The organism is Streptomyces triculaminicus, assembly GCF_017349075.1.
GTDB lineage: Bacteria > Actinomycetota > Actinomycetes > Streptomycetales > Streptomycetaceae > Streptomyces > Streptomyces triculaminicus.
Window position 1 is genome coordinate 227,973 of sequence record NZ_JAFMOF010000004.1, and the last position, 115,343, is coordinate 343,315.

Genomic DNA, 115,343 nt, shown 5'->3' on the forward strand with positions numbered 1-115,343 from the left:
AGTACGAACAAGGCATGGAGCAGTTCCGCGTCGCCGTGCTCGGCGCCGACCCCGAACGCTTCCCCGCCCTGGCCCACTTCGCCCGCGACATTCGCCCCCTCGGCGCAGACCGTCGCGCCGCGTTCGAAGAGATCCTCGCCGCCCAACTCGCCCACATCGAGGCCCAGATACCCTGACGTGCCGGATCGCCGGCCACGAAGCGGTCCGTCACCGCCGGGCCGGACTCGGAAGCGGATGTGCTCGTACCAGAGCGCAGAGAGCCTGGCCGTCGGACCGTCGGGCCTGGGGACTTCAGAGCGAGCCTGTCCAGCCGCCCGCCGACCGGGCAAGGGGCACTCCGGGCGCGGTACGCGGGCCGGGCGCCCTGGCCGCCGCCGCGGCTGCGGCCAATTCGAGGTGGGAGTTCATGTCCGACTCGAACCGGCCGTAGGGGTTCACATGGGTCCAGAACAGCGGGGACAGGGCCCGCCGGCCGGCTTCGGTGAGCCGCTTCTGCCACTTGGCGTGGACGGCGGCCGGAGCGGCGGATCAGCCCGGCGTGATCGCGCCCTCCGGCACTCCGAACCACTCCTCCAGCGCTTCCGCCAGCCCGGCCGTCGACGTCGGCGCCTGCGCCCCCGCGTCGGCCGCCCAGGCCGTGAAGCCGTCCGGCCGGACGAGGACCGCCGCCAGTTCCGGGCGGGACGGGCAGCCGGCCGTCAGGGTGTCGACGCGGCCGGCGTACCCCGCGGCGAGGGCCCGGAGCTCCGGGTCGTCGGTGAGGTCGAGCAGGAGCGCCCGTCCGCCGTGGAGGTGGTCCGCGAGGCGGCCGCCGTCGGTGAGTTCGAGGTCCGGGGTGCTACGGCCGGTCAGCGGGTGCTCGCCCGGCAGCTCGTACCGCACTCCGGCACCGTTGAGCCGCGCGGTGAGGTACGTGGTGCCCACGACCGTCGCCGCCAGGTCGCTGACGATCTCGCGCAGGGCCCGGGACTGCGGGTCCGGGCGCATGGCCGCGACCTGGGACCGGGTCCAGTCCAGGACCCACGCGCCGACCGGGTGCCGCTCGGAGGTGTACGTGTCCAGCAGCCCTTCCGGCGCCCGGCCGCCGATCACCGCGGCGAGCTTCCAGCCGAGGTTCATCGCGTCCCCGATTCCCAGGCTCAGCCCCTGGCTCCCGAACGCGGAGTGCACGTGTGCCGCGTCGCCCGCCAGCAGCACCCGGCCCTTGCGGTACTCGGTGACCTGGCGGGCGTGGTCGGTGAAGCGGGTCGCGGTCCGCACCCTGGTGATCGTGACGTCCACGCCGGATACGCGGCGCAGCCGCGCCTGGAGGTCCTCGGCGGTGACCCGCGCGTCCCGGTCGGCCGGCGGGCCGTCGAACTCCACGGTGACGACGCGGCCCGGCATCGGCCCGTAGGCGTACACCCCGGTGTCCGTGGCGGTCCAGCCGACCTTCAGGTCCTCGGCGCCGGTCATCTCCACGACCGCCTGGTGACAGGTGATCTCCGGGTCCGTACCGGGAAATTCGAACCCTGCGAGCTTGCGGACCGCGCTGCGGCCGCCGTCGCAGCCCACGAGCCAGCCGGCGCGTACGGCCCCGTGGCTGGTCCGCACGGTGACGGCCTCCTCGTCCGCGTCGAAGCCGGTCAGCTCCACTCCCCTGCGCACGTCGACGCCGAGCTCGTCCGCCCGCCCGCCGAGCAGCCGCTCGATGTCCTGCTGCGTCACGAGAGCGATCTCGGCGGCGGGTCCGGCGTCGCCGAGGCCCGGCTCCGTACGGTCGACCAGGTCGGCGCGCAGCATGATCCCGGCGAAGTGCCCGACGAAACCGAGCCCTTGGCCCGCGGCCCCGGCTCCTTCCCCGCCGTTCCGCTCGCGTATGAACGCCTGGAAGCGGTCCATCGCCTGCCGCTGCACCTCGGCCAGCGCGGGCAGCATGCCCCGGCGGTAGAGCGCCTCGGCGCTGGGCGTGGTGATCGCCCCGCCCTTGATCGTCGGGTTCACGTCGGTGAGGCGCTCCAGGACGGCCACCCGCGCGCCTCCGAGCCGGAGCTCGCAAGCCAGCATCAGTCCGACCGGGCCGCCTCCGGCCACCACTACGTCATAGTCCATGGCGCCCACTATGACCGAGGGTCAAAAAGGCCCATTCACCGCCCTGACCCGCCACAATAGGCGCCTCGATGTCAAGGGGCCGGCCCCGCGAGGAGGGACGGGAAGGGGGCCGTACGCGCTCCTCCTCAGCTACCTCACCCGCCCCCGCCGGCAGGCGGGCGGGCAGTAGCGCGACGTCCCATCGGCTACGCCCGTTGCTCGGCCCTCGGACAGGAACTCGACTCCCAGCTCGACGTGCTCAGCAAGCACGGCATCCCCCGGGACAAGATCTTCAGCGAGAAGATCAGCACCCACGTCCGCGTACGGCCCGCCTTCGAGGAGGCACTGAGGACCGCGCGGGAGGTCAAGGCACACGCCCCGCACTGCCGGGTCATCCTCACCGCCTGCGAAGGCGCTTGTCGTCCGGGCGCCGTAGCCACCGCACGCCGTTACGTCAGGACGTCAGCGCACAGTGGGGCTGCGGTCACCGACGGCCGTCGATACCGAGGTCGGCGAGCAGGCCACGGATGCGCTGTTCGATCTCGTCGCGGATGGGGCGTACAGCGTCGACGCCCTGACCGGCGGGGTCGTTCAGCTTCCAGTCCAGGTATCGCTTGCCAGGGAAGATGGGGCAGGCGTCGCCACAGCCCATGGTGATAACGACGTCGGACGCCTGGACGGCCTCGGTGGTCAGCAGCTTCGGCGTCTGGGCCGAGAGGTCGATGCCGACCTCTCGCATCGCCTCGACCACGGCCGGGTTGACCCTCTCGGCCGGGGCCGACCCGGCGGAGCGGACCTCGACACGGTCGCCGCCGAGGTGGGCGAGGAAAGCGGCACCCATCTGGGAACGGCCGGCGTTGTGGACGCACACGAACAGGATGGAGGGCTTGTTCTCAGACACGGGCGGACCCTTTCGGGCTGGCGGCCGGCAGGCCGGTGGCAGATGGGGGGAAGTAGCGCCGCGCGGCGAGCGCGACGTAGACGAGGCCGATGAGGACGGGGACCTCGATCAGGGGGCCGACGACTCCGGCGAGGGCCTGTCCGGAGGAGGCGCCGAAGGTGGCGATGGCGACCGCGATGGCCAGCTCGAAGTTGTTGCCCGCAGCGGTGAAGGCGAGCGTCGTGGCCCGCGGGTGGTCCAGGCCGGCGGCACGGCCGAGCGCCATCGACCCTGCCCACATGAGCGCGAAGTAGACCAGCAGCGGGAGCGCGATCCGCGCGACGTCGAGCGGCTGGGAGGTGATGGCGTCGCCCTGGAGGGCGAACAGCACGACGATCGTGAACAGCAGCCCGTACAGGGCGAACGGACCGAGGCGGGGGATCAGCTTCGTCTCGTACCAGGTGCGTCCCTTGGCCTTCTCGCCCAGGCGGCGGGTGAGGTATCCGGCGGCGAGCGGGATGCCGAGGAAGATCAGCACACTGCGGGCGATCTCCCACACCGACACATCGAGCGCGGTCTGCTCCAGGCCGAGCCGGCCGGGCAGGACGGAGAGGTAGAACCAGCCGAGGCCGGCGAAGGCGATCACCTGGAAGACGCTGTTGAGCGCCACGAGGACGGCGGCGGCCTCGCGGTCACCGCAGGCGAGGTCGTTCCAGATGATGACCATGGCGATGCAGCGGGCAAGCCCGACGATGATCAGGCCGGTGCGGTACGCGGGCAGGTCCGGCAGGAACAGCCAAGCCAGGGCGAACATCACCGCAGGGCCGAGCACCCAGTTCAGCACCAGTGACGGCACGAGCAGGCGGCGGTCGCGGGTAACGGTGTCGAGGCGGTCGTAGCGGACCTTGGCCAGCACCGGGTACATCATCACCAGCAGGCCGAGCGCGATCGGCAGCGAGACACCGGTGACGGTGACCTTCGCCAGCGCGTCCCCCAGTCCGGGGACGAGACGGCCGAGACCGAGGCCGGCGCCCATCGCGGCGAGGATCCACACAGCCAGGTAGCGGTCGAGGAAGGACAGCCGGGCCGCCAACGGCGCGGTGGCCGGGCCGGTCACGACAGGGCCTCGGTGGGCTCGGGGAGGGGCTCGCCGGCAGGGCGGGTGAGGATCGCGGCGAGCCGGTCGGTCATCTCCGGCAGCAGTCGGTAGTACACCCACGTCCCCCGCCGCTCGGAGGCGATCAGCCCGGCCTCGCGCAGGAGCTTGAGGTGGTGGGAGATCGTCGGCTGCGAGAGGTCGAAGGCGGGGGTCAGGTCACAGACACACACCTCACCGCCGGCGCGTGAGGCGATCATCGACAGCAGCCGCAGCCGCACCGGATCACCCAGGGCTTTGAAGACCTTGGCCAGCTCGACGGCCTGGTCCTCGGCGAGCGGCGCGGTCAGCAGCCCGGGGCAGCAGCCGCCGGGCCCGTCCTGCCCCAGCACCACGAATTCTTGATTCGACATATCTCTATGTTGACGCCTATCGATTCAAGGCGCAACCTTGAATCGAAGTCGATCGATACAAGCACATCGAGGAGACCGTCATGTCCCGTGTTCAGCTCGCGCTCAACGTCGCCGACCTTGAAGCGTCGGTGACCTTCTACTCCAAGCTCTTCGGTGTCGAGCCCACGAAGCGCCGCCCTGGCTACGCGAACTTCGCCATCGCCGAGCCACCGCTGAAGCTCGTCCTCATCGAGGGCGAATCCGGCCAGGACACCCGCCTGGACCACCTCGGCATCGAGGTCGGGAACACCGATCAGGTCACGGCCGCGACCGAACGGCTGAAGGAAGCCGGCCTGGCGACGTTCGAAGAGAACGACACCTCCTGCTGCTACGCACTCCAGGACAAGGTCTGGATCCAGGGCCCCGGCCGCGAACCCTGGGAGGTCTACGTCGTCAAGGTCGACGCCGACCAGCTGGGTAAGAGCCCTGCCGTGGTGGGCGACGCCGCAGCCTGCTGCACCCGGAATGGGTAATGAGCGACTCCTGGCACCTAACCTGCTGCTGAACGAAGTCTCCTCCGAAAGTCAGTGCGTGCAGTGCTTTACTCGGCGGCCGGATCAGCGGCATCATCCGGCCTCGGTTGAGGGAGCGTGCTGGTGGCGTTGGTGTGCACGCGCCGGAGCACGTGGGGGAGCATGGTCTCGGCGATGCCGTGGATCGTGCCGTCGGTGTGCAGCAGTTCCATGATCGGCACGTCTTGGTCGATGTAGACGCGGAAGCGGGCGAGGACCTCCATGGCGAGGAGGGAGTCCATGCCGTACTGCTGGAGAGGCCGGTTGCGGTCGATGTCCTCGGGCGGCAGGTGAAGGGTTTCGGAGATCACGGCGGCAAGCATGTCCTCGATGAGGGCGAGCGCTTCCGGCGGAGTGGCGGTGGCGAGGCGCCGGCGGACGGCTTCGAGGTGCCATTCGTCGCCGGCGATTTCCGGGGGGCGTACGGCGGCGAAGCGGGGGCTGGCCAAGGAAGGACAGACGGCGCCCAAACGGTGCCAGTCGACGCGGCCGAACGCCGACCCCTCCGAGCCGTTGGAAAGATGGCCCGCCAGAGCGTCGAGCGCGTCGTCGGGATCGACCGGTGCGGCGCCCATGCTGGTGAGTGCGCCGGTCAGTTGGTTACGGGCGACGTATCCGACGCGGTCGATGGCGCCCCAGATCATGAACGTCCCGGGGCGGCCTGCTGCTCGGCGGGCGCGCACGAGGGCTTCCATGGTGAGGTTGGCGGCGGCGTAGCCGGCCTGGTGCATGAAGCCTGCGGTGGCGCTGATCGAGGAGTAGACGACGAAGTCGGTTCGTGGGCAGGCGGCGTTCAGTTGGAGCGCGCCGCCCCATTTGGGGGCGATGATGGCGTGGAGCTGGTCATCGGTGAGTTCGGTCAGCGGGTGGTCGTCGATGTGCATGGCGGCGTGGATGACGCCGCGCAGCGGGTGAGGGCCGGCCTGGAGTTGTTCCAGTAGTGGCTGCATGGTGTGCGGGTCACTGACGTCGGCGGTGTGCGCTGTGGCCTGTGCGCCTTGTGTGCGCAGTTCTTCGAGCAAGCCGGGTGCTTCGGGAGCTTCGTGGCCTCGGCGGCTCACCAGGGCGAGGTGGCGTGCGCCGTGGCGGACCAGTGTGCGGGCCGTGTGCGCGCCCAGGCCGCTCAGGCCGCCGCTGATGAGGTAGGTGCCCTCGGGGTCCAGTCGCAGGGGACGGGGGGCGGGCTCGACGGGCACGGGGTCGTTGAAGGTGATGACGACCTTGCCGGTGTGCTTGGAGTGCTGCATGAGGCGGAAGGCGTCGGTAATGCGGTGGGCGGGGTAGCACAGGCGGGGCAGCGGCGGGTAGGTGCCGTCGTGGACAGCGGTGCAGATCTCGTCGAAGACGGTGGTGGCCAGTTCGGGGTTCTGCCACAGCAGGTTGGCGGCGTCCACCACGCACAGCGTGGCGTTCGCGGCCAGGGGCTTGAGCAGGATGCGCTGGTTGGCGTAGACGTCGCGTTTGCCGAGTTCGATGAACCGGCCGCCGGATGCGAGGAGTTCGCGGGAGCGAGACGCCGCTTCGCCGCTGAGGGTGTTGAGGATCACGTCGGCTCCGCGGCCGGCGGTGTAGGTGCGGATGTCGTCGGCGAACGTCAGCCGACGTGAGTCGGTGACGTAGTCGGCGCAGAGGGCTTCCGCGAGATCGCGTTTGGCGGGGGTACCGGCGGTGGCGAGGACGCGGGCTCCGACCAGGCGCGCGTAGAGGACGGCGGCGAGGCCCACGCCTCCGGCCACGCCATGGATGAGGAGGGTTTCGTCCTTCTTCAGGTGTGCGAGGTTCTTGAGGCTGTGGTGGACGGTGAAGTAGGCCACCGACAGTGTGGCCGCCTCCTCGAAGGTCATGCCCGCCGGCATACGCCGCACGGCGGTGGCACGCGTGCGTACGTGGGAGGCGAAGGCGCCCGGGAAGGCGCCGAAGACCCGCTCGCCGACGGCGAAGTCCTCCACCTCGCTGCCTACGGCGGTGATGACGCCGGCTCCTTCGAGTCCCAGGATCTCCTCCGAGGGGACTCCGTCCTCGGCCACCGGGGGCAGCAGCCCTGTGACGACCATGATGTCCCGGTAGTTCAGAGCTGCCGCCCGTACCGCGATCACCACGTCTTCCGGCCCCGGGCGGGGCGGGTCGCATTCGGTCCACCTCAGGGTGTACCCCAGTCCCTGGTCCTTCAGCGCTACCCGGTAGGGGAGGTCGTCGTCCGGTGTGACCTGTACACAGGGCGGTGGGGTGTGCAGGGCGCGGGGTACGAACCGGCCGCCCTGTGTCAGGGCGATCTCGTCTTCTTCCGCCGCACCCTCGGGAGCTGCCGCCAGGAGTTCGTGCGCCAGTCGTGCGGCATCCGCCGTGAGGTCGGTTCCCCGGTCGAGGGAGATGCGGCGCACGGGCACGGTGATCTCGTTGGCGAGTGTGCGGGCGGCTCCCCAGGCCGCTGCCTGGCCGGGGAAGGCGGGCCGTTCCGGCGCGGGCAACACTCCGGTGGGATGGGTGAGCAGGACCAGGCGGCGTACCGTGACGGTGCCGTCGGCTTTGAGGGCTTGCGCGAAGGACCGTAGGGCGGCGACGCGGCGGACGGCCAGCTCGGTACAGGCCGCGGGGTCCTGTCCGGCTTCCTCGTCCGCGTCACTGCCCAGGATCAGCACGACGGCCGCGTCCGGTGTGCGCTCCAACGCGGCCCGCCATTCGGCCGGGCCGCACGGGCAGGGCACGACCTCTGTAGTGGCGCGTCCCGCTGTCGCCAGTTCGCCGGCCGTCAGGATGGCGAGAGGTTCCTGCGCGGGGGTTTCGGTGACCAGGAGCCAGCCCGCGGCATCCGCTGCGCCACGTCCCGCGGCATCCGCTGGGCCGGAAGGGGTCGTCAGGATCGGGGTGGCGGCCGGTGAAGTGCGGCTGAGCAGCAGTGAAGCCTGTTCGTGCAAGGGACCGGTCGACGCCCCTTGCTGGATGGTGTCGTGGAATCCGCTGTCAGCCAGGACCTGGGGCCATTGGGCACGGGGGATGAGGATGTGGTCCGGGCGCAGATCGGTGTCCCGGGGGTTCCAGAACTCCGGCAGTGCTCCGAACAGCAGCGCCAGCAGCTCGGGGTTGTGCGCTTCCAGGGCCAGCAGGTGACCACCGGGGACGAGCAGGCGGGTCAGGTGCCGCAGTGACGCCCGCACGTCTGCGACGGCGTGGAGGGCGAAGCCTGCCACCACCATGTCGAAGGAATGGGGGGTGAAGCCCTGCTCCACCGGGTCGGCGTTCAGGTCCAGTGTCCGGTAGGTCACGTGGTCGCCGTAGGTGTCGAACCGGGCTTGGGCTGCGGGGAAGAACGCAGCGGAGATGTCGGTGAAGACGTAGCAGCCACGCTCGTCCAGCAGAGGCAGGAGATGTGCGGTCAGCCCGCCCGTGCCGCCGCCGACCTCGAGGATGCGCAGGGGCCGGTCAGCGGGCCGGCTGCGGAGCAGCGCACTCAGCAAGTGAGCGGCCATGCGGTTGTAGAAGCGGGGGCCGGAGTCGATGTCGTAGTACTGCTCGATGGTCTCCGCTCCGCTGTCCTGGAACAGCAGTTCCAGCGGTTTGCGCTTCCCCGTGAGGACGTCCCGCAGATGGAGCCCGCTGGAGAGGTTGAGAATCACGGACGGCAGGAAGTCGCTCGTGCGCACCAGGTGTTGGATCGTGGGCTTCACAGCCGTCCTCAGCCGGCGCCATCGCCCGCCTTCTTCGGCCAGGATCCCTGCTTCCACCGCCATGTCCGCCAGAAGACGCACCAGTTTTTCGTGCTGCGGCAGCACCCCGGCCGCGAGCAGGTCATCGAAGGTGAAGGTGTCCCACTGCCCGGGCAGCAGCTGCGCCAGGGCGGTGGACACCCCGTACGCCGTGAGCTCCTTGCGCACGGCATCGGCGTCCGCGGCCGCCTCCACACGCAGCTCTTCGCGCAGACGCGTCAGGTCCGAGGCGGCCGCGGCAACGACCTGCGCGGGGGCGGGCGGGATCCATGGCGGAGCGGGCTGGCCGGGCAGCGGCGCCGCCCGCATCACCCATGAGTATTGCTCGCCCCGGTCGGTGGATGACAGGGCTACGCGCTGAAGGCGGCAGCCGGTCAGCTCCATCGCCACCGCGCCGTCCTCACCGAGGACAGTGACGTCCCAGACGATTTCACGCGGTGTGCGGGAGCGCTGCCGCACATAGGCCAGCCCCTGATCGGCCGGCCTCGCCCAGTACCGGACGCGGTCGAACCCGGATGGCAGATACCCTGCCTCCCCCTCCCGCAGCACCAGCTGGGCGCCCGCCTGCAGCGCACCGTCCAAGAGGGCGGGGTGCACCAGATAGCCGCCGTAGCCGTCGTCGGGCAACGCGCAGTGGTAGGCCGCGACGACCTCTGACCGGCCCACCCGCAACTCACGCAGCACCTGGCAGGCCGGACCGTAGAACAACCCTCCGGCGGCCAGCTCGGCGTAGAGCTCCGCAGCGTCGAGGCGGGAGGTCATCCGCTCCCGCAAGGCCACCGGGTCTGCCGCCTCCGGTCGGGGTGCGGTCAGCCGCTGGACCCTTCCCCGCGCGTGCAACCGCCAGCCGCCGCCGGCGCGACTGGCGATACGGAGGACGCCGTCCTCATCGGACAGGGACGTCGTCAGGAGGACGTCCGCCGGGGAGTCCCAGGGCACGGGCAGACCTCGGACGATCTGCAAGTCCGTGATCTCCACCGGACCGGCGAGCGCCTCCCGCCCCGCGGCCAGTGCCATCTCGATGTAGCCGGTGGCCGGCATCACCACCGCGCCGCCGACGCGGTGGTCGGCCAGCCAGGGAGTGCGCGTACGCTCCACCGCGGTGTGCCAGACGGGCTCCAGCACCGGAGCGCGTTCACCCAGCAACGGGTGGACCAGAACGCCGTCGCCACTGGTACGGATCCAGTGCTCCGGGGTGCCGTTCCAGTACCGTTCGCGCTGCCAGGGGTAGGTCGGCAGGTCCGCGACCGCGCCCGGCCGGGTGAAGAAGCGGTCGGTGCGCTCGAGGGCGCAGGTGTCCGCCGCCAGGAGCCGAGCTGCCGCCCGGCGTACCTGTTCTACGGCGCTTCCTTGCCGCTGCATGCAGGGGACGACGGGGATCTGTCCGCTCTGCGCATCGGTGATGATCCGCGTCACCGATGCGGTGAGGGCCGGTTGGGGAGCGATGACCACCACCGCTGCCGCCCCGGCGCGCACCGATCGCCCGAGGGCGTCGGCGAACCGGACCGGGCGCCGGGCGTTGTGCCACCAGTAGCGTGCATCCAGCTCACCGGCGCCGACCGGCTCACCGGTCACGGTCGAGTACATCGGCACCTGCGGCGTCCCGGCGACCAGTTCCGTCAGCCCCCGGAGGAGCGGCTGCTCGATCACGTCCATGGCGGCACTGTGGAAGGCGTGATCGATGTCCAGCTCACGAAACGGCACGCCCCGGCCGGCCAGCACCTCCCCCAGTTCCCGTACCGCGTCCACCGGGCCGGAAACGGTCACGTCCCTGGGCCCATTGACCGCCGCAAGTTCCAGATGCCCGTCGAAGGGGGTCAGAAGCTCCCGTGCTTCCCGCTCGTCCAGGCCGAGCGCGGCCATCCTTCCCGAGCCTGCCGTCACGGCCTGGGCCCGGCTGCGCTCGGCGACCACACGCGCGGCCTCCGCCAGGCCCAGGGCCCCGCCGGCGTACGCCGCCGCCACCTCTCCGACGCTGTGCCCCACCACGGCCGACGGTCGCACGCCCTGCTCTTCCAGCAGTGCGGTCAGACCCACCTGCAACGCGAACAGGGCCGGCTGCGCGAAGGCGTTGACCGACATCCGCTCGGCCGCGGTGCTTCCCTCGCCCGCGGTGTCGGCCAGCAGCTCGGCCACCGACCAGCCCAGCAGCGGTCGCAGATGCGTGTCGGCCTCCTCCACTGCCGCTCTGAAGACCGCTTCCTCCGCCATCAGGGCGGCCCCCATGCCCGGCCACTGCGTGCCGTTGCCGCTGAAGACGAACACCACCCCGGCAGCCCGCTCCCGCTCCACATGTGCCTCGGCAGCGGCCAACACCTCCTCATCGGCGGCCAGGGCGGACAGCTGCTCGGCCGCCTCCTGCGGGCCCGCGGCCAGCAACGCCACACGGCGCGGGTGCCGCCCCCGCCTGCGGGAAGCGGTCCAGCACACGTCGTAGAACTCCTTCTCATCCCCGACCTCGGCCATGCGGCCGGCGACCGCGCGGGCGGCGTCGGCCAATGCCGCCCGGGTGCGCGCCGAGACGACCAGCGGCAAAGGCCCGCCGACCGGGTCGGCGGCACATGGCTCCCGTGCGGGCGCGGCGGCCAGGACCACATGCGCGTTGGCGCCGCCGAAGCCGAAGCTGTTCACGCCCACCACCCCGCCCCCGGCCGCCGGTACCGCGCGCATGCCGGTGACCAGCTCCAGGTTGAGGCCGGTGAAGTCGATCTTCGGGCTCGGCGGGTCCCCGTGCAGCGAAGCCGGAATCCGGCGGTGCCGTAGCACCAGCATCGCCTTGAACAGCCCCGCCATCCCCGACGCCGGCTCACAGTGCCCGAGGTTGGTCTTCACCGACCCGAACAGCAAGGGCCCGCTGCTGCGCCGTGTCCCCAGCGCCTCGCCGATCGCACGGCACTCCTGAGGGTCGCCCACCGGTGTACCCGTCCCGTGCGCCTCGAGATACAGCACCTGGTCCGGCGTGACACCCGCCCGCTCGTACACCTCGCACAGCAGCCGCTGCTGCATCTCCGAGTCCGGCACCGTCATACCCCAGGTGCCGCCGTCACTGTTGGCCCCGCTCCCGGCGACGACGGCGTGCATGCGATCACCGTCGGCCACAGCGTCCCGCAGTCGCTTGAGCACCACCATCCCGCCGCCTTCGGCACGGACGTAGCCGTCCGCCTCGGCCGAGAACGCGGCGCAACGCCCGCGCGGGGAGAGCATGAGCGCCTGGGAGAAGCCGACGAAGTGGTACGGGCTCAGCAGCAGGTTGGCACCGCCCGCGAGTGCCACCCGGCTGCGACCTGAGCGCAGCGTCTCACACGCCTGATGGAACGCGACCAGGGAGGAGGAACAAGCGGTGTCCACCGCCATGCTGGGACCGCGCAGATCGAAGACGTACGACAGGCGGTTCGCCGCGATCGACAGGGCGGCGCCGCTCATGCTGTGCGGGGTGATCTGCTCCACCCGGCTGAACTGCAGCCCTCCGTAGGACATGTCACTGATCCCCACGAAGACCGCCGTGTCCGAACCGGCCAGACTCGCAGGGGCGATGGCCGCGTCGTCCAGCGCCTCCGCTGCCATCTCCAGCAGCATCCGCTGCTGCGGATCCATGTACGTCGCCTCACGAGGCGAGATGCCGAAGTACTCCGGGTCGAAACCAGCGACATCGTCCAGGTAGCCGCCCGCCATGGTGTAGGCCTTGCCCGGACGCTGCGGGGAGGGATCCACGAAACGCGCGGCATCCACACGATCCGCCGGCGGCACCTCGGAGATCAGGTCCTTTCCCTCTGCCAGGGCATCCCACAACCGGCCGAGATCGGTGATTCCCCCCGGCAGTCGGCAAGCTGCACCGACAATGGCCAGGGGAACCGAGGAATCAAAAACCGCGTTCGGGCACGGGGCCGCACCAGTCACCGATCACTCCCGTCGCCGATCAGGGCATTCGAGACTTGAGCCGCATGAGTGACTACCCGCGATAAATAGACTTAACGACCTAAAACGCTAATCCACCCCGCGAGGGGAATGAGTGAACGCTCGTCCAGCGAGACCGGCGCTCCTCCCTCCCTGGCTGCGATCTTCAGACCGCAGCCGGGCACCCCTTTGAGTGCCCTGGGGTGGCCGGACCTGCCGGACGAGACACTCCTGGGCGACGCGTGGACCGTACTCATCTATCGGCGGGTACGGCTCGGTGAACTCCCGCCGATCGTAGGCAAGTTGCCGAGATTGATCACAACTTCACACCGCCCTTAGCAAGCAAGGCGGCCAGTAATACCTGGTCCAGCCATTGCTCCGTACGCCCAGGCTGCAGTCATGGTGAACGGTGACGCTTCGTGGTGCGCTCGTGTGACTGAGCGCGGTACCGGGCACCGTTGGACAACTTCAACGCTCAGTTTCCGCGCGGCGGCACCCACGGGCTCAAGGTGGCGGGTGGAGGAGGCCTTCCAGACCGAGAAGGGGCTCGCCGGACTCGACGAGCACCAGGTCCGCCGCTTCGTCTCCTGGAGCCGCTGGGTCACCCTTGCCATGCTCGCCCACGCCTTCCTCGCTGCCGTCCGCGCCGACGAACACGCCCGGCACCCCGCCCTGGAGGAGCTGATCCCGCTCACCTGCAACAAGATCCAGCGCCTGTTCGTCGCCCTCGTCGTCCGACCCTTGCACGACGCCGCCCACCGGCTCGGCTGGTCCGACTGGCGGCGACGTCATCAGGCCCGGTCCCGAAGCCGGCTACTACCACCGGCAAGCCATGAACCAGACATGATGTGCCGAGCACGCTGGTTGGCAACTGCGCACCGCAGTTGGCGACTTCGGTGCTCAGCGGGCGAAGGGCATCTGTTCAGCCGAGGACCGCGGTGGCTTCGATCTCGACCAGGTGGTCGGGAACGTCCAGTGCCGCAACGCCCAGCAGCGTGGCCGGCGGGACCGGGGTGGTTCCCAGCTTTGCGGCCGCCCGGGAGATCCCCTCCAGGAGCGGGGGCATCTTGTCGGGAGTCCAGTCGACAACGTAGAAGGTCAGTCTTGCCACGTCGTCGAAGGAGCCACCGGCCTCGGCCAGGGCGGTGCCGATGTTGAGGTAGCACTGCTCGACCTGCGCGGCGAGGTTGCCTTCGCCGACCGTGATCCCCTCGGCGTCCCAGGCGACCTGTCCGGCGATGAAGACCAGCTTCGACCCAGTTGCGATCGAGACCTGCCGGTAGACATCGATCTCGGGCAATCCGCTGGGGTTCACCAGGGTGATGGCCATGCCGTCCGCCTCCTTGTCCGGGCATCGTGGGCCCGTGCTCGTCACTCCAGACCCTCGTGGTCTCTTGTGGTTACTCAGGAACCGCAAGAGAGTGGTCGCCGGCAGGGAAGAACGCACTTTTCAGTGACTGGGGAACCTGATGGTGACCAAACAGATCAAGGGCCGATCCGAGGAAGCGGACCTCAGGCGCGCGGACTCATTGGCGCGAGAGATCTTCTCCGACGTCGCCGACAAGTGGGCGTTCCTGATCATCGAGACTCTTGGTGAACGCACCCTGCGATTCAGCGAGCTGCGGAACGAGATCGAGGGCATTAGCCACAAGATGCTCACTCAGAACCTGCGCATGCTGGAGCGCAACGGCCTGGTCGAGCGCAGCGTGCACCCCACCGTCCCGCCGCATGTCGAATACACCCTCACCGAGCCGGGCCAGGGCCTACGCGCAACCGTCGACGGAATGTGCGACTGGACCCACCGGTACTTCGGCCACATCGAGGCCGCCCGCCACCGCTTCGAAGCCTGACGGCTGATCACGATATACAGCTGGAGTATTAGGGAGCTTCTTTGCCGGCTCTGGCCTGCCAATATGCGGTGTATTCCAGCATGACGCAGGTGTCGGGGTGTTCTGGTCCCAGGACACGGAAGTAGTCCTCCAGCAGCTGCCTGAAGGCGGTCGCCGCCGCGTCTGCGTCACCCGCCATGCCTTGCCCGTAGGCGAGGTGGCCTCGCGCGGAGAGGGTGTCGGGGTGCTCCCAGCCCAGGAGGCGTACACGCCCAGCCACCACTTCTTCGACGGCGGCAGCAGCGCCCTCGAGGTCACCGGCCTTCCCCAGTGACGAGGCCAGCAACTCCCAGGCTGCGATCGTGTCGAGATGGTCGGGCCCCAGCACCCGCACACGAGCCGCCAGAAGTTCCTTCCATGCAGCTGCGGCGCCGGAGTGGTCTCCCGCTTCTTCACGCCAGTGGGCGAGGACACCGATCGTCGTGAGGGCGTCGGTGAACCGATCGCGTTCCGGCGGCAGAACTTCGGTGACTACGAGATCCCCTCGCTGCACTTGAAGGAGGGACTGGAGCCCGCGGGCCGCACGGGTTTCGGCTGTACGTGCGCGGCTGACCGCCGACGGCGGAAGGACGAGCCGGGGGCGCGAACCCGAGGAGCAGCGGCGAGCACCACGGCGGAGGTGCGGGTGAACGTCACCGGTCAGGGTGTGCGGGCGGGTTCCTCAGGGGCGCGCCTGCCGTTACGGAAGAGCATGGCGGCTGGGCTCTGGTCCTGCTCCGCCAGGCGGCGCGCGGCGGTATGGGCGGCCAGGGACTCTCGCAAACGGGTTTGTGAGAACGGGGCGCGCTCTTCCGGGTCCGCGCTTCCTGGCGGCTGGGACCGAGGTCAGTCGCGGCCGTCACCGAAGCGCGGGGCCGGGGTGCTCCATCCGTGTTCGAGGAGGTCGAAGGCGACGTCGACGGCTCGTTCGGGGTCGTCGGCGCGGTGGGCGAGGGCGGAGGTCTCCAGGGCGAAGCGGGCCAGGGCGGCGCTGCGCAGGTCGTCGGGTGCGGCGCCGAGGGAATGGGCGATGGCGCGGGCGAGGGCGTCCTGGTGGCGCATCCACATGCGGTGGGCGTAGTCACTGAGGGCGGGGGTGGTCCTCACCAGGTTGAGGAAGTCGGCGTAGCGGGTGTCGGAGCCGGCAGGGCGGATGCGGACGCGCTTGACGTGCGCGCACAGGGCCTGGGGGATGGTCACGCTGGGGGCGCGGTCGCGGACGGCGGCGACGAGGCCGGCTTCCTGGTCGGCCTCCTCGTCGAAGACGAGTGCCTCCTTGCTGGGGAAGTGCTTGAGGAGCGTGGTGGTGGACACGTCGGCGGCCTCGGCGACCTCGTGCAGGGTCACCGCGTCGTAGCCGCGTTCGATGAAGAGGTTCAGGGCGGCGTCGGCGAGCGCCCGGCGCGTGGCGGCCTTCTTGCGTTCGCGCCGTCCTACAGGTGTCGTCATACTCACATCATACATAAAGGTGCCTGGTGCAAAAAGTTGTACCGTTGCACTTATTGAGTGATCGTGCTTTTTTGGAGTAGCCGGACCGGAACCCGACGGTGCCGGCCCCTGCCCCGCACACCCGCGACATGGAGAACGACCATGAACCGCATCGCCGTCATCGGCACCGGACCCGGCGGCCTGACCTGCGCCCGGATCCTCCAGCGCCACGGCATCGACGTCGCCGTCTACGACTCCGACGCCTCCGCGACCGCCCGCGACCAGGGCGGCACCCTCGACATGCACCCTGACACCGGACAGCACGCCCTTCGTGCCACCGGCCTGTGGCACGGCTTCACCGCCCTCGCCCGCCCCGAGGGCGAGCAGATGCGCCTGGTCGCCCGCGACGGCCGCATCCTGTTCGACGCCGCCCCGCCCCAGGAGGGCCAGGGCAACCCCGAGATCGACCGCGGGCAGCTCCGAAACCTCCTGCTCGCCTCCCTCGCCCCCGGCACCGTCCGATGGGGCCACAAGCTGGAGCGCGCCGAACCGCTCGGCGACGGCCGCCACCGCCTGCGCTTCGCCCACGGCCACAGCACCGATACCGACCTCGTCGTCGGTGCCGACGGCGCCTGGTCCCGGGTGCGCCGCGTGCTGACGGACGCGGTCCCGCTCTACACCGGCGTCACCTTCGTCGAGACCGGCCTGAACGACGCCGACACCCGCCACCCGTCACTGGCCGCCCTGACCGGCAACGGCACCATGATGGCCCTCGACAACAACCTCGGCTTCGTCGCCCAGCGCAACAGCGGCGGCCACATCCGCATCTACGTCGGCATGCGCACCCCCCAGGACTGGCACCAGCGGGCCGGCGTCGACCTCACCGCCCCCGCAGCCGTCCGCGACGCCCTCCTGCACCGGTTCGCCGACTGGAGCCCCGCCCTGCGCGGCTTCATCACCGACACCGACACCGGCTACACCAACCGCCCCCTGTTCGCCCTGCCCGTCCCCCACACCTGGGAACCCACCCCGGCGTCACCCTGCTGGGTGACGCCGCCCACCTGATGTCCCCTTCTCCGGCATGGGCGCGAACCTCGCCATGCGCGACGGCGCCGACCTTGCCCACGCCCTCGCCGAACACGCCGCCGTCGACGACGCCGTCACCGCTTACGAGAAGATCCTCATTCCCCGCTCCGTCGAAGCGGCCGAGGGAGCTGCTGAAGGCATCGACGGCGCCTTCGCCCCCGACAGCGCCGAGCAGACCCTCGCCCACATGACCGCCCACCACTGACACCCACCCCGGATTCCGCCCAATCCCCCTGCAACAGCGGCGACGGCGGGGCATGTCGGCGCCAGTGAGGCCGCCGACCAGCAGCCGCGCTCACCCCTCACAACAGGACCAAGCGTGCCAAGCCGGCCCCTCCATACGGTCAGGCGGCCGTGCTGAAGCCGGCGCTGGTCAGATCCTGCTCGCGGAGCCGGCTGAGGTCCACGTTCAGTTTCGGGTCGTACGCCTCGGGCTGGATGCCGAGTTCGTGAGCGGAGTACTCGCCGAACCGCTAGATGTGCTCGCTCAGGTACAGCGAGATGTGGGCCAGGTCCTCAGGGTCGATCTCCCGGCCCTCCTCAGGGAGCTGGCGGACCGTCTCCGCGATGTCCAGGGCCTTGTGGAAGATCACCGCGTTCGTGAGCAAGGCCGTGACGGCTGCCGCAAGGACGTACGGCAACGGCAACTACGACCCGCATCAGGGCTACGGACCGTAACAAGACCGCTGGTCGGGCGGCCCGCCGCAGGTTGCGGAACCATGAGGACAGGAGTGCCTGAACGAGGGCCCCGACCCCCACGTCGAGGTCGAGGCCCTCACTCCTGCTGCGCGACTCCCGTTGGTCATGTGGTGGTCACATCACGAGGATGCGTCACCCCGGGCGCGCTCGGTCACTCACCTCGGTCATTCACACGGGTCTGAGCAGTCGCGTTCGTGCAGGTGTCATGCGGTGGGCTTCTGCAGCCAGTCCGCTTCGGTGGTCCAGAACATCTGGCGCGCCCCGAGGTAGTCGTGGGCGAAGTCCGTGAACCGTTCGCGGGTGAACGGCTTACCGGTCTGGGGGTCCTTGGCGTTGATGTCGGGTTCCTGGACGGCCATCGCGACGAGGGGAAGGGCATCCTTGTATGCGTGGAGGAACTTGTAGGAGTTCTCCATCTGGTACTTCCGGTCCGGCAGGGTGTCCGGTCCTCCGATGCCGATCTTCTTGTCCCTGGCGAGGTCGAACATCTCCTTCATGCGCTTGTGGTCGTCGTCGTCCGGCAGGAAGTTGATGTACTGGATGAACTGCGTCTTGGTGAAGACCTTCTTGCCGTAGCGCATGTTGTCGATCTCGGCATCGATGTAGGACTTCGAGGTGTACTTGGTCTGGTCCGTCTTGGTGTCCACCTCGACCGCGGTCTCCGGGAGATTCACCCCGGCGAGCTTTCCGTCGAACTTCTTAGCCATCGCCTTCAGCATGGCCTGGAAGTCTGCTCGCACCTCCTTGTTCCACTGCGCGGCCATGGCCCCGTGGGTGGTGGGGTTGTCAGGGTTCTCATCGACCGTCGGCGCGACCCCGCCCTCGTCCTTCACGTACTGGGGAACGTTGGCGTCCTTCATGGCTACATCGAAGAACCGGTCCTGAACCTGGACGAACAGTTTCTTGTGGCGTTCCTGGAGATACTTCAGGGCATTGTCCAGCCGCGACCACGTGTACTCCCCCTTCTTCCCCTCAAGGGCCTTCCAGGGCGCCACCACCTGTACGCCGCCGATGTCCGTACGGTCGATCATGGCCTTGACCTTCGGGTCCTCGCCAGAGACGGCATCCTCGAATGCGCCGAGCGACATGTACAGATTGTCCGTCACCTTGCCGTGGGACACGGGGGTGGCGGACTTGCCGGGGGCGGGAGCCGCGGCGACCACCCCGACGGTGGCCGTCAAGGCCACGGCCGTGAGGACAACTGATCCGACTGCACCACGTTGCATCATCATGAACGAGACGCTAGGGGAACGTTCTTAGCGAAAGATAAGAGCGTCCGTCGTCACCCCCCGTGCCGGCACTCACCGCCACCGAACCTGACACTCGTAACGAAGCGGCGGGCACCACAGGTGTTGTTCCAGGGCGGCAGCCGGTGGTGGGAATCCCGGTCGAACAGTTGCTGCCCGGGCTCGCGCTCCGGATTCCGTATCAGCTGACTCAACCGGCGACGTGACCATATGCAGTTGGCGTGCGGCGCGGGAGGGTCGGCTTTGAGCCAAGATCATCAAGGCGCGTTGTGCAGGTGGTGCCCGTGTGCAAGATACGTCGGGGCTCCGCCTCGGGGGCGGGGAGCAGGAGAAACAGGTGAATCTGTGACGTTACGCATGGACGACGTGCGGAAGCTCTTGGGGGACGGCGGCCGTCAAGGGCAGGTGGAGATCCCCGCGTCCGTACCGGGCCGTGACGACCGCAGCTCCGTCGGAACGTTCGACATGCTCAGTCTCCATCCGGAGTGCCAGTAACGGACAGGATCATCCTGGCTGTAGTCACCCACTATGGGAGGCAACTTTGCCCAACTGATCGGCATGCCTCGACGGCACATCATGAGCACTGCTGGAGCGGACTGGACCCGAGCTCGGTGAGTAACCAAGCAGGACAAGCTGGTCTTGCCGCCACAACCGACACCGGTCGTGATCGAAGGCCCACCCTCGACCGTGGAGAAGGGAGCCACCCAGCTCGCTCTCAGTCGGTCGGAGGTTAAGGAACAAGCTCACTACGTGTTTCCGAACGTCAAAGGGGCAGGTCAAGGCGCCGATGATTCCGGCGTTGTCTGCCGCTGCATCAGCTGCACGGCGCAGTCGAGGGCGCGCGGCAGCTCAGCTTCCCAGCCGGCGAGGGCGTCCAGGGCAGACGGACCAGTGAAGTTCAGGGCGTTGGCAGCATCGGCAATGTCCAGCGCGGTGGAGTAGACCGCTCTTCCTCGTTCGATCGCCGCACATCAGGATGCCCGGCCGCGTCCGGCCCGGCGTGTTCGGCCCAGGGGGCAAACCGTTGCGGCGGCCACCGCGAGTTCGGATGGCTTCTTGAAGATCACCGAGGCCGTTCCTGCCGCCCTGCCGGTTCGGCGCCCAGCGATGCAGTGACGCAGATCACTCCGCTCGCCCATCACGGGCGCGAGGTGGGCTGCATCCCGTGTGTGAGCTGATTCCACAACAGGAGGCACACATGAGGGTCGTGGTGGTGGGCGCCGGTTACGCCGGGACGATTGCCGCGAATCGGCTGGCCAAGAAGGTGAAGGCAGCGGAGATCACGGTGATCAATCCGCGTTCGGACTTCGTCGAGCGGGTGCGGTTGCACGAGCAGATCGCCGGGACCGGCGCCGCGGCGACCCCGCTGGCCTCGATACTGCGCGAAGGGGTCACGACGCGGCTGGACACCGTCGACAAGATCAGCGACGGAGAGGTCGCTCTCGGGGACGGGTCGCGTCTCGACTTCGACTACGTGTTCCTCGCGGTGGGCAGCACGGTCACACCGCTGCCGGGAACTGTCCCAGTCGGGATCTGGGAGGGCGCGGAGCGGGCACGGGCCGCGCTGGCCGGGCTGCCGGCCGGGAGGACGGTCACCGTCATCGGCGGCGGGCTGACGGGCATTGAGGTGGCAGCCGAAGTCGCCTACGGCCGCCCCGACCTGCGCGTGCGGCTCGTGGGGGAAACGATCGCCGCGAGCCTGTCGGCCGGGGCGCAGAAGCGTGTGCACACCGGCCTGGAGCGCTTGAACGTGGAGATCGTGGAGGACTCCGTCGCGCAGATCGCTTCAGGCGCCGGGGAAGGAGGAGGCGACGATGTGCGTCTCCGCTCGGGCCGGCAGTTCACCTCCGACCTCACACTCTGGGCGATCATCGGGGGCGTGCCCGACCTGGCCGCCCGCAGCGGTCTGGAGGTGGATGCCGACGGGCGTGCCGTGGTCGACGAGTACCTGCGCAGCGTGACCGACCCGCGGATCTTCGCCGTCGGTGACTGCGCGGCGGTTCCCGGAGCACGGGCGGCCTGTGCGACGGCCATGCCGCAAGGCGCGCACGCAGCGGATACGCTGGCGCGAATGATCGAAGGCCGTAAGCCCGAGCCCTACTCCATGGGATACACCGGACAGGGCGTGAGCCTGGGCCGGCGCGACGGGCTGCTCCAGACCGCCCACAGGGACGACCGTGTGCGGCGACTCTACTTCGCCGGCCGCATCGCCGCTGTCGGCAAGGAAGGGATCTGCCGCTACGCGAAGTCCGGCGCCCGCACCGCCACCTACGCCTGGCTGCCGGGGCCGAAGTGACCGAGCAGCCGAAACCCGAGGACGAGTTCACCGCGCACAGGGCCCTGCTGTTCTCGATCGCCTACGAGATCCTCGGATCGGTGGCCGACGCGGAAGACGTGCTGCAGGAGACTTACCTGCGGTGGCGGTCGGTGAGCCACTCCTCGGTGGAGAACGCACGGGCCTATCTCGCGAAGATCGTCACGCGGCAGGCGCTCGGCCTCCTGCGGTCGGCTGTCCGCCGCCGGGAGCAGTACGTGGGGCCGTGGCTGCCCGAGCCGTTGGCGACCGATGCCGTCGGCAACGCACCCGACGGCATCGACCACGTGCTCACCGGCGAGGCCGTCACCACCGCGATGCTGCTGGTGCTGGACACCCTCACCCCGACCCAGCGCGCGGTCTTCGTGTTGCGAGAGGTGTTCGCCTTCGACTACCCGGAGATCGCCGCCGCGGTAGGAAAGTCCGAGGCCGCGGTACGGCAGCTGAACCACCGCGCCCGCAACAGCGTGCGCGCGAAACGGCACACCGCGGTCGCCACCCCCGCACAGGCACGGCCGATCGCCGAACGTTTCCTGACGGCGGCCACCACCGGCGACGTCCAAGGCCTGATGGACCTGCTCGCACCCGACGTGGTGTTCCTCGGCGACGGCGGCGGAGTCGTGAGCACGGCACTGCGCCCCGTAGTCGGGCCCGACAAGGTGGCCAGGCTGCTCCTCGGCCTCCTGGCGAAGGGCACCCGCATGGGCGGAGTCCAAATCCGCCTCGGCACCTACAACGGGATGCACTCTGTCGCAGTCCTCATCGACGGCGTACTCGATCAGGTGACCTCGATCGAGGTCCGCGGCAGTGCCGTGACGGCCCTCTACTGCGTCCGCAATCCGGAGAAGCTCACCGCCGTCAAGATCTGAACAACGTGTCTTCCAAGGGGATCCCGGGCGCGCGGGAGACGACCGGGATCCTCTACAGGCGGACAGGCTGCTTCAGTGACAGATGGTGACATGCCCCTGTGCCTCCGCGCGCACACGGAGGCACAGGGGCATGTGCGAGATCGGCCCATCGGCCGGACCGGGCCCGCCCGGTCCGGCGCACGAGACCGGCGACAGCGGCGCAACAGCGCGGGGGGTGCACGCCACGGCGTGCGGGCTCTCACTCCAGATCCTGGCACCCCACGAGCTGTGCCTTGTCGTAGCCAGTCAGGAGGACCTGGCAGACCAGCTGGACCACCCCATCGACGAACTATCCTCTGCCCTGGACGAGTTGCGTGAGCGTGAAGGGCTTCGGCACCGCGGGGGCCGACCGGCGTAGAGCTCGCGGAGCGGGCGCCAAGGACGAACTGACCACGGACGACCGAGTCCTTGCCACCGTGCTCTACCTGCGCAAACTCTGCCCCCGAGATCTCCAGGCCCAGCTCTTCGGCGTCAACGGCAGCACCCTCACCCGGGCCGTCCACCAGGTCCAACCACTCCTGACCGAATGCGGCCGCACGATCCAACCCTCAAGAGCCCGGTTCCGCACACCCACCGACGTGGCCGCGTTCCTCGCAGCAGTCAACGACCCAACGAAGACCAAACCAACGCGTCTACCGTGTGAATACCGGAAGGGATTCCAGTCCCCGCATGAGTCGCGTGCGGCGCCACCGGAGCTCTTCAGCCGCTACGGCGAGGTGCAGTCCGGGGAATCGGGTCAGGAGTACGCGGAGGGCAATCTCCGTCTCGGCCAGGGCCAACGGCGCACCCAGGCAACGGTGGATTCCGTGGCCGAATGCCAGGTGCCCCCTGGCGTCGCGCTCGGCGTCGGGGCAGCCGGGAGTCGGGTACTGGACCGGGTCTCGGTTGGCTGCTCCGGGAGAGATGAGCACGGGGACGCCGGCGGGGATTTCGGTCTCGCCAAGGGTGACCGGTTGGGTGGTGTATCGGAAAGTGGCGATACCGACCGGTGAGTCGTGGCGCAGCAGTTCATGCAACATGCTGCTCACCTGGCCAGGCTGGGTTCGTGCGCGGTCGAGGAGCTCCGGGTGTTGGAGGAGGGCCAGGACGGCGTTGCCGATGAAGTTCGTCGTGGTCTCGTGGCCGGCGACGAGCAGGAGGACGGCCAGGGAGACGAGCTCGTCTTCGCCGAGCTGTTCGCCGTCCTCCCGAGCAGCGATGAGGTCGAACAGTAGGCTGTCGTCCGGGGCACGTCGCTTGGCCTCGATGAGATCGGCCATGTAGCCGGCCACAGCGTGCGAGGCCGTGTCGATCCGCTGGGGCTGTCCAGCGGCGAAGAGGTCACTTGACCACGTGCGCACCTGAGCTCGGTCGGCCTCGGGCACTCCGAGCATCTGGCAGATGACCGTGACCGGCAGCGGGACGGCAAGACCGGCGACGAGGTCGGCTTCACCGTTCTTCGGAAGGGCGTCGAGGAGACGGTCGACGGTGTGCTGAACGTACGGCCACAGGCGGGTGACGGCGCCGGTGGTGAACGCCTTGGTCACCAGGCGGCGCAGTCGGGTGTGCTCGGGTGGGTCGGTGGCGAGCATGGTGTGCGCGACCGCGGGGTGGAGGTTGCGGCCGGAGGAGCGGCCGGTGAAGAACCGGGCGGTGTTTTCAGGTAGGGCTCTGACCTGCAGGTTCACCTTCTTGGGCACGATGGAGTCAGCACGGGGTCGGCAGGGTTCCTCAGCGCCGAACGCCGCGAAAGCGCAACCTTGGCCCAGTCACCGTTGCCGCTCAAAGCCTCACGGTTACTGACAGCGACTACTTTCAGAGTTGCTCAGCCAGTGGACGGGGCGCGCGACGGCCGGTTTACGTCTGCTCTCGTCCTGGCGGGGGTGGGTACTACCCAGGCACGCCGAGCATCGCCTCGAGGTTGACCTCGACAAGGCTCTGCACATCCGCCTCGACCTCGGCAAGACGCGACGCGACCTGCGTCACACCCACTTCGTACGGAACAGCTTCAGCAGACAACTCCCCCTACAAGGGGGAGAATAGTTTCCGCCAAAGCCTTCGGTCCGTGACGCGCCTGGAGATCCTGGCGTACGGCCTTTTCGGGGCGTTTGAGGGCCGTAGGCGCCCCTGGAGTGCGAGCGGAACCTTTGCCGGAATCCAGTCCGCTCCTTCCACACAGGGCGGAGGACCGGTCGACCGCCCGCCCGCAGCCGCAACGCACTCAGTTGTCGCTCCGGGCCCATCCGCCTCTCCGCCGCGGCACTACGTGAGCGACCTGGCGGATCGGCGCGGGGCATGTCCAAGGTCCGGCGATCAGGCCTTCTCCACTCAGAAGAGAAAAACGCGGCCGTCGGCCTGGGCGATGCTGCCGCGCTGTGGTGAACGTGTTGGGCCGCGAAGCGCTCTGCCCAGCCGGCTGACCAACCCGGCAAGCGGTTCTTAACGCTTTCCTGACGCCCCTCCCCGGGGATGCCAGGAATCCATTGCTTACGCTGGCTCGGCTGTCCGCAGGATGGCCGAATTCCGACCCCCGGCAAAGCACCAGGAGCACCCCATGGCCACCCCGACCGACACGCGCACGAGTCGTCTACGGGGGTGGATGCTGGAGGGGCTCTCCGACATGGGCAAGGGCCGTCCTTCGCAGGCCGCGCCGGAGCCCGAGCACAAGGGTCAGCCCTGGTACCGGGTGATGTGCCTGACCGGTGTCGACTATTTCTCGACCCTCGGCTATCAGCCGGGCATCGCAGCCCTGGCCGCCGGTCTCCTCTCCCCCGTCGCGACGATCGTGCTCGTGATCGTGACGCTGGCCGGCGCGCTGCCCGTCTACCGGCGCGTGGCCGAGGAGAGCCCGCACGGCGAGGGTTCGATCTCGATGCTGTCGCGGCTGCTGTCCTTCTGGAAGGGCAAGCTGTTCGTCCTCACGCTGCTGGGCTTCGCCGCGACCGACTTCCTGATCACGATCACGCTGTCGGCCGCGGACGCCTCCACCCACCTGGTGGAGAACCCCAATCTGGAGGGGGCCCTGCACGACAAGCAGGTGCTGATCACCATGATCCTCATCGCGCTGCTCGGCGCGGTGTTCCTCAAGGGCTTCATGGAGGCGATCGGCGTCGCCGTCGTCCTGGTCACGGTCTACCTCGCGCTCAACGCGGTGGTCGTGGTCACCGGCCTGTGGCACGTCCTCACCGAAGGCCACGTCGTCACCGACTGGACCGCCGCACTCACCACCGAGCACGGCAACGTCTTCGTCATGATCGGCGTCGCCCTGATCGTCTTCCCGAAGCTGGCGCTCGGCCTGTCCGGCTTCGAGACCGGCGTGGCCGTGATGCCGCACGTCAAGGGCGCCCCGGACGACACCGAGGACAGGCCCGCCGGGCGGATTCGCGGCACCAAGAAGCTGCTCACGACCGCCGCGCTCATCATGAGCGTCTTCCTGATCACGACCAGCTTCATCACCACCGTGCTCATCCCGCACAAGGAGTTCGAGCCCGGCGGCGCAGCCAGCGGCCGCGCGCTCGCCTACCTGGCGCACGAGTACCTGGGCAACGCCTTCGGCACGGTCTACGACGTCTCGACCATCCTCATCCTGTGGTTCGCGGGTGCCTCCGCCATGGCCGGTCTGCTCAATCTGATGCCGCGCTACCTGCCCAAGTACGGCATGGCCCCGCACTGGGCCCGCGCCGTGCGCCCCATGGTGATCGTCTTCACCCTCGTCGCGTTCCTCGTCACCTGGCTCTTCGACGCCGACGTCGACGCCCAGGGCGGCGCCTACGCCACCGGCGTCCTCGTCCTCATCTGCTCCGCCGCCATCGCCGTCACCATCGCCGCCCGCAAGGCCGGCCAGCGCGGCTGGACCATCGCCTTCGGCGTCATCTCCGCCGTCTTCCTCTACACCACCGTCCTCAACGTGATCGAGCGCCCGGACGGCGTGAAGATCGGTGCCTGTTTCACCGCCGGCATCCTCCTCATCTCCCTCCTCTCCCGCCTCGGCCGCGCCTTCGAACTCCGCGTCACGCATGTGGAGCTCGACGAGATGGCCGAGCGGTTCATCCGCGACATCTCCCAGCGCACGCCGCGTTTCATAGCCAACGAACCCGACGAGCGCGACGTCACCGAATACCGCGAGAAGATCGAACAGATCCGCGCCGACAACGACATCCCCACCACCGAGGACTTCGTCTTCGTCGAGGTCACGGTCACCGACCCCTCCGAGTTCGAGGCCGGCCTGACCGTACGCAGCGAGATCATGCACGACCGCTACCGCGTCCTGACGATGGAGAGCTCCTCCGTCCCCAACGCCCTCGCGGCCTTCCTCCTCCACGCCCGCGACCTCACCGGCACCCGCCCCCACGTCTTCTTCGAGTGGACCGAGGGCAACCCCTTCACCAACTTCGTCCGCTTCTTCCTCTTCGGCCAGGGCGAGGTCGCCCCGGTCACCCGCGAGATCCTGCGCGAGGCCGAACCGGACCGCGAGCACCGCCCCCGCGTCCACGTCGGCTGACCAACCGTCCACCGCGCCGGCCCGAACCGCAGCCGCCACCAGGGCTCCCGTCATTGGCGTGGGACGGGTACGCCGGCGGAGCGGAATCCGGCCTCGGTGAGCGCAGTCAGCCGGGCCGAGATCGGTGCCGGGTGAGGAAGCCGTCGAAGCCCCCCGGCACCAGCCCCCGGTGAGCGCCAGGGCCTCGAGTTGCGCGGCCATGTAGTCGGGGCTGAAGCCGAGGCCGGGTATCCGGTCCAGCAGCGCCACAGCGCGGTCGGGCAGCAGGGCCCGGTCGCTGTCAGCGAGCCGGTGCAGCGTGTCACGTCGCGCGGTCAGGTCCGCGATCTCTACGCCCGGCCCGAAGGCGTCCACCTGCGCGCCACCGCCTGGCTGGTCACCGCCACCCGTCCCGCCACCGTCGCCTGAAACGCGGTGGCGGCCGCGTCCGGGATCGCCGGACGCGGCCGCTGGGGCCATGCGGAGTCTGGGTCAGCTGAAGCGGCGGAGGCGGAGGCTGTTGGTGACGACGAAGACGGAGGAGAAGGCCATGGCCGCACCGGCGATCATCGGGTTGAGCAGGCCGGCCGCCGCGAGGGGAAGGGCGGCGATGTTGTAGCCGAAGGCCCAGAAGAGGTTGCCCTTGATGGTGCCGAGGGTGCGGCGGGAGAGCCGGATGGCGTCCGCCGCCACGAGCAGGTCGCCGCGGACGAGGGTGAGGTCGCCGGCCTCGATGGCCGCGTCGGTGCCGGTACCCATGGCCAGGCCGAGGTCGGCGGTGGCCAGGGCTGCCGCGTCGTTGACGCCGTCGCCGACCATGGCGACGGTACGGCCCTCGGCCTGGAGGCGCTTGACGACGTCGACCTTGTCCTGGGGGAGGACTTCGGCGATGACCTCGTCGATGCCCACCTCGCGGGCGACTGCCTCGGCGACGGCCTTGTTGTCACCGGTCAGCAGGACGGGGGTCAGCCCGAGGCGGCGCAGTTCGGCGATGGCGGCGGCGCTGGTGTCCTTGACGGCGTCGGCGACGGTGAGGACGCCGCGGGCCTGGCCGTCCCAGGCCACGGCCACGGCGGTGCGGCCCTCGGCTTCCGCGGCGGCCTTCGCCGCGGCGAGTTCGACCGGCAGCTCGATGACCCTCCCCCAAGGACCTCCGACAAGCTCCGGTCCAGGGGGTGCCCCCATGGCCAGCAGCTTCTCGCGGCCGACGAGGACGGCGTGTCCGTCGACGACGCCCTGGACGCCGAGGCCGGCGATGTTCTCGAAGCTCTCGGGGACGGGCAGGGCGCCGGTGCGCGTGGTGGCGCCGTCGGCGATGGCGCGGGCGATGGGGTGCTCGGAGGCGTGCTCCAGGGCGCCGGCCAGGCGCAGCAGGTCCTGCTCGGTGACGCCGGGGGCGGTGATGACCTCGTGCAGGGCCATCTTGCCGGTGGTGACGGTGCCGGTCTTGTCCAGGACGACGGTGTCGACGCGGCGGGTGGACTCCAGGACCTCGGGGCCCTTGATGAGGATGCCGAGCTGGGCGCCGCGGCCGGTGCCGACCATGAGGGCGGTGGGGGTGGCGAGTCCCAGGGCGCAGGGGCAGGCGATGATCAGTACGGCGACGGCGGCGGTGAAGGCGGCGGTGGCGTCGCCGGTGACCGCGAGCCAGGTGAGCAGGGTGCCGAGGGCGATGAGAAGGACGACGGGGACGAAGACGCCGGAGATGCGGTCGGCCAGGCGCTGGACGGCGGCCTTGCCGTTCTGGGCGTCTTCGACCAGCTTGGCCATGCGGGAGAGCTGGGTGTCCGAGCCGACCCGGGTGGCCTCGACGACCAGACGGCCGGAGACGTTGACGGTGGCGCCGGTGACGGCGTCGCCCACGGTCACGTCGACGGGGACGGACTCGCCGGTGAGCATCGAGGCGTCGACGGCCGAACTGCCCTCGACCACCGTGCCGTCGGTGGCGATCTTCTCGCCGGGCCGTACGACGAACCGGTCGCCGGCCATCAGCTCCGCCACGGGTATGCGGGTTTCGCGCCCGTCGCGCAGCACGGTCACGTCCTTGGCGCCCAGCTCCAGCAGCGCTCGCAGGGCGGCACCGGCCTTGCGCTTGGACTTCGCCTCCAGGTAGCGCCCGGCGAGGATGAAGGCGGTGACGCCGGCGGCGGCCTCCAGGTAGATGGAGGAGGAGCCGTCCGTACGGGAGACGGCGAAGTCGAAGCCGTGGCGCATGCCCGGCATGCCGGCGTGGCCGAAGAACAGGGCCCACAGCGACCAGCCGAGGGCCGCGAGCGTACCGATCGACACCAGCGTGTCCATCGTCGCCGCCCCGTGCCGGGCGTTGGTCCACGCCGCCCGGTGGAACGGCAGCGCGCCCCACACCACCACCGGCGCGGCCAGCGTCAGGGACAGCCACTGCCAGTTGTCGAACTGCAGCGCCGGCACCATCGCCATCAGCACGACCGGCACCGCGAGCACCAGCGAGACCAGCAGCCGCTGCCGCAGGGCGCCGGTCTCCCCGCCGTCGGCCGCCTCGGCGGCTTCCGGCCGGCCCGTCTCCGCCACCGGCTTCGCCGGTTCCTGCGCGGTGTAGCCGGTCTTCTCGACGGTGGCGATCAGCTCGGCGACCTCCACACCCGGCCCGTAGGCGACCTTGGCCTTCTCGGTCGCGAAGTTGACCGTCGCCGTGACGCCGTCCATCCGGTTGAGCTTCTTCTCGATGCGCGCGGCGCACGAGGCGCACGTCATGCCGCCTATGGAGAGCTCGACTTCGGCGGCGCGCAGGGCGGGCGTCACCGTCTTCTCGGGGGCCATGCTGGTCATCGCGTACTCCTGGGGAGGGCCGGACCGCGCGGCGTCCATATCAGTGGAGCGGCGCGGCCCGGCATCGAAATACGGGGGAGGGGTATCGGGTGTCTCAGGCGCGGCCGGCGAGCTCGTAGCCCGCCTCGTCGACGGCGGCGCGGACGGCCTCGTCGTCCGGCGTGCCGGTGGACGTGACGGTCAGCAGGCCGGTGGCGGCCACGGCCTTGACGGACGTCACGCCGGGTATCGCGGAGACCTCCCGCGAGACCGAGCCCTCGCAGTGGCCGCAGGTCATGCCGGTCACCTTGTAGACCGTGGTGATGCCGACCTGGACGTCGGCCCGGGCGGCGGAGCCGCAGGTGCCGGCCGGGGTGCAGCAGGAGGTGGGGTTCGTCTGGGAGGTCATGGCTGCTTCCTTCACGTCGTCGGTGCGCGGAATGTCCGAGGGGGCCGGGGCGGGTGCCTGGCGCCTCCTGCTGAACGCAACCATATACCCCTGGGGGGTATATGGAAAAGGGTGGCGGAGCGAGCGCGTAGTGCTGCAGGGTCTTGCGGGGCGGCGAGCTTGCGCCGTCGCCGCCCCGCGTACCGGGCCCGGCCTGGCTACTCGCGCGCTACGTGCGGCGGGTGACCGATTGACAGCGGCGCAGGCGCGAGGAGTTGGTGACCACCGGCAGGGAGGACAGCGCCATGGCGGCCGCCGCGATGATGGGGCTGAGGCGGATGCCCCATAGCGGGTAGAGGGCGCCGGCGGTGAGGGGGACGCCGACGGCGTTGTAGACGAGGGCGAAGAACAGGTTCTGCCGGATGTTGTGCATGGTGGCCCGAGAGAGGCGGATGGCGGTGGGGACGCCTGTGAGGGAGCCGGAGATGAGGGTGATGTTGGCGGCGATCGCGTAAGTGCCTGTTTTAGCAGGTGGCCGGGGCCAGGTGGTGCGTCGAGGAGTGCTTCCAGGCCGCGAAAGGCCAGGTCGGCCTGGACCACTACCAGATCCGCCACTGGACCGCCTGGCACCGGCACATCACCCTGGCCATGCTCGCCCTGGCCTTCCTGGTCGTCCTCGCCGCCGACGCGACACCGGCCAGGACCGCACAACGGAACCGGCCCGCCCGCAGCACCGACCCGATCGACCTGACCGTCCCCGAGATCCGCCACCTGCTCGGCGCCTTCCTGGTTCCGCCGGCGACGTGCCCCCACAGGCTGCTGACCTGGTCAAACTGGCGCAGACACCACCAGGCCCGCAGGAGAGCCGTTCCCAGGCATCGTCAGGGGCGTCGCCGATGAGCTGGTTGATGCGCCAGCACCCGGCGAGGGATTTGACCTGCTGTGACTTCGGGACGGCGACGACGTATCAGCCGACCGTCCCTGTCGAAGCCGTCCGAGTGATTCGTGAGCTGTCTCCTCACGCGACGGATGGCCCAAGAAGCGAAGGCCAGCAGAGCGAAAGCTCGGGTGAAGACCCTCCAGAAGTGCGCTCCGCCGTGGATGGGCATAAGCCGCCGGGCAGTCCGTCCGGCCGTCCCGACCAGCGAAAGCGCACTCCGTACGACTCCATGTCATCTTCGCGCAGCCTGTCGCGGAGGCTCTCGAAGAGATAGTCGATCTCGTCGGCTCCCGTTTCCAGTTCTCGGTAGAGAAGGCGTAGGGGCATCCGCTCGGGTGGGATGCCAGGCGGCTGGGCGCCGCTGGAGTGCGGCCGCGGTGGCAGTACGGGGCTGTCGAGGGCGGGGAACCGGGACACTGGCCGCCCGCAGGCGTGGCGGGTGCTGCGCGACATCGCCGCCGGCATGCCGGGCGATAACCGGCTGCGCGCCGTGGTCGTGGACTGAAGCGGCCAGGTGGCCGCAGCGGGGCTCGCCGAGCTCGGCGGGGTGCGGGTGCGCACGGCCTGGATGGTCTACGGAAGCTAGTAGTCCGTGATCGCGGCGACCGTCGACGAGGTGCTGCCGGCCCCCGCGCTCAGCGACCCGGACCTGGGCCGCGCCACGGTGGAGGCTCTGGCGGAAACCGAGCGGGCCACGCTGGCCCTCGGCGACGTCGCCGCCACCGTGGACCGCGCGGTGGATGACGACGGAACCAGCAGGCAAGAGGCCGCCCGTCTTGCGGGGTTCGCCGCTGTCGACGCAGCGTTCCGCACCTGGCTGGCCGACCTCCACCAGCATGAGGACCTGCCCTGGCAGCGCGCCGCGTGGCAGGCCAACTGCATCGGATCGGCCGCGAGGCCGCCGCTGCAGGAACTGACCACCAGCCGGGCCTGGACTACGAACGCATCAGCCCGGGAAACCCTTGTGAGCGCTGCCTCTCGCACGGACCCGTACCAGCAGCCGTCAAACCAACTTCGTCTCCGCCGTCACAACTGCGCGATGCGCTTCGTCAATGTGGATGCAGGCACTCACCATGCGGCACCGCACCACCCATGCGGTCGCCGTACACCCTCGCGGTGCACCCTTCTCTCATCCACAGGACTTCCTCCATGCCCAGAAGATCCCGCGGCGCCGTGCGTTTCGCTCTCTCCGCCGCCCTCATATCCGCCCTCGCCCCCGCCGCACTTCTCACCTCCGCCCCTCCCGCCTCCGCCGCCTCCCTGGCGATGTGGGAGCGGATCGCCCAGTGCGAGAGCACGGGCGACTGGACCGTCATCAACCCCGAGGGCCCCTACTACGGCGGCCTCCAGATCATGAAACCCACCTGGGACGCCTACAACGGACGGGAGTTCGCCGAGTATCCGCACAAGGCGTCCAAGAAGGAGCAGATCACCGTCGCGGAGAGGATCCTCCGGGGTTCCGGGGCGAGCCAGTGGGGCAACTGCGCTCGCCGGGAGGGCCTGGTCAACGACGGCGTCGATCCGTACCCGCGCGCCACCCCGCCCGTCGCCCGTGTCACGGGCCCGGAGGGCCGTGGCGTCCTCGGCGGTACGGTCACGCTGTCCGCGTCCGTGACCGAGGAGGAGGGAAAGCCGACCGGGGCCACGTTCTTCGTGGACGGCGACGCCGTCGGTACGGCTTCCGGGTCCGGGCCCTCGTACAGCGTGAGCCTGGACACCACGGCCCTGGCGGAGGGACCGCACACCGTGACCGCCCGCGCGGTCAACGACGCCGGCCAGACCGGGCCGATGTCCTCGGGCGTCTCCTTCTTCGTCGCCAACCGGGGCACGGCCGGGCAGGCCACCGGCGACTTCAACGGCGACGGCAAGGCCGACATCGCGATCCTCTACGGCTACGACCGGGAGGGCAACGACAACCACACCGCTCTGTGGACGCTGCTGAGCACGGGCCGGGGCTCGTTCGCCACGCCGGTGAAGGTGTGGGACAACCTTGAAGCCGGGACCGGCTCCTGGGACTGGGCAAGCTCCAAGGTCACCGCCGGGGACTTCAACGGCGACGGCAGGACCGACATCGGCGTCCTCTACAACGAGGGCCAGGACGACGCCAAGAACAACCGCACCGCCCTGTGGACCTTCACCAGCAACGGCTCCGGCTTCGGCAAGCCGGTGAAGCAGTGGCGGAGCACCCAGTCCTGGGACTGGAAGCGGTCCAAGCCGGTCGCGGGCGACTTCAACGGCGACGGCAAGGCGGACGTCGGCATCCTCTACAACGAGGGCAAGGACAACACCGGCGACTTCCGTACCGCCTTCCACATCGCCTACGCCACGGCCGGCGGGATCCGGGAGCCGAAGCGGGCATGGGACAACAATGACCGGACGACCGGGTCCTGGAACTGGCAGAGCAGCAAGCCGGTGGCCGGGGACTTCAACGGCGACGGCAAAGCCGACCTCGGCATCCTCTACAACGAGGGCAAAGACAACACCGGCGACTTCCGCACCGCCTTCCACATCGCCTACGGAACCACCGACGCGATCACCCGGCCGAAGCGGGTCTGGGACAACAACGACCGGACGACCGGCAGCTGGAACTGGGAGCGCAGCAAGCCCGTCGCCGGGGACTTCAACGGCGACGGCAAAGCCGACCTCGGCATCCTCTATGACGAGGGCAAGGACAACACGGGCGACTTCCGCACGGCCTTCCACATCGCCTATGGCCGCGCCGACGGCATCAACGCCCCCAAGCGCGCGTGGGACAACAACGACCGCACCACCGGCAGCTGGAACGCCGACTCCGCCAAGCTGACCGCCGGTGACTTCGACGGCGACGGCAAGGCCGACCTGGGCGTCCTCTACAACGGCGGCGAGAGCCCCGACGGCAAGGGCGAGGTGAAGCTGTTCACCTTCGCCGGCCGCGCCGAAGCGGTTTCCCCGCCGGTCGAGTCCTGGGGCAGCCGTACGTTCAGCTCCTGGCGGTGGTACCGCAGCGACCTGGCCTGACACGGGCGGGCGTGTCCCCCCCTGCCGTCCGTCGCCTCGGCACCCACAAGCCCCCGCCGCACGGCGGGGGCTTCGGCTTCTCCAGAACAACTCGAAGCAATTTCGTCTCCGCCGTCACATCTTCGCGACGCGCTTCGTCAAGGTGATGCAGGCACTCACCACGCGACGCCGCACCGCCTGTGCGGCCGCGTCATACGCCCCCTGCTTACCAGGGGGCTTCTCGTCACCCCTGCACTGTTCCTTGCTTCGACGTGTCTGGAGACACCCATGCTTGTGAAGAAGACCGCCCGCCGTGGCGCGTCCCTGCTCCTCGTGACCGCGATCGCGTCGGCCGCCCTGGCCACCGGGACGGCCCAGGCCGAGTCCCGGCAGTCCGACGGGATGCCGGTGGTCTCGACGGGCACCCTCGGTCACGGTGCCGCCGCCGGAAGCCGCGTCACGCGGCAGCAGGTGCTGGACCGGGCGAGAGACTGGGCCGCCAACAAGGTTCCGTACAGCGAAAACGGCCTCAGCTCGCCCTACAACTGGTACAAGGACGAGGCGACGGGCGGCTGGTACCGCCAGGACTGCTCGGGCTACGTCTCCATGGCCTGGATGCTCGACCAGAGCCGCAACACCTGGTCCCTGCGCGATGTCACGACCCGGATCAGCAGGTCCGACCTCAAGCCCGGCGACATCCTCAACAACACGCAGAGCCACGTCATCATCTTCGCCGGGTGGATCGACAAGTCGGCCCAGAAGTTCTACTACTACTCCGAGAGCGGCCGCAGAGTGGTCACTCAGCGCTATGTGGGGAACTTCAACGACTCCTGGCTCTCGGGCCACCCCACCGACGGCTACGGGGCGTACCGCTACGACAAGATAGTCGACGGGCCCGTCACCCCCGAGCCGGGCGCCGAGGACACCAGCGCAAGCCCGGCCGTGGCCAAGGTGACCGGCCCGGCGGACCAGGCGATCCTGGACGGTCAGGTCTCCCTCACCGCCTCGGCATCCGAGAGCGTCGGCACCCCCTCGGGCATGGAGTTCTACGTCGACGGCCGGCCGGTGGATTCCGTCGCCAGCCCCGGCACCGAGTTCGCCGCGTCGCTGGACACCACCGAACTGGCGGACGGCCCGCACACCCTGACCGTCCGGGCCAAGAACGCCGCAGGGAAGGACGGCCCGATGTCCGCCGCCTCCGGCTTCTTCGTCGCCAACAAGGCGGTGCCCAGCACCACCACCGGCGACTTCGACGGCGACGGCAAGGCCGACATCGCCGTCCTCTACAACAACGGCAGGTCCGACGCGGGCAAGAACATGACCTCGCTGTACAAGTTCACCAGCAACGGTCACGGCTTCGACGCCCCCGTCAAGGTGTGGGACAACGAGGCGTCGTCCGCCGGAAGCTGGAACGCCGACCGCAGCAAGATGACCGTCGGGGACTTCAACGGCGACGGGAAGACGGACGTCGCGGTCCTGTACAACGACGGCCGGGACGACACCGGTGACTTCCGCACCTCGCTGTACGAGTTCATCAGCGACGGCAAGTCGTTCAAGGCCCCGGCCAAGGTGTGGGACAACAACGACCGGACCACGGGCAGCTGGACCTGGGAGCGCAGCAAGCCGGTCGCGGGCGACTTCAACGGCGACGGCAAGGCGGACGTCGGCATCCTCTACAACGAGGGTCAGGGCGACGACAACATGAACCACACGGCCTTCCACGTCATGTACTCGTACGACGGCGGGATCCGGGGCCCGAAGCGGGTCTGGGACAACAACGACCGCACCACCGGATCCTGGAACTGGGAGCGCAGCAAGCCCGTCGCCGGGGACTTCAACGGCGACGGCAAAGCCGACCTCGGCATCCTCTACAACGAGGGCAAGGACAACACCGGCGACTTCCGCACCGCCTTCCACATCGCCTACGGAACCACCGACGCGATCACCCGGCCGAAGCGGGTCTGGGACAACAACGACCGCACCACCGGATCCTGGAACTGGGAGCGCAGCAAGCCGGTGGCCGGGGACTTCAACGGCGACGGCAAGGCCGACCTCGGCATGCTCTACGACGAGGGCATGGACAAGTCCGGGAGCAACCGTACGGCCTTCCACATCGCCTACGGCCGGGCCGACGGCATCAACGCCCCCAAGCGCGCGTGGGACAACAACGACACCACGACCGGCAGCTGGAACGCCGACCGCAGCAAGCTCGTAGCCGGTGACTTCGATGGCGACGGCAAGGCCGACCTGGGCGTCCTCTACAACAAGGGCCAGGAGAAGGACGGGAAGAACGAGGTCGCGCTGCACACCTTGGCGGGGCGTGACGACGCGGTCTCCCGGCCGGTGAAGGTCTGGGACAACGAGAAGTCCACCAGCTGGAACTGGTACCGCAGCGACCTCGGCTGAGCCGGGGCACGGCCGCCGCAAGGCGCCGGCTCGCTCCGAGCCGACCGCGGTGTGCGGTCGGCCCGGAGCTGTTTCCCCCTCCTGGGCAGGGCTCAGAAGTCGTAGGGCTTGGCGGTGTTCCAGTTGAGGACGTCGGCCTCGGTCCAGGTGAACTTCGACGGCGTGCCGTCGCTGCCGAAGGAGGTCCGTTCGACGGCCGGACCGGTGTCGCCCGTCCGGTCGCGCATGGCGATGGAGAAGTCCTCCGAGGTGTGGGTGTTCACGTTGTCGGAGAAGTAGCGCGAGAGCCACCGGGGGTTTGCGGATGCCCAGGTCCCGTCCCAGCAGTGCGCGGGTCTGCTCGCGCACCTCCTCCAGGGTCAGCGGTTCGCCGGTGCCGTGGTGCATGGTGGCCGTGGAGAGCCCCGCCAGTCGGTGGACGCCGTCGCCGATCGGGGCCGCCAGGAACGAACCGGCCGGCCCGGTGGCGGCGAGCGGCACAGTGGGCGGATCGTCGAGTTCGACGTCGGCGAGCCACCCGGTCAGGGTGGTGTCCTGACCGGGGAAGTCGATGCCGGCCGCCTGGCGCACCGCACTGCGGGTGCCGTCGCAGCCCACCACCCAGCGGGCCCGCACGGTCCGGTGGGTGCCGTCGGCCCGGATCACCGTCTCGACGGCGTCCGGCCCCTGGGTGGGCGAGACGACCTCCTCCCCGCGCAGCACCCGGGCGCCCACGGCGACCGCGTGCTCCTCCAAGAGCTGTTCGGTGACGGACTGACCGAGCGCCAGCATGAAGGGGTGCACCGCCCCGACGGTGGAGAAGTCCAGCCGGGTGGTCGCCGCGCCGAAGTGGCCGGGTCGGCACCGGGGTGCCGCGCTCTATGAACCGTTCCGCGAGGCCGCGGGTGGCGAAGGTGTCCAGCGTGCCGGCTTGCATGCCGACCGCGCGCGACCGTCCGTCCGGTGCCGCCCGGCGTTCCACGACGGTCACCTCCACCCCGTGCAGCCGCAACTCCGCGGCGAGCCAGAGCCCCACCGGGCCGGCCCCGGCGATGAGCACGTCGCACTGGCCTCGCCGAAGAGGAAGACGGACGACCAGCCGGCATCACTGCGCGCGTAACTGCCCACGGCCTGAAGGGCGAGGAACCCCGTCTCCACCGCGAGCGCACCGGTGATCAGCTCCTTGTACCCGGCCTTGGTACGACGCTCCAGCGCGCCGACAACCCGCAGCGGCGGTTTCTCCAGCAGCAGAGCCGCGCCCCGCAGCACCGGTACGGGGCCGCATCTCGGCATTGAGCCCGATGCCGAGGCCGAGCAGCGCGAGCTCCACGGGCCCGGTGGTGAAGACCGCGTCGATCGCGACGAAGACCGTGCTGCCGGCGAATCCGAGCGTCAGACGACGCAGACGCACCGGCCCGAAGACGAGCTCCAGGTCGCGTGACGCGCCGTCGGCCGGCGCTCCGGGCACGGCGCGTGGGACCGGCACGAGAGTGCGGCCGGTTCCGGTGGTGACCGGCAGGACGAGCGGGGCCTGCCGCACTCCGCCCGTGCTCAGCTCGACCAGTACCGCGGTCCCGGGCCCGGCCGTCGTCATATCGGCGGGGAAGCACGGCAGTCGGCGCTCGGCCGCGGAATCGACACGATCCAGTGCGGTGTTGAGGGCTACGGCCTGGACCATGTCCCACCGGTCCGGTGTCAGGGCGAAGGCGACGCCGTCCAGCACGAGGTCCGCGCCCGAGGGGCAGGGCCGTCGGGCCCTGCCCGCGAGGTCTGCCACCGGCATTGGCCGGAAGCACGACCACGCTCAACTCGTGCCGTCGGACGAAGACCGGGAGAGCCGGGCCCTGCCGGTGAGTCTCTACCCGGAGCTGGACGGGGCGTTACTGACGCGGTTCGTCGGCGCGCTGGAGTCGGGCGACACCGCCGGGCTGGCGCCCCTGCGGGCCGAGGAAGCCACGGAGGCCCGCCGACTGGTCCGGTTCAGCCGGGTGACGGTGTCCGGGGCCTACGGGGCCGGGCTGGACGGCGCGCTGTGGAAGCACCCGCCCGGCGAACCCCGGCCGCTCCACGGACCCCTTCTATGGCGACGCCAACAAGCTCGGCACCTCCATCACCGTCTCGTCACCGGCCGACGCCCCCTCCTGCCTCGAAATCCCGCTGGCCTGACCGTGGTCCTGTAGCAGTCGTCGACTCCGTACAGGTCCTGACTTGCCCCATCCAGCCGGTCCCGGTGACCCAGGACGGGGGCGAGGGCTGCGCGGCCTTGGATGATCTGCTGGGCCAGCGGGACGAACAGTGTCTCGGTGATGGTCTGTGAGAGGTGCCGGTCGATTCGGGCGGCGGTGTCGAGGATCTGGCCAGGCGTTTCGACGTACGCCGCTCCGGCAAGCGGGGGCCAGGTGGTGAGCTCGACATCAGGGCTCGCGCGGAGCGGAGCAGTCTTGTCAGACGGCCTTGACGATGATGCCGGTGCCTTCGAGCGCGGTGACCTCGTCAGCAGGTGCTGAGGTGTCGGTGACGAGGATGTGCAGCAGTGTGGCGGGGCCGACGTAGGCGTAGGCGGTGTGGCCGAGCTTGCTGCCGTCGGCGGCGACGATGATGCGGCGCGTGGAGGCGATGCCGGCCTTTTTCACGGCCGCGTCATCGAGGTCGTAGGCGGTCAGGCCCTCGGCTGCGCTCAGACCACAGCAGCCCATGACGGCAGTGTCGAAGCGCAGCGCCGCCAGGGACGCGAGGGTGAGGGGGCCCGTGAGGGCTCCCTCGGCGGCCCTCGGCTGCCCGCCGGGCACCATCAGCGTGGCCGCAGCCGGGCCCTCGCCGAGGACACGGATGGCCTGCAGGGACAGGGGCATCACCGTGACCGGCCGCTGGCGCAGCAGGTGGGCGATCTCCAGGCAGGTGGTGCCGCTGTCGAGGAGGACGGTCTCGCCGTCGGCGATGAGCGAGGACACCTCAGCCGCGATGCGGCGTTTGGCATCGACGGCCTCGTGAGCACGCAGCGAGAAGGGCGGCTCCTGGCCCCGGAGCAGCAGGGTGCGCGCCCCGCCACGGACCCGCTCGAGGACGCCTTGCGCGGCCAGCACGTCGAGGTCGCGCCGGATGGTCATCTCGGAGGCCCCGGTCAGCGCGGCGAGTTCCTGGACCGTGATCCTGCCCGACTCTCTGACGGCCTGCGCGATCATCCCGTGCCGTTGTGCGTTGCTCATACCGCGATTGAACACCCCACTAAACGAACACTCAATGTGTGCGAAGTGACAGTATTCAAACACGTCAGATGTTCTTTACGGTGGCGGGCATGGACCATTCGCTTCGGGCTGCCCGCGTGGCGACCTTTGTCTACTTCATTCTTTGCGGCACCACGATGGGCGCCTGGGTGGTGCACATCCCCGCCATCGAAGAGCGCGTGGGCATCAGCCACGCGACACTCGGGGGACTCCTGGTGCTGCTCGGGCTCGGGGCCTTCCTCGGCATGCAGGCGGCTGGGCGGCTGACCGACCGGCTCGGAGCGCGCATCGTCGTCCCCGCCACTGGCGTTCTGTGCAGCGCGGCCCTGGTGCTGCCCGGCCTTTCCCGAGACCCGTGGACGCTGGCCGGTGCCCTGCTGGCGTTCGGTTTCTGCAACGGTTGCCTGGATGTGAGCATGAACGCCCACGCCGTGCACGTCGAGAAGGCGTACGGCCGTCCCGTCATGTCGGCCTTCCACGCCACGTTCTCGGTCGGCGGAGTACTGGCCTCGCTCGTCGGCGCGGCCGTGGCGAGCGCCGGCCTGAGCCCGGCCGCGGGCATGGCCGGCGTGGGAGCCCTGGGCATCGGGATCGCCCTCGTGTCAGCTCGCGCCCTGCTGCCGGCCGCACCCCCCGCTACCGACACCGACACTGCGGAACAGGCCGGGCAAGCGCGGGCCGCCAAGCACCGCAACACCAGCGGGCGCATCTGGATCCTCGCCGCCCTGGCTCTGATGGTCATGCTGTGCGAGGGAGCCGCCAACGACTGGAGCGCGCTGCACCTCAAGGACATCCTGGGTGCACCCACGAGCACTGCCGCCTTCGCATATGGCACCTTCGCGGCAACGATGACCATCGCACGGCTGCTCGCCGACCGCCTCGTCGCCCGGTCCGGGTCCATGGCGGTCCTGCGCTACGGCGCGGCCACGGCTGCCGTCGGCATCACCATCGTGGCCCTCTCCCCGTGGATATGGGCCGCGTTCGCGGGCTGGGCGCTATTCGGTCTGGGGCTGTCCGGCTGTGTCCCGCAGTTGTTCAGCGCAGCCGGGCACGCCGACCCGTCCGCTGCAGGAGCCAATGTCTCCCGCGTCGCCGGGCTCGGCTACCTCGGCATGCTCACCGGCCCCGCCGCCATCGGCTGGCTGACCCACCTCGTCCCCCTGAACCACGCCTTCGTACTGCTGACCCTGCTGTGCGCGATCACCGCTGTGGCCGCGGGAGTCCTGCGCACCGGATCCGACCGCACGCACGAGATGACAGCAAGCAGCCACTGACCGCCTCTCGGGATCCGGAGGAACCCACCACCATGTCCACCGACCGGAACATCGTTCTATTCGACCTCTTCGGGGTCATCGCCCGCCACCAACGCCCGGGCGCCCTGAAAAAGATGGCCGCCCGCTGCCACGCACCCACCGACACCTTCACCACGGCCTACTGGGCCTGCCGCCCGCCCTACGACGCAGGCCGGCAGTCCGCACCCGAGTACTGGACCGCCGTACTGAGACGGCTGTCCCTGTCCGTCGATGCCGACACGATCGAGGAACTACGCCTCACCGACATCGACAGTTGGTCACGCGTCGACGACCAGATGATCGCCTACGTCCAGTCCCTCCGCGAGGTCGCGGAGGTCGCGTTGCTGTCCAACATCCCCTCGGATCACGCGGACGCCTTCCTCGCTGCGCAGCCCTGGCTGCACAACCTGGATCACGTCGCCTTTTCCGGGAAAATCAAAGTAGCGAAGCCGACCCCAGCAGCCTTCCATCACTGCATCGTCGCCATGCGGGCCGCCCCGACGGACTTCCTCTTCGTCGACGACCGCGAGGAGAACGTACGCGCCGCGCTGGCCACCGGCATGAACGGACACCTCTTCACCGACCGCGACGAGCTGGCAGCCGTCATCGACACCTGGTCGACGACTCAACGGCCACGTGGAAATGACACGCTTCCTGAGACTGACTCAGCATGCCTGACATGACACAGCATGAGAGACGGCAGGCCAGAACGGCCTTTCATGCCAAGGGATGCGGGACCCTACAGCAAGCCGACCACAACCCCAGCAGCCGTCCGGATGTCGTCATCTCGACTCCGCCGACCCACAAGACGCCGACCCTAGTGAGTCGACATTCCGGGTGGTCGCGGCATGGATAATCTCGACCAATACCCGGCGCTGAAGGATGCCGGCGCGATGCGGCCGTACAAGAGTTGGGCGCACCCTCCTGGTGTGCGCCCTCACTCTGCCCGGTGAGCGCCCCACCGCGCGGCCGGAACGAGGGCGATCATCGCGCACGCCCCTGCCAGCTGCCGACCCGGGCGATTCAATGTGCTCATCAGTCCTGGGAAGGGAAGGAGTAGTCGTCCCACAGGGCGCGCTCCTTCTCCAGCGGGGCGCGCTCGACGCGAGGCGTCAGGTTCCAGATGAGGGTGGCCCGGTCCGTGGTCCGGTACGGGCGCCAGCCGGGGGTACCGAGGCGGGCGAACGCCGTCCAGGCGTCCGTCATCGCGTGCGACAGGCGCGTCAGCGCGGGCCGCTGGGCATCGACGGCCGCGGACCCGCGCGGCACCCACCCGAGGTCGAGGTTGCCGAAGACGAAGGGCATCTCCAACTGGTGCATGGCACCCAGGTTCTGGGCCTCCGGCACACCCGTCGCATACGGGACATGCCAGTCGAATTGGTAGACGTACGTGGGGCGCCAGCGGGACTGGGCCTCGGCGAGCCGGAGCGTGGGCACCCGCTCCAACTGGTCGGTGAGCATGGCGTTCACCACCCGGCCCTCGCTCAGCCCGGGGCGGTCCGCGGCGTAGACGTCGTACATCCGCTGCTTGCGGGCCGCGAGCACGGGCGGGAAGAAAGGGTAGGCGCGGAGTGGCAGCTTGAGCAGGTCCGGGGTGAACAGCGCCCAGAAGTCCGTCTCATTGGTGTTGGTGCCGGCCATGACGTCGACGTTGCGGGCGCTGCCCGCGGTGATCCGGTCGACGACAGGGCCGGGGACCAGCGAGCCGTCGATGTACGGCGCGAAGAACACGGCGCCGGAGAACCCCGGCAGGCCGGCCCGGGTCTTCTTCTGGAGCTCCAGGATCTGCCGCGTGGACAGGGCCTTGAGATCGTCGACGCCGTGGATGCCGCCGAGCGTGAAGACGCGCTCGGCGGCCGTCCGTGCCGAGTGGGCGGTTTGCACGGCGTTCGCGGGGCCGCTCTCGGCGATGGCGCGTCGGAAGAGGCGCTCCGGCCGGTCCCCGGCGAGCAGGGCGTCGACGGAGACGGCGCCCGCCGACTGCCCGAAGACGGTGACGTTACCCGGGTCGCCGCCGAAGTCGCGGACGTGGTCGTGCACCCAGGAGAGCGCGGCGACCTCGTCCCGCAGGCCGTTGTTGCCGGATCCGGCGTACGAGCGGTCCAGGCCGCCGAGTTCCGTCCAGCCGAGGATCCCCAGGCGGTAATCGGCCGAGACGACGACCGCGTCGCCGCGTGCCGCGAGAGCGGCACCGTCGTCCAGGACGTCGCTCGCGGACTCGTAGATGTCCTCGCCGCCGTGCAGGAAGACCATGACGGGCTTGTGACCACCGGGTGTGCGGGAGGACCACACGTTAACGTGCAGGCAGTCCTCGACGCCGCTGCCGTCACCGTCGGCGAGGTCCTGAGGACACGGCGGCTTCGCCTTGTCGGCCAGGAGGGTGTCCTGCCAGGCGGCGGGCGGCTCGGGGGGCCGGAACCGGCGGGCGCCGGTGGGCGGCGCGGCGTACGGCACACCGAGGTAGGTGCACACACCGCTCTTCTCAACACCCCGCACCGCGCCGAGCGAGGTCCGCGCCCGGCAGCCGGCCGGGGCGTCGCCGCCGCTGCCCGCCGCGGGGGCGCTCACCGCGGCGGTGAGCGCCAAGCTCATGACAGCCACGGCAAGGTGGCGGCCGTACCGCCGGCTGTTCCTCGGGAACACCAGATCTTCTCCCTCGACCGTGCCACGCTCCCGCGCGTGGAGGCCCCATGCCGAACTCCCATGCGCCTTAGTCCAGAATCGGTTGACGCGCAGCCCCGGACCATCACCTGTACGGGGGAATCCGGGGCATAGGTCGCCCTGGCGGCGCGTACGGAGCCGACGTGCCCTCACCCACAAGGAGCCGCTCATGGAAAACGCCCCAGCGGCGCCCCGCCGTACCCTGTTGCGGATGATCACGTCCGGCGGGCTGGTGACGGCGGCCGGGTCCCTGACGGCCGCCTGCGGCAAGGGCGGCGGCAAGGCTTCGGCCGCGTCGTCCGACTCCCCCGCCGGTGCGGTCCGTTCCGGGTCGGGCGCGGACATGATCATGATCGTCCGGCACGGCGAGAAGCCGAAGGAGAACGGCAAGAAGTCACCCTTCGGTATCACCGAGGACGGCGAGCGGAACGACCACGCCCTGCTCGTGCGCGGCTGGCAGCGGGCGGGCGCACTGGTGACGCTCTTCGCCCCCGAGGGCGGTGAGCCACGCAAGGGCCTGCGGCGACCGGACGCCGTCTACGCCGCGGGCCCGCACCCGGGGGCGAAGGGGCTGCGGCCGAGCGAGACGGTCGCGCCGGTGGCGGCGAAGCTGGGAGTACGGACGAACGTCACGTACCGCACCGGTGACGAGAAGGCGCTGGCCAAGGAACTCGCCGCGCGGCACGGCCGCACGCTGGTCTCGTGGGAGCACCACGCCATTCCGGAGATCGTCAAGGGGCTGGGCGGGGAGGTGCGGCCCTCCCCGCCCGAGGACTGGCCCGACGCACGCTTCGATCTGGTGTGGGTGCTGGTGCGGTCAGGACCGGGATGGACGTTCACGCAGGTGCCGCAGCTCCTGCTGGCAGGTGACAGTCAGGACCCGGCTTAGACGCGGCCAGGCCCTGGAGAAGGGTGCTCTCCAGGGCCTGGCGGGCCTTCCGCCCTGTTTCGGGGTTTCGAAGTCGACCGTCCGCCGCAGGTTCCTGATCTGGTCGCGGGCCGGGGTGTGGGGCCGGCTGCACGAGGCGGTCTTGCACCTGCTCGCCGACGCCGGCCACGGGAGCGGTGATCAGGGGTGCTGACGTGGGATTTCAGTCAGCATCAAGTCAGCACGGAAGTCAGCACCGCAGCATCAAAACCTGCCAATTGCGACAAATTGCCTCATCGGTTCCCCAATGTGAGTTGGGTCTCGCGAGCGGCTCGCTCCGCCCTGTCATGGTCTCCCCACGCATACCCTGCCCCCGAACTGTGTATCCCCGCCACATAGGCCCCTCACCTGCTGCTTCCTACGGTGTGGCAACGCAATGACGTACCCCTCCCCCACCCGGAAGCGGTGACCATGACCACCCCCTCACCACACCCGCCAACCCCCAACTCACTCCCCCGCATCGTCGTCGCCAGCCTCATCGGGACCACTATCGAGTGGTACGACTTCTTCCTCTACGGCTCCGCCGCCGCGCTCGTCTTCAACAAGCTGTTCTTTCCCGGGTCCGATCCGCTCGTCGGCACGCTGCTGTCGTTCCTGACCTACGCCGTGGGGTTCGCGGCCCGGCCGTTGGGGGCGTTGGTGTTCGGGCATTACGGGGATCGGTTGGGGCGGAAGCGGCTGTTGGTGGTGAGTTTGCTGATGATGGGGGGTGCGACGTGTGCCATCGGAGTGTTGCCGACACATGCCACGGTCGGGGCTCTCGCTTCCGTGCTGCTCACCGGGCTGCGGCTAGTGCAGGGGTTTGCTCTGGGGGGTGAGTGGGGTGGTGCGGTGCTGTTGGTGTCGGAGCACGGGGATGCGCGGCGGCGCGGGTTCTGGGCGTCGTGGCCGCAGACCGGGGCGCCTGCGGGGCAGTTGCTGGCGACGGGGGTGTTGTCGGCGCTGACGGCCACGTTGTCGGATGCGGAGTTCTTCGCGTGGGGTTGGCGGGTTCCGTTCCTGTTGTCGGGGCTGTTGTTGGTGGTGGGGCTGTGGATTCGGTTGTCCGTGGACGAGTCGCCGGTGTTCCGGGCCGCGCTGGAGCGGGCCCAGGCGTCGCAGGAGGGCGGGGCGGCGGCCGCGGCCGAGCGGATGCCGCTCGTCGTGGTGCTGCGGGACCAGTGGCGGGACGTGCTGGTGGCCATGGGCGCGCGCATGGCGGAGAACATCAGCTACTACGTGATCACCGCGTTCGTCCTCGTCTACGCGACCGGGCACACGCAGCTGTCGAAGCAGACGGCGCTCAACGCCGTTCTCATCGGCTCGGCCGCGCACTTCGCGGTCATCCCCGCCTGGGGTGCCCTGTCGGACCGGGTCGGCCGGCGGCCTGTCTATCTGCTGGGCGCGGCGGGCGTGGGGGCGTGGGCGTTCCCGTTCTTCGCGCTCGTCGATGCGGGGTCGTTCGGGGCCCTGGTCACCGCGGTGACGGTGGGGCTGGTGTTCCACGGTGCGATGTACGCGCCCCAGGCCGCCTTCTTCTCCGAGATGTTCGCGACCCGGGTGCGGTACTCGGGCGCTTCGATCGGGGCGCAGTTCTCGTCCGTGGCCGCCGGAGCGCCTGCTCCGCTCATCGCCACCGCGCTGCTCGCCGAGCACGGCAGCGCGACCCCGGTGGCCCTGTATGTGATGGCCGCCGCCGTTCTCACCCTCGTGGCCGTCGGCTGTGCCCGGGAGACCCGGCACCGCGACCTGGCCGCCGAGGATGAAAAGAAAGAGAAGGCAGGGCGTTCACTCGCCTCCGAGCGCGGGTGAGAGGCGGTGCAGGCGCAGGGCCAGCTGGATCTCCAGGGCGCGGGCCGGCGTTTGCCAGTCCGCGCCGAGGAGGCGGCCCACGCGTTCGAGCCGCTGGGAGACGGTGTTGACGTGCACGTGCAGCTCGTCCTTGGTGCGGGCCGGGCTCATGCCGCAGGCGTAGTAGGCGTCGAGGGTGCGGACGAGGGCGGTGCCGCGCCGGGTGTCGTAGTCGATGACCGGCCCTATCGTCCGGGTGACGAACTCCCCGGCCTGGGTGCCGCCGTCCGTTCCGGCGAGCAGCAGGCCCAGGAAGCCGAAGTCGTCCGCCGCCGCGCCCTCGCCCCCGCGGCCGAGCGCGTGCAGGACGTCCAGGCAGCGCCGCGCCTCGGCGTAGGCGGTGGCGACGTCGCCGGGGCGGGCGGCGGGCGCGGGGATGGGCCGGGAGGCGCCGACGGTGACGGGTGCGTGGGCCGCTTCCTCCAGGCGGCGGGCGGTGGTGCGCGCGGTCGTGGTGGCGTCGTCGCCCGGCCCGTGCGGGAGGAGGAGCACGGCGCCGCCGTCCCGGGCGACGGCGAGCCCGTGGCCGGTGGCGGCCAGGTGGGCGGCGGCGGCCCCCAGGCGTTGCCGGTCGCCGGGGGCGTCGGCGGCCTCGTCCGCGATGCGGGCGGCGAGCACGAGGTGGGGCGCGTCGAGGTCGGCGCGCAGGCGGGCGGCCCGCTCGCGCAGGAGGCGGGGAGCGCGGTCGGGGGCGTCGAGCAGGTCGTCCAGGAGTTCGCCGCGTACGCGCTGTTCGGCCTCGCCCGCCGAGCGCCGGGCCAGTCGTAGGAGGGCGGTGACCATGGCGGCGCGTTCCAGGGCGCGGCGGTCGACGGGGTCGAGGCCGGGGCGGTCGGACAGGCGGATCGCGCCGAGCAGTTCGTCGCCGGCGGTGACGGCCGCGATCCAGTCGTCGTCGTGGCGGACGGCGCGGCCTTCGGCGCGTGAGCGTTCGACGGCGGTCGGCGGCTCTGCCGCCGGGTCCAAGAACTCGTCCAGGAACTCGGCGCGGCCGCCGAGCACTTCGGCGATGGTGGCGGTGACGTCGTGGACTCCGCCGCCGCGCAGGACGAGTTCGGTGAGCCGGTCGTGGACGTCGGCGGCGCGTTCGACGGCGGCGCCGCGGTCCCGGACGATCTCGTTGGCGGTCTCGAGCTCGGCCAGCGCCGAGCGGGTCTCGGCCAGGAGGTTGGCGGTGTCGATGGCGACGGCGGCGTGGGCGGCTAAGGAGGAAAGGAGGGCGATCTGCCGCCGGTCGAAGACGCGGGAGCGCCGATCGGCGGCGAAGAGGACCCCGATGACGCCGCTGCCGAGCCGCAGGGGGACGCCGAGGATGGCGACGAGCCCCTCGTCGCGCACTCCGGAGTCGATGATCCTGGTGTGCCGGAAGCGCGGGTCGCGCAGATAGGCGTCCGTGGCGTACGGGCGTGCCGTCTGCGCGACCAGTCCGCCGAGCCCCTCCCCCATGCCTAGCCGCAGTTCCTGGAACCGTGCGGAGACCGAGCCGTCCGTGACGCGCATGTACGTGTCGCCGGCGGCGGGGTCGTTGAGGGTGAGGTAGGCGGCGTCGGTGCCCAGCAGCGCGCGGGCGCGCCGCACGATGGCCTGGAGCACCGCGTCGATGTCGCGCAGCCCCGCCAGGTCGTGGGCGGTGGCGAAGAGGGCGGCCAGTTCGGCCTCGCGCCGTCGGCGGTCCTCGAGTTCGGCCCGTACCCGCAGGGCGAGGAGCTTGGCCCGTTCCACGGCGGCGAGCCGGCCGGGGTCCGCGCCGTCGGCGCGGACGCGCAGGACGGGCCGCTCGTAGGCTTCGGCGGGCGCGCCGCTCGCGAGGAGTTCGAGGTACGCGGCGAAGGGGCTGTCGGTGGCGTCGTCGGGCATGGCACCAGGATCGCGGGGCCGCCTCAACGGGCGGTCCATCCGCCGTCCATCGTCAGCGTGGCACCGGTGACGGCGCCGGCGTGCGGCCCGCAGAGGTAGGCGACGGCCTCGGCGACCTCCTCCGGTTCGATGAGGCGTTTGAGCGCCTGGCCGGCCAGCAGGACGTCCGTGACGACGCGTTCGGCGGGCAGGGAGTGGGCGTCGGCCTGGTCGGACAGCTGGCGTTCGATGAGTGGGGTGCGGACGTAGCCGGGGCTCACACAGTTGGAGGTGACGCCGTGGCGGGCCCCTTCGAGGGCGGCCGTCTTCGAGAGCCCCTCGAGGCCGTGTTTCGCGGCGACGTAGGCGGACTTGTACGCGGATGCCCGTAGCCCGTGCACGGAGGAGATGTTCACGACGCGGCCCCAGCCCTGGGCGTACATGTGCGGCAGCGCGCCGCGCAGCAGGCGGAAGGGCGCCTCCAGCATGACGGTGAGGATGGTGTGGAAGGCGTCGGGCGGGAAGTCCTCGATGGGGCGTACGAGCTGGACGCCGGCGTTGTTGACGAGGATGTCGGCGCCGCCCGCGACGTGTTCGGCCGCGTCGAGGTCGCCGAGGTCGAGCACGACGGTCTCGACGCTCGCCCCCGCCCCCTCCGCTATCCGGGCGAGCTCCGCGAGCGCGGCGGCGTCGCGGTCCAGCGCGCGCACCCGGGCCCCGGCCGCGGCGAGCCGCAGGACGCAGGCGGCGCCGATGCCTCCGGCGGCGCCGGTGACGAGGGCGGTGCGCCCGGCGAGTTCGGCGGGCGGATGGCCGGGTGAAGGCGAGGGGGCGGTCATGGCGGCACCCTAGGGTGGCGGCGCGCGGGGATCGACGGGGCGTGGACACACAGAGGTCGGGGTGTGGGTGTGCGCCGGCCACACAGCGACCGGAGGGGGCGGCTCCAGGTCCCCGTACCAGCAATTATCACGTTCCGCTTCCAACTGGGCACTGCGTGTAGTGGAATGGAGTCGCCCGACGGCCCCGCACGAGGCACGATCCGCCCCGGCGTGGCCGTAGGTCTGTCCGGTTTTTCCGCCCACCTCATGCCGAACCGACATGACAGGGGTCGCACACGTGGTCACTTCGGAAACCGAGTCCGGGGTCGAGTCGATCGAGTCCGGGATCAGGCCAGAGGCCGGGTCCGGGACCGGATCACTGGCCGGATCCGGGGCCGGGTCGGGGATCAAATCCGCCGCGGGGGCGCTGCCCCTGGTCGGGCACGCTCATCCGCTGTTGCGGGATCCGCTCGCGTTCCTGCGCTCGCAGGGCGGCGAGGGGCCGGTGGTACGACTGCTCATCGGCCGCCGCGAGGCGTTCCTCGTCACCGGCACGGAGGCGGCCCTGCAGGTCCTCTCCTCGGAGCAGCGGTGCTTCGACAAGGGCGGGCCGTTCATGGAGGCGGCCCGCCTCCTCGTCGGCAACGGCGTGATCACCTGCAGCGCGGACGAGCACCGACTCCAACGCCCCATGGTGCAACCCGCGTTCCACCGCACCCGGGTCGCCGGCTACGCCCCCGTGATGAGCGCCTGCGTGCGGGAGACCACCGCCTTGTGGCGTCCCGGCCGCGCGGTGCCGGTCAGGGACGAGATGTACCGCCTGTCGGCGGCGGTCGTCTCCCGGACGCTGGTCTCCGCGCCCGCCGGCCGGCAGGCCGCGGAGACGATGGCGGCCACGCTGCCGGTGCTCCTGCAGGGGATGCTGCGCCGGATGGTCGTCCCCCTGCCCTGGGCGCACCGGGTTCCCACCCAGGCGAACCGGCGTTTCTCCCGGGCCCGTTCCCGCCTCGACGCGGCCGTCGACGACGTCATCGCACAGTACCGCGGCGCGGAGCGGGACCGGGGGGACCTGCTGTCGACGATCATGGCCGCGGAGGAGGGGAGCGGCCGTGTTCCGGACGACGGGGAGGTACGGGACCAGGTCATGTCCGTGCTCGCCGCCGGCGTGGAGACCACCGCCTCCCTGCTGGCCTGGACCTTCCATGTCCTGGCCCGCCATCCCGAGGTGGAACGGCGGCTGTGGGCCGAGCTCGACGCCAGGCTCTCCGGCCGCGAGCCCGCCTTCGACGACCTGCCGCACCTCCCCTTCACCAAGCGGGTCCTGACCGAGGTGCTGCGCCTGTACCCGCCGGCCTGGATGCTCAGCAGGGTCGTGGTGAAGCGGGCGCGGGTCGCGGGGGTCGCCCTCCCGGCCGGAGCCGACGTGATCGTCAGCCCCTACGCCCTCCAGCGCGATCCGGGCGTCTTCCCCCGGCCGGACGTCTTCGATCCCGACCGGTGGCTGCCCGATCGCGTCACGCCGGGTCAGCGGCAGTCGTTCCTCGCCTTCGGCGCGGGCCGGCGCCGGTGCATGGGGGAGTTCTACGGAATGACGGAGGCCATGCTGGCGCTCGCCGGGATCGGCTCGAGGTGGCGCCTGCGCTCGCTCGATCCGGAACCCGTCCGGCCGGTCCCGCGCTTCCTGTTGATGCCCTCGGCCCAGTCCCTGGTCCTGGAGGAACGCCCGGGCACCTGCTGAGGGAGACCGGCTGCCGGGGAAGACCAGCTGAGGGATACGCATGGCAGGCCCGTGGGCTTCCTCGTAGGCTGTGCTCCGCCCTCCCCCTACGGGGACCGGGCGGCCGGCAGGCCTCTCGTCCGTCGCACGGCAAGGGCGCGGCACCAAGGGGCGGTGGGCCGTCCTCCGGGATGCGTGTGACCGAACCGCGACGACTCTCGACGAGGCCAGCAGCGATGACCGGACATCCCATACCGCGCACCCTGCGGACGCCCGACGCACCACGGGGAGGGGACGCCTTACGGGGAGCCGGTACCGTCCTCGCCTTGGCGGAGGAGTTCATACGCCTCCACCACCGCGAGAATCCCGGTGCCGGCTCGCCCGACCGGCGGCTGGCGGAGGTCGCCTCGGAGATCACCCGCACCGGGACCTACCGGCACACGCGCGAGGAGCTCGCGTTCGGGGCCAGGGTCGCCTGGCGCAACAGCAACCGCTGCATCGGCCGGCTGTACTGGCGCTCCCTGGCGGTACGGGACCTGCGCCACGTCGACGATGCCGAGCGGATCGCGCAGGAGGCCGTCCAGCACCTGCGCCTGGCCGGCAACGGCGGGCGCGTACGCCCGTACGTCACCGTCTTCGCCCCCGACGCCCCCGGGCGGCCGGGGCCGCGCATCCTCAACGAGCAGCTGGTGCGCTACGCGGGCTACACCCGCCCCGACGGCACCGTGCTAGGCGACCCGGTGAACGCCGGGATCACCGCCCTCGCCCAGGACCTGGGCTGGCCCGGCGGGCCGGGCACCCCCTTCGACGTGCTGCCCCTGCTGGTGGAGGGCCGCGGCGAGAAGCCGCGGTGGTTCGAGGTGCCGGACTCGGCCGTGCTCCAGGTGCCGATCGAGCATCCGGGGCTGCCGTGGTTCTCCCGGCTGGGCCTGCGCTGGTACGCGGTGCCGGCCGTCTCCGGCATGCGGCTGGAGATCGGCGGCGTGGTCTATCCGCTGGCCCCCTTCAACGGCTGGTACATGGGCACCGAGATCGGCGCCCGCAACCTGGCCGACGCCGACCGCTACGACCAGCTGCCGGAGATCGCCCGGCGGCTGGGCCTGGACACCTCCCGGGACCGCTCCCTGTGGAAGGACCGGGCGCTGGTCGAGCTGAACATCGCCGTGCTGCACTCCTTCGAGCGGGCGGGCGTCTCCATCACCGACCACCACACCGAGTCGCGGCGCTTCCTGGACCACATCGCCCGCGAGGAACGGGCCGGCCGGCGGGTCGGGGCCGACTGGTCGTGGATCGTCCCGCCCCTCTCGGGCGGGGCCACCCCCGTCTTCCACCGCTACTACGACACCGAGCAGCACCGTCCGGCCTTCACGCATCCCTCGGCTGCGACGACCTGCCCTGTCGGGCGGAGCTGAGCGCCGGGGCGGGGCTGAGCGCCCGGGCGGAGCCGAAGACCCATCGGGGCCGAACGCCGGCATCGGACATTTCTGCAGAATCGTTGTTTCCCGTGCGGTTGCGCCGGAAAGGCTTCACCCGAGTTCATTCCGCCCATCCCCTTTCCCACCATCCCCCGGCCGGAGGCACCCAGGGAGCCGCCCATGCCCTCGCGCCCTCGATGCCGGACCTACCAGGACCTGCTCGGCACGACGCTCGCTGCGGCGCTGAAGGCCGGCACGGTCTCCGCAGGCCACCGTGAACACGTCCTCGTGGAGAGCGCGTTCTCCGGACATCCCCTGCTCTCGCTTCCGCTGTCCGCGCCCGCGGACGCGCGGAACGCGGTCGAGCGGGCGCGCACGGCGCACGGGGTATGGCGGGGCGTACGGGCCTCCGACCGCGCCAGATGGCTCGCATGGTTGCGCAAGGGCCTCGCCGGACGCCACGGCGCCCTGGGCTCCGTCCTGACCCACGCCGCGGGTCTGGGCTCCGTGGACGCCGCCACCGAACTCCGGCAGGCCGACCGGGTGCTGCGCCACTTCGCGGCAGCCGGACGCCACGGGTTCGGCTCCTGGCAGCCGCAGGGCAAGGCCGGCCCCGGGGGCCCGCCGCACCGGACCGGGGAGCGGCCGGCGGTGCTCGCCTCCCAGGTGGACGACGCGCGGCCGCTGGCCTCCCTGCTCGAGGGGGCCCTTCCGGCGCTGCTGCGCGGCGGGGCGGTGGTCACCGAGGTCGACGTGCGCAGCGCCATGGTGGCGCTCGCGGTGACCTCCGCGGCGCGCCGCGCCGGGCTGCCCGCCGGTGCCTGGCAGTTGGTCGTCCAGGGCTTCTCGGATCACGCCACCGCCCGGGCGGTGCGCGCCGTTCTGACCGAGCACGCGGACGACTCCGCGCCGCAGTGCTGCGGGCCCGGACCGGCGCGTTCCACACGGGCGCGCCCCCGGCTGCCCGGACTCCTCGTGGTGCGGCACGACGGACAGGCGCGGGCGGCCGCTCGTGCCGCCGTCCGGGCGTGCTTCTCTCGTGCGGGCCGCGGCTGCGCCGCCACCCCGCTCATCGCGGTGCACGCCGCCCAGTCGGCGGACTTCCTGGACTGTTTCGTCCGGGAGGCAGCCCGGTTCACCCCGGGGAGCACGCTGCTCCAGCGCCGTCAGCCGGCCCTGTTGCTGGACTGGGTCGACAGCGCCGTCGCGTCCGGCGCCCAGCCCCTCCTCCTGGGCGGCCGGCCGGGTGACCGCCCCGACGGCTCCGCGCCGGCCGTCCCGCGACCGGTGATCCTGTTGGACGGCTCCCGGTGGCACGAACGCCCCCACGAGCTCCCACTCGGCCCCCTGGCGGTCGTGACCCGGTTCACCTGGTGGGCGCAGGCCCTGGAACTCGCCCAGCACACCGGCTCCCACCTGAGCGTCTTCACGCGGACGCACGCGTCCCGGCTCGCCCCCCAGTTCGCCGGGCTGCCCGCCACCCGGATCCGGCTGAACCAACCGCCGGTCGCGGGCCTGCTGCCGCGCGGCGCACTCCCGGGCGTCGAGGGGCACGACGACGCCCGGGATGCCGGAGGCTTCCGCTGAGCCACCGGTGGGCCGGTCCGGGCCCGCCGGCCCGCCGCGTCATCCACTCGGGCGACCCGGCGCCCCACCGCCCGTATGGCGAGGGGAATCGCGGCCGGTGACGGTTACGCTCCATGCGACCGGGAGCGCCGTCCGCGTACGGGACGGGCGTGGGGCCCGGGCCGGCGCCCAGCGCGCGCCGCGGGCGGCCGGAGGAGAGACGTGAGCGCAGGCAGCGCGGTGGCGACGGCCGCGGTGGCCGCCGTGACCGGCGGATACGCCCTGGTCTCCCGGCGCCTGGCCTCGACCGCCGTGTCGGCCCCGCTGGTGTTCACCGCGGCCGGCGTGCTCATCGGCCCGGTGGGCCTCGGCCTCCTGGACCTGGAGCGCGACGCCGGTCCGGTGCTCACCCTCGCCGAGGTGGCCCTGGCGCTGGTGCTGTTCACCGACGCCGCCACGATCCGTTCGGAGGAGTTCCGCAGCGGCTGGTTCCTGCCCGTCCGGCTGCTCGTCGTCGCGCTGCCACTCATCATCGCGGGCGGCGCGCTCCTGGCGTGGGCGCTGCTGCCGGGCCTGACGGCCTGGGAACTGGCGCTCGCCGGGGTGGTCCTCGCGCCCACCGACGCGTCCGTGGGCAAGGCCGCGGTGTTCGCATCGCGCATCCCGGCGGTCGTGCGGCACGGGCTCAACGCCGAGTGCGGCCTGAACGAGTGCCTGATCCTGCCGGTCTTCGCCGTCCTCCTCGCCGGGCTGCCCGGGACGGCGGCCTCCCACCAGGGGGTCGCGGGAGTCTTCTGGCAGGTGCTGGTGTTCGGCCCTCTGCTGGGGGTGCTGATCGGGGGCCTCGGCGGGTGGCTGCTGCGCCGGGCGTGGGCCGCGGGCCTCGTCGCGCCCGACTGGCGCCGCATCCTCCCCCTCGCCCTCGTCACCATGGCGGGCACGCTCGCGGCCGCCACGGGCGGCAGCGCATTCGTCGCCGCCTGGGTCACGGGCTTCGTCTTCACGGCCGCCCTGGGTGCGGGTCCCTCCCCGGACGGCGCTCCGGACGGCTCCCCGGGCGAGGAGGACGACACGCTCGAGTCGGTCGAGCACCTGGCGGCGCTCCTGGCCGCGCTGAGCTTCATGGTCTTCGGCGCGGTGCTGCTCGGACCGGCGCTGACGCATCTGAACTGGCGTGTCGTCACCTACGCGGTGCTGAGCCTGACCGTGGTGCGCATGCTGCCCACCGCCCTCGCCCTCATGGGCAGCGGGCTGCGCCCGGCCACCGTGGCCTACACCGGCTGGTTCGGCCCCCGCGGCCTGCCCTCCCTCGTCCTCGGGCTGCTCGTGGCGGCCGAGGGGGCGCCCGGGACGCGACCCACGGGCACCGTGATCGCGGTCACCGTCGGGCTGAGCGTCCTGCTGCACAGCGTCTCGTCCGTCACCCTCGCGGACCGGTACGGCCGGTGGTACGAGCGGGCCGTGGCGCGCCGGGCGGCGCTGCGGGAGAGCGTCGCCGACAGGGTTCCCGGCCTACATCCCCTGCCCGAGTGGAAGAAGTGGTGACCGAGGGCCGACGGGCGTGGGCGTGGGCGCGTCAGGCGTCCCGGGCCACGACGCGGCCGTGGTCCGCGGCCTCGGCGAGGGCCAGGAAGTCCTGCTCGTTGACGTCGGCGTAGGCCTCGGCGAAGTCGGCCAGCGCCCGGTCGAAGGCGTCGCCGCCGCCCAGGTACGCGGCGATGGCGATGCGGTCGCCGGAGCGGGCGTGGGCGCGGGCCAGGGTGGCGCCGCACAGCTCGCCGTAGACCCGCATCTGGCCGGGCGACATCCGCTCGGGGCGGGCGCTTCCCTTTCCGTCGCGCAACTGGCGGACGTAGAAGTCGCGTTGCCGCCCGTCGATCCCGGCGGCGCGCTCCCAGCCGAGGAGGATGTCGCTGACGGCCTGCATCAGGCGCTGTCCGCAGACCACGCGTTGCCCTTCGTTGTCGTAGGCGCTCGGTCGTGCGTAGGGGGCCAGCACCGAGGGGACGGCCTCCTTGGCCTGCAGGATCAGCGGATCGTCGGCGTCCCTGCCGAGCATCAGCACGATCCAGCAGCGGGTGCCCACGCTGCCGACACCCACGACCTTGCGCGCGGCGTCGGCCATCCGGAACTGGCTCAGCAGGTGCCGGCGGTCGGAGGCGAGGCTGCGGCCGTACCGCTCGGCGAGCAGGCGCAGGCGTCCCTCGAGTTCGGCCCGCCGGTCGTCGGCCATCAGGTCGCCCAGGGGGACGAGCAGGGGCGGATCGGCGGCGATCCGCCGGACGCCGTCGACGACCTCGGTGAGCCGCTGGAAGGCGTGCTGCTGGTCGCGGGTGCGCGCGCTCTCCAGCGCCTGGGACAACCGGCGGCGCCCCTGCTGGTCGAGCCGGTCGGCGAACAGCGCGCGCAGGCGCTCGGCCTCGTAGCGCGTGTACCAGACCTCGAGGTTGCCCCTCCCCGCGAAGTCGCGCATCGCCTGCCGGTACGAGCGCACGGTGGCGCGGACGACGTCCGCGCGCCGCTTCCGGGGGAAGCCGTTGTCCCGTCCGGCGATCGCCAGGCTGGCGGCCAGGCGCTTGACGTCCCACTCCCACGGGCCGGGCAGGGTCTCGTCGAAGTCGTTGAGGTCGAAGACCAGGCGGCGTTCGGGGGAGGAGAAGAGCCCGAAGTTCAGCAGGTGGGCGTCCCCGCACAGCTGTGCCTCGATCCCGGTACGGGGTTGGGTGCCCAGGTCCGCGGCCATGATGGCGGCGGCGCCGCGGTAGAAGGAGAGCGGCGAGCGCAGCATGCGTCCGTAGCGGATCGGCACGAGGTCCGGCACCCGGTCGACGCACTGCCGTTCGAGGATCTCCACGGGGTCGGTCCGGCCGGCGGGGAGTTCGCACGCGGCGTGGGCCGAGCGGGGAACCCGGCCGCGCGCCGCCTTGCCGCGCGCCGCGCGTTCCTCCGGCGCCGGATGATGCTCCTGCGTGCTCAAGGCCGTCTCCTTCCCTGTTCACCGCTGGTGTGACCGGCGGTGTACGAACCAGATGCCCGCCGCGAGGAGAGAGACCGCGACGAGGACGATCAGGCCGGTGCCCCAGAACCCGTCGGCCAGCCGGATCCCCGCCACGGCGAGACCGGCCGCGAACGCCAGGGGCGCCACGGCCAGGGCGAGGAACCGCAGGACGGAAGCGACGCCGGCCGCCCTGGGCATGTGGCTGAGCCGCCCGGGGTGAGCGGCCTGATAGCCCACCGCGCCCGGGGTGTAGAACCGCACGGCCCTGTCCGCGAGCCGCAGGGTGTTCTTCCGGTAGATCACCGCGAGTGCGGGCACCCAGATCAGCGGCAGCACCATGCCCACGAGGAACAGGGCCGCGATCGGGAGGGCCGCGACGACCTGCTGGAGCTTGCCGCGTTTCTCGCCGCCGCCCACGATGCCGAGGATCGCCGCCATCCTGACCAGCATCGCCCATCGCGTCCGCCGGGGAATGCGGCCCCGGCCTCCCGGCGGACGACGCCGCACCTCGGCCAGGGACGCGGCGGCCGCCTCGGTCGAGGGGTACACGTCCTGAAGGACCAGCAGGTCCGCCACCCGGCGTTCGCTGCGGGGGTCGTGCCCGGCGAGGACGGCCAGTTCCAGCACCATCCGGGCCTGGGAGAGCAGGGCCGCCACGAAGCTGACCGGCATGAGGATCACGAACGGGCCGCCCAGCACGGCGCCGTCGGCGATCGTCATGCGGGTGCCGTGGGTGATGGCCTCCCGGCGTAGCTCGTCGTCCGCCGCCTGCGGCTCGCGCTCCCTGCGGCGGGCCACGGCGGCCGCGGCCCGGGGGCCGAACCGCCGCACCGCGAAGAAGGCCAGTTGCTCGGGCATGTGCTGCGGATCGGCCCAGATCATCGGCAGCAGCGCCTGGGCCTGGACCGTCACCGACTCGTCCGCGGGGGCCGGGCGCGGCCCGCCGGTGGTTCGCCCGCCGCCGTTCATCCGGGTCCGCCGTTCATCCGGGTCCGCCTTCCTCGGCTGTCGCCCTGGGCGGGGATCCGCCCGCGCGGCCGGGGCGTGCCCGTGGCCGCGTGGCGGTCTCCCCGTCACCGGTTCGGCCCGCACCGGTGGCAGTTCCACTGTGGCCCGGCGTGCCGGGGCCCGCCTCACCCGTTCCGGGTGACGGTGGTGGCGCTCCCCGCGGGCGACGACAATGGCGAAAAGGGCCGGGCCGCGAGCCCTGGAGGTGCCATGAGGCAGGTCGCCGCCCCCGGAGGGGCACGGCAGCGGTGGAGCGCGCGGGTGGCGGTCGTGGCGGCCGTCGGCGCGGGGGTGCTGCTGCTGTCCGTGGCGGGGTTCAAGAGCGTGGCGCTGGTGGCCGTGGGGGCGGCGGGCCTGGCCGTCACGGCGGCGGCCGGGTGGTGGGCGCTGACGCGCCGGGGCGTGGCGAGGGGCGCCGCGCTGGTCCTGGCGGGGGCGGCGCCGCTGGCCGTCCTCGCGGCGTACGTGGCGGCGAGGCTGCTGTGGATCGTCGTGGTGTCCTTGGCCCTGTGGGCGCTGGCCGCCGTCACGGGCCGCTCCGCACTGAGGGCGGACTCGGCCCCCCGTACGGCCCCCGGCCGGCCGGTCCCGCCGCCCGGGCGGGCATTTCTGCTGATGAATCCGCGTTCGGGCGGCGGGAAGGTGGGGCGCTTCCGGCTGAAGGAGAGGGCGGAGGCGCTCGGCGCGGAGGTGGTACTGCTCGGCCCCGGCAACTGGGACGCCGCCGGGCTCGCCCGCGACGCCGTCGCCCGGGGCGCCGATCTGCTCGGTGTGGCAGGGGGCGACGGGACGCAGGCGCTGGTGGCGGACGTGGCGGCCGAGCATGACGTGCCGTTCGTGGTGATCCCGGCCGGGACGCGCAATCACTTCGCCCTGGACCTCGGCCTCGACCGGGACGACCCGTCGCGGAGCCTGGAGGCGCTCACCGACGGGGTCGAGTTCCGGGTGGACCTCGGACGCGTCGGCGGGCGTGTCTTCGTCAACAACGCCTCCTTCGGCGCGTACGCGGAGGTCGTCCAGAGCCCGGCGTACCGCGACGACAAGGCCGGCACCCTGCTGCGGCTGCTGCCCGACGTGCTCACCCATCAGCACGGCCCCCGGCTGACGGTGGGCGCCGGGGCCGTCGCCCTCGACGCGCCGCAGGCCGTGCTGGTGAGCAACAACCCCTACCGGGTGGGTGACCGTGCGGGGCTGGGCCGGCGCGACCGGCTCGACGGCGGCGTGCTGGGGCTGGTGGGCGTCACGGTCGACAGCGCGGTCCAGGCGGCCGACCTGCTGCGCGGGCGGCGCGCTCCGGGCCTGGTCTCCCTCACCGCCGGCGAGGTCGTCGTCGACGCCGACGGGCCGGAGGTGCGGGTCGGCGTCGACGGTGAGGCGCTGACGCTGCCCACTCCCGTGCGCTGTGTGTCGGAGCCCGGTGCGCTGCGGATACGGGTTCCGCGGCACCGTCCGGGTGTTCCGCCGGCGCGGCCGCGTCTGGACTGGCGGCGCCTGTGGGAGCTCGCCGCCAGGGCGGGCCGCGCGCTACCCGCGGCCGGCTCTTCCGGAGCCGCGGGGCCCTCGGGGAGCGGTTGACGGGTCGCGCGCGAGGGCGGACTGGACCGCGCCGACGACGACGTGGGCGGCGACGCCGACGAGCAGGATGTCGCCCGCCATCTGCGCCATGGTGGCGATCCGTGCCTCTTCCGTGTGGGGAGCGATGTCGCCGAAGCCAACGGTGCTGAACACCGTGAGCGCGAAGTACAGGGCGTCGGTCCGGGTCAGGGGCTCGGTGAAACTCCCCTGGTCGGCCTGCTCCACGAGGTAGTACGCGGCCGCGAAGATCAGCAGGAACAGCGGCACCGTGGTGGCCAGCGCCTCGACGGCCCGCAGCCGGGGCCGGGAGGACCGCATGATCGAACGGATCTGCCAGGTGAACAGGGCCGCCACGGCGGCCAGGCCGAGGACCAGGCCCACGGCGGTGCCTCCCTCGAACCTCTTCTCCAGGGGGAGCAGGTAATAGGCGAGGACGAGGGCGGTCGCCGTACCGACGGGCCGCAGGGCCACGCTCACCGGCCGGCCTCCCGGGTCTGCCGCTCGGCGGGCAGCCGGCGGGTGAACGGGAGGGCGCCGAGGGTGATGGCCGCGGCGGCCAGCACGGCGGCCTTGAGGCTGTCGAGCTGCGCCGTGGAGTACGAGCCGACGATCGCGTCCACCTCGGAGGACGGGAGTCCGGCGCGTTCGGCGGCGCCGCGCACCTGGTCCGTACCGACGAAGCTGACGCCCGCCTCCATGGAGATGCCGGCCTGTCGGCGGGCCGCGTCCGAGATCTGCGGGTTGTCCTCGATCTGGGTGGTGAAGGCGTGGACCAGGGCGCCGATCAGCAGGGAGCCGATGAGCGCGGTGCCCAGGGACGAGCCGAGGTTCTGCGCGGTGTACTGCAGGCCGCCCGCCTCGCTGCGTTCCTCCTCACCGACGCTGGACTGCACGACATTGCCGAGCTGGGAGGCGAGGAGCCCCATACCCACGCCGAGGACGGCCATCGCCAGGCCGAAGGCGAGGTTGTCGATTTGCGGCTCGATCGTGGCCAGCAGCCACACCTGCGCCACGAGGAGCACCAGCAGGCCGCAGCGCACCACCGTCCGGGGCGCGGCGATCCGGCCGAGCAGCGGGCCCGTCATGGCGGACAGCAGCATGGTCACCGACACCGGCAGCAGGCGCAGCCCGGTCTGGAAGGCGTTGAAGCCCTGCACGACCTGGAGGTAGAGGGGGATGACGAAGAACAGGCCGAGCAGGACGAGGTTCTGACAGAGCAGCATGATCAGGCCGGACCGCAGCGGCGGGACCGCGAACAACGACAGGCGCATCAGGGGCTCCCTCCCTCGCGCCTGCTGCCGCCGCTCCCAGGAGCAGAAGAGCCACAGCAGTACGCCTCCCGCGGCGATGGCGAACACGGTCGGGGAGAAGCCGAAGACGGTGAAGGGCGGGTTCCGGGGTTTGAGCCAGCCCCAGGAGCTGCTCTGCAGGACGCCCAGGACGACGAGGGCGAGCCCGGCCGCGGACAGCGCCACGCCTCCCTTGTCCAGTGCGGTCCTCGGCTCCTTCGGGACGTCCGGGATCCACCGGATGACGCACAGCATGGCGATGACGATCACGACCTCGCCGGCGAACACCAGCCGCCAGGTCAGGTACGTCGTCACCCATCCGCCGAGCAGTGGCCCCACCGCGATGCCGGCGCCGGCCAGCCCTCCGACGACGCCGTAGGCGACCGCCCGTTCCCGGCCCCGGTACGCGCCGGCGACGAGCGCCGCGAGCGCCGGGAGGACGAGGGTGGCGCCGAGGCCCTCGATCACCGACCAGCCGAGCGCCAGCACCCACAGCTGGGGGGCCACCGAGGTGAGGGCGGACCCGGCTCCGTAGACGACCAGCCCGAGGGCGAAGGCCCGGCGGCGCCCGAACGCGTCCCCGAGCTTCCCGCCGGTGATCATGAAGGCGGCCATGACCAGGGTGTAGAGGGTGATGACGGCCTGGATCGCCGTGACCTCGGTGTCGAAGTCCTCGACCAGCGTGCTGATCGAGACGTTCATGACCGAGGTGTCCAGCACCATCAGGAACTGGGCCGTCCCGAGCACGATCAAGGCCCGCCATCGTTTCACGCCTGCACCCTCTTCGCTTTCCGGTGCGCCCCGGTGACGGGCGAGCGGCCCCTTGTCCGCACCCTAGAACCGCGCGGCGACCGGCCGGGGTCTTGGCGGGGGGCGTGTCGCCCGTGGGCCCGGGGCCGGCCTCCGTTTGCGCTGTTCTCGAAGGTGTGGGCGTCTGGCGCCCGCTCCCGCGCTCACCCGGTACGGGTGATGTGGCGCCCACCGGGCCGCGGTCACGCTGCTAAGGACAACCGTCCCCGCGCGTAAGCGCCCGGCCAGGAGGGAGCAGGACATGGACGTGCCCCGCGCTCCAGGCCCGTCGTCCGAGGACCGCCCGCTGACCCCCGGCGAACGCGACCACTACAGACGCCTGAGCCAGCGCGAGGCCCTGCGCCACCGGCGGCTGCGCTACGCGGCGACGTCCGTCCTGCTGGTGCTCGCCTTCGTCCTCTCACCGCTCGCGGTGGTGGCGACCTGGGCCGACAGCCAGGTCTCGGACACCGACCGCTATGTGCAGACCGTCGCGCCACTGGCCAAGGATCCGGCGGTGCAGAACGCCGTCACGGACCGGCTCACCACGCGTGTGGTCGACAACGTCGACATCAAGGGCATCACCGACGCCCTCGCCGGAGCCCTCGCCAAAACGAACGCCCCGCCGGCGATCGTGGACAGGTCCCACCTCCTCGCCGGCCCCCTGAAGAACGCCCTCACCACCGCCGTCCACACCGTCGTCCAGAAGGTCGTCACCAGCGACCAGTTCGCCGAGCTGTGGAACGACGCGAACCGGCGCGCCCACGCGGCCGTCGTCAAGGTGCTCACCGGCGAGGGCAACAGCGCCGTGCAGGCCCGCGGCGACTCCATCGTCATCGACCTGGGCACGGTCGTGGACAAGGTCAAGCAGAAGCTCGTCGACGAGGGCTACGAGAAGGCCGCGAACATCCCCGACGTCGACAAGACGATCCCGCTGTTCCAAACCGACAAGCTCGACGATGCCCAGGCCGCCATGCGCCTTCTCAACGTCGTCGGCACCTGGCTGCCCGTCACCGTCATCGCCCTGGCCGCGCTCGCCGTGTGGTCGGCGCCCGCCCACCGGGTGACGCTCATGACCGCGGCCATCGGCATCGGCGTGATGATGGTGCTGCTCCTCGTGGGGCTCGCGGTCGTCCGGCACATCTATCTGGACTCCGTGCCACCCGCGACCCTGCCACCGGACGCGGCCGCCTCGGCCTACGACACCCTCGTCCGCTTCCTGCGCGACGGCACCCGCACGGTCCTGGTCATCGCGGTGATCACGGCGTTGGCCGCCTACCTCTACGGTCCCGGACGGGGCGCCCGGTTCGTCCGCTCGGTGTCCACCCGGGCCACCGGAGCCACCGGCCGGGCCATGGCCCACTCCGGCCTGCGCACCGGCGCCACGGGCCACTGGCTGCAGACGCACCGGCGCTGGACCACCGGCGTCGTCATCGCGGCGGCGGCACTGATCCTGCTCCTGTGGAACTACCCCACCGTGGCGGGCGTGGCCCTGATCCTCCTCATCACCGTCCTCGTCCTGGCGATCCTCGCCGTTCTCGCGGCCGCCTCCACCGAAAAGGGAGCCGAATCATGAGCGACAACGTGTATCTGGCCTACGACTACCCCCTCCTGGGCGCGTTCTGGACCATCCTGGTCATCGCGCTGTGGGTGTGGTGGTTCATCCTGCTGTTCCGCGTGATCGCCGACATCTTCCGCGATGACGCGCTGAGCGGATGGGCCAAGGCCGGCTGGCTCGTTCTCACCCTTCTGCTGCCCTTCCTGGGCGTCTTCATCTACGTCCTCGCCCGGGGCCGGAGCATGGGCGCCCGGGAGCGGCGCCACGTCCAGGCGCAACAGGAGGCGTTCGACCAGCACGTCCGCGAGGCGGCCGGCGGTACGGGCCGCAGAAGCGAGGCGGACGAGCTCATGAAGCTCTCGGAGATCCGCGCCAGGGGAGACATCTCCGACGAGGAGTTCCGCCGGGCGAAGGAGAAGATCCTGCACTGACACACGGCGACCCACACACGGCGATCGCAGCCGGAAACCCCACCGACGACCGGACGAAGGAGAAAGACCATGTCCTCCTCGCTCCACCACCCCCACAGCGAACGGTCCCTGGCGGCAGCCGCCGGACTGACGGTGTTCGCGGCCGTGATGCTGCTCATCGCGGGCTTCCTGGACATCTTCCGGGGCATCTCGGCCATAGTCCACGACACGGTGTACGTGAACACGCCCCACTACGTCTACGCATTCAACCTGACGGGCTGGGGCTGGATCCACCTCCTCCTCGGCATCGCGGCGGTCATGGTGGGCATCGGCCTGTTCAAGGTCTCCACCTGGGCGAGAGTGCTGGGCATCGTCATAGCGGCGCTCCTCGTGATCGCCAACTTCCTCTTCCTCCCCTACTACCCGCTGTGGTCGATCGTGGTGATCGCCGTGTGCGGCTTCGTCATCTGGGCCCTCTGCATCGTCCGCAACGACGTGTGAGCAGCGGACCTGTCCAGGTCGTCGGAGGACGCCCGGACGGCGGTGGCGCCCGCCGTCCGGGCGCCACATATGATCTCTGCCATCCGTCGGGACAGGGGAGACGCCGCAATTGCCCACACCGCACGAGGTGACTCGCATCCGATTGCTCGGGCCCGTCCAGTTCGTCTCGGCACAGGGGACGGCCACCCGCCCGGGAGCACCGGGGCCGCAGGCCGTGCTGGCGGCCCTCGCGCTGCGCACGGAAAGGCTGGTGACGATCGACGAGCTGATCGACGGCCTGTACCACGACCGTCCGCCGTCCTCCGCGCGGCGCGTGGTCGTGAACTACGTGCACCGGCTGCGGACGCACATCGACCGGGTGGAGTCGGACGGCGGCGGGCGCCCGTCCTCGGTCATCGAGACCACGGACGACGGATACGTCCTGCGGTTCCCCAAGGACCACGTCGACGCGCTGCGGTTCGGCCTGCTCACCGCACAGGCCAGGCAACGGGCCCGGGACGGCGACCCGCTGTCCGCCGTGGCCTGCCTGGAGGACGCGCTCGGGATGTGGCGGGGGCCCGCTCTGGCGGGCCTGCCCGGACCCGGCGCCGAGGACCGGCGTCGCGCGCTGACCGAGGAGCGCGCCTCCGCCGTGGAGCACCGCCTGGGGCTGCTGCTGGAGTGCGGGCGCGGCCCGGAGCTGGTGCCGGACATCCTGGGCGCCCTGGAGGAATACCCCTACCGCGAGCGGTTGCACGGCGCGCTGATGCTGGCGCTCTACCGGTCCGGGCGGACCGCCGAGGCGCTGCTGGCCTACGACAACGCCCGCCGGGTCCTCACCGAGGAACTGGGCGTCGACCCGGGCCCCGCCCTGCGGGAGCTGCACGCCGCCATCCTGGCGGAGGACCGGACGCTCCTCGTACCCCCCACCGCGACGGCCGGGGGGCGGCCGCCGCGGGCCGGCCGCATACGGCCGGCCCCGGACGGCCGGCCCGCTCAGCTTCCGGCCGTGCCCAGCGACTTCACGGGCCGCCGGGAACAGCTCTCGGCGCTGGTCTCCGCGCTCACCGGCGGCGCCGAGCACGCCGTCGCGGTCATCACCGGGATGGGCGGGGTCGGCAAGACCACCCTGGCCCTGCGCACGGCGCACGCCGTCGCCGGCACCTACCCGGACGGGCAGCTGTACGCGAATCTGCGCGGCCCCGACGGGACGCCGAGCGACCCGGCCGCGATCCTGGCGGGCTTCCTGACCGCGCTGGGCGTCCCCAACGAGCGCTTCCCGGTGTCGCTCGCCGACCGCTCGGCCCTCTTCCGCACCCTGCTCTCGCAGCACGCCGTCCTGGTCGTCCTCGACAACGCCACCAGCGTGGCGCAGGTCGAACCGCTGCTGCCGGGCGCCGCCCGGTGCGCCGCGCTGATCACCGCCCGGACCCTGGCCGCGATGCCCGCCACGCTCACCCTGCCCCTCGAGGGGCTGGGCCCCGACGACGCCGTCGAACTGATCGGCAAGGTCGCCGGGGCGCGGCGGTCGGCGGAGGAGCCGGAGGCCGTCGCCGCGCTGGCGGCGACCTGCGGGTATCTGCCGCTGGCGCTGCGCGCGGCCGGCTCCCGCCTGGCGGCCCGGCCCGCGTGGAGCGTCGACACCCTGCTGGCACGCGTGTCGGACCAGGCCCGGCTGCTCGGAGAGCTCCGGGTGGGAGAGCTGACGCTCGAGGCGGTCTTCGAACTCTCGACGTCCCAGCTGCCCCCCGTGCAGGCCCGTGCGTTCATGGCGCTGTCCATCCCGCACTGCAGTGAGTTCCACGTCACGGGCGCGGCGGCCGTTCTCGACCTGCCGGAGAAGGACGCCGAGACGGTCCTGGAGGCACTGGTCGACGCCGTGCTCCTGGAGACCCGCGCACCGGGCCGCTACCACTTCCACGACCTGGTCGGCGCGTACGCGCGGGCGAAGGCCCAGAAGGAGTTCACCGAGCCCGAACGCCGCGAGGTGGTCCGCCGCGCGGCCGACTACATGTGCGCGAGCGTCGTCGCCGCGGTCCGGGCCACCCAGCCCCTGGCCGGGCCGCTGACCGCGGAGATCCACCCGCGGCGGTCGGCGGGCGCGGACCTGCGCACCGCGCGCGACGCCACGGAGTGGGTGCGGGACGCGCTGCCCACCCTGACCGCCGTGGTCGAACAGGCGGCGGCCAGCGGAGATCCCGACGCGGTGGCGCTGGCCGTGGACATCCTCACCCTCGTGCCCTGCTTCGAGTACATGGTGCCGCTGGGAACGCTCGCGCAGGCCGCCACCGCGCTGGTCCCCGCCGCCCTGGAGCACTGCGACGGCGAGATGGCGGGCACCGCCCACTACGCGGCCGGGGTGATGCTCCAGAAGCACTCGTCCCCCGAGTCCCTGCGCCGCTCGCGCGCGCACCTGCTGAAGGTCCTGGAGATCTTCGGCGACACTCCCCCGGCGGGCGACCGCCACCGGCCCTTCCTGCTGGTGCTGTTCACCCTGGCGATGCTGGCCCAGCTGGAGCGCCAGTTCGGGAACTTCGCCTCGGCCCGCGACTGCGCGGAGCGGTCGGTGGCCGTGGCGGCGGCCAGTGGCGACCGGCAGCTGGTCGCCCGGCGGCGCACCATCGTGCTCCAGGTCGAGGCCGAGGACCCCGACCGGCGCATGGACCTGGCCGAGATCGGAGCGCAGTGCCGGGAGCTGATGGCGGTCTTCACCCGGTCCGAGGACGAGAAGTGGCTCATCAGGATGATGCTGACCGAGGCGGACAGCCTGCTGCGCGCCGGCGCCCACGCCCAGGCGGCCCCGCTCTACCGCCGGGTGCTGGAACGCGCCCGGTCCAGCGGTCACGCCCACAACGAGACGGAAGCCCTGTTCCGGCTCTCCGAGGCGCTCCTGGCGGCCGGGGAGACCGGTGCCGCCGTCGATACGGCACGGGACGCCCTGGCCGGCGCCCGGCTGACCGGGGAAGCGCTGCTGACGGCCCGCAGCCACCAGGCCCTCGGCAACGCCCTGCGGGCGACGGGCGAGGACACGGAGGCCGGCACACACCTGGCGGCGGCCGAGGAGCTGTACCGGGCACTGCGCGGGGCCGCGGAGGCGACGGGGCACGCGTGACGCGTCCGCCCCGCGCGCTCAGCCCACCGGCAGCTCCCTGCGCTGACGGACCGGTCCCTGGAGGAGGAACAGGGCGCACAGGGCATTGCCCGTGTAGAGCGCCCACAGGGCGCCCCGGTCGCCGAGGACGGTGGCCAGGGCGCCGCCCAGGAGGCTGCCGACGGGAATCGTTCCGTACATGACGAAGCGGATGCCGGAACTGATCCTGCCGAGCATCCCGGGCGGGCAGTACGCCTGCCGGAAGCTGACGATGATCACGTTTCCGGCGACGATGCTCGCGGTGAGGCAGAAGTCCCCGACGAGGAACGCCGCCAGCCCCGCGCCGTCGGTGGTGAGCGGGATCAGCAGCCCGAACGGGCCGCCGCAGAAGGCGCACAGCATCACGGCCCGGGCGGTGCCGACCCTGCGGGCCAGCCAGGGCGAGACGACGGCGCCCAGCACACCGCCGAGGCCCACGAGGGCGATCAGCACGCCGATGGTGCCTCCGCCGACGCCGACCGTGCGGCTCAGGAACACGACCGCGAGGGCCTGGGTGCCCGCGAGGAAGAGGTTCATGCCCGCGTCGCACAGCAGGATCGTCCGCAGGAAGGGATCCCGGACGAGGAAGGCGAAGCCTTCGCGGATCTCCGGGCCGAGGGCGGGGGCCCGGCGCCGCTCACCGCCCGGCGGCGCCTCCCGCGCCCGGATCCGGGTCAGCAGGAGCACCGACACGAGAAAGCTCAGCCCGTCCGCGAGGAACCCGAAGACCGCTCCCCCGGCCTGGACGAGCGCGCCGCCCGCGCTCGGCGCGACGACGTCGGCGGCCGATTCGCTGGCCTCGAGCTTGGAGTTGCCGTCCTCGAGGTCCTCACGCGGCAGCAGGGCGGGGATGTAGGCGCTGTAGGCCGCGCGGAAGAAGACGTCGGCGGTGCCGGACAGGACGGCCACCAGGAGGAGTTGACCGGCCGAGAGGGCGTCCAGCCAGGCGGCCGCCCCCACGGAGAGGAGCAGCACCGCCGAGACGGTGTTGCACACCAGCATCACGGGCCGGCGGCGCATGCGGTCGACCCAGGCCCCGGCGGGCAGGCCGATCAGCAGCCAGGGCAGCCACGCCGCGGCGTTCAGCACGCCCATGGTCATCGAGCTCGCGTGCAGCGTCTCCACGGCGATCAGCGGCAACATCACGCGCGTCGCCGCGCTGCCGGCCTGGCTGACCGTCTCCCCCGCCCACAGCAGCCGGAAGTCACGGTGCCGCAGGGATCCCTTCATCGGCCCCGCCCGTCCCGGAGGACCGCGCCGATCCGCGCGAGCGGCCGCTCCGCCATCATCTCCCCGTGGGCGCAGGCGATCTCGTGCCGGTCGACACGACCCGTCACGTACGGCCGCCACGGCTCGGGGCCGACGGCGTCGGCGTCCGCGTCGAGAGCCGCCGTGAAGAGGGTGACGTCGCCGTGGAAACGGCTGGGGCGGTGGCCGTCCGCGAGCGTGCCGTGGTGGACGAACGCCTCGCCGACGGCCGCGATCACGTCCGTTCCGAGGCCGGCCAGCGGGCCGCCCGGGGCGCCGGCGATCCGGAGGAACCCGGCCTCGCCGACCGGGGTGTCGTCGCCCACCGCGTGGCCCAGGGACGCCAGGAGTGCGGCCAGCGGGTCGCCCTGCGGGCGTTCCTCCGCGTCGGCCTCGGCATCGGCATCGGCATCGGCGGGGTAGCCGTCGAGCAGGACCAGTTCGGCGACCTCCGCTCCCCGGCTCTGCAGGTGCACCGCCATGGCGTGCGCGACGACCGCGCCGAACGACCAGCCGAGGAGGTGGTACGGGCCGTCCGGCTGGACCGTACGGATCAGGTCGGCGTAGTCCTCCGCCATGGCCTCGACGCTCGCCGGCCGGGCTGCCGGGTCGCGCAACGCCCGTGCCTGGAGGGCGTACACCGGCCGGTCCGGGTCGAGGTGACCGGGCAGCCCCGAGTACACCCAGCCGATCCCGGCCCCGGGGTGCACGCAGAACAGCGGGGGCTTCCCGCCGCCGGACCGGAGGGGGATCAGGGGTGCGAGCGAGTCGTGCGGGGCGTCGGTCGCGCGTCGCGCGGCCAGCCCGGCCGGGGTGGGCGCCTGGAACAGGTCCTGGATCCCGAGCTCCATGCCGAGGGCGGTACGGGCGCGGGAGATGAGCCGGGCGGCGAGCAGCGAGTGCCCGCCGAGGTCGAAGAAGCCGTCGTCGACGCCGACTTCGGGCAGGCCCAGGACCTCGGCGAACAGCGCCGCCAGCGTCGCTTCCTCGGGCGTGCGCGGTGCACGGGAGGCGGCGGGCGAGGTGATGCGGGGGCGCGGCAGCGCGGCCTGGTCCAGCTTGCCGTTCGGTGTCAGCGGGAACGCGTCCAGCGCCATGAACGCCGAGGGCACCATATGGTCCGGGAGTACTGAGGACAGTTCCCGGCGCAGGGCCGTCACGTCGACCGTACGGCCGGCCACGGGCACGACGTACGCCGCCAGCCGCTTCCCGCCCGGACCGTCCTCGCGTACCGTCACCGCGGCCTGTGCCACGTCCGGGAGGCGGACCAGGGCGGTCTCGATCTCGCCCGGTTCGACGCGGAAGCCACGGATCTTCACCTGCTCGTCCGCACGGCCAAGGAACTCCAAGGCCCCGTCGCGACCCCACCGCACCAGATCCCCCGTGCGGTACATCCGCTTCCCCGCGGCGAACGGGCACGCCACGAACCGCTCCGCCGTCAACCCCGGCCGACCGAGATAACCACGGGCCAGCCCGGAGCCGGCGATGTACAGCTCCCCGGCCACGCCGGGCGGCACCGGCCGCAGGGCCGCGTCCAGGACGTACGCGCGCGTGTTGGCGACCGGGCGGCCGACCAGGGGGCGGGTGCTGTCCGCCAGGTCCCACCACAGGGCGTCGACCGTGCACTCGGTCGGACCGTAGAGGTTGTGGCAGAGCATGCCGTCCACCTGCCGCAGCCGGCTCCACAGGGCGGGGCCCACGGCCTCGCCACCGAGCAGCAGCACCCTGGGGGGACGGGCCGCGAGGCCCTCCTCGACGAGTTGTTCGGCATGCGTGGGCGTGACGTCGACGACGTCGATACGGGCGTCGGCGATGTGCCGCACCAGGGCGCCCGCGTCGCGGCGGACGTCGTCACCGATGACGTGCAGCTCATGCCCGGCGACCATCCACAGCAGGTCGTCCCAGGAGGCGTCGAAGGACAAAGACGTCGTCAGGGCCACCCGCAGCCGCCGCCCGCCGGCGGCCTCCTCGGCACGGGCCATGATGCCTGCGCGGTGGAAGGCGTAGAGGTTGCGCAGCGCCGCGTGGTCGGTGACGACGCCCTTGGGACGGCCGGTGGACCCGGAGGTGTGGATGACGTACGCGGCGGCGCCGGGCAGGACCTCACGCCCGGGGTCCTCCGGGGACTCGGCCTCGGTGGCGGGGTCGTCCGCCCGCAGCCGGGGGATGTTGCCGAGCGGCAGCGTGTCCTGCGTCGGCGCGTCGGTGACGACGAGTGCGGGGGCCGCGTCCTCCAGCAGAAGGGCGATGCGCTCGGCCGGGTAGCCGGTGTCGACGGGCAGGCAGGCGGCGCCGGACTTGAGGACGGCGAGCAGCGCCACCACCGACTCCTCGGACCTGGGCAGCGCCACCGCCACCACGCGCTCGGGCCCCGCGCCGGCCCTCACCATGCGGCGGGCCAGCCGGTTCGCCCTGGCGTTGAGCTCGCCGAAGGTCAGCGCGGCGGCGCCGTGCACCACGGCCGTAGCCTGCGGAGTGCGCGCCGCCTGGGCCTCGAACAGCTCCGGTACGGTCGCGTGGGGCACCGGCAGCCCGGTGTCGTTCCACCGCACCAGCATCCGGTCGCGCTCCTCGGGCGACAGCGGGTCCGCCGCGCTCACCGGCCGTGCCGGGTCGGCGGCGAGCCCGTCCAGGACGCGCGCCAGGCCGGCCGCGATGCCGGCCGCCGTCCGTGGGTCGAAGAGGTCCGTCGCGTACTCGAGCGAGCCGCCGATCCCGGCCGGCCGGCCCTCGGCGTCCCGCCGCTCGTGGACGTCGACGGTCAGGTCGAACTGCGCCGCGTCGAAGCGGAACGGCTCGTCGCGGACATCGAGGCCGGCGAGGGCCAGGGTGTCGTCGGCGGTCTCCTGGAGCTGGAACATGACCTGGAAGAGGGGGTGGCGGGCGAGGGACCGGTCGGGGTTGAGGGCCTCCACCACCCGCTCGAACGGCACGTCCTGATGCTCGTACGCCGCCAGATCCGCATCCCGCACACGGGACATCAGCTCGAGGAAACTCGGATCACCGGAGACGTCCGTGCGCAGGACCAGGGTGTTCACGAAGAACCCCACCAGGTCGTCCAGCGCCTCATCGGCACGACCCGCGACAGGCGTGCCGAGGGGGATGTCCGTACCCGCCCCGAAGCGGGACAGCAGCACCGCGAGACCTGCTTGCAGCACCATGAACAGCGTGCAGCCGTTCGACCGGGCGAGCTCCGCCAGGCGGGCGTGGAGCTCAGGGCTCAGCTCGACCGGAACCGAACCACCCGCATAACTCGCCACCACCGGACGCGGCCGGTCGAACGGCAGAGCCAGCTCCGAAGGAACCCCGGCGAGCTGCTTGCGCCAGAAGTCCAGCTGCCGCGAGACGACGCTGCCCGGATCGGTTTCCTCACCCAGCAGTTCCCGCTGCCACAGCGTGTAGTCCGCGTACTGCACCGGCAGCGGCTCCCAAGCCGGGCCACCGCCCCGACGGCGATCTTCGTACGCAGCCGCCAGGTCACGGAAGAGCGGCCCCCACGACCAGCCGTCAAGCGCGATGTGGTGCACCACCAGTGCCAGCACATGCTCGTCCTCACCCACTGTGAAAAGCGTCGCCCGCACCGGAGGCCGGGAGGCGAGATCGAACTCCTCGGCGACCAGCCGTTCCAGAACCTCGCCCGGCCCACGTTCCCCGGCGTCCACCGTCTCCAGCCGCACGGCGGCGGCATCCGGCGACAGCACCCGCTGGCACGGCTCGCCGTCGACCTCCGGGAACACCGTCCGCAAGGCCTCATGGCGGGCGGAGACATCCGCCAGCGCCGCGGCGAGGGCGGCACGGTCCAACGGCCCGCTCAGCCGCAGGGCGAACGGGCAGTTGTAGCCGGACCCCTGCCCCGAACGGCTCAGGAACCACAGACGTCGCTGGGCGAACGACAACGGCAGCACCTCGGGACGGTCCACCGTCCGCAAGGCCGGCCGAGCCGGACCGAAGCGGTCCGGACCCGCCGCCAGGCCGGCGACGGTCGGCGTCTGGAAGAGGTCACGGATGCCGAGTTCGACGCCGAGTGCCGTCCGGGCACGGGAGATGAGTCGCGTCGCGAGCAGCGAATGTCCGCCGAGGTCGAAGAAGCCGTCGTCGACGCCGACTTCGGGCAGGCCCAGGACCTCGGCGAACAGGCCCGCCAGGATCTTCTCCCGGGGCGTGCGCGGCGCGCGGGAGCCCGCACCGGCCGCGTAGTCGGGGCGCGGCAGCGCCTTGCGGTCCAGCTTCCCGTTCGGCGTCAGCGGCAGAAACTCCAGCGCCATGAACGCCGAGGGCACCATGTGGTCCGGGAGTACCGAGGACAGTTCCCGGCGCAGGGCCGTCACGTCGAGCGTACGGTCGGCCACCGGCACGACGTAGGCCACCAGCCGCTTCCCGCCGGGCCCGTCCTCGCGCACGGTCACCGCGGCCTGCGCCACGTCCGGGAGGCGGGCCAGCGCCGCCTCGATCTCACCGGGTTCTACGCGGAAGCCACGGATCTTCACCTGCTCGTCCGCACGGCCGAGGAACTCCAGAGCACCGTCGCGACCCCACCGCACCAGGTCACCGGTGCGGTACATCCGCTCCCCCACCCCGAACGGGCACGCCACGAACCGCTCCGCCGTCAACCCCGGCCGACCGAGATAGCCGCGGGCCAGGCTCACGCCGGCGATGTACAGCTCGCCCGCGACGCCGGGCGGCACCGGTCGCAGCGCCGCGTCCAGGACGAAGACGCGGGTGTTGTCGAGGGGCAGGCCGACCAGGGGGCGTTCGCTGCGGGCGGCGTCCCACCACAGGGCGTCGACCGAGCACTCGGTCGGGCCGTAGAGGTTGTAGCAGAGCATGCCGTCCGCTTCGCGGACCTTCGTCCACAGGGTGGCTCCGGCGGCCTCGCCGCCCAGGAGGAACACCCGGGGGCGGTGCCGGGGGTCGTCCAGCATCCCCTCCTCGACGAGCTGTTCGGCGTACGTCGGCGTGACGTCGAGAACCTCGATGCCGGCCGCGGCGATGTGCCGCGTCATCGCGCCGGCGTCGCGGCGGATGTCGTCGCCGATGACGTGCAGCTCATGTCCGGCGACCATCCACAACAGCCCCTCCCACGACGTGTCGAAGGACAGCGAGGCCGTCAGCGCCACCCGTAGGGGACGGGGTCCGTGGATCTCCTCGGCACGGGCGATGACGCCGGCGCGATGGTGTGCGTAGAGGTTGCGGAGCCCGGCGTGGTCGATGACGACGCCCTTGGGACGGCCCGTGGAACCGGAGGTGTAGATGACGTACGCGGCGTTGTGCGGCCGCGTGTCGCGTCCGAGGTTGTCCGGCGAGTGCACCGCCGTCGTCGGGTCGTCGACCAGCACCCGCTGGGTGTCGGCCGCCGCCGGCAGGGTTCCGGCGGTGGCGGAGTCGGTGACGACGAGCGCGGGAGCCGCGTCCTCCAGGAGCAGGGCGATACGTTCGGCCGGGTACTCCAGGTCGACGGGCACGAACGCCGCACCGGTCTTGAGGACGGCGAACAGCGCCACCACCGACTGCTCGGACCTGGGCAGCGCCAGCGCGACCAGGGTCTCGGGGCCCGCGCCACGCTCGGCCAGGGCGCGGGCCAGACGGTTCGCCCGCGCGTTGAGTTCGCCGAAGGTCAGCACGGTGTCCCCGTGGACTACCGCCGTCGCCTCCGGCGTCCTTGCGGCGCGGTCCTCGAACAGCCCGGGAAGCATCCCCTCGGGGGTGGGCCGGGCAGTGTCGTTCCAGCCCGCCAGGACCTGCTCGCGGTCCTCGTCGGACATCGGATCCGCCGCCCCGACCGGGCGGCCGGGATCGGCCGCCAGCTGCCCCAGGACGCGGGGGAGGCTCTCGGCCAGGCTCCGGGCGGTCTCCGGATCGAAGAGGTCCACCGCGTACTCGAGCGAACCGCTGATCCCGGCCGGCCCGCCCTCCGGCGCCTGGTGCTCCTGGAAGTCGACGGTCAGGTCGAACTTGGCGATGTCCCAGCCGACCGGCTCTTCCTCGGCCGAGACGCCGGGCAGGCTCATGGCCGTTCCGGAGCCGTTCTCCAGCGTCATCATGACCTGGAAGAGGGGGTGACGGGCGAGGGACCGGTCGGGGTTGAGCGCCTCCACCACCCGCTCGAACGGCACGTCCTGATGCTCGTACGCCGCCAGGTCCGCGTCCCGGACGCGGGACAACAGCTCCACGAAGCTCGGGTCACCGGAGACGTCCGTGCGCAGGACCAGTGTGTTCACGAAGAACCCCACCAGGTCGTCCAGCGCCTCATCGGCACGACCCGCGACGGGCGTACCGAGGGGAATGTCCGTACCCGCCCCGAAGCGGGACAGCAGCACCGCAAGACCCGCCTGCAGCACCATGAACAACGTGCAGCCGTTCGACCGCGCCAGCTCCGCCAGGCGGGCGTGCAACTCAGGGCTCAGCTCGACCGGAACCGAACCACCCGCATAACTCGCCACCACCGGACGCGGCCGATCGAACGGCAGAGCCAGCTCCGAAGGAACCCCCGCGAGCTCCTCCCGCCAGAAGTCCAGCTGCTGGGACACGACGCTGTCCGGATCGGACTCCTCACCCAGCAGCTCCCGCTGCCACAGCGTGTAGTCGACATAGCGGACGGGCAGCGGCTCCCACTGCGGAGTGGTGCCGGTGCGCCGCGCCGCGTACGCCTGCGAGAGGTCGCCGAACAGGGGCTCCCACGACCAGCCGTCGCAGGCTATGTGGTGGATGACGAGGGAGAGCACGTGATCGTCGGCCGACAGGGCGAACAGCTCGGCGCGGACAGGCAGTTCGACGGTCAGGTCGAAGACGTGTCCGGCGGCCTCGGCGAGGGCGGCGGGCAGCCGGTCCTCGGTGATCGCCACGGTCGTCAGCCCGGGCCGCCGGTCCAGGACGCGCTGCACCGGCTCGCCGTCGGACTCGGGGAACACCGTCCGCAGCAGTTCGTGGCGGTCCGCGACGTCCTCCAGCGCGGCGGCGAGGGCGGCGCGGTCGAGCGGGCCGCGCAGGCGGAACGCCAGCGGGCAGTTGTAGGCGGCGCCCGTCTCGGCCATGCGGTGGAGGAACCACAGCCGGCGCTGGGCGAAGGACACAGGGAACACGAGATCTCCTTGGTGTGCGCGCACTCGGCGGGTCAGAGGGCCGAGCGGCGCAGCGCGGGGCGCGCCTTCGGTGCGGCGGTCAGCCGGGCGGCGACGCCGGCCGGGGTGGGGTGCTGGAAGACCTGGCGGATGCGCAGCTCCAGGCCGAGCTCCGCCCGGACCCGGCTGATGAGCCTGGTCACCTGGAGGGAGTGGCCGCCCAGGGTGAAGAAGTTGTCGTCGGGGGCGACGGCGTCGACCTCCAGCACCTCGGCGAAGAGCGTGCACAGCGCCTGCTCCGTCGAGCCGCCGCCGGTGGGTTCCCCGAGCGGTGCGGCGGGTGCCTCTTCGGCGGTGCGGACGGCCGGGCGCGGGGCCGTCGGCAGTCCGGTGAGGGCGCTGAACCGCCGGGCGGGGTGGGCGGCGAGAGTACCGAGCAGCCGTTCGAGGTCCGCGGCCAGGCGTCGCCCGGTGTCGGCGGTGAACAGTTCGGTCGCGTACGTCAGCTCGCCGTGCAGGCCGTCCGGCGCCCCGTCGGCCCCGTGCCGCTCCGCCATGTCGAGGGTGAGATCGAACTTGGCGACGCCGAAGGGGACCGGCTGGGGCGTGGTGGTCAGACCGGGCAGGGCCAGGTCGTCGGCGGGCGTGTTCTGGAGCTGGAGCATGACCTGGAAGAGGGGGTGACGGGCGAGTGACCGGTCTGGGTTGAGCGCCTCCACCACCCGCTCGAACGGCACGTCCTGATGCTCGTACGCCGCCAGGTCCGCGTCCCGGACGCGGGACAACAGCTCCACGAAGCTCGGGTCACCGGAAACGTCCGTACGCAGGACCAGAGTGTTCACGAAGAACCCCACCAGGTCGTCCAGCGCCTCATCGGCACGACCCGCGACAGGCGTGCCGAGCGGAATGTCCGTACCGGCCCCCAGCCGCGACAACAGCACCGCCAGGCCTGCCTGCAACACCATGAACAACGTGCAGCCGTTCGACCGCGCCAGCTCCAGCAGACGGGCATGGAGCTCAGGGCTCAGCTCGACCGGGACCGAACCACCCGCATAGCTCGCCACCACCGGACGCGGCCGGTCCAGCGGCAGAGCCAGCTCGGACGGAGCTCCCGCGAGCTGCTTGCGCCAGAAGCCCAACTGCTGGGACACGACGCTGCCCGGGTCGGACTCCTCGCCCAGCAGCTCCCGCTGCCACAGCGTGTAGTCGACATAGCGGACGGGCAGCGGCTCCCACTGCGGGTCGCTCCCCCGCGTGCGCGCCTCGTACGCCCGCGCCAGGTCCCGCAGCAGGGGGCGCATGGACCAGCCGTCGGAGGCGATGTGGTGCATCACCAGGAGCAGGACGTGCTCGTCCGCGCCGAGGCGGAACAACCGTGTCCGGAGGGGTGGTTCGGTGGCCAGGTCGAAACGGTGGGCTGTCAGGGCTTCGACGGCCCGGTCCAGCTCCGCCTCGGTGACGTCCTCGGCCGTGAGCCCGGGGCGTGCCTCGTCCGGGGGCAGGACGCGCAGGGCCGGGCGGCCGTCCGCGTCGGGGAACAGGGTGCGCAGCGTCTCGTGCCGGGCGACGACGTCGGCCAGTGCCTCGGCGAGCGCGGCGACGTCCGGGGTGCCGTGGAGCCGGACGGCGAACGGCATGTTGTAGGTGGCGGCATGGTCCTCGGCCTGGTGGACGAACCACAGGCGGTGCTGGGCGAAGGACAGCGGCGGATTCTTCGCGTGCCGCCGAGGCGCCAGCGGCGGCCGCGCGCGCTCGGCGTCGCCGGCCAGTTCGGCGAGGGCGGCGGGTGTCTGCGCCTGGAAGAGGTCACGGATGCCGAGTTCGACGCCGAGAGCCGTCCGGGCGCGGGAGATGAGCCGCGTCGCGAGCAGCGAGTGCCCGCCCAGATCGAAGAAGCCGTCCTCCGCACCCACGTCGGACACGCCCAGGACCTCGGCGAACAGGCCCGCCAGGATCTCCTCCCGCGGCGTGCGCGGCGCACGGGAGCCCACACCGGCCGCGTAGTCGGGGCGCGGCAGCGCCTTGCGGTCCAGCTTCCCGTTCGGCGTCAGCGGCAGAAACTCCAGCGCCATGAACGCCGAGGGCACCATGTGGTCCGGCAGCACCGAGGACAGTTCCCGGCGCAGGGCCGCCACATCGACCGTACGACCGGCCACCGGCACGACGTACGCCACCAGCCGCTTCCCGCCGGGCCCGTCCTCGCGTACCGTCACCGCGGCCTGCGCCACCTCCGGGAGGCGGACCAGCGCCGCCTCGATCTCACCGGGTTCTACGCGGAAGCCACGGACCTTCACCTGCTCGTCCGCACGACCCAGGAACTCCAGGGCACCGTCACGGTTCCACCGCACCAGGTCACCCGTGCGGTACATCCGCTCCCCCTCGGCGAACGGGCACGCCACGAACCGCTCCGCCGTCAACCCCGGCCGACCGAGATAACCGCGGGCCAGACCGGTACCGGCGAGGTAGAGCTCCCCGGCCACGCCCGGTGCGACGGGCCGCAGGGCAGCGTCGAGGACGTACGCGCGCGTGTTGGCGATCGGGCGGCCGACCAGGGGATGCGTGCTGGCCCCCAGGTCCCACCACAGGGCGTCGATGGTGCACTCGGTCGGGCCGTAGATGTTGAGGCTGATGAGCCCGTCCACTTCCCTCAGCCGGTGCCACAGGGCGGGGCTCGTGGCCTCGCCGCCGAGCTGGACGACCCGGGGGCGGTGCCGGGCATCGTCCAGCAGGCCCTCCTCGAGGAGCTGTTCGGCGTACGTCGGTGTGACGTCGAGGACCTCGATGCCGGCCGCGGCGATGTGCCGGGCCATCGCGCCCGCGTCGCGGCGGATGTCGTCGCCGATGACGTGCAGCTCGTGCCCGGCGGCCATCCACAACAGCCCCTCCCAGGACGTGTCGAAGGACAGCGAGGCCGTCAGCGCCACCCGCAGCGCCCGCCCGCCCGTGGCCTCCTCGGCACGGGCCATGAGGCCGGCGTGGTGGTGGGCGTAGAGGTTGCGCAGCCCGGCGTGGTCGATGACGACGCCCTTGGGGCGGCCCGTGGAACCGGAGGTGTGGATGACGTACGCGGCGTCGCCGGGCAGGACCTCGCGCCCGAGGTTCTCGTGCGGGTGTCGCGCCGTCGCCGGGTCGTCGATCAGTATCAGGTGGGTGTCGGCCGTCGTCGGCAGGGTTCCGGCGGTGGCGGAGTCGGTGACGACGACTGCGGGGGCGGCGTCCTCGAGGAGCAGGGCGATGCGCTCGGCCGGGTACTCGAGGTCGACGGGGACGGACGCCGCACCGGTTTTGAGGACGGCGAGCAGCGCCACGATCGACTGCTCGGACCTGGGCAGCGCCAGGGCGACGGGGCTTTCGGGGCCCGCACCGCGCTCGGCCAGGGCGTGGGCCAGACGGTTCGCCCGCGCGTTGAGTTCGCCGAAGGTCAGCGCGGTGTCCCCGTGCACCACCGCCGTCGCCTCCGGCGTCCGCGCGACCCGGTCCTCGAACAGCCGGGGGAAGGTCGCCTCGGGCGCGGCGAGCGCGGTGTCGTTCCAGTCGTTCAGGATCCGCTCGCGGTCCTGACCGGACAGGGGCTCCGCCTCGCCGACCGGGCGCCGCGGGTCGGCCGCCAGCTGCCGCAGCACCCGGGTGAGGCTCTCGGCCAGGGTCTCGGCGGTCTCCTGGTCGAAGAGGTCCACCGCGTACTCGAGCGAGCCGCCGATCCCGGCCGGGCCGCCGTCGGCGTCCCACCGTTCCCGGACGTCGACGGTCATGTCGAACTGTGCGGCGTCGAAGCGGAGGGGCTCGTCGCGCACGTCGAGACCGGCGAGGGTCAGCGTCGCGGCGGGGTCCTGGAGCTGGAACATGACCTGGAAGAGGGGGTGACGGGCCAGGGACCGGTCGGGGTTGAGGGCCTCCACCACCCGCTCGAACGGCACGTCCTGATGCTCGTACGCCGCCAAGTCCGCGTCCCGCACACGGGACAACAACTCCACGAAGCTCGGATCACCCGAGACGTCCGTGCGCAGGACCAGAGTGTTCACGAAGAAACCCACCAGGTCGTCCAGCGCCTCATCAGCGCGGCCCGCGACAGGCGTACCGAGGGGAATGTCCGTACCGGCCCCCAGCCGCGACAACAGCACCGCCAGACCCGCCTGCAACACCATGAACAACGTACAGCCGTTCGAGCGCGCCAGCTCCAGCAGACGGGCATGCAACGCCGTGTCCAGCTCGACCGGGACCGAACCACCCGTATAACTCGCCACGACCGGACGCGGCCGGTCGAACGGCAGAGCCAGCTCGGAAGGAATTCCCGCGAGCTCTTCCCGCCAGAAGTCCAGCTGCTGGGACACGACGCTGTCCGGATCGGACTCCTCGCCCAGCAGCTCCCGCTGCCACAGCGTGTAGTCCGCGTACTGCACGGGCAGCGGTTCCCAGTGCGGTTCGCTGCCCCGCGTGCGCGCCTCGTACGCCCGCGCAAGGTCGCGGAAGAGGGGCTCCCAGGACCATCCGTCGAGCGCGATGTGATGCACCACGAGGGCCAGTACGTGCTCGTCCTCGCCCAGCGCGAAGAGCCCGGCCCGCACCGGAGGCCGCTGTGCGAGGTCGAACTCCGCGGCGACGAGCCGTTCCAGGGCCGTGCCCGGTCCGCCGTCGCCGGCTTCCGCGACGGCCGTCTCCACGACGGCGATCTCCACAGCGGCAGCGTCCGCCGGCAGCACCAGCTGGCACGGTTCGCCGTCGATCTCGGGGAAGACCGTGCGCAGGGCCTCGTGGCGGCCGATGACGTCCGCCAGCGCGGAGCGCAGCGCGGTACGGTCCAGGGTGCCGGTCAGCCGCAGGGCGAACGGGCAGTTGTAGCCGACGCCCTGCCCCGTGCGGCTCAGGAACCACAGCCGGCGCTGGGCGAACGACAAGGGCAGCACGGCGGGGCGGTCCGCCGCGGCCAGGGCCGGCCGGGCCGGGCCGAAGCGGTCCAGGCCGGCCGCCAGGCCGGCGGCGGTCGGCGTGGTGAACACCTCGCGGATGCCGAGCTCCACGCCCAGGGCGGTCCGGGCCTGGGCGACGAGGCGCATGGCCAGGAGGGAGTTGCCGCCCAGGTCGAAGAAGTCGTCCTCGGCGCCGATCTCGGGCACGCCCAGCACGGCGGCGAAGAGGCCCGCCAGGATCTCCTCGCGTCCGGTGCGCGGCCTGCGCCCGCCGCGTCCGGTGGTGTGGACGGGGGCGGGCAGGGCCTTGCGGTCCAGCTTGCCGTTGGCGGTCACCGGCAGGTCGGCCAGGACGACCACGGCGGACGGCACCATGTGGTCCGGCAGGACCTCGGCCAGTTCCTCCCGGATCCGGGCGGGCCGCGGTTCGGCGCCGGGCGTGGGCACGACGTAGGCGACCAGGCGCGGGTCGCCGGCCCGGTCCTCGCGGACGACGGCGGCGGCCCGGCCGACTCCGGCGCAGCGGACGGCCGCGGACTCCACCTCGCCGGGTTCGATGCGGAATCCCCGGATCTTGACCTGGTCGTCGGCGCGGCCGAGGAATTCCAGGGTGCCGTCGCCGGTCCAGCGCACGAGGTCGCCGGTGCGGTACATGCGGGCGCCGGGTTCGAAGGGGCAGGCGATGAACCGTTCCGCCGTCAGCGCCGGGCGGCCGAGGTAGCCGCGGGCCAGCTGGACGCCGCTGACGTAGAGCTCGCCGACGACGCCGGGGGCGACGGGCCGCAGCCGGCCGTCGAGCACGTAGGCGCGGGTGTTGGCGGCGGGGCTGCCGATGGGGACGGTGGTCGCCGCGGGGTCGGGGCGGCAGGGCCACAGGGTCACGTCGACGGAGGTCTCGGTGGGCCCGTAGAGGTTGTGGAGCTCCACGCCGTCGAGGGTGGCGAAGAACGCGGCCTGGGTCGCGGGCGGGAGTGCCTCGCCGCTGCAGATCACCCGGCGGAGCGTGCTCGCGGTCGCGCGGGCGGCCGGTTCCTGGAGGAAGGCGCTCAGCATCGAGGGGACGAAGTGGGCGGTGGTGACGGACTCGCGGCGGATGAGGTCGGCGAGGTAGGCGGGGTCCTTGTGGCCGTCCGGTTCGGCGACGACGAGTGCGGCGCCGGTGATCAGGGGCCAGAAGAACTCCCACACCGACACGTCGAATCCGTACGGCGTCTTCTGCAGGACGCGGTCCTCGGCGGTGAGCCCGTATTCCTCCTGCATCCACAGCAGGCGGTTGACGATGCCGGCGTGGGTGACCTGGACGCCCTTGGGGCGGCCGGTGGAGCCGGACGTGAAGATGACGTAGGCCGGGTGGCCGGGGGTGAGCGCGGTGGCCGGCGGGTGCGCGGGCAGGCCGGCGTCGGGGGTGTCGAGCGCGAGGACGGGCACGGCTGTGGGCGGCAGGTGTCCGGCGGCCTCGGTGGTGGTGAGCAGCAGGGCCGGTGCCGCGTCGGCGAGGACGGCTTCGGTGCGGCGCGGGGGCTGGCCGAGGTCGACGGGCAGGTAGGCGGCGCCGGCCTTGACCACGGCGTGCAGGGCGACGACGAGGTCGGCGGAGCGCGGCACCGCGACGGCGACGGTGTCCTCGGGGCCGATGCCGAGGGCGACGAGGCGGTGGGCGAGCCGGTTGGCGCGCTCCTCCAGCCGGCGGTAGGTCAGATGCTCGTCGCGGAAGAGGACGGCCGGGGCGTCGGGGGTGCGGGCGGCCTGGGCGGTGAGCAGCTCGGGGAGGGTGGTGTGCGGGAGGGGCCGGGTGGTGTCGTTCCAGTCGTGGAGGACCTGCCGGCGCTCCGCCGGGCCGAGGGTGTCGAGGGCGCCGAGGGTGAGCTCCGGGTCGGCGGTCCACTGGTGGAGCAGCCGGGTCAGCCGGGCGGCGAGGGCCTCGGCGCGAGTGCGGTCGAGCAGTTCGGGGCGGTGGCTCAGGCGCAGTTCGAGCCGGGTGCCGGGTTCGACGACGAGGGTCAGCGGGAAGTGCGTGGTGTCGCGGAAGGCGATGTCCACGTCGAGGGTGCCCGGCAGGTCGAGCGCGTAGTCGTTCATCGGGAAGTTGTCGAAGACGATGTTGGTGTCGAACAGCGCCTGCGACGATCCGGCGAGGTGCTGGATGTCGGTGAGCCCGAGGTGGTCGTGGTCCATGAGCGCGGCGCGCTGGTGCTGGACGCGTTCGCACAGCGCGGTCAGGGATGCCCGGGGGTCGAGCCGTGCCCGGACCGGCACGGTGTTGATGAGCATGCCGATCATGGTGTCGGCGCCGGGGAGGTCGGCGGGGCGGCCGCCGACGGTGCAGCCGAAGACGACGTCGTCGCGTCCGGTGGCGCCGCCGAGGAGCACGGCCCAGGCGCCCTGGACGACGGAGTTGAGCAGCAGGCCCTGCCGGCGGGCCTGTTCGGTGAGGGCCGCCGTTGCCTCCTCGGTGAGGCGGACGGTGACGTCCTCGCAGGTGCCGCCGGCCGGGGCCGGGGCCGGTCCGGCGGGGGCGAGGTGGGTGGGTTCGCCGACGCCGTCCAGCGCGGCCCGCCAGGCGCGCTCGGCGGCGGGCCGGTCGCGCCGGCCCAGCCAGGCCAGGTAGTCGCGGTAGGGGTGGGCCAGCGGCCGTGCGGTGACCTCGCCCTGCTGCCCGTAGAGGGTGAACAGCTCGCGGAAGAGCAGGGCGAACGACCATCCGTCCAGGAGGATGTGATGTGCCGTCACGACGAGGCGATGGCGTGCCGGGCCGAGGGCGAGCGCGGTGAAGCGGAGCAGCGGTGGGCGGCGGATGTCGACGCCGCGGGCCCAGTCCTCGTCCGTGAGGTCCACCGCGCGGGCCTCGGCCGCGTCGGGGGCGAGGGCGGTGAGGTCGATGTCCTGCCAGGCCAGGGGCGCGTCCCTGCGGACGACCTGGATCGGCTCGCCGGTGCGGCGTTCGGTGAACGTGGCCCGGAGGTTGGCGTGACGGCGTACGACGGCGTCGGCGGACGCCTTCAGCCGTGCCGCGTCGAGGGGGCCGCGGAGGTCGACGGTGAACTGGGCGATGTAGAGGCCGTGGGTGTCGCGCTCGTACCGCGAGTGGAAGAGCATGCCTTCCTGCAGGGGCGTGAGCGGCAGGATGTCCTCGACGACCGACCGGGTGTTCTTCATGGCTTCCCCACTCATCAGAAGGCTTCCAGCGCGGCTTCGAGGTCGTCGATCTCGTCCTGGCCGATGGAGGACAGGGCGACATCGGAGGGCGTCGGCCCGCCGGCGTCCGGGCGGCGGGCACGGGTGAGGAGGGCGGTGAGCATGCGGAACCAGGACTCGGCCAGCCCGTGGACCGCCGCCTCGCCGACGGCTCCCGTGGCCCAGGTCCAGTCGGCCCGCAGGACCGGCCCGTCCGGGGAGTCCAGGGTGATGGCGCCGATCTCCACGACGTGGGCCATGGGCATGCCGGGGGTGACGGAGTCCAGGCGGGCGCCGTACTCGGGCAGGATGTGCCAGTCGCGCTCCCGGTCGCCGGTGAAACGCCCGAGGTAGTTGAAGCCGATCTCGGCGGTGGCCGCGCCGGCCAGCTCCGGGCCCGCGGCCGGGTGGAGGTGGCGCAGCAGGCCGTAGCCGATGCCCTTGTCGGGGATGCCGCGCAGGTGTTCCTTGACGCGCTCGAGGGCCGCCCCGACGGTGGGGCCGCCGGCGCGGACGTCGCGGGCGTCGAACCGGCCGAGCTCGAGGCGGACGGGGAAGATGCTGGTGAACCAGCCGACGGTGCGGGAGACGTCGGCGTCCTCGAAGAGCTCCTCGCGGCCGTGGCCCTCGAGGTCGACAAGGACGCCGGACGCGCCGCCGGGCGCGTGGTGGTGGCGGTGTTCGGCCAGGGCGAGGGCGAGGCCGGTCAGGAGGATCTCGTTGACGTCGGCGTTGAGCCGCTCGGGCACCTCCGTCAGCAGGGGGCCGGTGATGCCGGCGGGCAGGGTGACGGCGTGGTGGCCGGCCCGCTCCTCCAGGTCCTGCCCGGGGTCGAGCGGACGGTCGGCGAGGCGGAGGGAGCCGGGCCGCACGGTGTCGGTCCAGTACGGGAGTTCGGCGGCCCGGCGCGCGGTCGACGCCTCGGCCGCGAGCAGGCCGGCCCAGCGGCGGAAGGAGGTGGGCACGGGGTCGAGCCGCGGCGGGCGGCCGGCGGACACGGCCTCCCAGGCGGTGGCGAGGTCGCCGGTCAGGACGCGCCAGGAGATGCCGTCGACGACCATGTGGTTGATCACCATGGCGAGGCGGCCGGGCCGGTCGGGGCCGGCGTCGTACCAGACGGCCTGGAGCACGGCTCCGTCACCGAGCGAGAGCCGGTCCCTGGCCGCTTCGACCTCGCGCCGGACGAGGGGGGCGGTGTCCGAGGGGCCGAGTCCTTCGGTGCTGACCCGCGTGAGGGCGGACTCGGCCCGCACGGCGCCGACGGGCTGGATCACCAAGTGGTCGGTGAGGGCGCCGCCGGGTGCCGTGCGGCGCAGCCGTAGCGCGTCGTGGCGGTCGAGCAGGGCCTGGATCACCGTCAGCGCCCGCTCGTGGGTGAGCCCGGCGGGGGTGCGGACGACGACGTACTGGTGGTAGTGGTCGGCGGGGCCGCCGCGCTCGCGCAGCCAGTGCATGATCGGCGTCGGCGGCAGCGGGCCGGCCCCGTCGCCGTCACCGGTACGGGTGCCGGCCGTGGTGGCGGTCCTGGCCACGGCCGCCAGTGCGGCCACGTCGGGCTGGGTGAGGACGTCGCGCACGCCGATCCGCAGGCCCGCCTTGCGGGCGGCGCCGACGAGCTGTACGGCGATGATGCTGTCGCCGCCCAGCCGTACGAAGCTGTCGCCGGGGGCGACCCGGGGGACGCCGAACAGGTCGGCGAGCAGGCCGCACAGGATGGCTTCCCGGGGCGTCAGGGGCGTTGCCACAATGATCCGTTTCCTGTCTTCGTGACGCGGTGCGTCAGGGCCGGTGAGGCGGCGTCAGACCATGTCCCGGAGCCGGGCCCGGTCGATCTTGCCGTTGGGGGTGACGGGCAGGGCGTCGAGCGCGGTGAACCGCTTCGGCACCATGTAGGCGGGGAGCTGGGCGGCGCAGGCGCGGATCAGGTCGTCGGTGCCGACGTCCGAGCCGGTCTCGCGCAGGTAGGCGGCGGCCAGCTGGGTCGAGGCGGCGACCTTCACGCCGACGACGGCCGCCCGGCGGACGCCGGGGACGCCGCCGAGGACGGCCTCCACCTCGCCGGGCTCCACCCGGTACCCGTTGACCTTGAGCTGGTCGTCGGCGCGGGCGAGGAAGTGGAAGGCGGTGCCGTCGAAGCGCACCAGGTCGCCGGTGAGGTAGCAGCGGCGGGTTCCGCCGTCGCGGTGCACGGCTGTGCGGAACTTCCGTGCCGTCAGGTCGTCGTCGCCGAGGTAGCCCAGGGCCACGCAGTCGCCGGCGATGACGAGTTCGCCCTCCTCGCCGGGCTCGAACGGCCGCAGCCGGCCGTCGTCCAGGCGCAGCGGTTCCGCGTCGGCGACGGGGGTGCCGATGGGCGGGTGGTCGGGCCAGGAGGCGGGGTAGCCGGGCAGCCGGTGCTGGGTGACGACGTGGGTCTCGCTGGGCCCGTACTGGTTCACCAGGTCGATGGCGCCGCGGGCGCACAGATTGCGGACCTCGTCGTTGACGACCAGGGGCTCGCCGCTCACCAGGATCTCGCGGAGGGTGGGCAGTTCCATGGCCTCGACGGCGGTCGCCATCGCCAGTCCGTGCAGTCCGACGACGGGCAGGAAGACGCGGGCCGCGCCGTTGTCGCGGATGATGTCGACGAGCGTGAAGGGGTCCTGCCGCTCCTCGTCGCCGACGACGATCAGTGCCGCTCCGGCCAGCCAGGTGGCGACGATCTCCTCGTAGCCGACGTCGAAGCCGACGGACGTGGTGTGCAGGGTGTGCGGCGGGGACTGGTAGCGCCAGTGGCGTACGTGCCACCGGCCGAGGCCGGAGAGGACGACCGGGGGCAGTGCCACGGCCTTGGGTTCGCCGGTGGAGCCGGAGGTGGAGATGACGTAGCACACCGGCCCGTCGGTGACCCGGTCCCGGCGGGGGCCGCGCACCTCGCCGATGGTGTGTTCGGGGATGTCCCAGGTGGCGGGGGGCAGGTCGGCGGCGCGCAGCACCAGCGCGCAGCCGGCGCCGTGCGCGACCTTGCGGGCCCTGGCCGGCGGAAGGCCCGGGTCGACGGACAGGACGCCCGCGCCGGCGCGCCAGGCGCCGAGGAGCGCGACGCAGCGCTCCCAGGAGCGGGTGGCGAGGACGGCGACGACGGCGCCGGGGCCGATGCCGCGCGCGGCGAGTCCGCCGGCGATCTCGGCCGAGGCCGCGTCGAGTTCGGCGTAGGTGTGGTGGATGCCGCCGTCGGTCACGGCGACGGCGTCGCGGTGCCGGTGGGCGGCGTCGACGAGGTGCCGGATCAGTGAGGTGTCGCCGGTCATCCGCTCAGGGCGCCTTTCGTCAGGGGTGCGTCGGGGTGGAGCGCCGCGATGCGGTCCGGGAGGGTGCGCCAGATGCCGGGGGTGTAGAAGTGGCTGCCGGGCAGCACGTCGTGCCGGTGGGCGGCGGTCGTCAGGCCGCCCCAGCGGGTTCCGGCGTCGTCCTCGACGACGGGGTCGTCGGCGCCGGAGAGGACCTGGAGGGGGACGGCGACCTTCGCCCCGGTGTGGGTGAAGGTGTCGCGGACCCGGAGGTCGGCGCGCATCAGCTCCACCGCCATCTCCGTCAGGTCCTCGTCCTCGAGGACGTGCGCGGGCAGCAGCCCGTGGGTGCTCATCCACGTCAGGAGCTGGTCGTCCGTGTCGCGCGGGTCGGGGAACCGGTCGCGCTCGGTCAGGCCCCGGTCCGGGGCGTTGCACGCGGACACCACCAGCGCCTCCGGCGCCGGGTCGCCCGCCGCGGCCAGCCGGGTGGCGACGTCGAACGCCATCCAGCCGCCCATGCTGTGGCCGAAGAGGACGTACGGGGCGCCGTCCGCCGTGGCGGCGCGCACGGCGGCGGTGGCGTCCTCGGCGAGGGCGTCCCAGTCCTCGGCGAAGTCCTCGGCGAAGCGCCCCTCGCGGCCGGGGTAGCAGACGGCGAGGAGGTCGGTGGCGGGCGGCATCGCGTCGGCCCACTCGTGGTAGGCCGCCGTGCCGCCGCCGCAGAAGCCGAGGCACACCAGCGTCCGTTCCGCCCGCTCGGTCCGCTTCAGGGCGAGCACCGTGGTGCCGTGTGCGGTGCTCATGCCGTCCTCCCCGCGCGCAGCGCTTCGGCGTGCCCGGCGAGGTCGCGCAGGCGCGGGTGCCGGTAGACGTCCTTCGTCGGCATGACGACGCCGATCCGTTTCTTGAGGCGGGAGACGACGCGCAGCGCCACCAGGGAGTGGCCGCCGAGGGCGAAGAAGTCGTCGTCGGGATGGATGTCGTCGCGGCCGAGGACCTCCGACCACACTCCGGCGATCAGCTCCTCGATCTCGCTGCCGGGCCCGGGGCCGGGGCGTTCCGGCGTGGACTGCGGCTCCGGATCCGGCAGGGCGCGTACGTCGACCTTGCCGCTGACGGTCCTCGGCAGGGCGTCCAGCGCGACGAACGCGGCCGGGACCATGTAGCCGGGCAGCGCCGCGGCGGTGTGCGCCCGCAGCTCGGCGGTGGTGGGGGCCGCGCCGTCGGCCGGCACGTAGTGGGCGAGGACGTCGGTCCCCCGGCGTACGGTCGCCACCGCGCCGGTGACGCCGGGGTGCGAGCACAGGGCCGCCTCGACCTCGCCGAGCTCCACCCGGAAGCCGCGGACCTTGACCTGCCGGTCGGTGCGGCCGAGGAACTCCAGGGTTCCGTCGGCGCCTTCGCGCACCTCGTCGCCGGTGCGGTACATGCGGGTGCCGTCCGCGGCGAAGGGGTCGGCGACGAACCGTTCGGCGGTGAGCGCCGGCCGGCCGGTGTAGCCGTTGGCCAGGCCGGGGCCCGCCAGGTAGAGCTCGCCGGCGGTGCCGGCGGGGGCGGGGCGCAGGGCGTCGTCGAGGACGTACGCCCGTACCCGCGGCAGGGGGCTGCCCAGGTGCGGGCCCGGGCCTTCGACGCGGCAGGCGGTGGCGTCGACGGTGGTCTCGGTGGGCCCGTAGAGGTTGAACGCCTCGATCCGGCCCTCGCCCGAGGCGTCGGCGAGCTCGCGCCACATGCGCGGCGGCACCGGCTCGCCGCCGATGAGCAGACGCAGCCTCCGCTCGGGGGCGGCCGACGGCAGCAGGTGGGGGCGAGGGCGGCCCAGTGGGAGGGGGTGAGGTCGAGGTCGGTCACCCGGTGCTCGGCGAGGAGCGCGGCCAGCCGGTGCGGGTCGGTGCGGTCCGCGTCGTCGAGGACGACCAGGGTGTCGCCGCGGCACACCCGGACCCACTGCTGGACGGAGGCGTCGAAGGACATGCTCGCGTTCCAGGCGACGACCCGGGGCCCTCCGCGTACACGCCCCGCTGTTCCAGGCCGGCGATGAGGGCGGCGACGCCGCCCCGGCAGGCCTCGACGCCCTTGGGGGTGCCGGTGGAGCCGGAGGTGTGGATGACGTACGCCGGGTCCAGGACGTCCGCCTTCCCGCGCGGCGGTGCGGCGGCGCCCGTGGGGCCGGGCGTGAGGACCGGCACGCCGGTGAGCCAGGAGGGTGTGCCGGTGTCCGTCACCAGCGCGCGCAGCCCGGCGTCGGCGGCGACGCGGGCGAGCCGGGCGGTGGGGTGGGCCGGGTCGAGGGGACGTAGGCGGCGCCCGCGCGCCAGGCGGCGAGCGGTGCCACCACCCAGTCCACGCCCCGGGGCAGGCCGACGCCGACCCGGTCGCCCGGGCCGATGCCCAGGTCGTGGAGGCGGCCGGCGAGGTCCCCGGTGCGGGCGTCCAGTTCGGCGAAGGTGAGGGTGGTGTCAGGGCCGATGACGGCAGTGCGGTCCGGCATGGCCCGTACGGTCTGCAGGAACCGGTCCACCGGGTCCGCGGGGAGCGGGAGCGTGCGGGCGTCAGTCATGCGAGGTCACCGCCTCCGGTATGGGGCAGGGCGCGTCGGCGGCGGGTTCCACGGTGGGCCGGCAGTCGGCGAGCGCCAGGGGGTCGCCCATGGCGACCAGGATCCGGCGGTCGCCGAAGAAGGGGTCGCGGCCGTGCGCGCTGAGGACGTTGTCGACGAGCATCAGGTCGCCCGGCTCCCACGGCCGGCGGACGGTGGCCGCCTCGTAGGCGGCGTTGACGGTGCCGAGCTCCTCGCGGGTGAGGGGCAGGCCGTTGCCGAAGGCGGTGTTGAAGGGCAGTCCGTCGTGGCCGAGCTCCTCCACGAGGGCCTCGCGGACCTCCTCTTCCAGCGACCACTCGTTCCAGAAGGCCAGGTGGTTGAACCACACCTCCTCGCCGGTCTCCGGGTGGCGGACGATGCCCGGCCGCAGCTGGCGGGTGCTCAGGCCGCCGTCCTCGCGCCAGGTCCAGGAGATGAGGTTCTCTTGGCAGTAGCGCTCCGCCTCGGCCGGGAAGTCGGTGCCGAACGCGGACTGCCAGTCCACCGAGAGGTGCTCGGAGTAGGCGCGCTTGAGCAGCCAGCCGTGGGTGCGCATCCGCTCCACCAGGTGCGGGGGAAGGTTGCGCAGCACGCTGCGGCAGTCGGTGACGGGGGTGGCGCCGCCCTGCTCGGGTGCGCTCAGGCAGCCGAAGAGCAGCAGCCCGGGGAAGGTGAGGGTGTAGCTGTTCTCGTTGTGGGGCCTGATCGGCTGGGCGGCCGGCAGGTCCGTGGAGGAGTAGACGCCACCGCCGAAGTCGCTGCGGGGCGTGGCCTTCTCCCGGTACGGGGTGCGCCGCGGTACGAGCAGGTCGCGGACCTGTGCGAAGGCCTCGACGCTGTGCACGGGCAGGCCGCGTAAGTAGACGGCGCCGTGCTCCCGCAGGCCGGCCAGCAGTTCGGTGTGCGTGGACTCCAGCCAGGCGACGGCCTCCTCGACGCCGGACAGGTCGGGGGCCTCGAGGGTGGCGGGTCTGCCGGGCTCCACGGTCCAGCGGGCGTTCACCGCCGGCCGCCCGTGGCGCCGTGGCGGATCTCCAGGGTGCAGCACTTGACGCTGCCGCCGCCCTTGAGGAGTTCGGACAGGTCGATGCCGACGGGCCGGAAGCCGCGGGCGGCGAGCTTGTCGGCGAGGGCGGTCGCGGCCTGTGGGAGGAGGACGTTGAGCCCGTCGGAGATGGCGTTCAGGCCGAACACCTCGGCGTCCGCCTCGTCGGCGAGGAGCGCGTCCGGGTACAACTCCCGGAGCGTCCGCCGGCTCGCGTCCGAGAAGGCGTCCGGGTAGTACATGATCTCGTCGTCGTCGAGGACGGCGAGCGCGGTGTCGAGGTGGTAGTAGCGGGGGTCGACGAGGGTCAGGCCGACGACGGGCACGCCGAACAGCTCCTGGGCCTCGGCGTGCGCGGCCGGCTCGGTACGGAATCCCGTGCCGGCCAGCACCCGGTCGCCGGCCACCAGGTAGTCGCCCTCGCCCTCGTTGGTGTGGACGGCGTCCCGCACCTCGGTGTGGCCGGCGTTCTCGAACCATTCGCGGTACGCGGCGGCCTCGGCGGCCCGCTGCTCGTAGCGGAAGTTGGCGACCAGGACCCGGCCGTCGTGGACGGTGGCGCCGTTCGCGGCGTACACCATGTCGGGCAGGCCGGGCAGCGGCTCGATCAGCTCGACGGTGTGGCCGAGCTCCTGGTAGAGCTCGTACAGCCGCTCCCACTGGAGCACGGCCAGCGCGGTGTCGACCGGCTTGGCGGGGTCCATCCAGGGGTTGATGCGGTAGTCGACGGTGAAGTGCGTGGGGCGGCACATCAGGTAGTGCCGGGGGCGGGCCGTGCGGGCCGGGTGCCGCTGTTCGGACATGGGGATCTCCGAGTCGGGTGGGCGGGGCGGGGGCGGGGAGGGCCGGACCGGGCCGGCTAGGGCTCGCGGGTGAGGGCGATCAGGGAGCCCGGGCGCATGTCGGTCCAGGTCCGCTCGATGTGGTCCAGGCAGGCGGCCCGGGTGTCCTCGCTGTGGGCGACGGTCCATCCGGCGGGCACGTCGATGGCGGCGGGCCAGAGCGAGTGCTGGTTCTCCTCGTTCGTCAGGACCAGGTAGTCGCCGTCGTCGCCCTCGAAGGGGTTGGCCATGGGGGATTCCCTCTCTCGTGGATGGGGGTGGTGGGGGTTTCGGGCACGGCGGCGCACCGGCGTGGCGTACACCGGTGACCGGCGTGCGGAACGGGTGACGGATGCCCGCCCTACGCGGCGCGGACGGCGCCGACGCTCCACTCGCGCAGGAGCGGGGACATGGCCAGCGCGCGCCGGCAGATGCCGAGGGCGGCGGCCGCGGCGGTGGCCTCGGACCGGGCCAGGGTGAAGATCCCCAGGTGGACGTGGCCGGGAGCGCAGCGGATGCTGACGTGCTCCAGGCGGTCCTCGGCGACTGCCGCGACCCACAGCACGGCGGACACCTGCGCTGCGTCGAGTACCTGACGGGCGCCGGGCCCGGTGGCGGTCAGAGTGATGGCGGTCAGTCGCATGGTCGGGGGTGCGTCAGTCCCAGATCACAGCGGCCGCACCACCCGGGTGGTCGGGACCTGGCGGACGGCTGCGGCCGGTGCGGCGGGGCCGTCGGGGACACGGGTGCGGACTGCCATGGGAAACACCTCGTCTGATCGGGCTGACCGGGCTGGTGGTGCTGCTGGAGCAGACCGGGTGGCGGGGTGTGCCGCGCCGTCCCGGTGGAACCATCCTGGTCGGCGGCCCCTCGGCCCGGGAAGCGTTTCGGGCCGGTCCAAACCGTCCAGGCCGGTTTGTGACACGGTCGGCGGGACCTGCATTCAATGCGTGTTGATCCGCTGTTGACCGCCTCGGCCCACACTGTCCGCCACGGGGCACATGTCACATGAATGGGGAACGAATGTTCGCTACGCTCGGCCTGGAGACGACGGACGAGGCCGTCTACCGAGAGATGGTGGAGTCCCCCGCCCTGGGCGTCGAGGAGATCGCGGCCCGCCTGGCGACCAGCTCCGACCGCGTCCGCGCCTGCCTGGACAAGCTGTTCGAACTCCGGCTGATCCAGGAGTCCTTCGAGGCGCCCGGCCGCTTCGTGGCCGTGGAGCCGGCCGTGGGCCTCCAGCAGTTGCTGGCCCGGCAGCACGACGAACTGATCGAGCGCCAGCGGCAGATAGCCGCGAGCCACGCCTCGTTCGTCCGCATGCTCGCCCACACCGGAACCCGCCCCTCCGACGGCGGCGGCGTCGAGCGGCTGGAGGGCATGGACGCGGTCCAGCGGCGGCTGCAGGAACTGGCCCGCGAAGCGGTCCGCGAAGTGCTGACGTTCATGCCGGGCGGCCCCCAGTCGGCGGCGGCTCTGCGGGCGGCGCGGCTCAACGACGGGCACGCCATGGACCGCGGGGTGACGATCCGTACGATCGGCCTGGACGGGATCCGCGAGGACGCCGCGACCCTCGACTACGCGCGGTGGCTGACCGACCAGGGCGGCGAGTTCCGCACCGCGGCGAGCCTGCCGCCGCGGATGGTCGTCGTCGACGGGGCCTCGGCCCTGATCCCCATCGATCCGGACGACACCCGCAAGGGCGCCCTGTACCTCTCCGGCCCGGCGCTGCTGGCCCCCCTGACCGCCCTCTTCGACCAGACCTGGGAACGGTCCGCCCCGCTCGGCTCCGGCCCCGCGCTGTCCGGCCACGAACGCGCCCTGCTCTCCTACATCGCCCAGGGACACACGGACGAGTTCGCCGCCAGACAACTCCACATCTCCCCCCGCACCGCCCGCCGCACGATGGCCTCCATCATGGACCGCCTGGGCGCGCGCAGCCGCTTCGAGGCGGGCCTGAAGGCGGCACGGCTGAGCTGGCTGTGACAGCCCGCGCCGGCAGCCGGGAGGGCCCCCGGCGGTCCGCTCAGAGCCGGCCGAGTTCCTCGACGAGGTCGTCCAGGCCCAGCGACCCCTGGGACAGGGCCGCCATGTGCCAGGCCCTGGCGTCGAAGGAGCCGCCGCGCGCGGCCCGCGCCCGCTCCCGCCCCAGCAGCCAGGCCCGTTCGCCCAGCTTGTAGCCGATGGCCTGGGCCGGCACCGAGAGGTAGCGGACCATCTCGCTCTCCAGGAAGTCGGCGGGACGGCCGCAGTGCGCGGCGAGGAACCGCTGCGCCAGCGCCGGGGTCCAGCGCTCGCCCGGGTGGAACGGGGAGTGCGCCGGGATCTCCAGCCGCAGGTGCATGCCGATGTCGATGATCACGCGGACGGCCCGCATCATCTGCCCGTCGAGGTAGCCGAGCCGGCGCTCGGCGTCCGTGAAGAAGCCCAGCTCGTCCATGAGCCGCTCGGCGTACAGCGCCCAGCCCTCGGTGTCCGCGCCGACCACCCCGACCGTCGCCTGGTAGCGGGAGAGCCGGTCCGCGACGTGCCTCCACTGCGCCAGCTGCAGATGGTGGCCGGGCACTCCCTCGTGGTACCAGACGGCGGTCAGGTCGTAGACGGGGAAGCGCGTCGCGCCCATCGTCGGCAGCCAGGTCCGGCCGGGCCGGGAGAAGTCCTCGGAGGGGGCGGTGTAGTACGGGGCCGCGGCGCTGCCCGTCGGCGCGATGCGCACCTCCACCCTCTTCACCCGCTCGGCGAGATCGAACTGCGTTCCGTCCAGTGCGATGATCGTCTCGTCCGTCAGCTCCTGCAGCCAGGCCCTGACCTCCGCGACGCCCTCGATGTGGACCCCGTGCTCGTCGAGGTGGGCCAGCGCCTCCCACGGGCCCGCACCGGGCAGCACCCTGGCGGCCTCGCGGCGCATCTCGGCCAGCAGCCGGTGGTATTCGGACCACCCGTAGGCGTACGCCTCGTCCGGGTCGAGGTCGGCGCCGTTGAACTGCCGCGCCCACAGGGCGTACCGGTCGCGCCCCACCGTGTCCGGGGAGTCCTCGACGGCGGGGGCGTAGACGTCGCGCAGCCAGTCGCGCAGCGCGCCCACCGCGTCGTCGGCACGCCGGGCCGCGGCGTCCAGGCCGGTGCGCAGGCGGTCCGGGCCGGCCGCGGCGAAGTCCTGGAACCAGCCGCCCGCGGTCTCCGCCCAGGCGGTCAGTTGGCCGATCAGCGCGCCGACCGCGCGGGGGCCGCCGTGCAGGGAGCGCTCCAGGCCCAGCGCCAGAGCGGCCCGGTATCCCTCGAGCGCGCCGCCGACGGCATCCAGCCGCTCCGCGACCGCCGCCCAGTCCTCCTCGGTCTCCGTCGGCATCACGGTGAACGCCTTGCGGACGGTGTGCACCGGCGAGCGCAGGTTGCTGACCGCGCACAGCCCCTCCCCCGCGTCGTGCACGGCGAGCTGAGCGGTCAGCCGCTCGCGCAACAGCCGTCCGCAGCGCCGCTCGGGCCCGTCACCGGTACCCGCCCGTGCCTCGGCCTCGTCCAGCCGCCGGAGCGTGGCGAGCGCCAGATCGGCGAGCGCCTGCTGCCCGTCGGGGGAGGGGTCGGGGAGGCGGCGATGGCTCTCGGCGACGCCGAGGTTCGAGCCGGTGGCCGGGTCGAGGGCGACCAGGGCCTCGACGTAGTCGTCGGCGACCTGCCGGGGCGACACGCTGCTGAGGGTCTTCGACATGCGGCCATCCTGGTACGCCGGGCGCGGCGCGGGACCGGAACGGTCCCGGCCGACGCCTCTTTCCGGCCAGTCATGTGACGAACGGGCCGCGGGCGAGGAGCGCTCCGGGCCCCCTCACTCCCCCGTCGTCCCGTCCGCCTCCTTGATGTCGGAGATCAGCTTCGTGTTCAGGTCGGACTGCACGCTCACATAGGTGTACGTGGGCTTCGCCTCGTCGCCCCAGGCCAGCCGGACGCGCGTCCAGGTGTGGCCCGCGCCGCTGTTGTCGTAGCTCACGCGCCACGCGTGCGGGGTGTTCTGCGCGCGGAGGACCCCGTCCGCCCCGTGCTTGCGCTCCCAGGCCGCCAGGCGCCCGCGGAACTCGCGGGTCAGGAAGTGCGCGCGCAGGGCGTCGGACAGGGCCCCGTCCGGGGTGCCCGTGCGGGCGTCCACGTACGCGCCGTAGAAGGCCGCCACCCGGTCGACGGCCGAGGACGGGCTGCCCTCGTGGTCCGGCGCGGGCTGCGTGGCTCCGGCGGGGGCGCCCGCAGGCGCCGCGAACGCGCCGGCGGACGTCGTCAGCGCGGCGAGGACGGCGAGCGCCGCCCCCGTGCGCCAAGTGGTGCGCCACGTCGTGCGGGATATGGACATGGGTCGTGCCCCCAATCGCAGGGCGCCGCTCGCGGCAGCGCATCGCTGTTCACCTTGCAGAGCGGACGAGTTACCCGGATGGGTTCCTTCCATGCACGCGGCCTCCCCTGTCCGTGCGGCCGGTGGGGCTGGCATAGTTCCGGCGCACAGGAGCGGATCGCCGCGCGGGACGCGATCCCTGCGCAGCACCGTCGCGGAACCGAAGTGCCGAACCGAAGTGCCGAACCGACGTGCAGAACAGAAAGGTGCCCCCACCCCATGCGCCGTCTGCTCATCGCCGCCCTCTCGCTCGTCCTGTCCGCCGTCGCCCTCGGCGCCGCTCCGCCCGCCCTGGCCGCCGGCACTCCTCCCGATCCTGTGGTGTTCGTGCACGGCGCCAACGCGGACCCGGGCGTCTGGGGCGAGATGCGTGCCGACTTCGTCCGCGCCGGGTATCCCGAGGACCGGCTCGCGGCCTGGTCGTACGACACCCGCCAGTCGACGAACGAGGTGCTCTCCGGCCGGCTGGCCTCCTACGTCGACGCGGTGCTGGCCCGCACCGGGGCCTCGCGCGTGGACATCGTCGCGCACAGCCTGGGCAGCCTGCCCTCGCGCTGGTACGTGAAGTTCGGCGGCGGCGCGGACAAGGTCGGGCACTGGGCGTCGCTGGCGGGGCCCAACCACGGGACGACCACGGCCTGGGCGTGCGCGCTGTGGAACCAGGCCTGCAAGGACATGACTCCCGGTTCGTACGTCCTGACGCGGCTCAACTCCGGTGACGAGACTCCCGGCGCCACGCGCTACGGGACGTGGTCGTCGCCGTGCGACGGCGTGATCGTCCCGGTCTCGAGCACCGAGCTCGACGGCGCCGTCAACACCCGGGCCGAGGGCTGCCCCACCCACAACGGGCTGCTGACGGACGACACGGTCTCCCGGCAGGTCCGCGCCTTCCTCACTCGGCCGTAGGGGCCGGCGCCGGGACGGCGGGCAGCGAGACGACCATCGTCAGGCCGCCGCCTGGGGTGTCCTCGGGGGTGAGCGTGCCGCCCATGGCCTCGGTCAGGCCCCGGGAGAGGGCCAGGCCCAGGCCGAGGCCGGTGGTGTTGTCGGTGTCGCCGAGCCGCTGGAACGGCGCGAAGGCCCGCTCCCGGTCGGCGGCGCGGATCCCGGGCCCCCGGTCGACGACGCGCAGCTCGACGCGGCCGGCGAGGACGCTGGCGGTGACGGTGACCGGACGGCCGGGCGGCGAGTGGCGGGCGGCGTTGGCGACCAGGTTGGCAAGGACGCGCTCGAGCAGCGGCGGGTCGGCGAGCACGTCCGGTACGGGCGTCAGGTCCTGGGCGACGACGGGGTCGGCCGGCGGCTCGGGCAGGCTGTCCAGGGCGGGCGGGAGCACGTCGGCGAGCGCGGTGGGCTGCAGGTGGAGGGTCAGGGCGCCCGCCTGGATGCGGCTCATGTCGAGGAGGTTGTCCACCAGCCGGTTGAGCCGGGCCAGGGACTCCTCGGCGGTGGCCAGCAGTTCCTCCTTGTCCTCGTCGGAGAAGCGCACGTCCCGGCTGCGCAGGGAGCTGACGGCCGCCCAGCCGCTGGCCAGCGGGGTGCGCAGGTCGTGGCTGACGGCGGCGAGCAGGGCGGTGCGCATGCGGTCGGCGGCCCTGACCGGTTCGATCTCGGCCGCCGCCTCGGCGAGGCGGGCGCGTTCCACGGCGGCCGTCAGATGGGCGGCGAAGGCGGTGAGCACCCGCCGTTCGGTGGCGGGCAGGTCGCGGCCGCGCAGGACGAGCAGGCGGTCCTCCCCCACCGGCACCCGGATCCCGGTGCCGTCCCCGTCGTCCGGCGCGCGGCCTGCCCGTACCGTTTCCCCGTCCCCGTGGCGCGGGCGCAGTTCGACGGACTCCATGCCGAAGGTCTCGCGGGTGCGTTCCAGCAGGACGGGCACGTCCTGCTCGCCGCGCAGGATGCCGCCCGCGAGCGAGGACAGGGTCTGGGCCTCGGCGGTGGCGCGGGCGGCGCGGCGGCTGAGCCGCAGCGAGCGGTCCACGACGGCGGCGACGGTGACGGCGACGAGCGCGAACACCACCAGGGCCAGGACGTTGTTGGCCTCGGCGATGGTGAAGCGGCCGGCGGGCGGGATGAAGTAGTAGTTGAGCAGGAGCGAGGCCGCGAGGGACGCCAGCAGGGCGGACAGCACCCCGCCGATGCAGGCCACGCCGACGACGGCCACCAGGAAGATCAGGGCCTCGCTGGTGAGGTTGAGGTTGAGGGCGTCGGCGACGGCCGGGCGCCGCAGCAGCAGGGTCAGCAGGGCGGGCAGCGCGAGTCCGGCGAGGGGCCCGCCGAGCCGGCGGGCGAGGGCGAGGTCCCGGCCGGGGGCGGGCCGGCCGCGCCCCCGCCCGGCCCGCTCGTGGGTGACCAGGTGGACGTCGATGTCCCCGGAGGCCTCGACCACCGCCTCCCCCACCCCGCGTGTGGCGAGGACGCGCTGCAGCCGGCCGCGGCGGCTGACGCCGACCACGATCTGGGTGGCGTTCTCGGCGCGGGCGAACTCCAGCAGGGCCATGGGCACGTGGTCGCCGACCACGGTGTGGTAGCTGCCGCCCAGGCTCTCCACGAGCTGCCGCTGTCGGGCCAGCGCGGCGGGCGAGGCCCCGGCGAGGCCGTCGCTGCGGGCGACGTGGACGGCGAGGAGGTCCCCGCCGGAGGACCGGGCGGCGATGCGGGCGGCGCGGCGGATGAGGGTGTCGCCCTCGGCGCCGCCGGTGATGCCGACGACCACGCGTTCCCGGGTCTCCCACACGCCGCCGATACCGTGCTCGGCACGGTATCGGTGCAGGGTCTCGTCGACCCGCTCGGCGACCCACAGCAGGGCCAGCTCGCGCAGGGCGGTGAGATTGCCGACGCGGAAGTAGTGCGAGAGCGCGGCGTCGATCTCCTCGGGGGCGTGGATGTTGCCGTGGGCCATGCGGCGGCGCAGCGCCTCGGGTGCCATGTCGACGAGCTCGATCTGGTGGGCGCGGCGTACGACCTCGTCGGGTACGGTCTCGTGCCGCGGCACTCCGGTGATCTTCTCGACGACGTCGCTGAGGGACTCGAGGTCCTCGATGTTGACGGTGGTGACGACGTCGATTCCGGCCCTCAGCAGTTCCTCGACGTCCTGCCAGCGCTCGGGGTGGCCGGCGCCCGGGGCGTTGGTGTGGGCCAGTTCGTCGACGAGCGCCACGTCGGGGCGGCGTTCGAGGACGGCGGCGAGGTCGAGCTCGGCGTACTCCACCCCCCGGTGGGTGCGGCGCAGCCGGGGCAGGATCTCCAGGCCCTCGAGCATCTCCTCGGTGTGCGGGCGGTGGTGGCACTCGGCGAGGGCCACGACGACGTCGGTGCCGCGCAGGGAGCGGCGCCAGCCCTCGTCCAGCATCCGGTAGGTCTTGCCGACTCCCGGGGCCGCGCCGAGGAAGACCTTCAGTGTGCCGGGGCGACGGCCCGGCGTGTCGGACGGAGCACCGGCCTGGGGCATGGTGCCGCTCCTTCGTCTCGGGGGCGGCGGCGCGCCGCCCGGCGGCCTGCGGGGTTATGACCCATCGTCAGGTCGCCGGGGCGGGCGGCGGCAGGCCGGGCCGCGACGTTGACGCGATTCTGACTGCGGCGCGGGGCGCGGCCAAGCGCTCTTGTCGAAGTCCGGTGCGGTACCCGCGCCCCGTAAGGGGCGCGGGGAACCGCGCGAGAGGCCCCACCGGCCCGCGGACGAACGCGAACGCACTACCGGCGGAGCGCTCAGTGCCGCTCGTCCACCACCGCCCGCAGCTTTCCGCTGGACGCCGTGCGGTGGAAGTCCGCGGTGTCCGCCGTCTCGACCACGAGGTCGAGCAGGCGCTCCTCGACGGCCGACCGCAGCTCCGGGTAGCCGGCGAGGAGGGCGGTGCGCAGGTCGTCCGGCGTCGCCGTGGGGGTGTCCTCGACGCGGACGGTGAGCCGCTCGCGCGGGCCCGCGTCGGTGAGGAGCACCTGGAGTTCGCCGGCGTAGCCGCGGTCCTCCTCGGCGATGGCGACGATGCGCCGGTAGTTGAGGAAGTACGTGGCCACGCGCATCACGTCGCCGAGCCTGCCGAGCAGTTCGAAGCGCGGGGCGTGGCTTCCGCAGGGGCAGCGGCCGGGAAGGGCGCGGCCGAGGTCGCCGATCACGTAGCGGCCCAGGTTCTGGCCGCGCCGGGCGTGGGTGGTGAAGACCAGGCGGCCGGTGTCGCCGGGCGCCACGGGGCGGTCGGCGTCGGTCTCGAGGATCTCGAGGGTGTGCAGGTCGGCGTGCAGGTGGTGGACGCCGCCGGTGCTCTCGGCGCACTGGTAGCCCAGGGGGCCGAGGTCGGTGCTGCCGTAGGTGATCGAGCGTATGGTCTCGATGCCGAAGGTCTCGGCGAGGGTGCGGCGCTGTTCGGCCGTGAAGTGCTCGCCGCCGTAGAAGATCCTGCGGATGCCGCCGTAGGCGCGCAGTCGTTCGCCCTCCTCGTGGAGGAGCTGCCACAGGTACGAGGGCATGCCGAAGAGGGTGTCGACCTCGTGGGCGACGATCGCCTCGGCCGTGGCCCGGTGGTCGGCGCTCGCCGCGATGGGCATCTGGACCCCGCCCAGCCGCTCCAGGATGGAGAAGAAGCTGATGAAGCCGCCGTACATGCCGCCGCAGTAGAAGAGGTTGGCGGTGCGGTCGCGTGCCGGGTCGTAGCCGGCGGCCAGCAGGCCGCGGGCGGCGGCGTGCATCTGGGTGTCGTAGTCGTCGTAGGTGAACAGGGACAGGGCCGGCGTGCCCGTGCTGCCGCCGCTGCGGAAGTACAGCTCGGCGTCGCGCCGGTCGACACCGTGGTTGAGTTCCTGGACGGCGGTCTTGTCCAGCAGGGGTCCGCTCGGCGCGGGGAACTGCACCGGGCGCGCCAGGTCGTCGAGGCACGCGGTGGTGGCGAAGCGCTCGTCGGCCTGGACGGCGACGCGGCGGCTGTAGCGCTGCAGGGCGTAGACGCCGTCGTGCGGCTCGCCGGAGTAGCCGGACTGCATGGCGCCGACCGGGGTGACGCGGGTGGCGCCCGCGGCCAGGGTCAGCCGGGCGAGCTCGGCGGTGTCGGTGCGGTTCCCGGCGATGCCCGCGGTCTGCAGGTAGCGGCGCATGGGGCGCAGGGTGGCCAGGATGTTCCGGCGGGGCAGCGGCTTGACCCACACGCTGCGGTGCAGCGGGGAGGCGGTGAGGGCGGGCCGGGTGTCGGCCATGACGCGCCAGGAGCCGTCGGGGGCGCTGACGACGTGGGTGAGGCCGAGGTGTTCCTCGAGGCGGGCGATGAGCTCGGTGGTGGTGAGCTCGGCCTCCTCGGCGGGGTCGGGCCCGTCCGTGGGCGGTTCGGCGGGCGGCATGGCGGCCAGGACGGTCGCGAAGCGATCGGCGAAGGCGAAGACCTCGTCGGCATCCTCGGTGTCGAGGTAGACCACCTGGGGGCTGGAGCAGGCCTGCTGCTCGTAGAGGCACACGTCGGCCGCGAGGGCGTCGAGGACCTCCGCGTCCTGCCAGGCGTCGCGCGTGAGGTAGGCGAAGGAGATCTTGTGTCCCCACTCCACCAGGCGGCAGCCGGCCGGCACATGGGCGGCGACGCCCTCGACGGCGGCCTCGCCGCCCCATACGGCGACGGCGTCGGCCGGGGCGCACATCAGCCGCAGCCACTCCTGCCGCGCGGAGGAGAAGCGCAGCACGATGACGCGCTCGGCGATGGCCCCGCTCTCGTCGAGGGCGGCCAGTTCGGCGAGGAGGTGCTGGGCGAGGAGGGTGTCGGAGCCGCTGGTCTTGAGGATGTTGACGTTGCCGGCGAGCAGCCCCTCGACGAGGCTGAGGGGGGCGACGGTGGCGGCGTTGCCGGGGGCGATGTGGGCGACGAGGCCGACCGGGGCCCAGGCCTCGTAGACGGTCTCCCGGGCGTCGGGGCGGCCGAGCCGCTGCGGGGCGGTGCCGCCGAGCTCGCGGCGGAGCTTGCGGGTCAGCTCCCGGCGGCCGAGGAAGGCGCCGAGCTCGGCGAGCACGCCCGCGTCCTCGCCCTCCGGCAGGTGCCGGGCGAGGCGGGCGTGGGTGGGGTGGGCGGGGTCGAGCAGGGCGGTCGCCAGCGTGTCGCAGGCGGCCAGGAGGGTCTCCGTCTCCAGGGGCCTGGCCAGGGCGGCCTCGACGGCGGCGGGCAGTCCGGCCAGGCGCCGGCCCGCCTCCTCGTCGTCGATGAAGGCGCCCTGCCAGTAGTGCGGGTGGTGGGTGGTCCCGTTGGTCACGACATGCCCTTCATCAGTTCGGCGGCGGCCACCGCGCAGCTCTTGTTGCGGCTCACTCCGGCGCGGCCGTGGATGACGAACCAGTCGGTGTCCAGTTCGCAGCCGCACTCCTCGCCGGGGTGCAGGGAGGCGAGGTCGCCCATGACGACGCTCTGCGCCGGTACGGACGTGATGTAGGGGGACACCAGGTGCAGGTAGCCCCGCTCGCCGTGGCCGAGCGGCTCCAGCGTGCGCGTGGAGCGGATGAACACGCGGGACCAGACGGGCGCGTGGAGGTTGTGGTGCGAGCACTCGATGTAGGGGACGCAGTGCTCGACGGAGCCGAAGGTGTCGCGGATCCGCTCGGAGGGGACGCCGAGCTGTTCGGTGACGCGGGCGTAGAGCTCGTGCTTGCCGATCTGCCGGTCGGTGTGGCCCTTCCAGCCGCCGCCGAGGATGATCAGGGAGCCCTCGGGGAGCGTCAGCGGCGGCAGACCCATGGCGCTCATCCGCTCCAGGGTGAACCAGAGGAACGCCGGGAAGCCCAGGATGCGCACGGGCGCGTCCTCCTCGGCGAAGCGGCGCAGGGCGGCGACACAGCCGAAGGGGTCGAACTCATGGCCGTTGCCGGTGTCGCGCAGGGCGTACTCGACGTGCCGCGCGGGGGCGAAGTCGCACAGGTAGTTGTCGGTGAAGGCGGTGCCCAGCTTGAGGTCGCGGGCGGGCTCGTAGCTGTAGAGCAGGTAGTTGACCGGCTGGTCGGGGGTGATCCAGCCGTTGCGGTCGAAGATGCGGGCGACCATGCGCTGGGCGGAGCGGATGGTCCACTCGTCGAAGAACATCTGCGACTTCTGGCCGGTGGTACCGGACGAGGTCAGGTGCAGGTGCACGTCCTCCCGGGGGATGGAGAGGACCTCGTGGCGCTTGAAGAAGTTCGCGTGGACCAGCGGGGCGTCGTAGGGGGTGGGCGGCCGCTCGCCGGCGTGGAGGCTCCGGAAGAAGGGCGAACGGTCCGCGTGCCAGGCGTTGGTCTCCGCCATGGCGGCGGCGAACAGCTCCTCCTCGGCGGGGCCCGAGGCGTACGGGTCGGTCAGGTCGCACAGCCGCTGCACGTGGGACAGCAGGGCCGGGTCGGGGACGGCGACCGGGGCGAGATGGGGATTGACGGGGGTCATGGGGCAACCTCGAGTGTGGGCAGGTACGTCGACGCCCAGGCCGACGCATAGGCGTCCAGGTACGGCTGGAGCTGTTCGTCGACGACCACGCCGCGGAAGTCGATCTGCTCGGCGGCGCGGGACATCACGACGTAGTCGTGGAAGCGGTCGCCGTCGGCCTCGGGGCGCATCGCGGGGTAGAGGGCGCTGGGGATGAAGCCCTGGGCCAGGAAGGCCGAGAGCAGCCCGTGCTCGGAGAGCGGCAGCAGCGCCTCGACGTAGCCGGTGCCGGCCCGGGTGAGGGTCCGGGTGATCGCCTCCAGGCAGTCGGCGGCGACGGCCGGGCCGGGGTGGGCGGCGACCAGGGCGCAGTAGCGTCCGGTGCGGTTGAGGTAGGCGTACACCTCGAAGCGGTCGTCGTCGGCCACCAGCAGGGTGTTGGGGGTGTGCAGCGGGTAGAACCAGCGGTCGGCGTCGGGGAAGCGGTCGTGGAAGCGGCGGCGTACGAAGCCGGGGGCCTCGATCATCTCCAGCCGCGCCGGCGTCGTGCTCGCCCGCGTGGGCAGCGGCGCGGTGACGGCGGTGTCCGCGTAGTCGATGCCCAGGTTGCGCTCGACGGTGCGCAGCAGGGGCGCGAGCGGGGCCGGCACTTCGGGGACGGGGACGCGGCGGTCCAGGACCCCGGCGGAGTGACGCGCGTAGAGTGCGAGGCTTTCCCGGCTGCTGAGGTCCACGGCGTTGGGCAGGATGCCCAGCGGCCGGAAGCCGTTGCGGGAGACCACGCGCTGCGGGCCGGCGCTGACGGTGCGGACGGTGGCGTACACCGAGTCCAGCCGCCCGGTCTCCAGCATCCGCGCGCACAGCTCCTCGGTCAGCGTCCCGGCCAGGCCGGCCGCCCGGTGGTCCGGGTGGACGGCGAGGCCCTCGAGCTTGCCGGTGCGGCTGCCGGCCTCGCTGCGGATGGCGGCGGATCCGGCGAGGCCGCCGGTGCGCGGGCAGCGGGCGACGAGCCAGAGGGAGTGCGGGTCCGCGATGAGGCGGGACATCTCCACGGGGTCGGTGCCGAGGGCGACGGGGTAGTGCGGGCCGTAGACGGCGTAGTACAGCTGGCGCAGGTCGGCGATGTCGGCGGGGGTCGCCGCGTCGATGACGATGGTCATGCCCGTCCTCCCGCGCCGGCGGTCTCCGGCGTCCGCTCGTCGGCGGGCTCCTGCCCGTCGGTGCTCTCGCGCCCGTCGGTGCTCCCGCGCAGCAGGGCCAGCGCGCAGGCGGCCGGGATCAGTCCGGCGGCCTGGATCAGGCACAGGACGCGCACGGAGAGGTGGTCGCCCAGCAGGCCGAAGAGGAGCGAGGCGAGGGGGAACGTCGCGCCCAGCACCGCCTGCATCACCGCGAAGAAGCCGGGCTTGTCGGCGGTGGGTACGAGCCGCTGGAACAGCGCCACGAACCGCACGCCGATCACGCCCACGCACCAGCCGGCCGCCACCAGGCAGCCCGCCATGACGAACCGTCCGGCCACCAGGCCGGGGACGGCGAACGCGGCGGCCATCACCCCCAGCAGGCAGGCGCCGAGGGCGGTGGGGCGGCCGGGCACCCGGGCGCCGGTGAAGGAGCCGATCAGCGTGCCGACGCCCAGCGAGGCCTCGAGCAGGGCGACGGTGGAACCGCCGTCGCCGAGGACGGACTTGGTGTAGAGCGGGATGACGACGAAGACCGCGGTGGTGAAGAGGTTGGCGGCGGTGAAGCAGAGCAGGATCCTGCGGACCTGGGGCAGGCCGGCGAGGATCTGACGCAGCGTCCGGGGCGCCGGGGCGGCCTCCGGGTCGCCGTCGGCGGTGGCGGCCGCGGCCGGGCGGAAGCGGACGGTCGCGATGAGCACCGCGGCCGTGACGTAGGCGCAGGCGCAGCCCACGGCGAGGCCCGCGACGCCCGCCCGGTCGACGATCAGGGCGCCGAGCAGGGCCCCGCCGAGGCTGGCCAGCGACTGGGTGGACAGCTCGAAGCCGGTGGCGGCCTCGATGTCCTCGTCGTCGACGAGGTCGGGCACCGAGGTGGTCAGACAGGGGTCGAAGAAGGCCTGGCAGGCGGCGAGGGCGAGCGTCGCGGCGTACGCGGCGGCGAGCGGCAGCCCGCTCGCACAGGCCCAGGCGGCCAGCACCGCGGCGATGGCGCCCGCCGCGCCGGCGGCGGCGCGCAGCACGGAGCGGGGGGCGAAGCGGGCGACGGTCCGGGCGACGACGGGCGCCAGGGCCACGGCGGGCAGCGTGCTGACGGCCATGAACAGCCCCGAGGCGAGTCCCCGGCCGCCGCTGACGGCGTAGGCGACCAGCCACCAGGAGATGCCGACCTGGAACATCCGCACCGCGGCCTGGGTCAGGACCTGGCCCAGCCAGACGGTTCCGAAGGCCCGGTTGCGCAGGACGAGGGGCAGGCGGCGGCCTTCGGCGGCCGCCGGAACGGAGGTGGTCATGCGGTCGGCCTCTCGTCGATGACGCGGACGAGCTTGCCGGAGCGGGAGTTGACGACGAGGTCGCTGTGGCGTGCCCATTCCACGGTCATGGGGTGGACGTAGCCGGCGTCGACGCTGTCGGGGTACAGCGGACGGGCGGCGTTCAGCTCGGCCACGACGGCCTTGGCGAGCACCTCGAGCTCGGCGGCGTCGTCGTCGCCGGGGGCGGTGGCCAGGCGGAGTACGAGCTGGTCGCGGCCCTCGTGGCGGCGCACCACCAGCTGGGTGCCCATGACGCGGCCGTCGGTGTCCGCGGCGGCGACGGCGGCGAGCGCGTCCTGCGAGTACAGCGACACGGGCCCGACGCGTACGCCCTCCTCGGCGCGGCCGAGGATGCGGAAGTGGCCGGCGGCGCGGTCGGTCCACTCCGCGCGGTCGCCCGCGGGGTAGCGGATGACGGGCATGAGCCTGCGGAAGAGCTGGGTCACCACGACGCGTCCGGCGCGGCCCTCCTCCTCGATGGGCTCGTCGGTGGTCTCGTCGAGGATCTCGACGACGGTGTGCGGAGAGAAGACGCGGTGCACACGGGGGTCGGGGCCGGGCACGGGGCGGCCGAGGAGGCCGGCGTCGACGCTGGCATACCCGAGGGAGCGCGCCTCGGCGTGCGGGAAGGCGGCGGCCAGCAGCCGGCGCTGGTCGTCGAAGAGGGCCTCGCCGCCGAAGAACAGCAGCTCCACGGAGGGAAGTTGACGGCCCGTCGCCACCACGTGCTCGGCGAGCCGGCACAGGGTGGTCGGGGTGCCCGCCACGACCTGCGCGCCGAAGTCCTCGAGCGTGGGGACCGTGGTCTCCAGGGGGGCGGCACCGCCGATGGGCAGGCGGACGTTGTCGACGGGGGCGTGGGCGAGGGAGTCGAGGACGAAGAGGAAGCTGGCGTAGAGCTCTCCGGCGTAGAAGAGGTCCGCCACCCGGTGGCCGGGACGCAGGCCCGCCTCGACGAGCCCCTGACCGAAGGCGGTGACGAACTCCCGCCACTCCTCGCGGGTGAAGCAGGAGAACTTCGGTGCGCCGGTGGTGCCACCGGTCTTGTAGACGACCGCCTCGCCGAGCGGGGCGGTCAGCACGGTGTTGTCCTGGAGGGTGTTCGCTGCCCAGAAGGCGTTCTGGTCGACGACGGGGAGATCGGCGAGACGGTCCGTGCCGGCCGGCAGGTGTGCGTAGAGCGCCGAGTAAAAGGGAGAGTTATGGCGGGTGAAACGTATGAGGTCCGATAGCGGATGAACGGACATGCGGCCTTTGCCTAGGTGATGCGGGACAGGGCTGGAGATGGTGCGGCATGGCGATGCGCGGCGGGGAAGGGTTCTCCCGCCACGTGCCTGTGCGAGGTGTTCCGCGGGAGGAGGCGCGCAGCGCGTGCAACGCACTCCCGACGTCGCTCCGGCGTCGCGTCCGACGCTCCGTCACGAGGGAACGCCGAAAAACATATCGCAAAATCCCCGAATCTCTGAACACATGTCAGGCAAAGGTGGCCTGAAACCTTACTTTCTTCGGTCTGACCGCCTCAGGACCCCAAGCCTGCGTCGCGCGCCAGCAAGGCGGCCTGCACGCGGTTGTCGCATGCGAGCTTGGCGAGGATCCGACTCACATACGTCTTCACCGTGGCCTCGCTCATATGGAGCCGCCTGCCCGCGTCGGCGTTGGAGAGCCCCTCGCCCAGCAGGGCCAGCACCTCGCGTTCGCGGTCGCCGAGCACGGCCACCCGCTGCCGGGCCTCCTCGGCCCGGGTGGCGGCGGCACCGCCGGCCAGGGAGTCGACCACGTGCCGGGTGGCGGCGGGCGAGAGATACGCGTCGCCCGCCGCTGCCGCCCGGACCGCCCCGATCAGCTCGCTCGGGGCGGAGTCCTTGAGCAGGAAGCCCGCCCCGCCCTGGCGCAGGGCCCGCAGGACGTTGTCGCGCTCCCCGAACGTGGTCAGGATCAGCGCCCGTGTGCCCGGCACCGCGCGGCCGAGCTCGCCGAGGGCCGTGAGGCCGTCCATGACCGGCATCCGGATGTCGAGCAGCGCCACGTCCGCCCGGTGCCGCCGGGCCAGCTCGACCGCCTCGCGCCCGTTCGCCGCCTCGGCCACCACCTCGATGTCGTCGGCCGAGGTGAGGATCATTTTGATGCCCGCCCTGATGAGCGGCTCGTCGTCGGCGACGATGACACGGATCACCTGCTGTACTCCTGCTCGGGGTCGCTGTGCGGCGCTAGCTCTTGACGTGGAACTCGCGCTTCTCGGACAGTTTCCCGTCCTTGAAGCAGAAGCGGTACACCGTGTCCGTCAACAGCCCCCGGGAGGTGTCGGTCGACAGCAGGGACAGGCAGCTCATGCCGGCCGGCTCGGCGGGCAGCTTGTCCTCGACGTCGGAGGTGAGGAAGGACTTGCCCTCGGGCAGCTTCTCGCGCACCTGCCGCTCGGGGTCGCCGACCTTGACCGACTCGTAGACCACCGGGTCGATCATGACCTTGTCGGCCTCGTCGACTATCGCCCCTATCCCGAAGACGGCCGCCACGGCCAGCACCACCAGGATCAGCAGGCCGACGACGGCACCGACCAGGCAGCCGTTGCTCTTCTTCGTGCTCATGATGTCCTTGAACTCCTCGCGCGGATCCAGCCGGTCGATGACCGGTCCACCGTCGCCGGGAGCCACCTCTTCCATCTGCTGCCGAAAGTCGTCGGACGCATCGACGAACGTCGCCGTCTTACGGGCCTCCCCCGCCTCGGCGGAGTCGTACGGCAGCACGCCGGCGAGCCGGAAGCCGCCGTCCTCGGCGGGGCCGGTGAACACCATGCCGCCGACCAGCCGGGCCCGCTCCCGCAGCCCGGTCAGGCCCTGGCCGCCGCTGACCGCCTCCCCCTGCCCGGCCGCCCGGGCCTCGCCCGGGGGGACCGGGCCGTTGGCGACCTCCACGAGGAGCGAGTCGGGTTCGTAGCGCAGGTTGACCGCGATGGCCGCGCCGGGCGCGTGCTTGGCGGCGTTGGTCAGCCCCTCCTGCACGATGCGGTATCCCGTGTGGTCGGCGGCGGGGGCCAGCGGCCGGATCTCGCCCGAGCGCTCCACGCCCACCCGCATGCCCGCCGCCACGGCCGCCTCGACCAGCTCCTCGATCCCGGCCACCACCCGGGAGACGGGCTGCTCCTCCTCCGGAGTGCCGTCCTTGAGGATGCCCACGACCTCGCGCAGCTCCTGCATGGCGGCCACCGAGGCCTCCCGCAGCACGCCGACCGCCTCCCGCTGGCGCCCGGTCAGCTCCCGGTCCACCTCCAGCGCGCCGGTCTGCACCGCGATCAGGGCGAGCTGATGGCCCAGGCTGTCGTGCATGTCCTGCGCGATGCGCTGCCGCTCGCGCAAGCGGGCCTGGCTCGCGACCATCTCGCGCTCGCGCAGCAGTTGGACGTTGCGCAGTCTGAGCGTGCGCAGCAGGGTGCGGCGCTGGGTCCAGTAGCGGTTGGTCAGGCCGGGGACGACCGCGAACATCAGGAACAGGGCGGTGCCGAAGACCAGCACGAAGACCGTCTGGTCCGGCGCCTTCCACAGGGCGAACGCCTCGAAGAGCGCGAAGGAGACGGTGAAGGCCACCAGCGCCTGCAGCACGCCGGGGATACGCCGCCCGGCGGACCAGGCGGCCACGCCCAGCAGGAACAGGCCGCCGGACTCCGACAGCGAGCCGATCGCGCCCGCCGCGATCAGCACGCTCGCGGGCAGCGTCCGTCGCAGCAGGGACAGCGCGGCGACGATCAGGCCGGCGCCGATCGCCCAGGGCCAGCCGAAGTCGAGCTCCGACCGGCCCGCGATCAGCCCCAGCGCCAGCGCGAGCACGCCCTCCCCGACCAGCCGCCGCCGGGACCACTGCCCCGGCTCGGTCAGGCGTTGCCACAGGTCACGGGCCCACGATGTCACGTTCACACCGGAACCTTAGGCAGCGCGGCCCACCGGGCACACTCAACGAAGGTCGCGGCGTGGCCCTACGAAAGTCGCACGTCCGCGCGAACCTCGCGGCCTCACGAGCGTCGCGGCCCTACGCCAGTTCCTGATCGGAGCCGCAGTACCGGCATCTGCGGGCGGGCGCGGGCAGGTCCTCGCACAGGCAGGCCGGGCACGTCTTGAGCGGCCCCGGCTCGGCGAAGACGACCATGCCCCGGCGCGCCTGGAGGTGCTTGTACGGCACGACGATGAAGAAAAAGACGACGGCCATGAAAATGACGAAGTAGATGACCGCGGAGATGAACGCCCCGAGGTCGAGATAGGTGGCCTGGTTCCCCGGACGGCCGAGCTGCCAGCCCAGCCCCATGGAGCGCCCGCCCTGAAGGCTGGCGATGATGGGGTTGATCACGGAATCGGTGAACGCCTTGATCAGCGTGGACAGGGCCAGCGCGATGATCAGACCCACGGCCACGGTGACGATGTCACCGCGCATCACGAAACTCTTGAATCCCTTGAGCACGCGCAGCACGCTACCTCCGCACCGCCGGCTTTCCGCGGTGCGGCGCGGGGTCGCGGGGCCCGCGCGCCGGTCACATCGCCGGGTGGGCCTCGACGTGGGTGACCGCCTCGATGTCGTGCCCGGCCTTGTCCAGCAGGTCCCGGGAGAGCTGGTTGAGCGCTCTCGCGGCGGCGACCTCCTCGCCGACCTTCAGCTGCTCGGGGTCGTCGGGGTGCCGCGTGGCGTGGGCTTTCGCCCGGAGCTCAGCGCCGTCGGGAAGCCTCAGCATGGCGGCCGCGCGGGTGCGCTTGTCGACTTCCTCGAATTCGACCTCGACGTGCCATCCAACGATCGTCTTCATAGCGTCCACCTCCTGTAGTACGTATCCAGCGTGCACCCGGAAGGCGGAATGCGACACCGGACGGGCCGCTCGGCCCGCCCGGCGGCGGAGAAACGAAAAGGCGGGAAGGCGCAAACGCTCGACGGAAACGCTCAGGCGGCGGTCGTGCCGAATTCCCGCACCGCGTCCTCGACGATCGCCTGGAGCTTCGCGTGGTGCGCGCCGCGCCAGTACACCCGGCCGCACGCCAGACACTGGGCGAAGACGTCGTACGTACGCCGCGTGCCGTGCTCGAGGTGCTCGCGGACCGCTTCCTTGTCCGCGTCCTGGAGCGGGCCGTTGCAGGCGGTGCAGCGCGTCCACGGTGTCAGGGCCGGCGCGAAGCGGCCGAGGATGTCGCGCAGCTGCTCGTCGGGGCGGTCGCTGTAGACGTACGCCCCCGCCCACAGCTCCCGGCGCCGCAGCAGCCCCCGGTCCCGGGAGAGCATCACCCGTCGCTGGGCCGCCGAGAGGGCGGCCAGCGCCGGGTCGCCGATGTCCTCGCTCTCGTACTCCGCGTCGACGCCCAGCAGGCGCAGCCGCCGTGCGAGGGTGCCCAGGTGCACGTCGAGCAGGAACCGCAGCGGGGCGCCGGGCACCTCCTGGGGGCGGGTGACGGCCTCGACCTCCACGGACTCGCCCGGACCCGGGATGTGGGACCGCGCCACCTCCTTCCCGTCGACGAGCAGCCGGCCGGCCTCGGTGAGCGGAACGCCGAGGGACTCGACCACGTGCCCGAGCGTGGAGACGCCGTCGGTGGTCACCGGCGTGCCCGGCGGGCGGCGGTCGGCGGGAAGGAAAAGCCGCAGCTCAGGGGCGAAGCTGAAGGGAATCTGGGGACCGTTCACGCAGCACAGCATGCCACTGCCGGGCGGCGGAACGCCCGGGGTTTTCCCGGCGGCGGTCCTCGGCAGGACGGGTGACAGCGACGACAGCGGCGAGCGTGTCGTTCCGGCCCGGGGCGGAGGGCGGAGGAGGCTGCGACGAAGGAACAACCGGATAATTGCGCTATGACATGAGATGAGCTGTATGCCTGGCGTCCGGCAGCCGACCCCGAGCGAGGAGAACGGTCGATGGAACCCGTATACGACCTGATGACCCGTCTGCTCTCGGAATACTTCGGTGTTCCCGAGGAGCAACTCACTCCGGACGCGACCTTCGAGCGGCTCGACATCGACTCCCTCGCCCAGGTCGAGCTGGTCACCCTGCTCGAGGACCGGCTGAAGGTGACCCTGGGCGAGCCCCCGGCGGGCGCCACGCTCGGCGAGATCGCCGCCCGCATCGAACGGCTGGTCGCCGCGGGCACCGTCGGCGCACAGCCGCAGGCCCCGGCCGACGCCGTGGCCTCGGCCGGGCCGGCCCGGTGAGCGAACGCGAGGTCGCCGTCACCGGCATCGGCATGGTGACTCCTCCCGGCCTCGGCCGGGAGGCGACCTGGGACGGACTGTGCGCCGGCGAGGGCCTCGGCGCGTTCGACGAGGACCTGGCCGGGCTGCCGGTCGACTTCTCGTGCCGGGTGCCCGGCTTCGACGGCAACGCGCTGCTCGGCCGGCGGATCACCTGGCGCAACGACCGCTTCATCCACCTGGCGATGGTCGCCGCGCGCGAAGCGGTGGCCGACGCCGCGCTGGACCCCGCCGTCTGGGACGCCCCCCGCGTCGCGATCGTCATCGGCACCGCCAGCAACGGCGGCGACCGCTGGCCGCAGGAGTACCGCAACCTGGACGAGGGCCGGGTGGAGGCCATCTCGCCCACCGCGCTGCTGCGTTCGCTGCCCAACATGGTCGCCGGGGAGGTGTCCAAGGACCTGCGCGCCCTGGGGCCGTGCCTGACCACCTCCACCGCCTGCGCCTCGGGCGCCACCGCCGTCGGCACCGCCCGCGACCTGCTGCGCGCGGGGGCGTGCGACATCGCCATCGCCGGCGGCACCGACAGCGCCCGCGTCCCGATGGGCTCGGCCGCCTTCTACCGGATGCAGGCGCTGTCGCGGCGCTGCCACGACCCGGCCGGCGCGTCCCGGCCGTTCGACGCGGACCGCGACGGGTTCGTGCTGAGCGAGGGCGCGGCCATGCTCATCCTCGAACGCCCGCTGCACGCACGGGCCCGGGGTGCCCGCGTGCGCGGCTACCTCTCCGGCTACGGCGCCTCCAGCGACGGCTACCACGCCACCCGCCCGGACCCCGAGGGCGCGGGCGCGCGGCGGGCCGTGGAGGCGGCGCTGGCGGATGCCCGCGCCGAGCTCGCCGAGGTGCACCACGTCAACGCGCACGGCACCTCCACCCCCCTCAACGACGAGGTCGAGGCCGCCATGCTGAGCGCCGTCTTCCGCACCCCGCCGCCGGTCACGTCGCTCAAGGGCGTCATCGGTCACTCCCTCGGCGCGGCCGGCGCGGTCGACGCCGCGTGCACGGTGCTCTCCCTGGAGCGGCAGCTCATTCCGCCCACCGCCAACCTCGACCGCCTCGACGACGGGATGGACCTGGACGTGGTGACGAAGATCGCCAGGCGGCACCGCATGGAGGGGGCGCTCAGCAACTCCTTCGGCTTCGGCGGGCAGAACGCCGTGCTCTTCTTCCGGGCCGCGTGACCCCTCCGCCCGTCCCTGGCCCCGCGCCCCTGGCCCCGGCCTCCCCCGAGGCCGGGGCCAGGGCCGCGACCACGGCGGGAGCGGCCGGCCGCAACGCCGTCCGGCGGCCGGCGGCCTGGCTGGTCCCCGCGCTCGCCGCCGTGCTCACCGCCCTGCTCGCGGTGGCGGGCTCCGGCACGGCCGGCCGGCTCGCCAACGGCGGCTACACCGCCACCGGCACCGAGTCGGCGCGGGCCAACGCCCTGCTGGCCGACCGCTTCGGCGCCGGGAACCCCGACATCGTCCTGCTCGCCCGCGCCGCGGGCGGCGTGGACACGGACCGGGCGCGGGCGGCGGGGCAGGACCTCACCGCACGGCTGGCGCGCGCCCCCGGCGTGGCGAGCGTGCGCTCGTACTGGCCGGGCGGCGACGCGTCCCTGCGCGCGGCGGACGGCGCCGCCGCGCTCGTCACCGCCGACCTCGCGGGCGCCGACCGCGACGCGGCGCGCACCGCCGAGAAGCTCGTCCCCGGCCTCACCGGCCGCCAGGGCGTCCTGGACGTCTCCGCCACCGGAGGCGCCTGGGTCAGCGTGGAGGCCAGGGAACAGAGCCAGCGGGACCTGATGCGGGCCGAGCTGGTGGCCGCGCCCGTCACCCTGCTGCTCCTGGTGCTCTCCCTGCGGACGCTGGTGGCCGCCCTCGTGCCGCTGGTGATCGGGGCGGTGTCCGTCGTCGGCACGACGGCACTGCTGCGGCTGCTCACCTACGTCATGCCCGTGTCCGTGTTCGCCATGAACCTCACCAGCGCCCTGGGCTTCGGACTCGCGGTGGACTACGGCCTCTTCCTCGTCACCCGCTACCGCGAGGAGCTGCGCGCCGGGCACCCCGTCGAGCTCGCCGTGCGGCACACCGCGCACCGGGCGGGGCGTACCGTCGCCGTCTCCGCCTGCGCGGTCGCCCTGTCGATGTCGGCGCTGCTGGTGCTGCCGCTGCCATTCCTGCGGTCGATGGCCTGCGCCGGCATGGCCGTGGCGGTGTTCTCGGCGGCCACCGCCACCGTGCTCGTACCCCCCGTCCTCACGCTCCTGGGCACCCGCGTCGACCGCTGCGACCCGCTCACGGTGCTGCGCCGGGGACGGGCGGCCGGGCCGCCGCGGGCGGACAGCCCCGCCTGGCGGGCCGTCGCCCGTGCCGTGACCCGGCGGCCGCTGGCCTACGGCGGCGGCTGCGCCCTCGTACTGCTGCTGCTCGCCTCGCCGTTCGCGCACGTGCGGTTCGGCCTGCCGGACGAGCGGGTGCTGCCCTCGCACACCGAGGCGCACCGGACCTCCGACGAGATCCGGGCGCGCTTCGCCTCCTCGGCCGACCGGACGGTGACGGTCGTCCTGCCCCGCGCGGATCCGGTACGGGACGCCGCGGCCCTGCGGGCGTACGCGCGCACCGCGGCCGCCCTTCCGTCGGCCGGGAAAGCCCGGTGGGCGGCCACCCCCGGCGCCACGGCCGCCGGGGGTCCGCGGCGGGGGGTCGTGCTGCTGCTGAGCGGTCCGCGGCAGGCCCAGTCCACGGCCGGCCAGGAGCTGGTGCGCGCCCTGCGGGCGCTGCCCGCGCCCGGCGGCGGGCAGCTGGTCACGGGGCGCTCCGCCCTGCTGACCGACACCCGCGAGGCCGTGCGGGAGCGGCTGCCGCTCGCCGCGGCCGTCGCGGCGCTGGCGACGTGGGCCATGCTGTTCCTGCTCACGGGGAGCGTGCTGCTGCCGGTGAAGGGGCTGGTCATCGGGGCGCTCAGTCTCGGGGCGAGCTTCGGGGCGCTGGTGTTCGTCTTCCAGGACGGGCATCTGCGCGGGGCGCTCGGCGGGTTCACGGCGACGGGGACGCTGGACATCTCGATGCCCCTGCTGATGTTCGCGATCGCGTTCGGACTGGCGATCGACTACGAGATCTTCCTGCTGTCGCGGGTGAGGGAGCGCTATCTCCTGACGGGCGACAACCGCCGGTCGGTGGTGGAGGGCGTGGCCCGCACGGGCCGGCTGGTGACCACCGGCGCGCTCGCCGTGGCCGTGGTGACGGGCGCGCTGGCCACCTCGGGGGTGACCTCGCTCAAGCTGCTGGGCACGGGGCTGGCGACCGCCGTGCTGGTGGACGCGGTGCTGGTGCGGGGCGTGCTCGTCCCGGCGTACCTGACGGTCGCGGGGCGGCTCAACTGGTGGGTGCCCGCCCGGCTGGGCCGGCTGCACGCGCGCGTGGCCGGGCGGCTGGGTCTCGCCGACGGGCACTGAGGGCGGGCGCTCGCGCCGGGAACGGGTGAATTGTCCCCGGCGTCGCGCGCCTGCCGCGCCGGGGCGGCCGGCCGTGGTTACCGTCGGCAGCGTGGATCAGCGATGGTGCCGGGTACACCCCGTGAGACGAGGCCTCCTGCTGGCCCTGAGCACGGCCGCCGCCACCGCTCTGACGCTCGCGGGCTGCTCCTCCGACGACGGCGGGGAGGAGCCGGCGCCGGGCGGGGGCACCGGCAAGAAGCAGCAGGGCGGCTTCGGCTCGGCCGGCAAGCCCTCCGCGAACTTCTCCGGCACCTGGCCGAAGGGCAAGGTGGCGGTCACCGTGCCCGAGGGCAAGGGCGACGGTCAGCCGCCGTCCTCCCAGAGCTACGAGACCGAGGTGACGTTCCAGGACAAGACGCCCGGCGAGGGCCGCTGGACGACCCGGCCCGCGGCGCAGACCGTCACCCTGACGACCGGCAAGACCACCGAGATCGACTGGGAGTTCCCCCCGGATCAGGGCAAGCCGGCCATCGCCGCCCACACCGTGTGCGCCAACCTCTCCGGCTATTCCGAGGACCTGTGCGGCAGCGTTCCCACGGCCGGCCACGAGCGCCAGGGCCCGGCCTCCCCGCCGGGCGGGGGCGGCACCCCGCGACACCCCCGCGACACCCCCGCGACACCCGGCGCGCCACCGGGCACCCCGAGGCCCCGCCCGGCGTGGGCACACCCGGCGAACCCGGCGAACCGTAGGACGGGCGAGGGACGCGGTGG

81 protein-coding genes and 10 pseudogenes (2 of these 91 cut by a window edge) are annotated in these 115,343 nt (G+C 72.3%); 39 read left to right on the forward strand and 52 right to left on the reverse strand.

Features of this window, described 5'->3' with window-relative positions; all coding sequences use genetic code 11:
- Nucleotides 1-176, forward strand: the 3' portion of a protein-coding gene (locus J1792_RS25010; RefSeq protein ID WP_086574441.1) for a TetR/AcrR family transcriptional regulator. 478 nt of this gene lie to the left of the window's left edge; only the last 176 of its 654 coding nucleotides appear in the window; the start codon falls outside the window, past its left edge; it ends in the stop codon at nt 174-176.
- 352 nt (nt 177-528) lie between these two features.
- Here the strand turns inward: J1792_RS25010 and J1792_RS25015 are convergent, their stop codons facing one another.
- A complete protein-coding gene (locus J1792_RS25015; RefSeq protein WP_242646593.1) occupies nt 529-2,091 on the reverse strand; it encodes an FAD-dependent oxidoreductase in 1,563 nt (520 codons plus the stop codon).
- A gap of 234 nt (nt 2,092-2,325) precedes the next feature.
- On the opposite strand from J1792_RS25015, the pseudogene J1792_RS35920 reads away from it, so the two are divergent.
- Nucleotides 2,326-2,373 (forward strand): annotated as a pseudogene (locus tag J1792_RS35920) (hypothetical protein); the annotation flags it as partial.
- A 181-nt stretch (nt 2,374-2,554) separates the two neighbouring features.
- On the opposite strand, the gene J1792_RS25025 reads toward J1792_RS35920, so the two are convergent.
- The 3 genes from J1792_RS25025 to J1792_RS25035 are packed head-to-tail and all read right to left on the reverse strand — an operon-like array spanning nt 2,555 to nt 4,459.
- Nucleotides 2,555-2,971, reverse strand: coding sequence for an arsenate reductase ArsC (locus tag J1792_RS25025; protein ID WP_086574437.1), 417 nt, complete (start codon nt 2,969-2,971; stop codon nt 2,555-2,557).
- Complete coding sequence (gene arsB, locus J1792_RS25030; RefSeq protein WP_307843086.1) at nt 2,964-4,067, reverse strand: ACR3 family arsenite efflux transporter; 1,104 nt, start codon at nt 4,065-4,067, stop codon at nt 2,964-2,966. Before arsB ends, J1792_RS25025 begins: the two co-directional genes overlap by 8 nt.
- A complete protein-coding gene (locus J1792_RS25035) occupies nt 4,064-4,459 on the reverse strand; it encodes an ArsR/SmtB family transcription factor (protein WP_086574433.1) in 396 nt (131 codons plus the stop codon). The genes arsB and J1792_RS25035 overlap by 4 nt, the downstream gene beginning before the upstream one ends.
- A gap of 80 nt (nt 4,460-4,539) precedes the next feature.
- Here J1792_RS25035 and J1792_RS25040 point away from each other — a divergent pair, with 80 nt between their 5' ends.
- Nucleotides 4,540-4,971, forward strand: coding sequence for an ArsI/CadI family heavy metal resistance metalloenzyme (locus J1792_RS25040; protein WP_086574431.1), 432 nt, complete (start codon nt 4,540-4,542; stop codon nt 4,969-4,971).
- Between the two features lie 68 nt (nt 4,972-5,039).
- On the opposite strand, the gene J1792_RS25045 is transcribed toward J1792_RS25040, so the two are convergent.
- The gene (locus J1792_RS25045; protein ID WP_207248262.1) at nt 5,040-12,611 is read right to left on the reverse strand and encodes a type I polyketide synthase; all 7,572 of its coding nucleotides are present in this window, start codon (nt 12,609-12,611) and stop codon (nt 5,040-5,042) included.
- Between the two features lie 498 nt (nt 12,612-13,109).
- Between J1792_RS25045 and J1792_RS25050 the strand changes: the two are divergent.
- Nucleotides 13,110-13,455: pseudogene (locus J1792_RS25050) on the forward strand (IS701 family transposase); the annotation flags it as partial.
- A gap of 75 nt (nt 13,456-13,530) precedes the next feature.
- On the opposite strand, the gene J1792_RS25055 reads toward J1792_RS25050, so the two are convergent.
- Nucleotides 13,531-13,938 (reverse strand): RidA family protein, encoded by a 408-nt coding sequence (locus J1792_RS25055; RefSeq protein ID WP_086574427.1) that lies wholly within the window; start codon nt 13,936-13,938, stop codon nt 13,531-13,533.
- A gap of 139 nt (nt 13,939-14,077) precedes the next feature.
- On the opposite strand from J1792_RS25055, the gene J1792_RS25060 reads away from it, so the two are divergent.
- Entirely contained in the window at nt 14,078-14,458 is a 381-nt protein-coding gene (locus J1792_RS25060) for a winged helix-turn-helix transcriptional regulator (RefSeq protein ID WP_086574425.1), read from the forward strand.
- A 28-nt stretch (nt 14,459-14,486) separates the two neighbouring features.
- Here J1792_RS25060 and J1792_RS25065 read toward each other — a convergent pair whose 3' ends face one another.
- Nucleotides 14,487-14,957, reverse strand: coding sequence for a tetratricopeptide repeat protein (locus J1792_RS25065; protein WP_242646677.1), 471 nt, complete (start codon nt 14,955-14,957; stop codon nt 14,487-14,489).
- Here J1792_RS25065 and J1792_RS34495 point away from each other — a divergent pair.
- Nucleotides 14,934-15,032: pseudogene (locus J1792_RS34495) on the forward strand (NAD(P)H-dependent oxidoreductase); the annotation flags it as partial. The gene J1792_RS25065 and the pseudogene J1792_RS34495 overlap by 24 nt on opposite strands.
- A gap of 290 nt (nt 15,033-15,322) precedes the next feature.
- Here J1792_RS34495 and J1792_RS25070 read toward each other — a convergent pair.
- Nucleotides 15,323-15,925 (reverse strand): TetR/AcrR family transcriptional regulator, encoded by a 603-nt coding sequence (locus J1792_RS25070; RefSeq protein ID WP_242646595.1) that lies wholly within the window; start codon nt 15,923-15,925, stop codon nt 15,323-15,325.
- Nucleotides 15,926-16,066: 141 nt separating this feature from the next.
- On the opposite strand from J1792_RS25070, the gene J1792_RS25075 reads away from it, so the two are divergent.
- Nucleotides 16,067-16,969 (forward strand): FAD-dependent oxidoreductase, encoded by a 903-nt coding sequence (locus J1792_RS25075; RefSeq protein ID WP_307843087.1) that lies wholly within the window; start codon nt 16,067-16,069, stop codon nt 16,967-16,969.
- Nucleotides 16,970-16,985: 16 nt separating this feature from the next.
- Nucleotides 16,986-17,195 carry a hypothetical protein gene (locus J1792_RS35465; RefSeq protein ID WP_307843088.1) on the forward strand — a complete coding sequence of 70 codons (210 nt, stop codon included), beginning with the start codon at nt 16,986-16,988 and terminating at the stop codon, nt 17,193-17,195.
- Between the two features lie 268 nt (nt 17,196-17,463).
- On the opposite strand, the gene J1792_RS25080 is transcribed toward J1792_RS35465, so the two are convergent.
- Both J1792_RS25080 and J1792_RS25085 read right to left on the reverse strand, forming a co-directional pair.
- On the reverse strand, nt 17,464-17,598 hold the full coding sequence (locus J1792_RS25080) for a Tn3 family transposase (protein WP_179198853.1): 135 nt from the start codon (nt 17,596-17,598) through the stop codon (nt 17,464-17,466).
- A gap of 294 nt (nt 17,599-17,892) precedes the next feature.
- On the reverse strand, nt 17,893-18,876 hold the full coding sequence (locus J1792_RS25085) for a hypothetical protein (RefSeq protein WP_307843089.1): 984 nt from the start codon (nt 18,874-18,876) through the stop codon (nt 17,893-17,895).
- A 1,258-nt stretch (nt 18,877-20,134) separates the two neighbouring features.
- On the opposite strand from J1792_RS25085, the gene J1792_RS25090 reads away from it, so the two are divergent.
- The 3 genes and pseudogenes from J1792_RS25090 to J1792_RS25100 form a co-directional block, all read left to right on the forward strand.
- The gene (locus J1792_RS25090; protein ID WP_207248265.1) at nt 20,135-21,232 is read left to right on the forward strand and encodes an NAD(P)/FAD-dependent oxidoreductase; all 1,098 of its coding nucleotides are present in this window, start codon (nt 20,135-20,137) and stop codon (nt 21,230-21,232) included.
- Nucleotides 21,229-22,119 carry an RNA polymerase sigma-70 factor gene (locus J1792_RS25095; RefSeq protein ID WP_207248266.1) on the forward strand — a complete coding sequence of 297 codons (891 nt, stop codon included), beginning with the start codon at nt 21,229-21,231 and terminating at the stop codon, nt 22,117-22,119. The genes J1792_RS25090 and J1792_RS25095 overlap by 4 nt, the downstream gene beginning before the upstream one ends.
- Before the next feature lie 307 nt (nt 22,120-22,426).
- A pseudogene (locus J1792_RS25100) lies at nt 22,427-22,781 on the forward strand (transposase family protein); the annotation flags it as partial.
- 9 nt (nt 22,782-22,790) lie between these two features.
- Here the strand turns inward: J1792_RS25100 and J1792_RS25105 are convergent.
- Nucleotides 22,791-23,837, reverse strand: a complete 1,047-nt coding sequence (locus tag J1792_RS25105) for a cytochrome P450 family protein (RefSeq protein WP_242705268.1) — start codon at nt 23,835-23,837, stop codon at nt 22,791-22,793.
- Between the two features lie 854 nt (nt 23,838-24,691).
- On the opposite strand from J1792_RS25105, the gene J1792_RS25110 reads away from it, so the two are divergent.
- A complete protein-coding gene (locus tag J1792_RS25110) occupies nt 24,692-26,638 on the forward strand; it encodes an APC family permease (protein ID WP_086568951.1) in 1,947 nt (648 codons plus the stop codon).
- 189 nt (nt 26,639-26,827) lie between these two features.
- Nucleotides 26,828-27,046, forward strand: a complete 219-nt coding sequence (locus J1792_RS25115; protein ID WP_179198854.1) for a hypothetical protein — start codon at nt 26,828-26,830, stop codon at nt 27,044-27,046.
- Between the two features lie 63 nt (nt 27,047-27,109).
- On the opposite strand, the gene J1792_RS25120 is transcribed toward J1792_RS25115, so the two are convergent.
- The 3 genes from J1792_RS25120 to J1792_RS25130 form a co-directional block, all read right to left on the reverse strand.
- A complete protein-coding gene (locus J1792_RS25120; RefSeq protein ID WP_207248267.1) occupies nt 27,110-29,422 on the reverse strand; it encodes a heavy metal translocating P-type ATPase in 2,313 nt (770 codons plus the stop codon).
- 94 nt (nt 29,423-29,516) lie between these two features.
- Nucleotides 29,517-29,810 carry a heavy-metal-associated domain-containing protein gene (locus J1792_RS25125; RefSeq protein ID WP_207248268.1) on the reverse strand — a complete coding sequence of 98 codons (294 nt, stop codon included), beginning with the start codon at nt 29,808-29,810 and terminating at the stop codon, nt 29,517-29,519.
- 208 nt (nt 29,811-30,018) lie between these two features.
- Nucleotides 30,019-30,222 carry a hypothetical protein gene (locus J1792_RS25130; RefSeq protein WP_242646596.1) on the reverse strand — a complete coding sequence of 68 codons (204 nt, stop codon included), beginning with the start codon at nt 30,220-30,222 and terminating at the stop codon, nt 30,019-30,021.
- Between the two features lie 95 nt (nt 30,223-30,317).
- Here J1792_RS25130 and J1792_RS34500 point away from each other — a divergent pair.
- Nucleotides 30,318-30,689 (forward strand): annotated as a pseudogene (locus J1792_RS34500) (IS701 family transposase); the annotation flags it as partial.
- Here J1792_RS34500 and J1792_RS36110 read toward each other — a convergent pair.
- Nucleotides 30,637-30,756, reverse strand: a pseudogene (locus J1792_RS36110) (IS701 family transposase); the annotation flags it as partial. The pseudogenes J1792_RS34500 and J1792_RS36110 sit on opposite strands and share 53 nt — an antisense overlap.
- Nucleotides 30,757-31,069: 313 nt before the next feature.
- Between J1792_RS36110 and J1792_RS25140 the strand changes: the two are divergent.
- The 4 genes and pseudogenes from J1792_RS25140 (at nt 31,070) to J1792_RS25150 (ending at nt 36,111) form a co-directional block, all read left to right on the forward strand.
- A complete protein-coding gene (locus J1792_RS25140) occupies nt 31,070-31,234 on the forward strand; it encodes a hypothetical protein (RefSeq protein ID WP_179199057.1) in 165 nt (54 codons plus the stop codon).
- Nucleotides 31,235-31,321: 87 nt separating this feature from the next.
- Nucleotides 31,322-31,594: pseudogene (locus tag J1792_RS35925) on the forward strand (type I-E CRISPR-associated protein Cse1/CasA); the annotation flags it as partial.
- A 284-nt stretch (nt 31,595-31,878) separates the two neighbouring features.
- Nucleotides 31,879-33,726: an FG-GAP-like repeat-containing protein gene (locus J1792_RS25145; protein ID WP_207248269.1), complete on the forward strand. Its 1,848-nt coding sequence runs from the start codon at nt 31,879-31,881 to the stop codon at nt 33,724-33,726.
- A gap of 267 nt (nt 33,727-33,993) precedes the next feature.
- Nucleotides 33,994-36,111, forward strand: coding sequence for an FG-GAP-like repeat-containing protein (locus J1792_RS25150; RefSeq protein WP_207248270.1), 2,118 nt, complete (start codon nt 33,994-33,996; stop codon nt 36,109-36,111).
- Nucleotides 36,112-36,203: 92 nt separating this feature from the next.
- Here J1792_RS25150 and J1792_RS25155 read toward each other — a convergent pair whose 3' ends face one another.
- The 4 genes and pseudogenes from J1792_RS25155 to J1792_RS25165 all read right to left on the reverse strand — a co-directional run bounded on the left by J1792_RS25155 (nt 36,204) and on the right by J1792_RS25165 (nt 37,867).
- Nucleotides 36,204-36,374, reverse strand: coding sequence for a hypothetical protein (locus J1792_RS25155; RefSeq protein WP_179199056.1), 171 nt, complete (start codon nt 36,372-36,374; stop codon nt 36,204-36,206).
- A gap of 274 nt (nt 36,375-36,648) precedes the next feature.
- Nucleotides 36,649-36,882 (reverse strand): annotated as a pseudogene (locus J1792_RS35930) (FAD-dependent monooxygenase); the annotation flags it as partial.
- 195 nt (nt 36,883-37,077) lie between these two features.
- Entirely contained in the window at nt 37,078-37,302 is a 225-nt protein-coding gene (locus J1792_RS35935) for a hypothetical protein (protein ID WP_372446190.1), read from the reverse strand.
- Nucleotides 37,196-37,867, reverse strand: coding sequence for a hypothetical protein (locus J1792_RS25165; RefSeq protein ID WP_179199058.1), 672 nt, complete (start codon nt 37,865-37,867; stop codon nt 37,196-37,198). The genes J1792_RS35935 and J1792_RS25165 overlap by 107 nt, the downstream gene beginning before the upstream one ends.
- Nucleotides 37,868-37,901: 34 nt before the next feature.
- Here J1792_RS25165 and J1792_RS25170 point away from each other — a divergent pair, with 34 nt between their 5' ends.
- Entirely contained in the window at nt 37,902-38,270 is a 369-nt protein-coding gene (locus tag J1792_RS25170) for a hypothetical protein (RefSeq protein ID WP_143587818.1), read from the forward strand.
- A gap of 264 nt (nt 38,271-38,534) precedes the next feature.
- Here the strand turns inward: J1792_RS25170 and J1792_RS25175 are convergent, their stop codons facing one another.
- Nucleotides 38,535-39,296 (reverse strand): DeoR/GlpR family DNA-binding transcription regulator, encoded by a 762-nt coding sequence (locus J1792_RS25175; protein WP_086573793.1) that lies wholly within the window; start codon nt 39,294-39,296, stop codon nt 38,535-38,537.
- Nucleotides 39,297-39,385: 89 nt separating this feature from the next.
- On the opposite strand from J1792_RS25175, the gene J1792_RS25180 reads away from it, so the two are divergent.
- The gene (locus tag J1792_RS25180) at nt 39,386-40,588 is read left to right on the forward strand and encodes an MFS transporter (protein ID WP_242646597.1); all 1,203 of its coding nucleotides are present in this window, start codon (nt 39,386-39,388) and stop codon (nt 40,586-40,588) included.
- Between the two features lie 32 nt (nt 40,589-40,620).
- A complete protein-coding gene (locus J1792_RS25185; protein WP_086573796.1) occupies nt 40,621-41,289 on the forward strand; it encodes an HAD family hydrolase in 669 nt (222 codons plus the stop codon).
- A gap of 352 nt (nt 41,290-41,641) precedes the next feature.
- Here J1792_RS25185 and J1792_RS25190 read toward each other — a convergent pair whose 3' ends face one another.
- A complete protein-coding gene (locus J1792_RS25190) occupies nt 41,642-43,198 on the reverse strand; it encodes a carboxylesterase/lipase family protein (RefSeq protein ID WP_179199059.1) in 1,557 nt (518 codons plus the stop codon).
- A gap of 238 nt (nt 43,199-43,436) precedes the next feature.
- On the opposite strand from J1792_RS25190, the gene J1792_RS25195 reads away from it, so the two are divergent.
- The 3 genes and pseudogenes from J1792_RS25195 to J1792_RS25205 all read left to right on the forward strand — a co-directional run bounded on the left by J1792_RS25195 (nt 43,437) and on the right by J1792_RS25205 (nt 45,986).
- Nucleotides 43,437-44,156 carry a hypothetical protein gene (locus tag J1792_RS25195; RefSeq protein WP_207248272.1) on the forward strand — a complete coding sequence of 240 codons (720 nt, stop codon included), beginning with the start codon at nt 43,437-43,439 and terminating at the stop codon, nt 44,154-44,156.
- A gap of 46 nt (nt 44,157-44,202) precedes the next feature.
- Nucleotides 44,203-44,322: pseudogene (locus tag J1792_RS25200) on the forward strand (IS5/IS1182 family transposase); the annotation flags it as partial.
- A 284-nt stretch (nt 44,323-44,606) separates the two neighbouring features.
- A complete protein-coding gene (locus J1792_RS25205) occupies nt 44,607-45,986 on the forward strand; it encodes an MFS transporter (RefSeq protein ID WP_207248463.1) in 1,380 nt (459 codons plus the stop codon).
- Here J1792_RS25205 and J1792_RS25210 read toward each other — a convergent pair.
- Entirely contained in the window at nt 45,963-47,882 is a 1,920-nt protein-coding gene (locus J1792_RS25210) for a helix-turn-helix domain-containing protein (RefSeq protein WP_242646598.1), read from the reverse strand. The genes J1792_RS25205 and J1792_RS25210 overlap by 24 nt on opposite strands.
- A gap of 23 nt (nt 47,883-47,905) precedes the next feature.
- Nucleotides 47,906-48,700, reverse strand: coding sequence for a 3-hydroxybutyrate dehydrogenase (locus tag J1792_RS25215; protein WP_086573551.1), 795 nt, complete (start codon nt 48,698-48,700; stop codon nt 47,906-47,908).
- Between the two features lie 277 nt (nt 48,701-48,977).
- Here J1792_RS25215 and J1792_RS25220 point away from each other — a divergent pair, with 277 nt between their 5' ends.
- The 4 genes from J1792_RS25220 to J1792_RS25235 all read left to right on the forward strand — a co-directional run bounded on the left by J1792_RS25220 (nt 48,978) and on the right by J1792_RS25235 (nt 54,922).
- On the forward strand, nt 48,978-50,417 hold the full coding sequence (locus tag J1792_RS25220) for a cytochrome P450 (RefSeq protein ID WP_179198902.1): 1,440 nt from the start codon (nt 48,978-48,980) through the stop codon (nt 50,415-50,417).
- A 305-nt stretch (nt 50,418-50,722) separates the two neighbouring features.
- On the forward strand, nt 50,723-51,808 hold the full coding sequence (locus tag J1792_RS25225; RefSeq protein WP_242646599.1) for a nitric oxide synthase oxygenase: 1,086 nt from the start codon (nt 50,723-50,725) through the stop codon (nt 51,806-51,808).
- A 183-nt stretch (nt 51,809-51,991) separates the two neighbouring features.
- Entirely contained in the window at nt 51,992-53,398 is a 1,407-nt protein-coding gene (locus tag J1792_RS25230; protein WP_086570231.1) for an aldehyde dehydrogenase family protein, read from the forward strand.
- Between the two features lie 201 nt (nt 53,399-53,599).
- Nucleotides 53,600-54,922, forward strand: coding sequence for a cation:proton antiporter domain-containing protein (locus J1792_RS25235; RefSeq protein WP_207248274.1), 1,323 nt, complete (start codon nt 53,600-53,602; stop codon nt 54,920-54,922).
- 31 nt (nt 54,923-54,953) lie between these two features.
- Here the strand turns inward: J1792_RS25235 and J1792_RS25240 are convergent, their stop codons facing one another.
- Together J1792_RS25240 and J1792_RS25245 are read right to left on the reverse strand one after the other, a co-directional pair.
- Nucleotides 54,954-56,354 (reverse strand): DUF2252 domain-containing protein, encoded by a 1,401-nt coding sequence (locus J1792_RS25240; protein WP_086570235.1) that lies wholly within the window; start codon nt 56,352-56,354, stop codon nt 54,954-54,956.
- A gap of 18 nt (nt 56,355-56,372) precedes the next feature.
- Nucleotides 56,373-57,344 carry a hypothetical protein gene (locus J1792_RS25245; RefSeq protein ID WP_207248275.1) on the reverse strand — a complete coding sequence of 324 codons (972 nt, stop codon included), beginning with the start codon at nt 57,342-57,344 and terminating at the stop codon, nt 56,373-56,375.
- Nucleotides 57,345-57,593: 249 nt separating this feature from the next.
- Here J1792_RS25245 and J1792_RS25250 point away from each other — a divergent pair, with 249 nt between their 5' ends.
- Nucleotides 57,594-58,958, forward strand: a complete 1,365-nt coding sequence (locus J1792_RS25250) for a diacylglycerol/lipid kinase family protein (RefSeq protein WP_086570239.1) — start codon at nt 57,594-57,596, stop codon at nt 58,956-58,958.
- Here the strand turns inward: J1792_RS25250 and J1792_RS25255 are convergent.
- Both J1792_RS25255 and J1792_RS25260 read right to left on the reverse strand, forming a co-directional pair.
- A complete protein-coding gene (locus tag J1792_RS25255) occupies nt 58,908-59,435 on the reverse strand; it encodes a potassium channel family protein (RefSeq protein ID WP_086570241.1) in 528 nt (175 codons plus the stop codon). The genes J1792_RS25250 and J1792_RS25255 overlap by 51 nt on opposite strands.
- Nucleotides 59,432-61,018 (reverse strand): MFS transporter, encoded by a 1,587-nt coding sequence (locus J1792_RS25260; protein ID WP_086570243.1) that lies wholly within the window; start codon nt 61,016-61,018, stop codon nt 59,432-59,434. The genes J1792_RS25255 and J1792_RS25260 overlap by 4 nt, the downstream gene beginning before the upstream one ends.
- Nucleotides 61,019-61,298: 280 nt before the next feature.
- Here J1792_RS25260 and J1792_RS25265 point away from each other — a divergent pair, with 280 nt between their 5' ends.
- The 4 genes from J1792_RS25265 to J1792_RS25280 all read left to right on the forward strand — a co-directional run bounded on the left by J1792_RS25265 (nt 61,299) and on the right by J1792_RS25280 (nt 66,596).
- Complete coding sequence (locus J1792_RS25265) at nt 61,299-62,612, forward strand: hypothetical protein (RefSeq protein WP_086570245.1); 1,314 nt, start codon at nt 61,299-61,301, stop codon at nt 62,610-62,612.
- Nucleotides 62,609-63,025: an SHOCT domain-containing protein gene (locus J1792_RS25270; RefSeq protein ID WP_086570247.1), complete on the forward strand. Its 417-nt coding sequence runs from the start codon at nt 62,609-62,611 to the stop codon at nt 63,023-63,025. The genes J1792_RS25265 and J1792_RS25270 overlap by 4 nt, the downstream gene beginning before the upstream one ends.
- Before the next feature lie 69 nt (nt 63,026-63,094).
- Nucleotides 63,095-63,505, forward strand: coding sequence for a DUF7144 family membrane protein (locus tag J1792_RS25275; RefSeq protein ID WP_086570249.1), 411 nt, complete (start codon nt 63,095-63,097; stop codon nt 63,503-63,505).
- Nucleotides 63,506-63,632: 127 nt separating this feature from the next.
- Nucleotides 63,633-66,596: an AfsR/SARP family transcriptional regulator gene (locus tag J1792_RS25280; RefSeq protein ID WP_242705271.1), complete on the forward strand. Its 2,964-nt coding sequence runs from the start codon at nt 63,633-63,635 to the stop codon at nt 66,594-66,596.
- 18 nt (nt 66,597-66,614) lie between these two features.
- Here J1792_RS25280 and J1792_RS25285 read toward each other — a convergent pair whose 3' ends face one another.
- The 12 genes and pseudogenes from J1792_RS25285 to J1792_RS25335 all read right to left on the reverse strand — a co-directional run bounded on the left by J1792_RS25285 (nt 66,615) and on the right by J1792_RS25335 (nt 91,363).
- A complete protein-coding gene (locus J1792_RS25285; protein WP_086570252.1) occupies nt 66,615-67,844 on the reverse strand; it encodes an MFS transporter in 1,230 nt (409 codons plus the stop codon).
- A complete protein-coding gene (locus tag J1792_RS25290; RefSeq protein WP_207248276.1) occupies nt 67,841-74,941 on the reverse strand; it encodes a non-ribosomal peptide synthetase in 7,101 nt (2,366 codons plus the stop codon). The genes J1792_RS25285 and J1792_RS25290 overlap by 4 nt, the downstream gene beginning before the upstream one ends.
- A gap of 32 nt (nt 74,942-74,973) precedes the next feature.
- Nucleotides 74,974-82,983: a non-ribosomal peptide synthetase gene (locus tag J1792_RS25295; protein ID WP_207248277.1), complete on the reverse strand. Its 8,010-nt coding sequence runs from the start codon at nt 82,981-82,983 to the stop codon at nt 74,974-74,976.
- 14 nt (nt 82,984-82,997) lie between these two features.
- Nucleotides 82,998-84,746 (reverse strand): condensation domain-containing protein, encoded by a 1,749-nt coding sequence (locus J1792_RS25300; RefSeq protein WP_307843090.1) that lies wholly within the window; start codon nt 84,744-84,746, stop codon nt 82,998-83,000.
- Nucleotides 84,747-84,800: 54 nt separating this feature from the next.
- A complete protein-coding gene (locus J1792_RS25305; RefSeq protein ID WP_086573922.1) occupies nt 84,801-86,291 on the reverse strand; it encodes an AMP-binding protein in 1,491 nt (496 codons plus the stop codon).
- Nucleotides 86,288-87,076 (reverse strand): thioesterase II family protein, encoded by a 789-nt coding sequence (locus J1792_RS25310; RefSeq protein ID WP_207248278.1) that lies wholly within the window; start codon nt 87,074-87,076, stop codon nt 86,288-86,290. Before J1792_RS25310 ends, J1792_RS25305 begins: the two co-directional genes overlap by 4 nt.
- Complete coding sequence (locus J1792_RS34505) at nt 87,073-88,221, reverse strand: non-ribosomal peptide synthetase (protein WP_307843091.1); 1,149 nt, start codon at nt 88,219-88,221, stop codon at nt 87,073-87,075. Before J1792_RS34505 ends, J1792_RS25310 begins: the two co-directional genes overlap by 4 nt.
- Nucleotides 88,121-88,833: pseudogene (locus tag J1792_RS35940) on the reverse strand (AMP-binding protein). The gene J1792_RS34505 and the pseudogene J1792_RS35940 overlap by 101 nt, the downstream one beginning before the upstream one ends.
- Nucleotides 88,826-89,857, reverse strand: a complete 1,032-nt coding sequence (locus J1792_RS25320; RefSeq protein ID WP_207248279.1) for a TauD/TfdA family dioxygenase — start codon at nt 89,855-89,857, stop codon at nt 88,826-88,828. The pseudogene J1792_RS35940 and the gene J1792_RS25320 overlap by 8 nt, the downstream one beginning before the upstream one ends.
- Nucleotides 89,854-90,702 carry a dimethylargininase gene (gene ddaH / locus J1792_RS25325; RefSeq protein WP_086574282.1) on the reverse strand — a complete coding sequence of 283 codons (849 nt, stop codon included), beginning with the start codon at nt 90,700-90,702 and terminating at the stop codon, nt 89,854-89,856. Before ddaH ends, J1792_RS25320 begins: the two co-directional genes overlap by 4 nt.
- A gap of 56 nt (nt 90,703-90,758) precedes the next feature.
- A complete protein-coding gene (locus tag J1792_RS25330; protein WP_086570224.1) occupies nt 90,759-90,971 on the reverse strand; it encodes an MbtH family protein in 213 nt (70 codons plus the stop codon).
- 110 nt (nt 90,972-91,081) lie between these two features.
- Entirely contained in the window at nt 91,082-91,363 is a 282-nt protein-coding gene (locus J1792_RS25335; protein ID WP_086570222.1) for a hypothetical protein, read from the reverse strand.
- 380 nt (nt 91,364-91,743) lie between these two features.
- Here J1792_RS25335 and J1792_RS25340 point away from each other — a divergent pair, with 380 nt between their 5' ends.
- The gene (locus J1792_RS25340) at nt 91,744-92,706 is read left to right on the forward strand and encodes a LuxR C-terminal-related transcriptional regulator (RefSeq protein ID WP_207248280.1); all 963 of its coding nucleotides are present in this window, start codon (nt 91,744-91,746) and stop codon (nt 92,704-92,706) included.
- 40 nt (nt 92,707-92,746) lie between these two features.
- On the opposite strand, the gene J1792_RS25345 is transcribed toward J1792_RS25340, so the two are convergent.
- Nucleotides 92,747-94,429: a DUF885 domain-containing protein gene (locus J1792_RS25345; protein ID WP_207248281.1), complete on the reverse strand. Its 1,683-nt coding sequence runs from the start codon at nt 94,427-94,429 to the stop codon at nt 92,747-92,749.
- 114 nt (nt 94,430-94,543) lie between these two features.
- Nucleotides 94,544-95,059, reverse strand: coding sequence for a hypothetical protein (locus tag J1792_RS25350; RefSeq protein ID WP_207248282.1), 516 nt, complete (start codon nt 95,057-95,059; stop codon nt 94,544-94,546).
- A 258-nt stretch (nt 95,060-95,317) separates the two neighbouring features.
- On the opposite strand from J1792_RS25350, the gene J1792_RS25355 reads away from it, so the two are divergent.
- A complete protein-coding gene (locus J1792_RS25355) occupies nt 95,318-96,004 on the forward strand; it encodes an esterase/lipase family protein (protein ID WP_086570203.1) in 687 nt (228 codons plus the stop codon).
- Here the strand turns inward: J1792_RS25355 and J1792_RS25360 are convergent.
- The 11 genes from J1792_RS25360 to J1792_RS25410 all read right to left on the reverse strand — a co-directional run bounded on the left by J1792_RS25360 (nt 95,991) and on the right by J1792_RS25410 (nt 110,596).
- Nucleotides 95,991-98,549, reverse strand: coding sequence for a sensor histidine kinase (locus J1792_RS25360; protein ID WP_086570201.1), 2,559 nt, complete (start codon nt 98,547-98,549; stop codon nt 95,991-95,993). The genes J1792_RS25355 and J1792_RS25360 overlap by 14 nt on opposite strands.
- A gap of 257 nt (nt 98,550-98,806) precedes the next feature.
- Nucleotides 98,807-101,320, reverse strand: coding sequence for an acyl-CoA reductase (locus J1792_RS25365; protein ID WP_307843092.1), 2,514 nt, complete (start codon nt 101,318-101,320; stop codon nt 98,807-98,809).
- On the reverse strand, nt 101,317-102,474 hold the full coding sequence (locus J1792_RS25370; RefSeq protein WP_086570895.1) for a LuxE/PaaK family acyltransferase: 1,158 nt from the start codon (nt 102,472-102,474) through the stop codon (nt 101,317-101,319). Before J1792_RS25370 ends, J1792_RS25365 begins: the two co-directional genes overlap by 4 nt.
- Nucleotides 102,471-103,613, reverse strand: a complete 1,143-nt coding sequence (locus tag J1792_RS35175; protein WP_207248283.1) for a GNAT family N-acetyltransferase — start codon at nt 103,611-103,613, stop codon at nt 102,471-102,473. The genes J1792_RS25370 and J1792_RS35175 overlap by 4 nt, the downstream gene beginning before the upstream one ends.
- Nucleotides 103,610-104,923, reverse strand: coding sequence for an MFS transporter (locus J1792_RS25380; protein WP_207248284.1), 1,314 nt, complete (start codon nt 104,921-104,923; stop codon nt 103,610-103,612). Before J1792_RS25380 ends, J1792_RS35175 begins: the two co-directional genes overlap by 4 nt.
- Nucleotides 104,920-106,191: a phenylacetate--CoA ligase family protein gene (locus J1792_RS25385; RefSeq protein ID WP_086570901.1), complete on the reverse strand. Its 1,272-nt coding sequence runs from the start codon at nt 106,189-106,191 to the stop codon at nt 104,920-104,922. The genes J1792_RS25380 and J1792_RS25385 overlap by 4 nt, the downstream gene beginning before the upstream one ends.
- 272 nt (nt 106,192-106,463) lie before the next feature.
- Nucleotides 106,464-107,063, reverse strand: coding sequence for a response regulator (locus J1792_RS25390; protein ID WP_242646689.1), 600 nt, complete (start codon nt 107,061-107,063; stop codon nt 106,464-106,466).
- A gap of 88 nt (nt 107,064-107,151) precedes the next feature.
- On the reverse strand, nt 107,152-108,852 hold the full coding sequence (locus J1792_RS25395; protein WP_207248286.1) for a sensor histidine kinase: 1,701 nt from the start codon (nt 108,850-108,852) through the stop codon (nt 107,152-107,154).
- A 112-nt stretch (nt 108,853-108,964) separates the two neighbouring features.
- Nucleotides 108,965-109,390 carry a large conductance mechanosensitive channel protein MscL gene (locus J1792_RS25400; RefSeq protein ID WP_086570913.1) on the reverse strand — a complete coding sequence of 142 codons (426 nt, stop codon included), beginning with the start codon at nt 109,388-109,390 and terminating at the stop codon, nt 108,965-108,967.
- A 70-nt stretch (nt 109,391-109,460) separates the two neighbouring features.
- Entirely contained in the window at nt 109,461-109,730 is a 270-nt protein-coding gene (locus tag J1792_RS25405; protein ID WP_086570907.1) for a DUF1876 domain-containing protein, read from the reverse strand.
- Between the two features lie 131 nt (nt 109,731-109,861).
- Nucleotides 109,862-110,596, reverse strand: coding sequence for a Mut7-C RNAse domain-containing protein (locus tag J1792_RS25410; protein ID WP_207248287.1), 735 nt, complete (start codon nt 110,594-110,596; stop codon nt 109,862-109,864).
- A 225-nt stretch (nt 110,597-110,821) separates the two neighbouring features.
- Here J1792_RS25410 and J1792_RS25415 point away from each other — a divergent pair, with 225 nt between their 5' ends.
- The 4 genes from J1792_RS25415 to J1792_RS25430 form a co-directional block, all read left to right on the forward strand.
- The gene (locus J1792_RS25415) at nt 110,822-111,115 is read left to right on the forward strand and encodes an acyl carrier protein (RefSeq protein ID WP_086570909.1); all 294 of its coding nucleotides are present in this window, start codon (nt 110,822-110,824) and stop codon (nt 111,113-111,115) included.
- Nucleotides 111,112-112,335, forward strand: coding sequence for a beta-ketoacyl-[acyl-carrier-protein] synthase family protein (locus tag J1792_RS25420; protein WP_207248288.1), 1,224 nt, complete (start codon nt 111,112-111,114; stop codon nt 112,333-112,335). The genes J1792_RS25415 and J1792_RS25420 overlap by 4 nt, the downstream gene beginning before the upstream one ends.
- Entirely contained in the window at nt 112,332-114,590 is a 2,259-nt protein-coding gene (locus J1792_RS25425; RefSeq protein ID WP_207248289.1) for an MMPL family transporter, read from the forward strand. The genes J1792_RS25420 and J1792_RS25425 overlap by 4 nt, the downstream gene beginning before the upstream one ends.
- A gap of 749 nt (nt 114,591-115,339) precedes the next feature.
- A protein-coding gene (locus J1792_RS25430; protein ID WP_207248290.1) for a hypothetical protein crosses the window boundary here: on the forward strand, nt 115,340-115,343 show its 5' end (the start). Its footprint extends 872 nt past the window's final position; only the first 4 of its 876 coding nucleotides appear in the window; its start codon is at nt 115,340-115,342; its stop codon lies off the right edge, out of view.

What these genes read in the sequence shown, in the direction of transcription:
- J1792_RS25185 (WP_086573796.1), top strand. Translation starts at nt 40,621, where the DNA reads ATGTCCACCGACCGGAACATCGTTCTATTCGACCTCTTCGGGGTCATC.
- J1792_RS25215 (WP_086573551.1), bottom strand. Translation starts at nt 48,700, where the DNA reads ATGACCGCCCCCTCGCCTTCACCCGGCCATCCGCCCGCCGAACTCGCC.
- J1792_RS25265 (WP_086570245.1), top strand. Translation starts at nt 61,299, where the DNA reads ATGGACGTGCCCCGCGCTCCAGGCCCGTCGTCCGAGGACCGCCCGCTG.
- J1792_RS25090 (WP_207248265.1), top strand. Translation starts at nt 20,135, where the DNA reads ATGAGGGTCGTGGTGGTGGGCGCCGGTTACGCCGGGACGATTGCCGCG.
- J1792_RS35465 (WP_307843088.1), top strand. Translation starts at nt 16,986, where the DNA reads ATGGGCGCGAACCTCGCCATGCGCGACGGCGCCGACCTTGCCCACGCC.
- J1792_RS25130 (WP_242646596.1), bottom strand. Translation starts at nt 30,222, where the DNA reads ATGCACAACATCCGGCAGAACCTGTTCTTCGCCCTCGTCTACAACGCC.
- J1792_RS25190 (WP_179199059.1), bottom strand. Translation starts at nt 43,198, where the DNA reads ATGAGCTTGGCGCTCACCGCCGCGGTGAGCGCCCCCGCGGCGGGCAGC.
- J1792_RS25285 (WP_086570252.1), bottom strand. Translation starts at nt 67,844, where the DNA reads ATGAAGGGATCCCTGCGGCACCGTGACTTCCGGCTGCTGTGGGCGGGG.
- J1792_RS25035 (WP_086574433.1), bottom strand. Translation starts at nt 4,459, where the DNA reads ATGTCGAATCAAGAATTCGTGGTGCTGGGGCAGGACGGGCCCGGCGGC.
- J1792_RS25040 (WP_086574431.1), top strand. Translation starts at nt 4,540, where the DNA reads ATGTCCCGTGTTCAGCTCGCGCTCAACGTCGCCGACCTTGAAGCGTCG.
- J1792_RS35175 (WP_207248283.1), bottom strand. Translation starts at nt 103,613, where the DNA reads ATGACCATCGTCATCGACGCGGCGACCCCCGCCGACATCGCCGACCTG.
- J1792_RS25380 (WP_207248284.1), bottom strand. Translation starts at nt 104,923, where the DNA reads ATGACCACCTCCGTTCCGGCGGCCGCCGAAGGCCGCCGCCTGCCCCTC.
- J1792_RS25245 (WP_207248275.1), bottom strand. Translation starts at nt 57,344, where the DNA reads ATGAACGGCGGCGGGCGAACCACCGGCGGGCCGCGCCCGGCCCCCGCG.
- J1792_RS25125 (WP_207248268.1), bottom strand. Translation starts at nt 29,810, where the DNA reads ATGACCTCCCAGACGAACCCCACCTCCTGCTGCACCCCGGCCGGCACC.
- J1792_RS25070 (WP_242646595.1), bottom strand. Translation starts at nt 15,925, where the DNA reads ATGACGACACCTGTAGGACGGCGCGAACGCAAGAAGGCCGCCACGCGC.
- J1792_RS25180 (WP_242646597.1), top strand. Translation starts at nt 39,386, where the DNA reads ATGGACCATTCGCTTCGGGCTGCCCGCGTGGCGACCTTTGTCTACTTC.
- J1792_RS25250 (WP_086570239.1), top strand. Translation starts at nt 57,594, where the DNA reads ATGAGGCAGGTCGCCGCCCCCGGAGGGGCACGGCAGCGGTGGAGCGCG.
- J1792_RS25330 (WP_086570224.1), bottom strand. Translation starts at nt 90,971, where the DNA reads ATGGCCAACCCCTTCGAGGGCGACGACGGCGACTACCTGGTCCTGACG.
- J1792_RS25175 (WP_086573793.1), bottom strand. Translation starts at nt 39,296, where the DNA reads ATGAGCAACGCACAACGGCACGGGATGATCGCGCAGGCCGTCAGAGAG.
- J1792_RS25195 (WP_207248272.1), top strand. Translation starts at nt 43,437, where the DNA reads ATGGAAAACGCCCCAGCGGCGCCCCGCCGTACCCTGTTGCGGATGATC.
- J1792_RS25370 (WP_086570895.1), bottom strand. Translation starts at nt 102,474, where the DNA reads ATGACCCCCGTCAATCCCCATCTCGCCCCGGTCGCCGTCCCCGACCCG.
- J1792_RS25310 (WP_207248278.1), bottom strand. Translation starts at nt 87,076, where the DNA reads ATGAGCACCGCACACGGCACCACGGTGCTCGCCCTGAAGCGGACCGAG.
- J1792_RS25350 (WP_207248282.1), bottom strand. Translation starts at nt 95,059, where the DNA reads ATGTCCATATCCCGCACGACGTGGCGCACCACTTGGCGCACGGGGGCG.
- ddaH (WP_086574282.1), bottom strand. Translation starts at nt 90,702, where the DNA reads ATGTCCGAACAGCGGCACCCGGCCCGCACGGCCCGCCCCCGGCACTAC.
- J1792_RS25150 (WP_207248270.1), top strand. Translation starts at nt 33,994, where the DNA reads ATGCTTGTGAAGAAGACCGCCCGCCGTGGCGCGTCCCTGCTCCTCGTG.
- J1792_RS25140 (WP_179199057.1), top strand. Translation starts at nt 31,070, where the DNA reads ATGCCAGGCGGCTGGGCGCCGCTGGAGTGCGGCCGCGGTGGCAGTACG.
- J1792_RS25145 (WP_207248269.1), top strand. Translation starts at nt 31,879, where the DNA reads ATGCCCAGAAGATCCCGCGGCGCCGTGCGTTTCGCTCTCTCCGCCGCC.
- J1792_RS25340 (WP_207248280.1), top strand. Translation starts at nt 91,744, where the DNA reads ATGTTCGCTACGCTCGGCCTGGAGACGACGGACGAGGCCGTCTACCGA.
- J1792_RS25355 (WP_086570203.1), top strand. Translation starts at nt 95,318, where the DNA reads ATGCGCCGTCTGCTCATCGCCGCCCTCTCGCTCGTCCTGTCCGCCGTC.
- J1792_RS25270 (WP_086570247.1), top strand. Translation starts at nt 62,609, where the DNA reads ATGAGCGACAACGTGTATCTGGCCTACGACTACCCCCTCCTGGGCGCG.
- J1792_RS25305 (WP_086573922.1), bottom strand. Translation starts at nt 86,291, where the DNA reads ATGACCGGCGACACCTCACTGATCCGGCACCTCGTCGACGCCGCCCAC.
- J1792_RS25390 (WP_242646689.1), bottom strand. Translation starts at nt 107,063, where the DNA reads ATGATCCTCACCTCGGCCGACGACATCGAGGTGGTGGCCGAGGCGGCG.
- J1792_RS25360 (WP_086570201.1), bottom strand. Translation starts at nt 98,549, where the DNA reads ATGCCCCAGGCCGGTGCTCCGTCCGACACGCCGGGCCGTCGCCCCGGC.
- J1792_RS25210 (WP_242646598.1), bottom strand. Translation starts at nt 47,882, where the DNA reads ATGCCCGACGACGCCACCGACAGCCCCTTCGCCGCGTACCTCGAACTC.
- J1792_RS25205 (WP_207248463.1), top strand. Translation starts at nt 44,607, where the DNA reads ATGACCACCCCCTCACCACACCCGCCAACCCCCAACTCACTCCCCCGC.
- J1792_RS25295 (WP_207248277.1), bottom strand. Translation starts at nt 82,983, where the DNA reads ATGAAGAACACCCGGTCGGTCGTCGAGGACATCCTGCCGCTCACGCCC.
- J1792_RS25110 (WP_086568951.1), top strand. Translation starts at nt 24,692, where the DNA reads ATGGCCACCCCGACCGACACGCGCACGAGTCGTCTACGGGGGTGGATG.
- J1792_RS25015 (WP_242646593.1), bottom strand. Translation starts at nt 2,091, where the DNA reads ATGGACTATGACGTAGTGGTGGCCGGAGGCGGCCCGGTCGGACTGATG.
- J1792_RS25060 (WP_086574425.1), top strand. Translation starts at nt 14,078, where the DNA reads ATGGTGACCAAACAGATCAAGGGCCGATCCGAGGAAGCGGACCTCAGG.
- J1792_RS25230 (WP_086570231.1), top strand. Translation starts at nt 51,992, where the DNA reads ATGCCCTCGCGCCCTCGATGCCGGACCTACCAGGACCTGCTCGGCACG.
- J1792_RS25345 (WP_207248281.1), bottom strand. Translation starts at nt 94,429, where the DNA reads ATGTCGAAGACCCTCAGCAGCGTGTCGCCCCGGCAGGTCGCCGACGAC.
- J1792_RS25055 (WP_086574427.1), bottom strand. Translation starts at nt 13,938, where the DNA reads ATGGCCATCACCCTGGTGAACCCCAGCGGATTGCCCGAGATCGATGTC.
- J1792_RS25415 (WP_086570909.1), top strand. Translation starts at nt 110,822, where the DNA reads ATGGAACCCGTATACGACCTGATGACCCGTCTGCTCTCGGAATACTTC.
- J1792_RS25405 (WP_086570907.1), bottom strand. Translation starts at nt 109,730, where the DNA reads ATGAAGACGATCGTTGGATGGCACGTCGAGGTCGAATTCGAGGAAGTC.
- J1792_RS25075 (WP_307843087.1), top strand. Translation starts at nt 16,067, where the DNA reads ATGAACCGCATCGCCGTCATCGGCACCGGACCCGGCGGCCTGACCTGC.
- J1792_RS25275 (WP_086570249.1), top strand. Translation starts at nt 63,095, where the DNA reads ATGTCCTCCTCGCTCCACCACCCCCACAGCGAACGGTCCCTGGCGGCA.
- J1792_RS25120 (WP_207248267.1), bottom strand. Translation starts at nt 29,422, where the DNA reads ATGACCAGCATGGCCCCCGAGAAGACGGTGACGCCCGCCCTGCGCGCC.
- J1792_RS25385 (WP_086570901.1), bottom strand. Translation starts at nt 106,191, where the DNA reads ATGTCCGTTCATCCGCTATCGGACCTCATACGTTTCACCCGCCATAAC.
- J1792_RS25335 (WP_086570222.1), bottom strand. Translation starts at nt 91,363, where the DNA reads ATGCGACTGACCGCCATCACTCTGACCGCCACCGGGCCCGGCGCCCGT.